The 113,867-nt window shown below is 46.0% G+C and carries 119 protein-coding genes, 1 other RNA gene and 1 pseudogene (2 of these 121 only partly in view); 85 read left to right on the top strand and 36 right to left on the bottom strand.

Features of this window, described 5'->3' with window-relative positions; all coding sequences use genetic code 11:
• A protein-coding gene (locus tag AOC07_RS07490) for a hypothetical protein (RefSeq protein WP_215292809.1) crosses the window boundary here: on the bottom strand, positions 1–290 show its 5' portion. It extends 121 nt beyond the left edge of the window; the window shows 290 of its 411 coding nt (coding positions 1–290); it begins with the start codon at positions 288–290; the stop codon falls past the left edge of the window.
• An 86-nt stretch (positions 291–376) separates the two neighbouring features.
• Between AOC07_RS07490 and polA the strand changes: the two genes are divergently transcribed.
• From polA to AOC07_RS07475, 3 genes are read left to right on the top strand one after another with little or no spacing between them, the layout of a single operon-like run.
• Complete coding sequence (gene polA, locus AOC07_RS07485; RefSeq protein WP_215292807.1) at positions 377–3,211, top strand: DNA polymerase I; 2,835 nt, start codon at positions 377–379, stop codon at positions 3,209–3,211.
• Positions 3,212–3,232: 21 nt separating this feature from the next.
• On the top strand, positions 3,233–4,117 hold the full coding sequence (locus AOC07_RS07480; RefSeq protein ID WP_215292806.1) for a dienelactone hydrolase family protein: 885 nt from the start codon (positions 3,233–3,235) through the stop codon (positions 4,115–4,117).
• 5 nt (positions 4,118–4,122) lie between these two features.
• Positions 4,123–4,896, top strand: coding sequence for a ZIP family metal transporter (locus AOC07_RS07475; RefSeq protein ID WP_215357365.1), 774 nt, complete (start codon positions 4,123–4,125; stop codon positions 4,894–4,896).
• Between the two features lie 4 nt (positions 4,897–4,900).
• Here AOC07_RS07475 and AOC07_RS07470 read toward each other — a convergent pair whose 3' ends face one another.
• Both AOC07_RS07470 and AOC07_RS07465 read right to left on the bottom strand, forming a co-directional pair.
• Complete coding sequence (locus tag AOC07_RS07470; protein ID WP_215357364.1) at positions 4,901–5,734, bottom strand: sulfurtransferase; 834 nt, start codon at positions 5,732–5,734, stop codon at positions 4,901–4,903.
• A gap of 46 nt (positions 5,735–5,780) precedes the next feature.
• On the bottom strand, positions 5,781–6,887 hold the full coding sequence (locus AOC07_RS07465; protein WP_215292800.1) for an aromatic ring-hydroxylating dioxygenase subunit alpha: 1,107 nt from the start codon (positions 6,885–6,887) through the stop codon (positions 5,781–5,783).
• A gap of 161 nt (positions 6,888–7,048) precedes the next feature.
• Here AOC07_RS07465 and xseB point away from each other — a divergent pair, with 161 nt between their 5' ends.
• Genes xseB through folE2 form a run of 4 tightly spaced genes read left to right on the top strand, consistent with a single transcriptional unit; the run spans position 7,049 to position 10,947 of the window.
• Entirely contained in the window at positions 7,049–7,282 is a 234-nt protein-coding gene (gene xseB, locus AOC07_RS07460) for an exodeoxyribonuclease VII small subunit (protein WP_087909413.1), read from the top strand.
• The gene (locus AOC07_RS07455; RefSeq protein WP_215357363.1) at positions 7,282–8,172 is read left to right on the top strand and encodes a polyprenyl synthetase family protein; all 891 of its coding nucleotides are present in this window, start codon (positions 7,282–7,284) and stop codon (positions 8,170–8,172) included. Before xseB ends, AOC07_RS07455 begins: the two co-directional genes overlap by 1 nt.
• Before the next feature lie 20 nt (positions 8,173–8,192).
• A complete protein-coding gene (dxs, locus tag AOC07_RS07450) occupies positions 8,193–10,094 on the top strand; it encodes a 1-deoxy-D-xylulose-5-phosphate synthase (RefSeq protein ID WP_215357362.1) in 1,902 nt (633 codons plus the stop codon).
• A gap of 25 nt (positions 10,095–10,119) precedes the next feature.
• Positions 10,120–10,947, top strand: coding sequence for a GTP cyclohydrolase FolE2 (folE2, locus tag AOC07_RS07445; protein ID WP_215357361.1), 828 nt, complete (start codon positions 10,120–10,122; stop codon positions 10,945–10,947).
• A gap of 6 nt (positions 10,948–10,953) precedes the next feature.
• Here the strand turns inward: folE2 and tsaD are convergent, their stop codons facing one another.
• Positions 10,954–12,033, bottom strand: a complete 1,080-nt coding sequence (gene tsaD / locus AOC07_RS07440) for a tRNA (adenosine(37)-N6)-threonylcarbamoyltransferase complex transferase subunit TsaD (RefSeq protein WP_215357359.1) — start codon at positions 12,031–12,033, stop codon at positions 10,954–10,956.
• A 77-nt stretch (positions 12,034–12,110) separates the two neighbouring features.
• Between tsaD and rpsU the strand changes: the two genes are divergently transcribed.
• From rpsU to AOC07_RS07385, 11 genes are all read left to right on the top strand, one after another.
• A complete protein-coding gene (gene rpsU / locus AOC07_RS07435; RefSeq protein ID WP_011903537.1) occupies positions 12,111–12,323 on the top strand; it encodes a 30S ribosomal protein S21 in 213 nt (70 codons plus the stop codon).
• Positions 12,324–12,432: 109 nt separating this feature from the next.
• Complete coding sequence (locus AOC07_RS07430) at positions 12,433–12,879, top strand: GatB/YqeY domain-containing protein (RefSeq protein WP_215357357.1); 447 nt, start codon at positions 12,433–12,435, stop codon at positions 12,877–12,879.
• Between the two features lie 51 nt (positions 12,880–12,930).
• A complete protein-coding gene (dnaG, locus tag AOC07_RS07425; RefSeq protein ID WP_215357355.1) occupies positions 12,931–14,877 on the top strand; it encodes a DNA primase in 1,947 nt (648 codons plus the stop codon).
• Between the two features lie 223 nt (positions 14,878–15,100).
• A complete protein-coding gene (gene rpoD, locus AOC07_RS07420) occupies positions 15,101–17,572 on the top strand; it encodes an RNA polymerase sigma factor RpoD (RefSeq protein WP_215357353.1) in 2,472 nt (823 codons plus the stop codon).
• A gap of 702 nt (positions 17,573–18,274) precedes the next feature.
• Complete coding sequence (locus AOC07_RS07415) at positions 18,275–19,075, top strand: DUF2806 domain-containing protein (protein ID WP_215357351.1); 801 nt, start codon at positions 18,275–18,277, stop codon at positions 19,073–19,075.
• Between the two features lie 431 nt (positions 19,076–19,506).
• Positions 19,507–20,547, top strand: coding sequence for an STAS-like domain-containing protein (locus tag AOC07_RS07410; RefSeq protein WP_215357349.1), 1,041 nt, complete (start codon positions 19,507–19,509; stop codon positions 20,545–20,547).
• A gap of 210 nt (positions 20,548–20,757) precedes the next feature.
• Complete coding sequence (locus AOC07_RS07405; protein WP_215292781.1) at positions 20,758–21,360, top strand: nitroreductase family protein; 603 nt, start codon at positions 20,758–20,760, stop codon at positions 21,358–21,360.
• A 443-nt stretch (positions 21,361–21,803) separates the two neighbouring features.
• A complete protein-coding gene (locus tag AOC07_RS07400; RefSeq protein WP_215292779.1) occupies positions 21,804–22,592 on the top strand; it encodes an ABC transporter ATP-binding protein in 789 nt (262 codons plus the stop codon).
• Complete coding sequence (locus tag AOC07_RS07395; protein ID WP_215292777.1) at positions 22,589–23,404, top strand: ABC transporter permease; 816 nt, start codon at positions 22,589–22,591, stop codon at positions 23,402–23,404. The genes AOC07_RS07400 and AOC07_RS07395 overlap by 4 nt, the downstream gene beginning before the upstream one ends.
• A gap of 29 nt (positions 23,405–23,433) precedes the next feature.
• Positions 23,434–24,405 (top strand): ABC transporter substrate-binding protein, encoded by a 972-nt coding sequence (locus AOC07_RS07390; RefSeq protein ID WP_215357348.1) that lies wholly within the window; start codon positions 23,434–23,436, stop codon positions 24,403–24,405.
• Positions 24,406–24,468: 63 nt separating this feature from the next.
• On the top strand, positions 24,469–25,785 hold the full coding sequence (locus AOC07_RS07385; protein ID WP_215292773.1) for an amidase: 1,317 nt from the start codon (positions 24,469–24,471) through the stop codon (positions 25,783–25,785).
• Positions 25,786–25,997: 212 nt separating this feature from the next.
• On the opposite strand, the gene AOC07_RS07380 is transcribed toward AOC07_RS07385, so the two are convergent.
• Positions 25,998–26,654, bottom strand: coding sequence for a DsbA family oxidoreductase (locus AOC07_RS07380; protein WP_215357347.1), 657 nt, complete (start codon positions 26,652–26,654; stop codon positions 25,998–26,000).
• 107 nt (positions 26,655–26,761) lie between these two features.
• Positions 26,762–27,397, bottom strand: a complete 636-nt coding sequence (locus AOC07_RS07375) for an NAD(P)H-dependent oxidoreductase (RefSeq protein WP_215357346.1) — start codon at positions 27,395–27,397, stop codon at positions 26,762–26,764.
• 194 nt (positions 27,398–27,591) lie between these two features.
• On the opposite strand from AOC07_RS07375, the gene AOC07_RS07370 reads away from it, so the two are divergent.
• From AOC07_RS07370 to AOC07_RS07360, 3 genes are all read left to right on the top strand, one after another.
• Positions 27,592–28,698, top strand: a complete 1,107-nt coding sequence (locus AOC07_RS07370) for a linear amide C-N hydrolase (protein WP_215357345.1) — start codon at positions 27,592–27,594, stop codon at positions 28,696–28,698.
• An 8-nt stretch (positions 28,699–28,706) separates the two neighbouring features.
• Positions 28,707–29,345, top strand: coding sequence for a hypothetical protein (locus AOC07_RS07365; protein ID WP_251371660.1), 639 nt, complete (start codon positions 28,707–28,709; stop codon positions 29,343–29,345).
• A 106-nt stretch (positions 29,346–29,451) separates the two neighbouring features.
• Positions 29,452–30,003, top strand: a complete 552-nt coding sequence (locus tag AOC07_RS07360) for a phasin family protein (protein WP_215292766.1) — start codon at positions 29,452–29,454, stop codon at positions 30,001–30,003.
• Positions 30,004–30,008: 5 nt separating this feature from the next.
• Here the strand turns inward: AOC07_RS07360 and AOC07_RS07355 are convergent, their stop codons facing one another.
• Together AOC07_RS07355 and AOC07_RS07350 are read right to left on the bottom strand one after the other, a co-directional pair.
• Complete coding sequence (locus AOC07_RS07355; RefSeq protein WP_215357344.1) at positions 30,009–30,908, bottom strand: histone deacetylase; 900 nt, start codon at positions 30,906–30,908, stop codon at positions 30,009–30,011.
• A complete protein-coding gene (locus AOC07_RS07350; RefSeq protein WP_215292763.1) occupies positions 30,905–31,279 on the bottom strand; it encodes a DUF2237 family protein in 375 nt (124 codons plus the stop codon). Before AOC07_RS07350 ends, AOC07_RS07355 begins: the two co-directional genes overlap by 4 nt.
• A gap of 62 nt (positions 31,280–31,341) precedes the next feature.
• Between AOC07_RS07350 and AOC07_RS07345 the strand changes: the two genes are divergently transcribed.
• The 19 genes from AOC07_RS07345 to AOC07_RS07255 all read left to right on the top strand — a co-directional run bounded on the left by AOC07_RS07345 (position 31,342) and on the right by AOC07_RS07255 (position 45,999).
• Positions 31,342–31,752: a thiol-disulfide oxidoreductase DCC family protein gene (locus AOC07_RS07345; protein ID WP_215292761.1), complete on the top strand. Its 411-nt coding sequence runs from the start codon at positions 31,342–31,344 to the stop codon at positions 31,750–31,752.
• Positions 31,749–32,300: a chalcone isomerase family protein gene (locus tag AOC07_RS07340; RefSeq protein WP_215357343.1), complete on the top strand. Its 552-nt coding sequence runs from the start codon at positions 31,749–31,751 to the stop codon at positions 32,298–32,300. Before AOC07_RS07345 ends, AOC07_RS07340 begins: the two co-directional genes overlap by 4 nt.
• Before the next feature lie 33 nt (positions 32,301–32,333).
• Positions 32,334–32,852, top strand: a complete 519-nt coding sequence (locus AOC07_RS07335; RefSeq protein ID WP_251371659.1) for a DUF3833 domain-containing protein — start codon at positions 32,334–32,336, stop codon at positions 32,850–32,852.
• Between the two features lie 93 nt (positions 32,853–32,945).
• A complete protein-coding gene (locus AOC07_RS07330; RefSeq protein WP_215292755.1) occupies positions 32,946–33,479 on the top strand; it encodes a superoxide dismutase family protein in 534 nt (177 codons plus the stop codon).
• 29 nt (positions 33,480–33,508) lie between these two features.
• Entirely contained in the window at positions 33,509–33,943 is a 435-nt protein-coding gene (locus AOC07_RS07325; RefSeq protein WP_215292753.1) for a DUF2452 domain-containing protein, read from the top strand.
• 33 nt (positions 33,944–33,976) lie between these two features.
• Complete coding sequence (locus tag AOC07_RS07320; RefSeq protein ID WP_215357339.1) at positions 33,977–34,957, top strand: quinone oxidoreductase; 981 nt, start codon at positions 33,977–33,979, stop codon at positions 34,955–34,957.
• A gap of 48 nt (positions 34,958–35,005) precedes the next feature.
• On the top strand, positions 35,006–35,863 hold the full coding sequence (locus tag AOC07_RS07315) for a metal-dependent hydrolase (protein WP_215357337.1): 858 nt from the start codon (positions 35,006–35,008) through the stop codon (positions 35,861–35,863).
• Between the two features lie 191 nt (positions 35,864–36,054).
• Positions 36,055–36,702 carry a cytochrome c biogenesis heme-transporting ATPase CcmA gene (ccmA, locus tag AOC07_RS07310; RefSeq protein WP_215357336.1) on the top strand — a complete coding sequence of 216 codons (648 nt, stop codon included), beginning with the start codon at positions 36,055–36,057 and terminating at the stop codon, positions 36,700–36,702.
• Positions 36,699–37,364 (top strand): heme exporter protein CcmB, encoded by a 666-nt coding sequence (gene ccmB / locus AOC07_RS07305; protein WP_215357335.1) that lies wholly within the window; start codon positions 36,699–36,701, stop codon positions 37,362–37,364. The genes ccmA and ccmB overlap by 4 nt, the downstream gene beginning before the upstream one ends.
• Positions 37,361–38,137, top strand: a complete 777-nt coding sequence (ccmC, locus tag AOC07_RS07300; protein WP_215357334.1) for a heme ABC transporter permease CcmC — start codon at positions 37,361–37,363, stop codon at positions 38,135–38,137. Before ccmB ends, ccmC begins: the two co-directional genes overlap by 4 nt.
• The gene (gene ccmD, locus AOC07_RS07295; protein WP_215292741.1) at positions 38,137–38,325 is read left to right on the top strand and encodes a heme exporter protein CcmD; all 189 of its coding nucleotides are present in this window, start codon (positions 38,137–38,139) and stop codon (positions 38,323–38,325) included. The genes ccmC and ccmD overlap by 1 nt, the downstream gene beginning before the upstream one ends.
• Positions 38,322–38,756, top strand: coding sequence for a cytochrome c maturation protein CcmE (gene ccmE / locus AOC07_RS07290; protein ID WP_215357333.1), 435 nt, complete (start codon positions 38,322–38,324; stop codon positions 38,754–38,756). The genes ccmD and ccmE overlap by 4 nt, the downstream gene beginning before the upstream one ends.
• Complete coding sequence (locus AOC07_RS07285; RefSeq protein ID WP_215357332.1) at positions 38,753–40,672, top strand: heme lyase CcmF/NrfE family subunit; 1,920 nt, start codon at positions 38,753–38,755, stop codon at positions 40,670–40,672. The genes ccmE and AOC07_RS07285 overlap by 4 nt, the downstream gene beginning before the upstream one ends.
• Positions 40,669–41,199 carry a DsbE family thiol:disulfide interchange protein gene (locus tag AOC07_RS07280; RefSeq protein WP_215292735.1) on the top strand — a complete coding sequence of 177 codons (531 nt, stop codon included), beginning with the start codon at positions 40,669–40,671 and terminating at the stop codon, positions 41,197–41,199. Before AOC07_RS07285 ends, AOC07_RS07280 begins: the two co-directional genes overlap by 4 nt.
• Entirely contained in the window at positions 41,196–41,669 is a 474-nt protein-coding gene (locus tag AOC07_RS07275; RefSeq protein ID WP_215292733.1) for a cytochrome c-type biogenesis protein, read from the top strand. Before AOC07_RS07280 ends, AOC07_RS07275 begins: the two co-directional genes overlap by 4 nt.
• Complete coding sequence (ccmI, locus tag AOC07_RS07270; RefSeq protein ID WP_215357331.1) at positions 41,666–42,850, top strand: c-type cytochrome biogenesis protein CcmI; 1,185 nt, start codon at positions 41,666–41,668, stop codon at positions 42,848–42,850. The genes AOC07_RS07275 and ccmI overlap by 4 nt, the downstream gene beginning before the upstream one ends.
• Positions 42,851–42,932: 82 nt before the next feature.
• The gene (locus AOC07_RS07265; RefSeq protein WP_215357330.1) at positions 42,933–44,231 is read left to right on the top strand and encodes a TAXI family TRAP transporter solute-binding subunit; all 1,299 of its coding nucleotides are present in this window, start codon (positions 42,933–42,935) and stop codon (positions 44,229–44,231) included.
• 23 nt (positions 44,232–44,254) lie between these two features.
• Positions 44,255–45,211, top strand: a complete 957-nt coding sequence (locus tag AOC07_RS07260; RefSeq protein WP_251371658.1) for a tripartite tricarboxylate transporter substrate binding protein — start codon at positions 44,255–44,257, stop codon at positions 45,209–45,211.
• Positions 45,212–45,243: 32 nt separating this feature from the next.
• Positions 45,244–45,999 (top strand): 2OG-Fe dioxygenase family protein, encoded by a 756-nt coding sequence (locus AOC07_RS07255; RefSeq protein ID WP_215357327.1) that lies wholly within the window; start codon positions 45,244–45,246, stop codon positions 45,997–45,999.
• A gap of 8 nt (positions 46,000–46,007) precedes the next feature.
• On the opposite strand, the gene AOC07_RS07250 is transcribed toward AOC07_RS07255, so the two are convergent.
• Positions 46,008–46,991, bottom strand: coding sequence for a tripartite tricarboxylate transporter substrate binding protein (locus tag AOC07_RS07250; RefSeq protein ID WP_215357325.1), 984 nt, complete (start codon positions 46,989–46,991; stop codon positions 46,008–46,010).
• 85 nt (positions 46,992–47,076) lie between these two features.
• Here AOC07_RS07250 and AOC07_RS07245 point away from each other — a divergent pair, with 85 nt between their 5' ends.
• Positions 47,077–48,312: an MFS transporter gene (locus AOC07_RS07245; protein WP_215357323.1), complete on the top strand. Its 1,236-nt coding sequence runs from the start codon at positions 47,077–47,079 to the stop codon at positions 48,310–48,312.
• Here AOC07_RS07245 and AOC07_RS07240 read toward each other — a convergent pair.
• On the bottom strand, positions 48,306–48,710 hold the full coding sequence (locus AOC07_RS07240; RefSeq protein WP_215357322.1) for a DUF2177 family protein: 405 nt from the start codon (positions 48,708–48,710) through the stop codon (positions 48,306–48,308). The two genes, AOC07_RS07245 and AOC07_RS07240, sit on opposite strands and share 7 nt — an antisense overlap.
• Positions 48,711–48,798: 88 nt before the next feature.
• On the opposite strand from AOC07_RS07240, the gene AOC07_RS07235 reads away from it, so the two are divergent.
• Positions 48,799–49,239: a universal stress protein gene (locus tag AOC07_RS07235; RefSeq protein ID WP_215357321.1), complete on the top strand. Its 441-nt coding sequence runs from the start codon at positions 48,799–48,801 to the stop codon at positions 49,237–49,239.
• Between the two features lie 83 nt (positions 49,240–49,322).
• On the opposite strand, the gene AOC07_RS07230 is transcribed toward AOC07_RS07235, so the two are convergent.
• Positions 49,323–50,741 carry a M23 family metallopeptidase gene (locus AOC07_RS07230; protein ID WP_251371657.1) on the bottom strand — a complete coding sequence of 473 codons (1,419 nt, stop codon included), beginning with the start codon at positions 50,739–50,741 and terminating at the stop codon, positions 49,323–49,325.
• A gap of 65 nt (positions 50,742–50,806) precedes the next feature.
• Positions 50,807–51,733: a 3-hydroxyacyl-CoA dehydrogenase NAD-binding domain-containing protein gene (locus tag AOC07_RS07225; protein WP_215357320.1), complete on the bottom strand. Its 927-nt coding sequence runs from the start codon at positions 51,731–51,733 to the stop codon at positions 50,807–50,809.
• A gap of 106 nt (positions 51,734–51,839) precedes the next feature.
• On the opposite strand from AOC07_RS07225, the gene AOC07_RS07220 reads away from it, so the two are divergent.
• Entirely contained in the window at positions 51,840–52,973 is a 1,134-nt protein-coding gene (locus tag AOC07_RS07220; protein ID WP_215357319.1) for a mandelate racemase/muconate lactonizing enzyme family protein, read from the top strand.
• A gap of 84 nt (positions 52,974–53,057) precedes the next feature.
• Here the strand turns inward: AOC07_RS07220 and AOC07_RS07215 are convergent, their stop codons facing one another.
• The 4 genes from AOC07_RS07215 to AOC07_RS07200 form a co-directional block, all read right to left on the bottom strand.
• Positions 53,058–55,070, bottom strand: coding sequence for a TRAP transporter fused permease subunit (locus AOC07_RS07215; protein ID WP_215357318.1), 2,013 nt, complete (start codon positions 55,068–55,070; stop codon positions 53,058–53,060).
• 76 nt (positions 55,071–55,146) lie between these two features.
• Positions 55,147–56,097, bottom strand: coding sequence for a TAXI family TRAP transporter solute-binding subunit (locus AOC07_RS07210; RefSeq protein ID WP_215292689.1), 951 nt, complete (start codon positions 56,095–56,097; stop codon positions 55,147–55,149).
• 33 nt (positions 56,098–56,130) lie between these two features.
• Positions 56,131–57,057 (bottom strand): dihydrodipicolinate synthase family protein, encoded by a 927-nt coding sequence (locus AOC07_RS07205; RefSeq protein ID WP_215292687.1) that lies wholly within the window; start codon positions 57,055–57,057, stop codon positions 56,131–56,133.
• Between the two features lie 12 nt (positions 57,058–57,069).
• Complete coding sequence (locus AOC07_RS07200) at positions 57,070–57,951, bottom strand: 2-hydroxyacid dehydrogenase (protein ID WP_251369618.1); 882 nt, start codon at positions 57,949–57,951, stop codon at positions 57,070–57,072.
• Positions 57,952–58,083: 132 nt separating this feature from the next.
• Between AOC07_RS07200 and AOC07_RS07195 the strand changes: the two genes are divergently transcribed.
• Positions 58,084–59,025, top strand: coding sequence for a 3-hydroxyacyl-CoA dehydrogenase family protein (locus AOC07_RS07195; RefSeq protein ID WP_215292684.1), 942 nt, complete (start codon positions 58,084–58,086; stop codon positions 59,023–59,025).
• 29 nt (positions 59,026–59,054) lie between these two features.
• A complete protein-coding gene (locus tag AOC07_RS07190; RefSeq protein ID WP_215357317.1) occupies positions 59,055–59,735 on the top strand; it encodes a cytochrome b/b6 domain-containing protein in 681 nt (226 codons plus the stop codon).
• A gap of 14 nt (positions 59,736–59,749) precedes the next feature.
• On the opposite strand, the gene AOC07_RS07185 is transcribed toward AOC07_RS07190, so the two are convergent.
• Both AOC07_RS07185 and AOC07_RS07180 read right to left on the bottom strand, forming a co-directional pair.
• Positions 59,750–60,202, bottom strand: coding sequence for a cytochrome c (locus AOC07_RS07185; protein WP_215357316.1), 453 nt, complete (start codon positions 60,200–60,202; stop codon positions 59,750–59,752).
• A gap of 106 nt (positions 60,203–60,308) precedes the next feature.
• Positions 60,309–60,971: a site-2 protease family protein gene (locus AOC07_RS07180; RefSeq protein ID WP_215292678.1), complete on the bottom strand. Its 663-nt coding sequence runs from the start codon at positions 60,969–60,971 to the stop codon at positions 60,309–60,311.
• 28 nt (positions 60,972–60,999) lie between these two features.
• Between AOC07_RS07180 and AOC07_RS07175 the strand changes: the two genes are divergently transcribed.
• The 4 genes from AOC07_RS07175 to crcB are packed head-to-tail and all read left to right on the top strand — an operon-like array spanning position 61,000 to position 62,525.
• Positions 61,000–61,167, top strand: a complete 168-nt coding sequence (locus AOC07_RS07175; protein ID WP_215292676.1) for a hypothetical protein — start codon at positions 61,000–61,002, stop codon at positions 61,165–61,167.
• A 44-nt stretch (positions 61,168–61,211) separates the two neighbouring features.
• Positions 61,212–61,349 carry a hypothetical protein gene (locus AOC07_RS07170; protein WP_169709848.1) on the top strand — a complete coding sequence of 46 codons (138 nt, stop codon included), beginning with the start codon at positions 61,212–61,214 and terminating at the stop codon, positions 61,347–61,349.
• 9 nt (positions 61,350–61,358) lie between these two features.
• The gene (ygiD, locus tag AOC07_RS07165; protein ID WP_215292674.1) at positions 61,359–62,138 is read left to right on the top strand and encodes a 4,5-DOPA dioxygenase extradiol; all 780 of its coding nucleotides are present in this window, start codon (positions 61,359–61,361) and stop codon (positions 62,136–62,138) included.
• Between the two features lie 9 nt (positions 62,139–62,147).
• Complete coding sequence (gene crcB / locus AOC07_RS07160) at positions 62,148–62,525, top strand: fluoride efflux transporter CrcB (RefSeq protein WP_215357314.1); 378 nt, start codon at positions 62,148–62,150, stop codon at positions 62,523–62,525.
• Between the two features lie 14 nt (positions 62,526–62,539).
• Here the strand turns inward: crcB and AOC07_RS07155 are convergent, their stop codons facing one another.
• From AOC07_RS07155 to AOC07_RS07130, 6 genes are read right to left on the bottom strand one after another with little or no spacing between them, the layout of a single operon-like run.
• Positions 62,540–63,517 (bottom strand): tripartite tricarboxylate transporter substrate binding protein, encoded by a 978-nt coding sequence (locus AOC07_RS07155; RefSeq protein WP_215357312.1) that lies wholly within the window; start codon positions 63,515–63,517, stop codon positions 62,540–62,542.
• 20 nt (positions 63,518–63,537) lie between these two features.
• A complete protein-coding gene (locus AOC07_RS07150; protein ID WP_251371656.1) occupies positions 63,538–64,059 on the bottom strand; it encodes a chromate transporter in 522 nt (173 codons plus the stop codon).
• Entirely contained in the window at positions 64,056–64,595 is a 540-nt protein-coding gene (locus AOC07_RS07145) for a chromate transporter (RefSeq protein ID WP_215357310.1), read from the bottom strand. Before AOC07_RS07145 ends, AOC07_RS07150 begins: the two co-directional genes overlap by 4 nt.
• 15 nt (positions 64,596–64,610) lie before the next feature.
• Complete coding sequence (locus AOC07_RS07140) at positions 64,611–65,585, bottom strand: D-2-hydroxyacid dehydrogenase family protein (RefSeq protein ID WP_215292666.1); 975 nt, start codon at positions 65,583–65,585, stop codon at positions 64,611–64,613.
• 21 nt (positions 65,586–65,606) lie between these two features.
• Positions 65,607–66,980, bottom strand: a complete 1,374-nt coding sequence (locus AOC07_RS07135) for an MmgE/PrpD family protein (RefSeq protein WP_215357308.1) — start codon at positions 66,978–66,980, stop codon at positions 65,607–65,609.
• 52 nt (positions 66,981–67,032) lie between these two features.
• Positions 67,033–68,034: a tripartite tricarboxylate transporter substrate binding protein gene (locus AOC07_RS07130; RefSeq protein WP_215357306.1), complete on the bottom strand. Its 1,002-nt coding sequence runs from the start codon at positions 68,032–68,034 to the stop codon at positions 67,033–67,035.
• A 91-nt stretch (positions 68,035–68,125) separates the two neighbouring features.
• On the opposite strand from AOC07_RS07130, the gene AOC07_RS07125 reads away from it, so the two are divergent.
• Entirely contained in the window at positions 68,126–68,428 is a 303-nt protein-coding gene (locus AOC07_RS07125; protein ID WP_215292661.1) for an antibiotic biosynthesis monooxygenase, read from the top strand.
• Positions 68,429–68,437: 9 nt separating this feature from the next.
• Here AOC07_RS07125 and AOC07_RS07120 read toward each other — a convergent pair whose 3' ends face one another.
• Positions 68,438–69,208, bottom strand: a complete 771-nt coding sequence (locus AOC07_RS07120; protein ID WP_215357305.1) for a sulfurtransferase — start codon at positions 69,206–69,208, stop codon at positions 68,438–68,440.
• Between the two features lie 88 nt (positions 69,209–69,296).
• On the opposite strand from AOC07_RS07120, the gene AOC07_RS07115 reads away from it, so the two are divergent.
• The 6 genes from AOC07_RS07115 (at position 69,297) to AOC07_RS07090 (ending at position 75,108) form a co-directional block, all read left to right on the top strand.
• Positions 69,297–70,298, top strand: coding sequence for a tripartite tricarboxylate transporter substrate binding protein (locus AOC07_RS07115; protein WP_215357304.1), 1,002 nt, complete (start codon positions 69,297–69,299; stop codon positions 70,296–70,298).
• Between the two features lie 9 nt (positions 70,299–70,307).
• Positions 70,308–70,859 (top strand): carboxymuconolactone decarboxylase family protein, encoded by a 552-nt coding sequence (locus AOC07_RS07110; protein ID WP_215357303.1) that lies wholly within the window; start codon positions 70,308–70,310, stop codon positions 70,857–70,859.
• Positions 70,860–70,877: 18 nt separating this feature from the next.
• On the top strand, positions 70,878–72,035 hold the full coding sequence (locus AOC07_RS07105; protein WP_215292653.1) for a class I SAM-dependent methyltransferase: 1,158 nt from the start codon (positions 70,878–70,880) through the stop codon (positions 72,033–72,035).
• Between the two features lie 73 nt (positions 72,036–72,108).
• Positions 72,109–72,756 carry an energy transducer TonB gene (locus AOC07_RS07100; RefSeq protein WP_215357302.1) on the top strand — a complete coding sequence of 216 codons (648 nt, stop codon included), beginning with the start codon at positions 72,109–72,111 and terminating at the stop codon, positions 72,754–72,756.
• A gap of 27 nt (positions 72,757–72,783) precedes the next feature.
• Positions 72,784–72,945 carry a hemin uptake protein HemP gene (hemP, locus tag AOC07_RS09445; protein WP_256437860.1) on the top strand — a complete coding sequence of 54 codons (162 nt, stop codon included), beginning with the start codon at positions 72,784–72,786 and terminating at the stop codon, positions 72,943–72,945.
• 84 nt (positions 72,946–73,029) lie between these two features.
• Positions 73,030–75,108, top strand: a complete 2,079-nt coding sequence (locus AOC07_RS07090; protein WP_215357301.1) for a TonB-dependent receptor domain-containing protein — start codon at positions 73,030–73,032, stop codon at positions 75,106–75,108.
• A gap of 72 nt (positions 75,109–75,180) precedes the next feature.
• Here AOC07_RS07090 and ssrA read toward each other — a convergent pair.
• The 4 genes from ssrA to ompA form a co-directional block, all read right to left on the bottom strand.
• Positions 75,181–75,539: a transfer-messenger RNA gene (gene ssrA, locus AOC07_RS07085) on the bottom strand.
• 72 nt (positions 75,540–75,611) lie between these two features.
• Positions 75,612–76,292, bottom strand: coding sequence for an HAD family hydrolase (locus AOC07_RS07080; protein WP_215357300.1), 681 nt, complete (start codon positions 76,290–76,292; stop codon positions 75,612–75,614).
• A complete protein-coding gene (gene ubiG, locus AOC07_RS07075; protein WP_215357298.1) occupies positions 76,289–76,978 on the bottom strand; it encodes a bifunctional 2-polyprenyl-6-hydroxyphenol methylase/3-demethylubiquinol 3-O-methyltransferase UbiG in 690 nt (229 codons plus the stop codon). Before ubiG ends, AOC07_RS07080 begins: the two co-directional genes overlap by 4 nt.
• 97 nt (positions 76,979–77,075) lie before the next feature.
• Entirely contained in the window at positions 77,076–77,651 is a 576-nt protein-coding gene (ompA, locus tag AOC07_RS07070) for an outer membrane protein OmpA (protein ID WP_215292644.1), read from the bottom strand.
• A gap of 159 nt (positions 77,652–77,810) precedes the next feature.
• Here ompA and gyrA point away from each other — a divergent pair, with 159 nt between their 5' ends.
• The 15 genes and pseudogenes from gyrA to cysM all read left to right on the top strand — a co-directional run bounded on the left by gyrA (position 77,811) and on the right by cysM (position 95,080).
• Positions 77,811–80,507, top strand: a complete 2,697-nt coding sequence (gene gyrA / locus AOC07_RS07065) for a DNA gyrase subunit A (protein WP_215292642.1) — start codon at positions 77,811–77,813, stop codon at positions 80,505–80,507.
• A 26-nt stretch (positions 80,508–80,533) separates the two neighbouring features.
• Positions 80,534–81,631, top strand: a complete 1,098-nt coding sequence (gene serC, locus AOC07_RS07060; protein WP_215357297.1) for a 3-phosphoserine/phosphohydroxythreonine transaminase — start codon at positions 80,534–80,536, stop codon at positions 81,629–81,631.
• Complete coding sequence (gene pheA, locus AOC07_RS07055; protein WP_215292638.1) at positions 81,631–82,710, top strand: prephenate dehydratase; 1,080 nt, start codon at positions 81,631–81,633, stop codon at positions 82,708–82,710. Before serC ends, pheA begins: the two co-directional genes overlap by 1 nt.
• A gap of 43 nt (positions 82,711–82,753) precedes the next feature.
• Positions 82,754–83,875 carry a histidinol-phosphate transaminase gene (gene hisC / locus AOC07_RS07050; RefSeq protein ID WP_215357295.1) on the top strand — a complete coding sequence of 374 codons (1,122 nt, stop codon included), beginning with the start codon at positions 82,754–82,756 and terminating at the stop codon, positions 83,873–83,875.
• Positions 83,876–83,893: 18 nt separating this feature from the next.
• Positions 83,894–84,775 (top strand): prephenate dehydrogenase/arogenate dehydrogenase family protein, encoded by an 882-nt coding sequence (locus tag AOC07_RS07045; RefSeq protein ID WP_215357293.1) that lies wholly within the window; start codon positions 83,894–83,896, stop codon positions 84,773–84,775.
• Positions 84,775–86,100: a 3-phosphoshikimate 1-carboxyvinyltransferase gene (gene aroA / locus AOC07_RS07040; protein WP_215357291.1), complete on the top strand. Its 1,326-nt coding sequence runs from the start codon at positions 84,775–84,777 to the stop codon at positions 86,098–86,100. The genes AOC07_RS07045 and aroA overlap by 1 nt, the downstream gene beginning before the upstream one ends.
• A 4-nt stretch (positions 86,101–86,104) precedes the next feature.
• Positions 86,105–86,767: a (d)CMP kinase gene (cmk, locus tag AOC07_RS07035; RefSeq protein WP_215357289.1), complete on the top strand. Its 663-nt coding sequence runs from the start codon at positions 86,105–86,107 to the stop codon at positions 86,765–86,767.
• Positions 86,768–86,901: 134 nt separating this feature from the next.
• A complete protein-coding gene (gene rpsA, locus AOC07_RS07030; RefSeq protein WP_087909260.1) occupies positions 86,902–88,575 on the top strand; it encodes a 30S ribosomal protein S1 in 1,674 nt (557 codons plus the stop codon).
• A 52-nt stretch (positions 88,576–88,627) separates the two neighbouring features.
• A pseudogene (locus AOC07_RS07025) lies at positions 88,628–88,966 on the top strand (integration host factor subunit beta); the annotation flags it as partial.
• A 66-nt stretch (positions 88,967–89,032) separates the two neighbouring features.
• Positions 89,033–90,244: a lipopolysaccharide assembly protein LapB gene (lapB, locus tag AOC07_RS07020; RefSeq protein ID WP_215357287.1), complete on the top strand. Its 1,212-nt coding sequence runs from the start codon at positions 89,033–89,035 to the stop codon at positions 90,242–90,244.
• 36 nt (positions 90,245–90,280) lie between these two features.
• On the top strand, positions 90,281–91,645 hold the full coding sequence (locus AOC07_RS07015) for a UDP-glucose/GDP-mannose dehydrogenase family protein (RefSeq protein WP_215357285.1): 1,365 nt from the start codon (positions 90,281–90,283) through the stop codon (positions 91,643–91,645).
• Between the two features lie 20 nt (positions 91,646–91,665).
• Positions 91,666–92,595, top strand: a complete 930-nt coding sequence (rfaE1, locus tag AOC07_RS07010) for a D-glycero-beta-D-manno-heptose-7-phosphate kinase (RefSeq protein ID WP_215357283.1) — start codon at positions 91,666–91,668, stop codon at positions 92,593–92,595.
• Positions 92,592–93,611 carry an ADP-glyceromanno-heptose 6-epimerase gene (rfaD, locus tag AOC07_RS07005; RefSeq protein WP_215357281.1) on the top strand — a complete coding sequence of 340 codons (1,020 nt, stop codon included), beginning with the start codon at positions 92,592–92,594 and terminating at the stop codon, positions 93,609–93,611. Before rfaE1 ends, rfaD begins: the two co-directional genes overlap by 4 nt.
• 87 nt (positions 93,612–93,698) lie before the next feature.
• Positions 93,699–94,127 carry a helix-hairpin-helix domain-containing protein gene (locus tag AOC07_RS07000; RefSeq protein WP_215357279.1) on the top strand — a complete coding sequence of 143 codons (429 nt, stop codon included), beginning with the start codon at positions 93,699–93,701 and terminating at the stop codon, positions 94,125–94,127.
• 41 nt (positions 94,128–94,168) lie between these two features.
• Positions 94,169–95,080: a cysteine synthase CysM gene (gene cysM / locus AOC07_RS06995; RefSeq protein ID WP_215292611.1), complete on the top strand. Its 912-nt coding sequence runs from the start codon at positions 94,169–94,171 to the stop codon at positions 95,078–95,080.
• Here the strand turns inward: cysM and AOC07_RS06990 are convergent.
• Positions 95,077–96,321, bottom strand: a complete 1,245-nt coding sequence (locus tag AOC07_RS06990; RefSeq protein ID WP_215357277.1) for a lytic transglycosylase domain-containing protein — start codon at positions 96,319–96,321, stop codon at positions 95,077–95,079. The genes cysM and AOC07_RS06990 overlap by 4 nt on opposite strands.
• Before the next feature lie 83 nt (positions 96,322–96,404).
• Between AOC07_RS06990 and AOC07_RS06985 the strand changes: the two genes are divergently transcribed.
• The 5 genes from AOC07_RS06985 to AOC07_RS06965 all read left to right on the top strand — a co-directional run bounded on the left by AOC07_RS06985 (position 96,405) and on the right by AOC07_RS06965 (position 102,576).
• The gene (locus AOC07_RS06985; protein WP_215292609.1) at positions 96,405–97,325 is read left to right on the top strand and encodes a histone deacetylase family protein; all 921 of its coding nucleotides are present in this window, start codon (positions 96,405–96,407) and stop codon (positions 97,323–97,325) included.
• Positions 97,326–97,345: 20 nt separating this feature from the next.
• Positions 97,346–98,998, top strand: coding sequence for an acyl-CoA synthetase (locus tag AOC07_RS06980; protein WP_215358513.1), 1,653 nt, complete (start codon positions 97,346–97,348; stop codon positions 98,996–98,998).
• 66 nt (positions 98,999–99,064) lie between these two features.
• Entirely contained in the window at positions 99,065–99,814 is a 750-nt protein-coding gene (locus AOC07_RS06975) for an electron transfer flavoprotein subunit beta/FixA family protein (RefSeq protein ID WP_215292607.1), read from the top strand.
• Positions 99,815–100,750: an electron transfer flavoprotein subunit alpha/FixB family protein gene (locus tag AOC07_RS06970; protein WP_215357275.1), complete on the top strand. Its 936-nt coding sequence runs from the start codon at positions 99,815–99,817 to the stop codon at positions 100,748–100,750. It begins immediately after the preceding gene.
• Between the two features lie 38 nt (positions 100,751–100,788).
• Positions 100,789–102,576 carry an acyl-CoA dehydrogenase gene (locus AOC07_RS06965; RefSeq protein WP_215357273.1) on the top strand — a complete coding sequence of 596 codons (1,788 nt, stop codon included), beginning with the start codon at positions 100,789–100,791 and terminating at the stop codon, positions 102,574–102,576.
• Positions 102,577–102,616: 40 nt separating this feature from the next.
• Here AOC07_RS06965 and AOC07_RS06960 read toward each other — a convergent pair whose 3' ends face one another.
• Both AOC07_RS06960 and AOC07_RS06955 read right to left on the bottom strand, forming a co-directional pair.
• On the bottom strand, positions 102,617–103,006 hold the full coding sequence (locus AOC07_RS06960) for a hypothetical protein (protein ID WP_251371655.1): 390 nt from the start codon (positions 103,004–103,006) through the stop codon (positions 102,617–102,619).
• Positions 103,007–103,078: 72 nt separating this feature from the next.
• The gene (locus tag AOC07_RS06955) at positions 103,079–103,552 is read right to left on the bottom strand and encodes an META domain-containing protein (RefSeq protein ID WP_251371654.1); all 474 of its coding nucleotides are present in this window, start codon (positions 103,550–103,552) and stop codon (positions 103,079–103,081) included.
• Between the two features lie 295 nt (positions 103,553–103,847).
• Between AOC07_RS06955 and rpsP the strand changes: the two genes are divergently transcribed.
• The 6 genes from rpsP (at position 103,848) to AOC07_RS06925 (ending at position 107,796) form a co-directional block, all read left to right on the top strand.
• Entirely contained in the window at positions 103,848–104,093 is a 246-nt protein-coding gene (rpsP, locus tag AOC07_RS06950; protein WP_215292599.1) for a 30S ribosomal protein S16, read from the top strand.
• A 91-nt stretch (positions 104,094–104,184) separates the two neighbouring features.
• Positions 104,185–104,748, top strand: coding sequence for a ribosome maturation factor RimM (gene rimM / locus AOC07_RS06945; protein WP_215357271.1), 564 nt, complete (start codon positions 104,185–104,187; stop codon positions 104,746–104,748).
• Between the two features lie 24 nt (positions 104,749–104,772).
• A complete protein-coding gene (trmD, locus tag AOC07_RS06940; protein ID WP_215357269.1) occupies positions 104,773–105,519 on the top strand; it encodes a tRNA (guanosine(37)-N1)-methyltransferase TrmD in 747 nt (248 codons plus the stop codon).
• Between the two features lie 122 nt (positions 105,520–105,641).
• Positions 105,642–106,037 carry a 50S ribosomal protein L19 gene (gene rplS / locus AOC07_RS06935; RefSeq protein ID WP_215292593.1) on the top strand — a complete coding sequence of 132 codons (396 nt, stop codon included), beginning with the start codon at positions 105,642–105,644 and terminating at the stop codon, positions 106,035–106,037.
• Positions 106,038–106,102: 65 nt separating this feature from the next.
• A complete protein-coding gene (locus tag AOC07_RS06930) occupies positions 106,103–106,840 on the top strand; it encodes a CoA pyrophosphatase (RefSeq protein ID WP_215292591.1) in 738 nt (245 codons plus the stop codon).
• A complete protein-coding gene (locus tag AOC07_RS06925) occupies positions 106,837–107,796 on the top strand; it encodes a CobD/CbiB family protein (RefSeq protein ID WP_215357267.1) in 960 nt (319 codons plus the stop codon). The genes AOC07_RS06930 and AOC07_RS06925 overlap by 4 nt, the downstream gene beginning before the upstream one ends.
• On the opposite strand, the gene rsgA is transcribed toward AOC07_RS06925, so the two are convergent.
• Entirely contained in the window at positions 107,741–108,754 is a 1,014-nt protein-coding gene (gene rsgA / locus AOC07_RS06920; RefSeq protein WP_215357265.1) for a ribosome small subunit-dependent GTPase A, read from the bottom strand. The genes AOC07_RS06925 and rsgA overlap by 56 nt on opposite strands.
• An 11-nt stretch (positions 108,755–108,765) precedes the next feature.
• A complete protein-coding gene (locus AOC07_RS06915; protein ID WP_215357263.1) occupies positions 108,766–110,016 on the bottom strand; it encodes a M48 family metallopeptidase in 1,251 nt (416 codons plus the stop codon).
• Positions 110,017–110,031: 15 nt separating this feature from the next.
• Between AOC07_RS06915 and orn the strand changes: the two genes are divergently transcribed.
• Positions 110,032–110,619 (top strand): oligoribonuclease, encoded by a 588-nt coding sequence (orn, locus tag AOC07_RS06910; RefSeq protein ID WP_215357261.1) that lies wholly within the window; start codon positions 110,032–110,034, stop codon positions 110,617–110,619.
• Positions 110,620–110,639: 20 nt separating this feature from the next.
• On the opposite strand, the gene mog is transcribed toward orn, so the two are convergent.
• The gene (gene mog, locus AOC07_RS06905; RefSeq protein ID WP_215357259.1) at positions 110,640–111,263 is read right to left on the bottom strand and encodes a molybdopterin adenylyltransferase; all 624 of its coding nucleotides are present in this window, start codon (positions 111,261–111,263) and stop codon (positions 110,640–110,642) included.
• Positions 111,264–111,289: 26 nt separating this feature from the next.
• Here mog and pmbA point away from each other — a divergent pair, with 26 nt between their 5' ends.
• A complete protein-coding gene (pmbA, locus tag AOC07_RS06900) occupies positions 111,290–112,636 on the top strand; it encodes a metalloprotease PmbA (RefSeq protein WP_215357257.1) in 1,347 nt (448 codons plus the stop codon).
• Between the two features lie 57 nt (positions 112,637–112,693).
• Complete coding sequence (locus AOC07_RS06895) at positions 112,694–113,479, top strand: sulfite exporter TauE/SafE family protein (RefSeq protein WP_215292577.1); 786 nt, start codon at positions 112,694–112,696, stop codon at positions 113,477–113,479.
• 4 nt (positions 113,480–113,483) lie between these two features.
• Here AOC07_RS06895 and AOC07_RS06890 read toward each other — a convergent pair whose 3' ends face one another.
• Positions 113,484–113,867, bottom strand: the 3' portion of a protein-coding gene (locus AOC07_RS06890; RefSeq protein WP_215357254.1) for an alpha/beta hydrolase. Its footprint extends 288 nt past the window's final position; 384 of the gene's 672 nt are visible here — the last part of the coding sequence; its start codon lies off the right edge, out of view; its stop codon occupies positions 113,484–113,486.

The following is a 113,867-nucleotide window of genomic DNA, read 5'->3' as shown; positions in this document are numbered from 1 at the left end:
ACTTGAGTTGGGCCATTCACATCTTTATATTCTTTAACTTCCGTACCTCGGTCATTCTTATATTGATAGCTTGGTTGCCGACTTTGAGGGCCTTCTAGGACGCCAGCTGGACTCACTGTAGGTGCTAGTGGTTGATTATTGATCCGGTTGAGCTCAGAGGGACTCAGCGCTTGGCTGTTATTCTGGGCTTGTGCCGGCGATACTCCTAAAAGTCCAAAAATCACCAAAAAGCTCATGAGAGCAAGGTTTTTACCGAGGGCGCGGCCAAATAAGTTAGTTAGAGCATGCATTATTTTTTCACCTTTTTAAGCCTACTCTCGGGCGGTTCCTTAACCAGACCTGTAGGCAATTCACAACTAGATTGTACGATTGCGGTATGACTAAACATAGACTCTTGTTGGTAGACGGTTCTAGCTACCTTTACCGCGCCTTTCATGCCATGCCAGACCTCAGAAATGGGGCTGGAGAGCCCACTGGGGCCATATATGGCATGGTCAATATGATGCGCCGGGCGAGGTCTGAGCTAAAGGCCGACCACATTGCCTGTGTTTTTGATGCCAAAGGTAAGACCTTCCGCGATGAAATGTACTCCGAGTACAAGGCTCATCGCTCCCCGATGCCTGAGGATTTGGTCAAACAAATTGAGCCTATCCATGCCATTGTCAAAGCGCTTGGTTGGCCAGTATTAATGGTTTCTGGAGTTGAGGCTGACGATGTGATTGGTACTTTAGCCTGTCAGGCCACAGAAGCTGGTTGGGAAACCATTATCTCTACTGGCGATAAAGATTTAGCTCAGTTGGTCAATTCATCGGTAACTTTGATCAACACGATGACTAACGAAAAGTTAGATATCGCAGGTGTAGTAGAAAAGTTCGGAGTGCCACCAGAGCGGATAGTCGATTATCTATCGATCATTGGCGATACAGTCGATAATGTTCCTGGCGTGCCTAAAGCTGGACCTAAGACGGCAAATAAATGGTTAGCAGAATTTGGCGATCTCGATCGTTTGATGGCCAATGCCGATCAAGTAAAAGGCGTAGTTGGTGAAAATTTACGTGCTTCATTAGATTGGCTACCGCAAGCGCGTCAACTCATTACCGTTAAAACCGATTGTGACTTATCCCCGCATTTACCTGGTTTAGATGATCTCCATGCGAAGTCGGAAGATGCTGCCTTACTGAGAGAGCTCTTTGATCGTTATGCTTTTAAGACCTGGCTGCGAGATGTTGAAAAACAGCTCACAAGCCCATCCAATGAGGGATCTGAGCCTGCAGCTGCCTTTGATTTGGCGGGTACTCCAATTGCTAATCAAACATCCGAGGAAACCACCTTATCTAAAAAATCTCCAGCAATTGCAAGATCCCCAACAAAAGATTTATCGCAAGACACTAGGGATTTGCAAGATTCGATAAGTAAAAATTATGAATGCGTAGTTGATAAAGCGAGCTTAGAGAAGTGGCTGCAGAAAATTGAGTTGGCTGGGCTGACTGCTGTCGATACCGAAACAACTAGTCTTGATGCACTTGCTGCAGAGTTGGTTGGTATTTCTTTGTCGGTAAAGCCAGGTGAGGCTTGTTACATTCCGGTCGCGCATCGTAATGGTGAAGAGCAACTTAATCGTGCTGCCGTGCTTGCAGCATTAAAGCCTTGGTTGGAAAGTAAAACGCATCTAAAGGTGGGGCAGAATTTAAAGTATGACGCGCATATCTTTGCCAACTATGGAATTACTCTAGGCGGTATTGCATTTGATACCTTGCTGGAGTCTTACGTACTAGAGTCTCATCTTCCACACAATATGGATAGCTTGGCTGAGCGTCACCTTGGTATGAAGACTATTCGTTATGAGGAGGTCTGCGGCAAAGGTGTCCATCAAATTGGTTTTGATCAGGTCGATTTAAAGATTGCTACAGATTACGCGGCAGAGGACGCAGACATTACTTTGCGCCTGCATTTAGAGCTCTGGCCACAGATTCAGGAAAATCCTGGCTTGCTATATGTCTATGAAAAGATTGAAATGCCGGCAATGCGGGTGCTTGGCATCATGGAGCGTAATGGCATTCGGATCGATTCGGCTTTATTAGCCAAGCAAGGTCAGCAAGTCGGTAAGCGTCTTCTCGAATTAGAAGGAGAAATCCATCAGCTCGCCGGCCAACCTTTTAATATTCAATCGCCTAAGCAGATTGCCGAAATCTTGTTTGGTCAATTGGAATTGCCAATCATCAAGAAGACACCCTCGGGTGCGCCATCTACCGATGAAGAGGTATTGCAAAAACTGGCAGAGGATTACCCCTTGCCAGCGCGTATTTTGGACTACCGTAGTTTGGCCAAGTTGATGTCAACTTATATTGAGAAGCTACCGCGCATGGCTGATCCCAAGACTGGGCGCGTGCATACCAACTTTTCTCAGGCTACTGCAGTCACTGGCCGCTTGGCCTCTAGCGATCCAAATTTGCAAAATATTCCTGTGCGCACTGAAGAGGGCCGTCGTATTCGCGAGGCTTTTGTGCCCGCGGATGGTTGTAAATTACTGTCGGCAGATTATTCTCAAATTGAGTTGCGCATCATGGCGCATATCGCTGAAGATGAAAATCTGTTGACTGCCTTTAGGGATGGCAAGGATGTTCATCAGGCAACTGCTGCAGAGATCTTTGGTATTCCATTGGATGAGGTGAGCTCTGAGCAGCGACGTTATGCTAAGGTCATTAACTTCGGCCTTATTTACGGTATGAGCGCATTCGGTTTAGCTGGCAATTTAGGCATTGAGCGCGCTGCAGCACAAACCTATATTGCTAAATATTTTGATCGTTACCCTGGCGTTGCTCAGTACATGGAGCGCACTCGCTTGGAAGCCAGAGAAAATGGTTATGTGGAAACAGTCTTTGGGCGCCGCCTTTGGTTACCGGAGATAAAGGGATCTAATGGCCCACGTCGCCAAGGCGCAGAGCGGGCGGCCATTAATGCTCCGATGCAGGGTACTGCCGCAGACCTGATTAAGTTAGCCATGATTGCGGTTGAGAATTGGCTAGAAAAAGAACAATTGAAAACTAAATTACTGCTTCAGGTGCACGATGAATTGGTGTTGGATGTCCCTTTAGACGAAATCGAACTATTGCAAGCTCAGTTACCCGGCTTAATGTGCAATGTTGCTGAGTTGAAAGTACCTTTGGTGGTTAGTATTGGTATTGGCGATAATTGGGAAGAGGCGCACTAGAAATAAAGGTGGAAAAAAAGAATGACTGAAAAAATACAAAATAGTAGGAGAGGTTTTATCAAGACTTCGGCAATAGGCGCTACAGCTGTAACGACTATCGGCGTTGGTTTTGTGGCAGCATCTGAGCCAGTCATGGCTGCTGCTATTGAGACAGATTTCAATGGTCTGAAAGCAGGCGAGCAAATGATTCCAGTGGGTAGCTTTCAGCTACCTGCTTATATATCGCGGCCTGAAAAAGCCAAAGGACCGTTGCCCATCATTATTGTGGTGAGTGAAATCTTTGGTGTTCATGAATACATTGCTGATGTCACTAGACGTTTTGCAAAATTGGGATATCTTGCTATTGCTCCAGAGTTCTTCGCTCGCGCTGGCGATCCCAATACCTATGGCACTATCGCCGAGATTTTCACCAATATTATTTCTAAGACCTCGGATACCCAAGTATTAAATGATTTACAGGCTGCATTGGTTTGGGCAGGTAAAAATGGTGGCGATCTTAAAAGAGTTGGTGTTACTGGCTTTTGTTGGGGTGGTCGTATCACGTGGTTGTCTGCAACATTGCCACAAGTGCGTGCGGGTGTTGCGTGGTATGGCCGCTTAATCGGTGAAAAGACTGAAGGCAATCCTCGCCATCCAGTGGATATCGCTGCTGACTTGAAGGCGCCAGTGCTCGGTTTGTATGGCGCTGCAGATACTGGTATTTCTTTAGAAAGTGTTGATCAAATGAAGGCGGCCTTGGCTCAAGCGTCTGCAAAAAATCCCGCTGCTAAAGCTTGTCAATTTGAGATCTATCCCGATACCCCCCACGCATTCCATGCTGACTATCGTGCCAGTTATCGTGAAGGTCCCGCCAAAGATGGCTGGGAGAAGTGCATTGCTTGGTTTAAGAAAATGGGAGTAGCTTAGTCACTATGGCTGTTTTACAGACCATTCTTTTGGTTACCGCGCTTGCAGGTACTGTTAGTGTCTTGGTAGCCGCCAGCTGTTCCTTAGCCATGCTCTCGAAGATGGTTAATAACATGGTGAGCTTGTCGGTTGGTATTTTGCTGGCAACCGCCTTGCTACATTCCTTGCCGGAGGCATTTAGCACGGAAGGAGCAAGCCCACAGTTTTTGTTTGCTACCCTGCTTGCTGGGTTATTGGGCTTCTTCTTGCTTGAGAAAATTGCTCTCTTGCGTCATGACCATCATCACGAGGGCGATGGTCATCAGCATCATCATGGGCACGATGCCGAGAATGCTGGCCGAAGCGGTTGGATGATTTTGGTTGGCGATGGTATTCATAATTTTGTGGATGGCATCTTGATTGCCGCTGCATTTATGGCTGACTACCAGGTTGGCATCTTCACTGCGATTGCAATCATTGCTCATGAGATTCCGCAAGAGATTGGCGACTTTATTGTGCTGCTGAATGCCGGATTTACGAGGGCTCGCGCGTTGTTGTACAACTTTATTTGCGGCCTATCAGCGGTGGTAGGTGGCGTCCTGGCTTATTTCTTCCTGGAGAAGGCGCATGCAGCAATGCCGTATTTACTCGTCATTGCGTCCAGTAGCTTTATTTACATTGCTGTAAGTGATTTAATTCCGCAAATGCACCGCCGCCCTCATTGGGTCGAGTCATTGCGTCAAACGGTTTTAATTGGGTGCGGTGTAGGATTTGTGATCTTGTTATCGATGCTGCATTGATAGATTAGTCGGTAGCAACGGGCCTCTTGGGATCGGCACACCACTCGCTCCAACTGCCCGCATAAAGACGGGAGCCTTTTAATCCAGCCACTTCCATCGCTAAAAGATTGTGACAGGCTGTAACGCCGGAACCACATTGATGAATTACTTCAGATGGTTTTTTGGCTCCCAGCAGCTCTACAAAATCTTTAAATAATTGTTCTGGCACCTTAAATGCGCTTGCAGATAAGTTGTCTTTAAAGAATCGATTACTGGCTCCCGGTATATGGCCACCAACTGGGTCTAGGGTTTCATTCTGCCCCTGAAAGCGATCACTTGCTCTGGCATCGAGCACTAGATTTTTCTTAGACTCAAGATTGGCGAGCACCTCATCCACTAAGGCTAGACCAACATAGGGCATCGGCTCAATTGTTTGAGAGGCTGGGGTTGGTTTACGAGGCATTATGCCCATGGGGCCATTCCAAGCATCTAGGCCGCCATTCAACACTCGTACATTAGCGTGTCCGGTGGCTTTGAGCATCCACCAAAGGCGGCTAGCATAGACCGAGCCTTGCTTGTCATAGGCAACCACTAAAGTATTTTGGCCAATCCCTAAACGTGCTTTAGTTTTTGCCCAGTCTTCAGGTGGGGGAAGTGGGTGTCGACCATTGCTTCCATTTTTGCTACCGGACATGTCCTGATCAAGATCAACATAAATAGCGCCAGGAATATGGCTCTCTTCGTATGCTTTTCTTCCAGCTTCTGGATTGGCTAAATCGAAACGGCAATCACAGAGTAAAACATTCTCACCACTATTGAGGATTTCTTCTAACTGGTTTGCGGTAATTAGAGGAGTCATGTGGCTTCCTAGATTGAGGGCAGAATGATTTAAGAGCGTTTCTGAATTATGCGCCTTGAAAGTTCATCACGCGACGGTACCACTCATGAAAATGTTGCATGCCGTCTTCCATAGGGCTTTGATAAGGGCCAACTTCATTGATGCCGCGTGCAAAAAGGGCTGCACGACCTTGGTCCATACGCTCACCTATCTCATCATCCTCAATGCAAGTTTCCATATAGGCCGCACGTTCAGCTTCTACAAATTCGCGTTCGAATAGGGCGATTTCTTCTGGGTAATAAAACTCTACGATATTGCGAGTTTTGTTTGGGCCCATTGGATGAAGTGTAGAAACGCAGAGAACACCTGGATACCACTCCACCATCACATTAGGGTAGTAGGTCAGCCAGATCGCGCCGTGCCGCGGGGTTTTACCTTCGTATTGGCGTAGCACTGCATCATGCCAGTTCCGATATGCTGGTGAACCTGGGGTTTGTAAATCCTTGTGAATGCCAACAGTTTGTACGCTATGCCAGTCACCAAATTCCCAATGTAAGTCTTCGCAAGAAACAAACTTACCTAGACCAGGATGAAACGGTACAACATGGTAATCCTCGAGATAGACCTCAATGAATGTTTTCCAGTTGTAGTTGCAATCGTGCACTTCAACATGGTCAAGCATGTAGCCATCAAATTGGAGATCGTCAGCAACGCCGAGCTTAGCTAGGTCAGTACGTACATCTCGTGGACCCTCAAATAGAAGTCCTTGCCAGTTTTGCAAAGGAGATTTACCCAGGTTTAAACATGGCTTGTCTTCAAAGTGAGGAGCGCCCAATAAGTTGCCGCCCAAGTCATAGGTCCAGCGATGCAGTGGGCAAACAATGTTGTCAGCTTTACCTTTGCCATTGAGCATGAGTGCTTGGCGATGACGGCAGACATTGGAGAGGAGTTCGACACCGGATTCATTTCGAACCAGGATACGACCTTCTTTTTCCGCGCTTAATGTTTGATAGGAACCTGTTTCAGGCACCATGAGTTCGTGGCCGACATAGCCGGGCCCCTGCTTGAAAAGCAGTTCAATTTCCCGCTGATACAAGTCAGCGTCAAAATATGCCGAAACCGGCAGTTGTAGATTGGACGGCGCAAGCTTCTGCGCGGTAGCCAGATTAGTCATTCTCCCCACCCCCGAAAACGTCAGCCGAAGCTAAGCGGAATAACCAATCCAACCATCGACGGATCGATATTGGAAAGGAAGGGGTGGATTATACCCATCTGAAGGGGTTCTCGCATTAATATGTAGGGCTATCCGAACAGGAAATAGGAAGAAAACAGCTTATGCCAGCCAAAAAGTCAGAGACTCAAAAACCAGGCCTTGAGGTCCAGATCGACCCAGATCTACGCTATGAGCAAGCTGTAAAAGAGCTTGAAAAGCTGATTTCTGACATGGAGTCAGGAAAATTCTCCTTGGAGGAGACTCTTTTGGCTTATCAACGTGGTGCCGCTTTGCTAAAGCATTGTCAGGGGGTACTTGCTCAAGTTGAACAACAAGTGCGAGTGTTCGAGGCTTAATGACTGCCGTTTTTCAATTTCAGGAGTGGCTTCATCATCACTCTAAGCGAGTAGAGGTAGCACTAGATCGCTTGCTCGATTCTGCCAATACCACTCCAAATCGTTTGCACGAAGCAATGCGCTATGCAGCGCAAGGGGGTGGTAAGCGTGTTCGTCCCTTGCTCGTTTATGCAGCAGGTTCTCTTGGAGGTGCTGAGGCACAGGTATTAGATGCAGCAGCCGTTGCGATTGAATGTATCCATGCGTATTCATTGGTTCATGATGATTTGCCATGCATGGATGATGATGACTTACGTCGCGGTCGCCCAACAGTTCATAAAGCGTTTGATGAAGCCACTGCGCTACTCGTTGGCGATGCCCTACAAACCCGCGCCTTCGAAATTCTTGCTAATACGCAGTGTGATGCGGATGTGTGTTTACGGATGATTAATGCTTTAGCTGCTGCTTCTGGTTCGCGTGGCATGGCAGGTGGCCAAGCAATTGATTTAGAGAATGTTGGCAAAAAGCTGGACCTTGCCGGCTTAAAGCAAATGCACGCCATGAAAACCGGCGCTTTACTTTCTTGTGCGCTTGAGTTGGGCGGTATTGCAGCACATCTCAATGCTGCTCAAATGGCGCAGCTACAGCAATATTCAACAGCCCTTGGTTTGGCATTTCAGATTGTTGATGATGTACTAGATGCAACGGCCGATAGTCAAACCCTCGGAAAAACAGCAGGTAAGGATGCTGCAGCGAATAAGCCTACCTATGTGACCTTGATGGGTTTAGACTATGCTCAGAAGCAGGCTAAAGAGTTACAAGAAATAGCAATTGCTAGCCTGGATGATTTTGGTAGTAAGGCAGATGCCTTAAAAGATTTAGCACTCTTGGTAGTTAATAGAGCTAAATAAACACAGATTAAATAGATTTAATGACTTTAGACTCCATCAATTCCCCAGACGATTTAAAAAAACTGACTCGCGAAGAATTGCCTGCGCTTGCCGATGAGTTGCGTCAATTTGTATTGGATTCAGTATCCAAAACTGGCGGACACCTTTCCTCTAATTTGGGAACAGTAGAGTTATCAATTGCGCTGCATTATGTTTTTGACACTCCCGACGATCGTATCGTTTGGGATGTGGGGCACCAAAGCTACCCACACAAAATATTGACTGGTCGTCGTGAGCGCATGAATACTCTTCGTCAGTTCAAAGGATTGTCAGGATTTCCACATCGTGCTGAAAGCGAGTTTGATGCTTTTGGTACAGGCCATTCATCAACCAGCATCTCTGCGGCGATGGGTATGGCTCGCGCCTTTCAAACCAAGGGTGAGCGTCATGTGGCTGTGGCGGTGATCGGTGATAGTGCGATGACGGGCGGTATGGCATTTGAGGCTATGAATAATGCAGGTGTATATGACGATCTTCCGTTAGTAGTCATTCTGAATGACAACGACATGTCGATCTCTCCTGCAGTGGGTGCGCTTAATCGCCACCTTGCACGATTGCTGAGCGGTAATATTTACTCTGCAACCAAAAAAGGGATCGATAGCGTTTTATCAATTGCACCCCCGCTGCGTGAGTTTGCAAAACGTCTTGAAGATCATGCTAAGGGTATGGTGTCACCTTCAACCATCTTTCAAGAATTTGGCTTTAACTACTTTGGTCCAATTGATGGTCATGATTTAGATGCCCTAATACCCATGTTGCAGAACGTACGCCGCCTGGCTTTAGAAGGTCGAGGTCCACAGTTCTTGCATGTAGTAACCAAAAAAGGCCAGGGCTATGAGTTGGCTGAAGCTGATCCCGTGTTGTATCACGGACCCAGCAAATTCAACCCTGAAGAGGGGGTAAAAAAATCGACTGCTACCAAGAAAACCTTCACCCAAGTGTTTGGTGAGTGGCTGTGCGATATGGCGCATGCAGATCCGCTATTGGTGGGCATTACGCCAGCCATGCGCGAAGGTTCGGGGTTGGTTGAATTTGAGAAAAACTTTCCGAAGCGTTACTACGACGTAGGCATTGCTGAGCAACATGCAGTGACTTTTGCGGCCGGTATGGCATGCGAGGGTATGAAGCCTGTAGTGGCCATCTATTCCACCTTCTTACAACGCGCCTACGATCAATTAATTCATGATGTGGCTTTGCAAGATTTGCCAGTCTTGTTCGCGCTAGATCGCGCTGGTTTGGTTGGCGCTGATGGCGCAACCCATGCGGGTGCGTATGACATTCCATTCTTACGCTGCATCCCAAATATGTTGGTGATGACACCAGCAGACGAAGCAGAGTGTCGTGATCTGTTGACTACAGCATTCCATCAGCCTCATCCAAGTGCAGTGCGCTATCCAAGAGGCGCAGGTGTTGGCACTATTCCATCCAAAGAGCTACGCACATTGCCATTTGGTAAAGGTGAGATTCGTCGCCAATCCAATGCGCCTGCTGGACATCGCGTAGCCATTCTGGCGTTTGGCACTTTGCTTTACCCAGCACTAGAAGTGGCCGAGAGTATTGATGCGACGGTAGCGAATATGCGTTTTGTAAAACCGCTGGATATTGACTTGATCAAATCTTTAGTGGCCGATCATGATTATTTTGTAACGCTTGAGGATGGCGCTATTGCCGGCGGCGCAGGCAGCGCTTGCTTGGAAGCGCTTTCCATTCTCGGAATTCATAAACCCCTCTTGCAATTAGGTCTTCCCGATCAATTTATTGAGCATGGGGACTACAGCCTGCTGATGAGTAAGTGTGGCCTGGATGTAGAAGGTATTGCCAATTCAATTAAGCACCGTTTTCCGGCTGTATTAGCGATAAATTCCGTGGTCGCAGGCAAATAAGCCCGTTTTCCTTGAAAATAGAGCCATGAATGACATGAATCCCGCCTTTTTGAAAGCCAGTGCAATGCCTGACGTGCAAGCCACTTTGGATGAGCGCGCCTTGTCCATTGAGCAGGTCGGCATTCGTGGCGTGCGCCATCCATTAACCATTCGCAGTAAGAGTGGTAATTTTCCTTCAGTAGGCACTTTTGAAATGGATGTGGCATTACCTGCGCATGTGAAGGGAACGCATATGTCGCGTTTCATGGCACTCTTGCAAAAACAAAATATGGCTGTTGACAGCACGACAGTCGTTGAAATGATCAGTGATATGCTGCCTTTGCTTGATGCTAAAGAAGGCCACATTCAGTTTACGTACACTCACTTCGTTAAAAAAGCAGCGCCAGTGTCCGGTGTTGAAAGCTTGATGGATTACGAGGTGACTTGGATAGCAACCGCCAAACAGAATGACGCTGGAAAATTAGATATTGAACTCGGATTGCGCGCACAAGTCCCAGTCATGAGTTTGTGTCCTTGCTCCAAAGAGATTTCCGAATTTGGTGCGCACAATCAACGTTCCCATGTCACCATGGACGTGGTGCTAGATGCGCAAACGAAGATGACAGTGGAGGACTTGATCACCGCTGCAGAGAGCGAGGCTTCTAGCGAGCTGTGGGGTTTACTCAAACGTCCTGACGAGAAGTGGGTCACCGAGCATTCTTATAGCAACCCTAAATTCGTAGAAGATTTGGTTCGTGATGTGGCTGGCAACCTCAAGGCTGATGAGCGTATCCGGTCTTTTATGGTTGAAGCTGAGAACTTTGAATCTATTCACAACCACAGTGCATTTGCCAGAATTAGTTTCGTAAAATAAGCCGCGTTAAACGCGCTGAAGATTATTACTTTGCAAATCCCAACGGGGTTTGATATCAAAGGCTCCAGAGCTTGTGGAGCCATTATTTTCAGCAAGCAAACGTAGCGCTCCAGCAAAAGCAATCATTACACCGTTATCAGTACAAAGTTCTAGCGGTGGATAGTGCACTTCAAATTCAAACTTCCTTGCTTTGTCATTCAGAGCACTTCGCAATTGCAAATTAGCACCCACACCACCAGCGAGTACTAAATGCTTACAGCCAGTGAGTTTGAGGGCCTTCTCTGACTTGCTTACCAGCACTGCAACAATCGAGTCCACAAAGCTGCGTGCGAGATCCGCATGAAATTGCGCTACCTCGGAAGGATCTGCAATCTGCTTCTCTTCAAACTTTTTAACTTGATTGAGAACGGCTGTCTTCAGTCCTGAGAATGAAAAATCCAAATCGCCAGAGTGCAACATGGGTTTGGGCAGATCAAATATTCCAACTCTGCCGGTATCAGCCAATTTAGAAAGTGCTGCACCACCAGGGTAATCAAGACCCAATAATTTGGCGGTCTTATCAAACGCTTCGCCAGCAGCATCATCTAAGGTTTCACCTAAAAGTTCATATTGCCCAATGTCGGAAACTTTCATGAGTTGGGTGTGGCCCCCGGAAACTAAAAGAGCAATAAAAGGAAATTGAGGCGTGGTCTGACCTAAGAGTGGCGAGAGCAGATGACCTTCTAGGTGGTGAACCCCGATGGAGGGCAATTTGAGCCCTTGAGCGAGGGATTTTGCAAAGGCGCCGCCTACTAGAAGGGCGCCAGCTAGACCGGGGCCTTGAGTGAAGGCCACCGCATCAATATCGCTTAATTTGAGACCAGATTGAGCTAAAGATTGGTCTAAAAGAGGTAAAACACGCCGGATATGATCGCGTGAGGCCAATTCTGGGACTACGCCCCCGTAATCTCGGTGCATGGCGACCTGAGAGTGCAGACCCTGCCCCAGGATGCCCTGGAATGCTGGTTTGCCCTCTTCCCAGGGGGTGGTGTTGTATAAAGCCACCCCGGTCTCGTCGCAAGAAGTTTCTATCCCTAAAACAATCATTTTTTGGCTTGGTCGTGCTAGAATCGCAATTCAGTTAATTTTTCGATATTTATCGAGCATATACGAGTTAAATAAGTATGACTACAGTCCGCCTCCGTGAAAACGAACCATTTGAAGTGGCATTGCGCCGTTTCAAGCGCACCATTGAAAAAAATGGTCTTTTGACAGACTTGCGTGCCCGCGAGTTTTACGAGAAGCCAACGGCTGAACGTAAGCGTAAAAAGGCTGCTGCTGCAAAACGCCATTACAAGCGTATTCGTAGCCAAATGTTGCCTAAAAAGCTTTACTAATAGAATCTAAAAGCTCTCCTCACCGAGAGGCTTTGAAACCCGCTGACGGTGAAACGCAGCGGGTTTTTGCTTTTTAATCGTTACATACATTCAAGATCAGGAAAATGCTATGAGTCTGAAAGATCAAATCACTGAAGATATGAAAAATGCAATGCGTGCAAAAGAGACTGCACGTCTTGGCACCATTCGTTTGCTACTAGCCGCTATTAAGCAGCGCGAGGTTGATGACCGTATTGTTTTGGATGATGTTGCGGTGATTGCGACTATTGAAAAAATGATTAAGCAACGTAAAGACTCGATTTCTCAGTTTGAAAAAGCCAGTCGCGATGATTTAGTAGCAATAGAAGCTGCTGAAATGACAATCTTACAAACCTACTTGCCTGCGCAACTGTCGGATGCTGAGGTTGAGGCGGCAGTTGCTGCAGCAGTTGCCTCTACGGGGGCTGCTGGTCCACAAGACATGGGTAAGGTGATTGGCGTTCTCAAGACTCAATTGGCTGGTAAGGCTGATATGGGCAAGGTATCTGGCTTGGTAAAAGCCGCACTCGCCAAGTAAGTAACTCAGCGACTAGCTAACTCAATCAAACAGTTTCATACTGCTAGCCTGATGGCGCTTATTCCACAATCCTTCATAGCCGATCTTTTAAATCGGGTTGACATCGTTGATGTGGTTGGGCAGCACGTAAAGCTAAAAAAGGCTGGCGCAAACTACCAAGGTTTGTGCCCCTTTCATTCAGAGAAGTCACCTTCATTTTCAGTTTCACCTACAAAGCAGTTCTATCACTGCTTTGGTTGTGGAGCCCATGGATCTGCCATTAGTTTTTTGATGGAGTATTCAGGACTTGGTTATGTCGATGCGATTGAGGATCTTGCGCGCTCTGCAGGCCTGGATGTGCCTCGTGAAGAGCGTACCGCTAATGATGTTGCAAGACATCAGCAAGCGATGGCTTTAAGTGAAGTGATGAGTTCGGCTGCGGATTGGTATCGCCAGCAGCTTAAAGGGAACACGCGAGCTGTAGAGTATTTAAAAGGGCGTGGCCTGACCGGTGAAATCGCCAAACGTTATGCGCTTGGTTATGCGCCCGATGGTTGGCAAGGTCTTGAGGCGGTATTTGGTCCGTATACCAATGACGAAATAGCAAAGACCTTGGTAGAGGGTGGCTTGCTTATTCAGGGTGAGCAGGCTGAAGGCGCTGTACTAAAACGCTACGATCGCTTTCGGGATCGTGTCATGTTCCCCATTCGCAATCCCAAAGGACAAACCATTGGCTTTGGTGGCCGCATTCTGGATCAAGGTGAGCCTAAGTATTTAAATTCTCCAGAGACTCCACTCTTTTCAAAAGGCAACACGCTCTACGGATTATTTGAAGCAAGACAAGCCATTCGTGCACAAGAATATGTCTTAGTGTGTGAAGGCTATATGGATGTGGTTGCACTTGCGCAATTGGGCTTTCCCAACGCAGTAGCAACCTTAGGGACTGCGTGTACTGCAAACCATGTGCGCATGCTACTTCGGCAAACTGATAAGGTGGTTTTCTCATTTGATGGCGACTCTGCTGGTCAACGTGCCGCCCAACGTGCGCTTGAAGCATGCTTGCCGCTCATGTCTGACGATAAAGAAATTCGTTTTTTATTCTTGCCAACCGAGCATGATCCAGACAGTTATGTTCGTGCCTATGGTGCGCCTGCTTTTGAAAAAGTGATCAAGGAAGCCATGTCGATCTCAAGCTTCTTCTTCAAGATTGTGAGCGAGGAGCATGAACTGACAACCCCGGAGGGTAGGGCGCATACCCACCATGCCGCTAAGCCGCTCTTACTCTCAATGCCGCCAATCGCATTGCGGACTCAGATTTTGCGTGAGCTGGCGATTCGCACCAACACTACACCGGCAGAGCTTGAGGCGTTTTGTGGTTTAACTGTGGCGCCCGCCCCTGTTCAACAGCCTGCCTATCAGGCGACTCAAGCGAGATCGCAAGGTAATCAAAATACCTTTGCCAATGGCAATAGGCAAGGCGCGCCTTGGCAAGCATTCAAAGGCTCTGCAAAACGCGTTGCTACACAAAATATTGAACCGCCTAAGGCGCCAACCGATTTAGCGGAGCAAATGCTGCGTGTACTGATTCAGTTCCCGCATTTGGGTAAGGCGTTGGATAGTAATCAGCGTGCACTTGCTCTTAAAGCCGCTGAACAACGATCGGCAAAAGCCCATTCCTTGATGCAAGACCTTCTCTCTCAATGCGATTTAGTTGAATGGATTCCAGGTGAGGGCGGTAAGTCCGCAACAGTAGGTGCTGGCGCTTTTGCAATGTTTCAAGATCAACTGTCGCGCAGTGAGCTTGCGCCTCTATATGAGGTCCTCAGAAATCGAGTGATGGGCTCTGATCTAGATCTTGATGGCGCAACGGCAGACATGGAAGGAGCCTTTAAAAAGCTGGAGCTAAACCATCTGAAACTAGAGATGACTGAAATTGCCCAAAAGATCGCCGCAAGCACTGCCAATGACCAAGATCGGGCTAGATATCGTGAATTGGGCGAGAAACTGAAATTCTCCTAGGAATTTACGCAAGTACCCCTAGAAATTGCCTGAAATTACCCTATATTTTTAGCTATTCAGGGCTTAGAAAAGTCGCAATCGACTATAATCCTCTGTTCCCAAGAAAAAAATGAATTAATTCAGCTACTTGCGCTTTATTTTGATGAAATTTTGGGTAAGTAGACTACGGGGCTGTATTTCATCAGTCGATATCAATAACAGTAATGTGAGTAAGTGCTAATAAATGCCTAATACCAAGACCAAAAAACCAGTAGCTAAAAAAGTAGTGGCTAAGCCTAAGGCTCCAGCTAAACCAGCACCTAAAGCAAAAGCTGCTACCAAACCAGCCGCCAAGAAAGTGGTCGCTAAGCCAGCAGCCAAGAAAGCTGCTACCAAACCAGCGGCTAAGAAAGTGGTCGCTAAGCCAGCAGCCAAGAAAGCTCCAGCTAAACCAGTGAAAGCTGCTGCCAAGCCAGCAGTGAAGGCAAAAGCCCCAGCCAAACCAGTAGCTAAGAAAGTGGTCGCTAAGCCAGTCGCCAAAAAAGTTCCAGTCAAGCCAGTAAAAGCTGCCCCAAAGGTAGCGCCTGCGAAGGCTGCTAAGGCAGAGTCAGCAAAAAAAGGCAAAGCACCAGTAGCACCAAAAGTTGAAGAGATTAAAGGTAAAAAAGCTAAGCCAGTTGAGCTTGTTGCTCCTGTAGTCGAAGAAGAAAAAAAGCGCGGTCGTAAAGCGAAGCCTGAGGCTCCTACTGATGGCGCTGAACCAGTTCTAACGGATCGTCAAAAAGCACGTGAGCGTAAGGCAAAAGAAAAAGCACTTTTAAAAGAATTTGCGGCACAGCAGTTGGGTACTGAAGAGCAACAAGAGTTACGTCGTGCTCGCTTGAAGACCTTGATTAAGATGGGTATGTCCAAGGGTTACCTAACCCATGGCGAGATGAATGATGTGATGTCTGATGAGTTGTCTGATGCTGATGCATTAGAGACTTTGATCAGCTTGTTAAACGACATTGGTATCACTGTTTACGAGCAGGCTCCAGACGCAGAGACATTAATCCTCTCCGACAACACGGCAGCTGCGGCCTCTGAAGAAGAGGCTGAAGAAGAGGCTGAGGCAGCCCTTTCTACAGTGGATTCAGAATTTGGACGTACAACTGACCCAGTGCGTATGTACATGCGTGAGATGGGTACAGTAGATTTGCTGACTCGTGAAGGCGAGATCGTTATTGCCAAGAAGATTGAGGCTGGTCTCAAAGACATGGTGATGGCCTTAGCTGCTTGCCCAGTCACTATTAGTGAAATCTTGAGCAACGTTGACAAGATTGCTAGCGGTGAGATGGAGATTGATCAGTTTGTTGATGGTTTAGTTGATCCAAATGCAGAAGATATTAAGTTGGGGCCTGAAGAGCCAGAGATTGATCCAGATGCCGAAGAAGGTGAAGATGAGGGCGATGATGAAGGCGGCGGTGGCGGCGGTGCCGCAACAGCTAACGCCAAACAGCTTGAGGAATTAAAACAAATCTCCCTCGAGAAATTCGCGATTGTTCGCACACAAGCCGACAAGATGCGCCGTGCCTTTGATAAAGAGGGATATAACTGTCCAGCCTACATTAAGGCGCAAGATCTGATTCGTGGTGAACTCTTAGGCTTCCGTTTAACTGCGAAAAGTGTTGAGAAGTTGTGTGACACCATGCGCTCGCAAGTAGACCAAGTATGGAAGCTTGAGCGTGGCATCGTGAACTTGTTAGTGGATAAAGTTGGCGTCAATCGTGGAGAAGTATTAAAAGAGTTTCCTAAGATGTCTATGAACCTGACTTGGACTGACAAGTTACTCAAAGAAAACAAGCCGTATAGCGCACTCTTGCAGCGTAACGTGCCTGCGATTCAGGAACTTCAACAGAAGTTAATCGATATTCAGAAGAATGTCGTTATTCCACTTCCAGAGTTGAAAGAGGTAAACAAGCAGATGATTGCGGGTGAGAAGCGTGCCCGTGAAGCAAAGCGTGAGATGACTGTAGCCAACTTACGTTTGGTAATCTCTATTGCCAAGAAATACACTAACCGTGGTTTGCAGTTCTTGGATTTGATTCAAGAAGGCAATATTGGTTTGATGAAGGCGGTAGATAAGTTTGAATACCGTCGTGGTTATAAGTTCTCCACCTATGCAACCTGGTGGATTCGTCAGGCGATTACCCGATCTATTGCCGACCAAGCACGTACGATCCGTATTCCAGTTCATATGATTGAGACGATCAATAAGATGAACCGTATCAGCCGTCAGATCTTGCAAGAAACTGGTCATGAGCCAGATGCTGCAACTTTGGCACTGAAGATGGAGATTCCGGAAGACAAGATTCGTAAGATTATGAAGATTGCTAAAGAGCCTATCTCTATGGAAACGCCAATCGGCGATGATGAAGATTCTCATTTGGGTGATTTCATTGAAGATGGCAATACCTTGGCTCCAGCTGAAGCGGCCCTTCACGAATCCATGCGCGATGTTGTCAAAGACGTTCTGGATTCGTTAACACCACGTGAAGCAAAAGTATTGCGCATGCGCTTTGGTGTTGAAATGAGCACAGACCATACTCTTGAAGAAGTTGGCAAGCAGTTTGATGTTACCCGTGAGCGCATTCGTCAGATCGAAGCTAAGGCCTTGAGAAAAATGCGTCATCCTAGCCGCAGCGACAAACTCAAGACCTTCCTCGAAGAGGATTGATTGAAGGATTAACGGGCCTATAGCTCAGTTGGTTAGAGCAGAGGACTCATAAGAAAGAAGCCCTAGGGGTCTTGTAACAAAGACCTCAATAGATTCAAGAGGTTAGTGGTGAATTAGGTGGTCAAAATTGCTTACACACCGCTTACACACCGGAGCAAAAACCGAGGTGTGTAGTAAATGCGGTTTTAGTGTGGTTTTGAAGTGGTAAGCACCAGCAGTAAGGTGTGTAGTAAAAACAGTTTTAGGGCCCATAGCTCAGTTGGTTAGAGCAGAGGACTCATAGCGAAAGTTGTGCCTTATGTGTGGAAACTGCATAAGGGATGGTGTCAAATTCGGAGAAAGCTAAAGGTAGTTAAAAGCTACACATGCTAACGCCGAGCCAAGCTTCAGTATGAAAGTGCTGTTGAAGGTGTAGAGACTAGACGGCACCCATCTAAGTTGAGCAATCAATATGATGAAGGCATAGTCCAGGGAGTAGTGAAAGCTACACAAACCGGAATCCTTTGGTCCCAGGTTCAAGTCCTGGTGGGCCCACCAGAAAAAGCAAACCCTCATCAGCAATGGTGGGGGTTTTGTCTTTTGTCAGAGGACTTTTAATATAAATGATGGCAATATGTAGGTACGGATAAGTTACGGAATATCTAGATGGGCGATAACAATTCACTAATAAATTTAGGCGACTTATCTGGAGCCGCCAAAGTATTGGTTGAAAAAATATCTGATGCAATTGGTGCTATTTATTTGCCAACCCAAATCAAAAGGGTTGCGGCAGCTGAAGCAGAAGCTGAAAAGATCAAAGCCATAGCGCAAATTGAGATATCTGAAATACAGCAAAGAGCTTTAGCGAGAGTCCTTCATCAGGAGGAGAGGAAGCAAGAGAACGTAGAGGCTATCTCAAAATTAGCCATTGAAAATTTGAGCCCAGATGCTCACCCAGAAAATATCGATCCTGACTGGCTCTCTAATTTTTTTGATAAATGCCATTTTGTATCTGACACAGATATGAGAATTATTTGGGGAAAAATTTTAGCTGGCGAAGCATCTAATCCAGGCATGTTTTCCAAAAGGACTGTAGCCCTAGTTGGCGGATTAGATAAGGCTGATGCTGAGTTATTCACTCAATTGTGTAAATTTTCTTGGATGGTGGGAATGCCATCTCCTTTGGTTTTTAATGAGCAAGATGCCATCTATACAAGCAAAGGTATTAATTTTGATGCCCTGACACATCTACAGAGCATTGGACTGCTCACCTTTAACAATTTAACTGGATTTGCAAGACAAAAATTACCGAAGCAATTTTTAACTATATATTTTGGAAAACGATTTGTGATTGAGTTTCCTGGGTCTGAAGATAATCAATTATCAATTGGAAAGATTTTGCTTACTCAAGCTGGACAGCAACTTTTATCAATTTCAGGGGCGCTACCAGATGAGGATTTTTCTGCTTACGTTATCAAGCAGTGGGTAGATGCAGGGGTGACTGCTTACAGTCCATACCCATGATTTAACCGTTACTTTAAGTAACGCTCAACCTTCCAGTAATCTCCATAAACCGCCACAATTAGCCACAAGTTCTTTTGGCTAAATTGACCTGAATTATTCAGCCAACTTGGTTGTCCTAGCTTGGTGTCAGAAGCTAAAGTATGTGTATGGCAACTAAAAAAGAAAGTACACATCAACTCATACACCGTAACCTAACCCTCTATCAACGCGAGCATAGTGCCGTATGGCAATGTCGCTATAGGGTGGATAACAAGTGGATACGGGCAACCACTAAAGAGACACGGCTTGGATTTGGCGATAATAGGGTTAAAGGGCCTCAGAGCGCATATAAGTACTATTTATTCAGGGTTTCTTGTCAATCCTTGACCAAAAACTTTACAATAATTTCATAAAACTTTACAATAATTTCATAAAACTTTACAAAAATAGACATGAAATTTGCCAATACAAAGCGCTCCCAAGAAATACGTCAGTTCTTGGTGGATGGCGTTAGAGCCAATCAACTCGATTTAGCTCATGCCGCAATGGAAAGGTTCGGCCTTACTAGGCAGGCTATCCATGCACATTTTGCAGCGTTAGTTAAGGATGGATTTTTAGCTTCCAGCGGTAGTACGAAGGCGCGTGTATATCAGTTGGGTGTGAAACGATTTCATGATGGCCTATTTAAATTAAAGGGGCTGGAGGAGTCTGAAGTCTATTCGCGTGATTTTGGTGAAATATTTAATGGCTTGCCTAAAGAAATTGCCAATATTTGCCATTACGGTTTTACTGAAATGCTAAACAACGCCATTGATCATTCAGAGGGTACTGAGGTCTACATCAATGTGGAAAGAACGCCCGATTCTGTTTCAATATCAATTGTTGATAATGGCGAGGGAATTTTTAACCATATTGCTAGATTATTAAAGCTGCACGATGCACGTGAGTCTATTTTGGAATTGAGCAAAGGAAAGCTCACTACTGATCCAAGTAATCATACTGGGCAAGGAATCTTTTTCTCATCCCGTGCTTTTGATGAATTCTTTATTTTCTCTGGTGATTTAGTCTTTACACACGCTGACGGTTCGGGAATGGACTTTTTACTTCATAACGAAAAAAGTCATCAAGGAACTAGGGTTGTTATGAAAATAGCGCTTAATTCAGAAAGAACATTGCGTGTGGTATTTGATAGTTTTAGTGGTACAGAAGACGAAGATTACGCGTTTAATAAAACCGTTGTTCCGGTGAAGCTGGCTCTATACGAAGGTGGCCAGCTTATTTCGCGCTCTCAGGCAAAGCGAATTTTAAATCGCGTTGATCGTTTTAAGACTGTACTGTTGGATTTTAAGGGTGTTGAATCAATTGGTCAGGCATTTGCAGACGAAGTGTTTCGCGTTTTTGTTAAACAAAATCCGCAAATTACCATTCACTCTATTAATGAGAGTCTTGAGGTGAAAAAAATGATTAAAGCTGCTCAAAGTAATTTGGGATAGAGACTAGACGGCACCCATCTAAGTCGAGCAATCGATATGATGAAGGCATAGTCCAGGGAGTTAGGAAACTAACACAAGCCGGAATCCTTTGGTCCCAGGTTTAAGTCCTGGTGGGCTCACCAGAAAAGCAAACCCTCATCAGAAATGGTGGGGATTTTGTCTTCTAAATATTGCCTTATGATCAAGGTTTAAATCTCATCAAGGAAGTTAATGAATACATTTGATGTAATCCGCGAACGCAGGGCTGTTAAGCATTTTGACCCAAGCCATGAATTTACTAAGCAAGAGACTGACCAGCTGTTAGATCTCGCTATGCAAGCGCCATCTTCATTCAATATCCAACACTGGCGTTTGGTGAATGTTACTGACAAGGCCCTCAGAGCTCAGTTGCGTGAAGCTGCAAATAATCAAGCTCAAGTTACCGAGGCATCTTTACTATTTGTAGTGACTGTTGATATCAAGGCATGGGAAAAAGATCCTGCCCGATATTGGGTCAATGCTCCTAAAGAAGCTCAAGATATATTAGTTCCCTGGATTCATCCTTTTTACGCTGGTAAAGAGCAACTACAAAGAGACGAAGCAATGCGCTCTGCTGGAATCATGTTGCAAACCATGATGCTTTCAGCTAAAGCAATGGGCTACGATTCTTGCCCAATGGTTGGTTTTGATTTTGACAAGGTTGCGGAGTTGATTCATTTGCCTAAAGACTATGCCATTGCTGCGATGTTGGTAATTGGCAAGGGAATTAAACCAGCATGGCCAAAGCCAGGATTTATCCCTAAATCAGAAATGATCATTGAAAACCATTTTTAAATTCAGGTCTTTTTTGAATTGAGCTTTTATCCAGGATCAAGTTCTGGTAGGGCTGCCAATGAAAACAACGACTTAGGGAGAAATTCCTAAGTCGTTTTTCTTTCCATGCCACTCGGTGTGTAAGCAATCTCCTGACATCGTTCACTTCAACACCAATAAGCATATAGGTTTGCTAGTTAAGCAATGAGCTATTTGTAGGTTGTGGTTAATCAATATTGCAAGTGCTGATGGCTTCGGATGAGATCAATCCCAAAATAAACATCGATATAAACTAATCGACATTTTTTATTTTGATTCAACAATGAGTTGAAGGCGCGCACCAGATTGATGAATGCTGCACTCTTATCGATGAATGCCGCACTAAATGAATGCAATTGGACTCGTTTGTAGTGCAAGCGCATGTAAGTATCAACCCTAATAAAAATATTTAATGGAGATTGATAGTGACTAACCCTGTAGTTCAGCTTTCATTGGATTCAATACATAAATCATTCGCCAGCAAAGGCGGACCAGTTCCCGTTCTTAACGGACTCACATTTGACGTGATGGAGCAGGATTTTTTGAGCATCATCGGGCCTAGTGGCTGCGGAAAGTCAACCATCTTCAATATCATCGCCGGTCTGCTAGAGACTGATAGCGGCAATATGATCTATCGAGGCAACAAAATTCAAAGCCTAAGAGGTAAGGTGGGCTACATGATGCAAAAAGATCTGCTGTTCCCATGGCGCACAGTTCTTGAGAATGTCATGCTTGGATTGCGGGTGCGTGGCGAGGATGATGCTAATGGAGTGGAAAAGGCAAGAGACTATCTCAATACTTTTGGCTTATCTGGATTTGAAAAAGCTTACCCTCAAACTCTATCAGGTGGTATGCGACAGCGCGTTGCACTCATTCGTACTCTCCTAATGGATCCTGACATCCTCTTGTTGGATGAGCCATTTTCAGCTTTAGATTACCAAACCAGGCTGTACCTTGAGAGCGTTTTGTTAGATGCCGTAGCAAAGTTTAAAAAGACAGTCATTCTGGTCACTCACGATATTGATGAAGCTGTCGCTCTATCTAAACGGGTAGTTGCTCTAAGTACCAGGCCCACCCTAGTAAAAAATGTGCATCAAATTGATATTGAGCGCTCCTCGCCAATAGAGGCTAGATCGCATAAAAATTTCGGAGAATATTTTCATCTGCTTTGTTCAGAGTTGGATATCCAAACTAGAAAGGATGAAGTGGTATGAGTCAAGAAAAGCGCAATATGAGTCAAATGCTGGATACGGGTCTTGGAAAGTCCCTAATCCAAATCTTATCAGTGGTCATTTTCTTTGCTATTTGGCAAACCCTGGCAGAGTTTGGGCTTATCTCAGAGTTTTTAATTGGCACTCCGTTTGGTATTTGGAAGCGTTTTATCGCAAGTGTGATGGATTACTCCATCTTTATTGATACGGGATACACACTCTGGGAGGCTTTATTGGGTTTTGTCATTGGCACCCTTGTTGGAACAAGCATTGGTTTGCTATTGTGGTATTCGAAATGGGTTTCTCAAATTGTTGAACCATTCATTGTTGCTATTAATAGCGTCCCAAAAATTGCCTTGGCTCCCATTATTTTGCTTTGGTTTGGTACGGGCTTAGGTGCTAAGGTTGTATTGGTCGTCTCCATGACAGCCATCATTGCCCTTATTGCGGCCCATCAAGCAACCAAAGAGGCTGACAAGGATTTGCAATCGTTGCTGTATTCGATGGGCGCTGATCGCAAGCAAATATTTCGTCAGGTAGTTGTTCCTTCTTCAATGCCAGCAATCGTTTCCAACTTTCGTATCAACGTGGGTTTTGGATTGGTTGGTGCGGTTGTAGGTGAATTCATTTCATCAAAGGCTGGCTTGGGACACATGATTTACAACGCATCAAGCTTGTACGAACTTAATTCAGTTTGGGTTGGTTTATTCATGCTCATGATCGTCGGTTTCTTTTTGTATCACGGTATTGATGCCTTGGAGCGCCTCTTATTCCCATGGCGCGATGATGCAGGACGTACACAAATTCGGATGTAATTTTTTTAATAATCTCACGGAGGTTTTTCATGAAATCGATTTATAGAAAGCTACAAGTAACGTTTGCGGCGTTAGCCATTGCTGGCGCGTCGTTTAGCGCAACTGCTGAAGTAAAAACAGTCACTATTTCTCAGGCATTTCAGTCGATGTTGTATTTACCCCTTTATGTCGCAATTGATAAAGGTTTCTTTAAAGACCAAGGTTTAAGTGTCATTAAAGAAACTGCAGGATCTCCTACCGCAGCATTATCTTCAGTCCTTTCAGGAAGTTCACAATTTTCAATCCATGGTCCAGAGTGGACTGCTATTGCTGCCTCCAAAGGTGCCAATGTTGGCGTGATTAGTAATGCAGTGAATGGTGCAGCCGTATGGATTGCAACAGCTCCTGATGTTAAATTTACTAGCATTAAAGATATCAAGGGTCAAAAAGTAGTGACTGGTTTAATGCCAACAACAAGCACTTCTTTATTCCTAAAGTTGCTTAAAGAAAATGGCATGAGTGATAAAGATATTGATATGATCCAAGTTCCTCTTGGTACTGAGCCAGCAGCCTTATTGGGCGGCCAAGCTAAAGTAGCAGTCTTATACGAGCCAGGCCTAGATCAAGTAGCAATTAAGGGAATGAAGGTTGTTTTGGGCTTCCCGAAAACTTATGGCGCTTACGCTTTCTCTTCCATTACTGCAATGAAGACTGTTGACCCTGTTTCTGCTCAGAGAATGGTTAATGGCATGGAAGTTGCACTTCGTTTTATGGCTAAAGATCCTAAGGGTGCAATCGAGGTTGCTAAGAAAGAATTCCCAACGCTAGATCCACAAGTAGTTGAAAATGCAGTGACTCGCATGATGAGTGAGAACGTGTTTCCTAAGAGCGTTCAAATTACTCCTGCAGCACTCAAAATTTCCATGGACACACAAATTGCCTTGGGTAATCTAAAAGAGCAGCCTGTATTTGAAAACTTCATTAACGAAACTTATATTCAAAACGCTATAAAACTGAAGTAATCGCGATTATTGATCAACTGGGGCGTATTTTTACGCCCCATTTCTTTGAATTAACTAAAAAATATGAAAAAAATAATTGGAATAACTGAGGCTTGTAACTTAATTGCTGCTAATCAATTAAAACCCATGGATGTGGTGCAAGCATCTTTTGATAAAGCGAATGAAGTGGAGCCGGTTCTCAAGGCTTTTGTCTCAAGAGCTTCAATGGAGTCAATGGCAAGGCAGATAAAGTCTGGCCCACTCTCAGGAATTCCAATTGCCGTAAAAGACATTATTAATACGTTTGATCTTCCAACGACCAATGGGTCACCTATCTATAAAGATAAAACTCCCGTTGAAGATGCTGCCATCGTTAAAAAAATTCGTAGTCTTGGCGGAGTAATTTTTGGTAAATCAGTTACCACTGAATTTGCATGGCGCAATCCGGGTCCAACGACAAACCCTATTAATGCAGAACATACGCCCGGTGGATCCTCTAGTGGATCAGCGGCATCTGTTGGTGCCGGGATTGTTCCTTTGGCGCTAGGTTCGCAAACACAAGGTTCCATCATTAGGCCGGCAGCATATTGCGGGGTAGTGGGATACAAGGCGAGCTATGGAGCAGTTTCCAAGTCTGGAGCTCACGCCTTGTCTTATTCGCTCGACCATATTGGATTTTTCACACGGTCAGTTGATGATATGGCGTTTGCTTTTAATAATTTAAAAAATAGTGATTCGTCTGACCCGGAGTTAATTGTTCTCCCCGATCTGGTATTTAGTGTCAACAGAGAATTGCCTATGTTAGATAAGCCGAAGATTGCCTTACTGGAAACGCCGCTAGATCATATGATGTCCGATGACCAAAAGCAGGCTTTGAAATTGGCCGCGCAAAAGCTTGAGGAGTCAGGTGCTGTCGTTCAAAAACTATCCTTGCCACAAGAGTATTGGGATGCGATTCAGGCAATGAATCTTATTATGGAATCTGAAGCCGCAGAAATTCATGCGGCTCATTCTGAAAAAGTAAATGATTTACTGAGCATTCATATTCAAGAGTTAGTAGCAAGAGGTTTACAACACAGTGCACCTGCCTATATTGCCGCCAAGTTTTTACAGAAAAAACTGCGTGCCTCTATCGGTGCTTATTTTGATGAATTTGATGCATTCTTAATGGCCCCTGCAAGTGGGGAAGCCCCAAAGAGCTTAGTCTCTACTGGCGATCCGATTTTCTGTGCTCTCTGGAGTTTTTTGGGAATTCCTTCGATCACTATCCCTGCAGGTAAGTCAAGGAATGGATTGCCACTGGGCATACAGCTGATTGGAAATTATCGAAGCGATGTCAAGTTACTTAGTGTGGCTAAATTTTCTGAGTTTGCTCTAGGTCATCACTCAAAAGTTTTTTGACTTTGAAAACCAAAGAATGGGGGAGCGTTTCTTGTGATCTTGTTAATTTAGTCACACAAATGCTCGCTCACCGATATTTAGGAGGCATAACCTCTTGAAATCCTAGTGGTTTTCTTTGAGCATCTACTTTCATAAATCCTTTGGCCCCAGATTTAAGTCCTGGTGAGCACCAGAAAAGCAAACCCTCATGCACAATGGTGAGGTTTATCTCTTTAGGCCCCTTGAATGAGCTGCTCAAATGCATTCACAAAGGACTCTGGGGCTTGAGCGCCTTGTAAGAGGTATTGATCATTCAGGATGATCGACGGAACAGAGCTGATGCCTGCGCCTGTATACGCAGCCTCTTCTTTCCTGACCTCATTGGCAAATTCATTAGCACTCAGAACTTCTTGCGCTCTTTGGGCATCTAAGCCAGCTCGTTTAACTGCATCAAGTAAATTATTCTGATCATCTAGGTTTACTGCCATACAAAAGTAGGTGTTCAGTAATTCTATTTTAAGAGCGGCCTGTTTTTGCAGGTCATATTCTTTGGCAACCCAGTACAAAAGGCGATGGGCATTAAAGGTGTTGTAAACCCGTTTCCGGCCTTCTGGATGAAATTCAAATCCAGCTTCTAATGCTTTGGTGCGAATATTGGCTTGATTGGCTTTGACTTGCTCTGCGCTTAAGCCGTACTTTTCAGTGAGGTGCTCAATGGCATCTTGTCCGCCCAAAGGCATATTGGGATTAAGTTCAAAGGGTCGAAAATGCACTTCAAAGTCTACCTTATCGCTTAGCTGGGCTATTGCTTGATTGAGATTGCCAAGTCCCACGGCGCACCAAGGACAAGCTATATCTGATACGTAGTCAATTTTGATAGTTGGCTTCATGTACTTGATTCTACAGAACTCCAGGCATCGCTTATTCGCCGTACATAGATCTACTATAAATAAAAATACCAACCCTGGGGCTAGTATTTTTGGCTCTTACTGGATATTTATTTGATCCAGCTAATGAAACTTTCTTTGGGTCTTCTCACCTTCTTGAGCTTAAGCAGCCAATCTTCATCAGATTTTCTGTAGCCTAGCGGGAGCATCACAACACTGCGCAACCCCTTTTCCCTGAGGTTCAGAATGGCATCGAGTGCTTTTGGATCAAATCCCTCCATTGGGGTGCTATCGACTTCTTCATAAGCAGCCGCAATTAATGCAGTACCAAGTCCAATGTAAACCTGTTTCGCAGCGTGCGTGAAATTGACTTCTGCATCTCTTGCTGGATAAGTTTTCAGAAGCATTTGACGATAAGCCGTTCCTGCCTCGCTGGTGAAGTTGCGGATTTCCTCAGTCATATCAAATGCATCATTAATACGCTCAGCCGTGTAGTTATCCCAGGCTGCAAATACAAGTAAGTGTGAGCAATCTGTAATTTGAGATTGGCCGTTAGCAATAGGTTTTATTTGTTCACGGATTTCCTGATTGGTAATTATCAGTACTTCATAGGGTTGTAGTCCGCTAGAGCTGGCCGTCAAGCGGATTGCCTCAAGAATTTGATCAACTTTCTCTTGGGGGACCATCTTTGATGGGTCCATTTTTTTAGTGGCATAGCGCCACTGCAGTTTATGAATGAGGCTCATTGATATTCCCTTATTTATATTGGAAAAGATAGGCCATTCTAGTTGAACCAGGCTTATTGATACCTTTAGCGATGTTCTTAAAGAAAATAGCTTATCAGTAATAATGCTCCTTTAGAATCAGCGTGTCTAAATGACTGCTTTTCAATAAATTCTAATTTTGGGCATGCATTAATCAATCTATTGCAGGAGTTCCCATGAATCAAATAATCAAGCAATTTCTCGCGCTATTGATATCGATCCTATTGATCATCGCGCCGCTCTCCAGTAATGCCTGCACTAGCTTTTTGCTAAAGGGGAGCGACAATGGATTTGTTTATGGCCGCACCATGGAGTTTGGGCTTGCTCTCAACTCTCAATTGACCGTGATCCCAAGAAATTTACCTATTGCTGGAGTTGGTGCTGATAGTAAGCCTGGGACAGGACTCAATTGGACTAGCAAATATGCAGTGGCTGGTATGAATGGTTTAGGTATGCCGGTTCTAGTCGATGGCATGAATGAAAAAGGCCTGGTAGGTGGCTTATTGAATGCTCCCAATACCGCCGTGTATCAGGCAGTTACTCAGGCCGACTCTGCAAACAGCATTGCCTCCATCCAGATGTTGATATATGCCTTGACTAATTTTGCGACCGTTGACGAAGTGAAGACCGGATTTCAGAAGATTAAAGTCAATCGCTCTATTATTCCCGCATACAACAATCAATCGGCACCCGTTCGCATGACATTGCATGATGCTAAAGGGAAGAGCATTGTGATTGAGTATCTCAAGGGCGAACTAGTAATCACTGATAACCCAACAGGTGTGATGACCAATGACCCAGCATTTCGGGATCAATTGAACAACATTGGTAATTATGCAAATCTGACTAGTGTTGAGAAGGATCCCTTATTGATAAATGGAATACGTTTTGTACCGCCAAGCTCAGGCAGTGGTTTACATGGCTTACCTGGCGATTATTTGAGCCCCAGCCGCTTTATACGGGCTTTATTTTTGACTAAGTCTGTACCGGTAAGCTATACAACAGTACAGCAAACGAACACTGCTTGGCATATTTTAGGCAGCTTTGATATTCCGCCTGGCGCCATTAGCTTGCCTGCAACAAACGCCTATGGTGGTGGTGCCGGTGGCATTGAGATCACAGAGTGGAGTGTTGTGGCTGATAATAAAAATATGGTCTACAGCCTCAAAATGTTCGAGACTACTAATATCTATTCTTTTGATATGAAGAAAATCGATGTCAATGCAAAAGAAATTCAATATTACAAACTAGACAAGCCGCAATCCGTCATCTCAGTAAATTAATTTTCAATATGAGCCATCTACTAAATCCAATGATGCGTTACGCATTAATCCTTTTGCTTGCTATTGCGGGATTGACCGCTTGTCAATCTACTAGTCAGAATGGCAAGCCGCTGACTGAGGCTGAGATTCTTCAAAAACGTCAAGCAACAATCAAGATGGCGCAGACGGGTCTTCAGGCTCTCATCAAACAAAACCCCGCAGTTCAGAAAGAAATTTCAGCAGCACCGGGTTATGCCGTCTTTAGCACCACCAACATTAATGTGCTGCTAATTGTGGTTGCAAGGGGTGAAGGGGTTTTATATGACAAGCGTCGCAAAGAGCCTGTGTTTATGCAAGCCTTAAAAACAGGCGAGGGATTGGGTGCTGGATATCAGGATCAGTATCAGATTGTGATCTTTAAAACGACTTCAGCGATTGATCAGTTTTTATTAAGCTCAATTGATGGTCAACGGGGCGGCATTGATATTGATGCTAATTTTTCTGCAGGATCTGGCGGCACAATTCGTTCGTTTAACCCCGATATTACTTTCTACACGGTTGGATTGGCTGGATATGATTTGCAGGCCAATTACGGGGGAACGCTATACCTTGTTGATCAGCAGTTAAATGATGCCGCTACGATGAATAGTCTGCCGAAGAAGAAGTAAAAATCTATAAAGCGGTATCCCTGACCTTTTCTACTGGTATTCCTCTATAGAAACCCTCTGTAACGAGAGTAGATTGGTAGTAGTCGTCACTACCTGAGGGGTCTATATGAGCAAGAATCCATTTGATGTGAGTGCAATACCAGGTCAGCAAAGAGCGATTGATGCTACCCAGGCTGCGGGTCGTGTCGCTTCTGAAAGTGCGCAAGCGATTGCACAAATTAATCAGCAGGCTGCCCAAGAGTTGGCTGCCCTAGTGCAGAAAAGAGTTTCTGAGCTGATGAAGACTCAGGATCCTCGAGCCGCTTTTGAATACGTACACGCCGAGGTTTTGCAGGATGCCGCTAAAGAAGTGACGCAATACCAAAATCAGTTGCTCAATGTTTTGAAAAGCGGCAACAAGGAGCTCGTCAAAATTGCAGAGGGTTTGATTCAAGAATCCAAGGCGGACTTGATTCATTTTGTAAATGACGCTACCAATAATGCGCCCATGGGGAGTGAAGCCTATGTTTCAGTATTTAAAACCTCATTTAACAATGCTTTACAAAATTTCGAGTTAATACGCGCTGCCATGTCTGACTCCTTTGCTAACTTTGAGAAGAGCGTAGAAAACGTTAGCAATCTATCGGCATCTACAGCGGCGTCTAAAAAGAAGTCTTAGGCCTCTTAGTATTGCTGCTGAAATTGAAGAGCGGTTTTGATGGTCTGAAAATGGATATCAACAGTTGATCCAATTTCTTTTCCATAACCACCCGCCATTGACATCGCTACAGGCAGGTTTCTATCTAAGGCGTGCTGGAAAACAGCTTCATCTCTCAAGCGCATTCCATCTTTACTAACTTTGAGTCTACCCAAACGATCATCCTCGTGGGGGTCTGCTCCTGCAAGGTAAATCAGGCAGTCTGCTTGGAAGCGAGTACTCAGTACATCTAGGCATTGTGCCAATGAACTTAAGTAGGTTTGGTCATCGCATCCATCTTGAAGACCTAAATCAAGATCGCCTTGCTCCTTCTTAAAAGGGAAATTATTTTCCCCATGAATGGATAGCGTAAAGATTGAGGAATCATTTTGCAAAATTGACGCGGTGCCATTGCCCTGGTGGACATCTAGATCAATAATCGCAATTTTTAACTTAGAATTGATTTCTTTCTGCAGTGCGCGCGCTGCTATAGCAGAGTCATTGAAAACACAAAATCCACTCCCCATATCGCGATAAGCGTGGTGAGTGCCACCAGCTAGATTGACGGAGATACCTTCCTCAAGTGCGGTTTTTGCAGCAGCAATCGTTGCACCAGCAGATCGGCGAGAGCGCTCTACCATTTGCTCGCTCCAAGGAAAGCCAATCTCTCTTTGAGCTTGTGGGCTCAGCTTTCCTTCAATGATATTGATGAGATAGTTTGGGTCATGGGCATAGAGAATTTGGGTATCACTTGCCGCAGGGGCTTCTACCAACTCTATATCGGTAATGGTATTTACGAGGTCCCGTAAGCGAGAATATTTCTCCATTGGGAAGCGATGTCCCTCTGGTAGCGGCAATACAAAATGGTCGGTATAAAAAGCCTTCACACTTCGCTCGAATATTGCTGCAGGATATTCAGAGGAACAGTTTCTAAGGCTTTGATATGGGTGCTCTCCAATTTGATTAAAGGAGCGCAGTGTGCATTAACAGCCTCTACCCAGCGATTAATGCAAAGACACCACTGATCTCCAGCAACCAAACCTGGAAATTGATACTCGGGTCTGGGGGTAATAAGGTCATTACCCTTTTCAAGGCTAAATTGTAGAAATTCTTTGGTCACTACCGCGCATACTAAGTGACTACCCACATCTTCTTCATTGGTTTTGCAGCAGCCATCCCTAAAGAATCCGGTGAGTGGGTCAAAGGAACAGGGAATCAGAGGCTCCCCAAATACGTTTAAGGCAACTTCTTTCTGCATAGCATCCTTCGATTGTGTTGTTAACAGCCAGTTTATTCAATAAGGCTTAAACTTGCTGAGCCATGAAATCACTAGAAAAACTCACACTCTTTTACGATGGCACTTGTCCCTTATGCCAAGCAGAGATTCTCTTTTTATCCAGAAGAAATCAGGCGGGCTTATTAGACTTTGTGGATATTAATTCTGAGCGCTTTGATTCTGACAAGATTGGCATCTCCTGCGAGCAGGCCTTGGCTGCGATGTATGGTCAATATGCCAATGGAGTCTTGATACAGGGAGTCACGGTTTTTCCGGAGGCATATCGTCGGGCAAATCTGCCATTTTTAGCCTGGGCATTTTCTAGAAAATCATTGCAACCAATATTGCAAGTGGGCTATCGTTTCTTTGCTAAAAATCGCCATGCAATTTCTAGCTTGTTGGGTCCGGCAGCCCTGCATTTAGTCAAAGCGACAAGCCCAAAGAGTGCTCCATGAGATTACTCAAGATTTTTATAGTGTTCTCTAGCGCTTTTATTTTCATAAGCTCCAGTGGCTTTGCCCGCGATATCACATACATCGATAGCGTTTTAAATCCGGCGAAACTACAGGGCAGTGGCAGACTCAATTGGTGGGGGTTTCATGTCTATGATGCAACGTTCTATCGAGCAGATACCCTATCTTCCGCGGAGTTTGCGTTAGATATTCGCTATCAAAAATCATTTACGGGCACCTCTATCGCCAATCGAAGCGCCGAAGAGATGAAAAAAATAGGTGTTTCTGATCACCAGGCGGCGCTATGGGGTAGAGAGCTTGCCGGTATCTTGCCAAATATTGAGTCTGGTCAGAGTTTGACGGCGATCTATACGCCAAAACTGGGAACAGTTTTTTATCATGACGGTAAGCGCATTGCTCAAATTTCTGGCGCTGAGTTCTCAAAAGCGTTCTTTGGTATTTGGTTGGATCCTAAAACGAGCGTACCCAAGTTGCGAAACGAATTACTGGGCCAAGGTTGCCCACCACCCCTTTTTAATGAGGCTTGCTAAATGAACCCCTATTTTTCTTTGAGATCTCTTGTAATGATTGCCAGCACAATCTTGCTGTTAGCTTGTTCCGGGCCTCATGTTCAGCAATATGCACATGAGAAGCCGAGCTTGGAGCTCAGTGAGTATTTTTCAGGAACCATAGATGCTTATGGAATCTTTACAGACCGCAGTGGCGAGGTAAAGAAGCGATTTACCGTTCTCATCAAAGCAGATTGGAAAGTTGTCAATGGCAAGAAGGTCGGGACCCTGGATGAAAGCTTTGATTATTCTGATGGCACCAAGCAAAAGCGTATTTGGACTTTGACTGAACAATCCCCAGGAAAATACATTGGCAGGGCAGATGATGTAGTGGGTGATGCCCAGGGTGATTTAGCTGGTAATGCCCTGAACTGGACTTACACCCTTGCTTTGCCAGTGGATGGCACGATTTATCACGTGCAATTTAATGATTGGATGTATCTCGTAAATCCCAAGGTAATGCTCAATAAGGCCAAAATGAGCAAGTTTGGCATTGAGCTTGGGGAGGTTACCCTGAGCTTTTATAAGCGCTAAGCAGACACCCTCAATTTGTGTCACACTTTCTGTGCGGCGTCATAGAGGGGGTCATAGTACCCCCAAAAAATTGAAGAACCCATGGAGACAAATATGAAGACAAATTTAAAAAAAGTTGCGATTGGTTTATCTGTATCAGGACTTTTGGCTTTAGTAGCATGCCAATCGATGGAGCAGGGCACGGGCCAAAAGGCAACTGCCAGTCTAGACTCTCGATCAGGATCTAAGGCAAAGGGTGAGGTTAATTTCACCTGGCAAGGTAATAATGTCTTAATCAATGGAAAATTTTCTGGGCTAAAGCCAAATGCGGAACAAGGTTTTCATGTTCATGAAAAAGGTGACTGTTCTGCTCCAGATGCTACTAGCGCTGGCGGCCACTTTAATCCAGAGACTAAAGCCCATGGCATGCCTAATAGCGATATGAGCCACGCTGGCGATTTGCCCAACATCAAGTCGGATGCGAATGGTGATGCTACATATACAGCGACACTGCATGGTTTTGCTGTGAATACTGGCCCCAGCGGAATTGTGGGGCGTTCAGTGGTAGTGCATCGCGATCCTGATGACTACAAGTCACAACCGGCCGGTAATTCTGGGCCACGTATTGCTTGTGGCTTAATCAAGTAAGTCATCACTTAGGATACGCAGGGGCTTTCATGAGAATAGAAGATACCGATCCAGCGAGACATGCCGGGATTGAATATCCAATGGAAGTTGGAGCCCCTGTATTTGCTCCTATCAAGGTGGTTGAGGAAAAAGATAAGGCAGTGAATGTTGCGCGCCAAAATGCAAAGCAAGAGTATGAGCGCATCATGGAGCAAGCTGAGGTCTTAATGAAGCAGGCACGGGCCTTGCAAGCAAGGCTGGATGCTACCGAGATGGTGCATGGTGCGAAGTTTAGCTTCAATCCCATTCATGGAAAAATTTACCACCTGTATTACGACAGCAGGAATGCTGTCAACGTACTGATTCAGAATGGCCCAAAAGAGTGGAGTTGCGGTATCCCAGATGCATGGACTTATTCCATGGCAGTGAAAAAGTTGGGTGACAGTACTTGGGCTGTAATTGAAGAAGATGCCCTGACCGTATGATTTTCTGTTTAACCATAAAAAATAAGGTGACACGTGACAAAAGCTCGAGTTGTTAGTCTTTCTGAACTAGGTAGTGCTGACGTAATTAAGTTAATCGATAAAGAGTTGCCGCTTCCAGCGCAAGGTGAAGTGCAAATTCGTCAGACTGCTATTGGTTTTAACTTCATTGATGTATACCAGCGTTCCGGTGTTTACCCGCTTGAGCTACCTACGGGCCTTGGTCATGAGGCCGTTGGTGTCATTGAAGCCCTGGGCGATGGTGTCACGGGCCTCAAGCTTGGCGATCGTGTGATGTATATGAATGCTGGCATTGGTGCTTACGCTAGTGCCCGCAATGTTCCCGCAGATAAGTTAGTGCCGGTACCAAGCAATGTTTCTGATGAGGTTGCAGCAGCGGTGTTCTTTAAGGCAATGACTGCTCAATATCTCATTCAGAAAACCTATAAGGTAAAGGCTGGCGATATTGTTTTAGTTCATGCTGCTGCTGGTGGCGTTGGTCAAATTTTGGCTGGTTGGGCAAAGGCACTCGGTGCTTTTGTGGTTGGTACAGTGGGCTCTCAAGCCAAAGTCGGAGCGGCTAAAGAAGCAGGATGTGATGTAGTCGTTGATTACTCTCAGCCAAATTGGGTTGAGGAAGTGATTAAAGCGACTGGCGGTAAGAAGGCGAATGTGGTTTATGACTCTGTAGCTAAAACAACTTTTATGGGCTCCTTAGACTGTGTTGCGCCTTTTGGAACTCTAGCTCTATTTGGCGCGGCCTCAGGACCTGCTCCTGAGATTCAACCGGAGATTCTGAATAAGAAGGGCTGCTTATTTTTAACAAGACCTTCTGTATTTCCTCACAATGCTACACATGCATTGCTGCAAGAAAATGCAAAGGCAGTGTTTGATGCAATTGCCAAGGGTTACATTAAAGTGCAAATTGGTGCGAAGTTTCCTTTGGAGCAAGCTGCAGATGCGCATCGGGCAGCTGAGGGTAGAAAGGTATCTGGCGCCATTGTCATGATTCCTTAGGCCCTCAGAGCTTCTTCATCAATATCAAAAGAGCGTAGGAGATAAGGCATGAATCGTGTTTCATTGAGAAGTTCAATTTCTACTTTTGTAGTGTCAGTAATCTTGCTATTGAGTACTGGGAACTCTCATGCCCAGACCTCAGCTACTAACAGCGTTCGAGGTAAGACAGAAATCTTGTGGCTGGGCCAGGCTGGTTTTCGGATTAAGACGCCAGGCGATAAGATTATCTTGGTTGACCCCTGGATTACTGGCGGCCCAAAGACCCCACCCCAATATAAGAATGATCTAGCTGCGATTGGCCCAGTTGACTTGCTGTTGGTTACGCACGCTCACGTTGACCACATTGGCGATGCACCTGCCTTAGCTAAGATGAATAATACAAAGCTGTATGGTCCAGCGGATATGGTGACGCCACTCATTTTTTTAGGTGTACTGCCTGCTGATTTAGGTCATCGCTTTAATAAGAGTGGAAGTGTCACTCCTTTGCCAGGCATTAAGGTGACAGCAGTGAAGGCTGAGCATTCTTCTCTATTAGTACATAAAAATCCTGAGACCCAAAAAATGGAGGCGCATCATGCTGGTGAAGCTATGGGCTACATCATTGAGTTAGAGAATGGTTTCAAGATCTGGGATATGGGTGATACAGGATTATTCGGCGATATGAAATTTATCGGTGAGTATTACAAGCCAGACTTGGTGATGATTCCGATTGGTGGCAATTTCACGATGGGTCCAGATGATGCTGCATATGCACTCCGCACTTGGGTGAAGCCCAAGATGGTTATTCCAATGCACTACAACTCCAATCCAATGGCAAAGGGTACTTTGGCAGAGTTCCAGGCGGCGATGAAGGGTAGTAATATAAAAATTATCCCTATGACTGAAGGGGAGACTGTGCAGTTCTAGGCTTGTATTCGTGAGCACTTGACTGAAAACCACCTGCGGGTGGTTTTTTATTTACCTAGCAACTCGCTTATAATTCTCTAAGCAATTGAATTAAAAGGAATTATTTCTTAAAATCCATTTTTGCTTGTTTGACAGCCCTGATGGGCTCTTGGACAATGCATGCGGTGGTTTGATTCAAGCCACAGCCTTACATGACAGCCAATATTTCCACTTCCTCTGGTAAATCTCCCTTGGTGCTTGAAGCCCGTGGGCTTTGCTGTGTCCGCGGCGAAAGAGAATTATTTGTGGGCCTGAATTTGCGCATTGCTTCTGGAGATTGTTTGCACGTACGTGGTGAGAATGGGGTTGGTAAAACCAGTCTCTTGCGCCTCTTAACTGGCTTATCAAAACCAGAATCTGGCGAGGTACTTTGGAGTGGTCAATCCATTGCAGTTGATCCTATTGCTTATCATCGTCAACTCTTATTTTTGGGCCACAGAGATGCCTTGAAAGAAGATCTCACTGCTTTAGAAAATATGCAGATGTATGCGGCACTAGATGATGTCTCTCTTTCGCAAGAAAAAGCACTGGCTGCTTTGTGGCGTTTTGGTTTACGCGGGCGTGAGAATTTACCCGTTCATTATTTATCTGCCGGACAAAAGCGACGTGTACTGATGGCGCGCATGTTAACGCGTCAGGCTAAGCTATGGATTTTGGATGAACCTTTTAATGCCCTGGACGCCCAAGCAGTTCATGAGTTGCAGAACTTAATTATTGAGCATATTACTGCTGGCGGTCTTACTGTATTGACAAGTCATCAGGAGATCAATATTCCAAATATGCAGGTATTAGAGCTATGAGAGCCTTACTTGCCATCATCCATCGCGATTTACTTTTAGTTATGCGCCGCAAGAGTGAGGTGCTGACGGCAGTCTTTTTCTTTGTGGTGGTCACCAGTTTATTTCCACTAGGTATTGGTGCAGATGCTGCCCTATTGCGCAAAATTGCACCGGGCGTTATTTGGGTTTCTGCCTTGTTGTCGACCCTCTTGGGTTTACATCGTATGTTTGCGGCAGATTATCACGATGGCGCTTTGGAGCAATTGGCTTTATCGCCGCAACCCATGGTTTTATTGGTCACTGGAAAAATGATTGCGCACTGGATCGTGTGTGGCCTGCCTTTGGTGCTGCTTGCTCCAATCATTGGCATTCAGTTTGACTTAGATAGTAATTCTTTATATGTATTGATGGCTAGTCTCTTATTGGGCACCCCAGTGCTATCCTTGTTAGGCTCTATTGGTGCAGCCTTAACTCTTGGGGTTCGGGGAGGGGGCGTATTGATGAGCTTGATAATTTTGCCTTTGTATATTCCGGTATTAATTTTTGGTGCTGGCGCTGTATATGCAAATAGTGTTGGCCTAGATACATCCGGCCACTTTTCCTTGCTTGGTGCTTTATTAATTTTGGCTTTAGCATTTATCCCTTGGGTAAGTAGCGCTGCTGTAAAGATTGCGATTGAATGAATCCGGTAAATAACCCCCCTTTTTCTAATAGCCGCTTGATTAACTGGTTTAAGTTATCAAGCCCAAGCACTTTTTATCCGGTTGCTGGAAAGCTGATTCCTCTTTTTTGGGTGCTGGCCGCTCTATTTGGTTTGGCCGGTCTGTGGGTCAGTTTCTTTGTTGCTCCAGTAGATGCAGTGCAGGGTCAGGGATACCGCATTATTTTTATTCATGTACCCGCCTCATGGATGTCGATGTTGATTTATCTCGTGATGGCTGCGTGGGCTGGGCTCGGTTTAGTTTTTAATACTCGCCTATCAGCAATGATGGCCCAAGCTTTAGCCCCGGTAGGTGCATGGATGGCATTTCTGTCTTTATGGACTGGAGCATTTTGGGGAAAGCCAATGTGGGGTGCTTGGTGGGTTTGGGATGCTCGCCTGACATCCGAATTAATTTTGCTCTTCCTGTATCTGGGCTTCATTGCCTTGAGAGCGTCGATTGATGATTCTCGTCGCGCTGATAAAGCAGCCGCTATATTGGCTCTGGTGGGTGTGGTTAATGTGCCGATTATTTATTTCTCAGTCAAATGGTGGAATACCTTGCATCAAGGCGCCTCAGTTTCTTTAACAAAAGCGCCTGCAATGGCGCAGACTATGCTTTTGGGAATGCTACTCATGGCTTTATGTTTCTGGATGTACTCCATTGCGGTAGCTTTGATGCGCGTGCGAGTCATTATTCTGGAGCGTGAAGCCCACACCGATTGGGTGAGACAATTAAGCGAGGTAAAGAGCTAATGTGGAATAGTCCAGCAGAATTCTTCGCTATGGGCGGCTACGCTTTATATGTGTGGAGTAGCTTTGGTGTTTGTGCTCTAGTTTTATTACTTGAGCCTTTGCTAGTGCGCTCTCGCTTTAAGGTAGCGGTGCGTAGACTGAAGCAAGAACAATTAGCCGAGCAGTTTGATAGAGAAAGTGGTCAGTGAAGTCGAGACATAAACGTGCGTTAATCATTGTTGCTGCTTTGGTAGTCATTGGAGTTGCTGCACTCTTAATCCTCAATGCACTCAATAGCAATATCGCTTTATATGTCACACCTAGTGAGGTGGCTGCTGGTAAGGCGCCACAGGGCCAAGCATTTCGTATTGGCGGTATGGTGAAGGATGGATCCTTAAGGCGTGATGGCTTGACTGTGCATTTTGTCATTACCGACCTCGTCAAAGATATACCAGTTGCTTACACAGGCATTCTGCCAGATTTGTTTAAAGAGGGAAAAGGCGCTGTCATTCAAGGTCGCATGAATACCAACGGAGAATTCATTGCCAGCGAGGTTCTTGCGAAGCATGATGAGAACTATATGCCGCCTGAGGCGAAACACGCTCTAGAGCAGGCTCAAAAAAACGGAAGCAATAAATGATTCCTGAGTTTGGGCATTACGCATTAATTCTTGCGCTGTGTGTTTCTTTGATCCAAGGGGTGCTTCCTTTAGTTGGCGCACACCAGGGCCGCCGCGAGTGGCTAATGTTGGCAAGACCTGCTGCTCAAACCGTTTTCCTTCTTCTTGGGATTGCCTTTGCGATCTTGGCCTGGAGTTTTTATGTCAACGATTTTTCAGTACTCTATGTAGCTGAGCACTCTAATTCCCAATTACCGGTTGTTTATCGATTGGGCGCCGTATGGGGTGGTCATGAAGGTTCATTGCTGCTGTGGGTTTTCTTATTAAGTACTTGGACCATCATGGTTGCCCAACTCTCTAAGGCTTTGGATGAGTTTATGGTTGCGAGGGTGATTGGCGTTTTGGGCTTAGTGATTAGCGGTCTGCTACTTTTTGTTTTGACAACCTCCAATCCATTTATGCGCTTGTTTCCAGCAGCGCAAGACGGTCGATCTTTAAATCCGCTGTTGCAAGATCCTGGACTAGTATTTCATCCGCCGATGTTGTACATGGGTTATGTTGGTTTCTCGGTTGCCTTTGCTTTTGCAATCGCATCATTACTCTCCGGAAGGCTCGATGCTGCATGGGCCCGCTGGTCACGCCCTTGGACGACAGCCGCTTGGATATTTCTGACGCTTGGTATCGCTCTAGGCTCCTGGTGGGCCTACTACGAACTCGGTTGGGGTGGCTGGTGGTTTTGGGATCCTGTTGAAAACGCATCATTTATTCCTTGGTTAGTTGGCACTGCCCTATTGCATTCATTAGCAGTGACAGAAAAGCGCGGTGGCTTTAAAAGTTGGACTGTCTTGTTAGCAATTACTGCTTTCTCACTATCCCTCTTGGGAACATTCTTAGTGCGCTCTGGTGTGCTGACATCGGTACATGCTTTTGCAACTGATCCTAGGCGCGGTATTTTTATCTTAATTTTCTTGACTCTCGTAGTTGGGTCTTCTTTAGGTCTATATGCCTGGCGTGCGCCGAAAAGTTCTCTCGGCGGCAAATTTAGCCTCAGCTCAAGAGAAACTTTTATCCTTCTAGGAAATGTTTTCTTAGTTGTTTCTGCTGGTTCAGTATTGTTGGGAACTTTATATCCCTTATTAATTGATGCTCTTCATTTAGGCAAAATCTCGGTAGGGCCTCCTTATTTCAATAGCGTGTTTGTACCCATCATGATTCCTTTATTGGTACTAATGGGTATTGGTCCTTGGACTAGCTGGAAAAATTCGGATCTGCTGGTGGTAATTAAGCGTTTATGGCTTGCAGGCTTGGCCGCAGTTCTTGCTGGTATTAGCATTCCTCTGATGATGGGTGAGTTCACCTGGCTGGCGGGTCTTGGCTTCTTGTTGGCGTTTTGGGTGATTGCCTCTGGTTGTTTACAGATTATTCGTCAAGCAAAAGCGGGTAAGCCAACCCGTTCATTTATTGGCATGCAAGTGGCCCATCTGGGGATTGCTGTATTTGTGATTGGTGTCACTATGGTTGGCGCTTATCAAGAAGAAAAAGATGTACGTATGTCAGCGGGTGAAACCGTTTCAGTGGGTGGTTATCAAATACGGCTGCAAGATGTTAATCTAGTTCCAGGCCCAAATTACCAGGCAATGCGCGGCACTTTTTTGTTAACAAAAAATGGCATTACTCAGGCAACGCTTTACCCTGAGAAGCGCAACTACTTTTCATCAACTATGCCAATGACTGAAGCTGCTATTGATACGGGCTTAACGCGCGATATCTATGTTTCTCTGGGTGAAGAGTTGCCAGATAAGTCTTGGGCGGTCCGGGTGTATTACAAGCCCTTTGTAGACTGGATCTGGGGTGGCTGCTTATTGATGGCGCTTGGTGGCATATTAGCGATCTCTGACAAACGTTATCGCATTCAGCTGAAGAAACAAGCCTCATGAAAGCAAAGTTTTTAATTCCTCTTTTGCTCTTTATTGTCTTGGTGGTCTTCCTGGCCATTGGTTTAAATCGCGATCCGCATGAAGTGCCATCACCCTTAATCGATAAGCCGGCACCAGCATTTGAGATTGCCCAGTTATCGGAGGCGCATCAGTCTTTTTCTCCGGCAAGTATGAAGGGGCAAGTTTGGATATTGAATGTCTGGGCCTCATGGTGTGTAGCTTGTCGTGAGGAGCATCCAGTGTTGGTGGATCTCGCCAAGTCAAAGATGGCGCCTATCATTGGGCTGGATTACAAAGATCAACGGGAAGATGCTCTTGCCATGTTGGCAAAGCAGGGCAATCCTTATGTACTGTCTGCCTTTGATGCAAATGGGCGCGTCGGAATCGATTACGGTGTCTATGGTGTGCCTGAAACCTATGTGATTGATAAAGCCGGGGTGATTCGCTTTAAGCATATAGGCCCACTCACAATGGAGTTGTTAAACAAAAAGATATATCCATTGATTAGCGATCTTCAGAAACCATGAAACAGATTCTGGCGATCGCGCTCTGCATGCTTAGTTTTGGCTTCTCGTTTGCCAAAGATGCTGCGCCTTTAGCGGATGATCCTGTGACCGAGCAGCGCTTGATTAGCATTTCCGAAGAGATGCGTTGCCTGGTTTGCCAGAATGAATCTTTGGCCGGTTCTCGTTCTGATTTAGCGAATGACCTACGTAGAGAAATTCGCACCCTGATTAAAGAGGGTAAGAGTGATGAACAAATTAGAAGCTTCATGGTTGAGCGCTACGGAGACTTTGTGCTTTATCGTCCACCTATCAAGCCGACTACTTGGCTGCTTTGGATTGGCCCCTTTGTCATTCTGTTGATTGGCATACTTGGGTTGCTGACCTATTTGCGTCGGAGAAATAGTGCTGTTACTACGATTGCCTTGTCTGATGATGACAATAAAAAGATAGATGCTTTGCTTGATAACAAGAATGAGCGGGAGGCTTCATGACCAGTTTTCTGATTCCCGCCTTTCTGTTGCTAGTCCTGGTGCTGGTTCTACTATTGCGCCCATTTATTTTTCCGGCAACAGTAGAGGCAACTTCTCGCCGTCAAATGAATGCTGCTATTTATCGTGAAGAGCTCGAAAAGTTGGAGGCAGAGCGTTTAGCGGGTTCCATGAATAGCTCTGATTATGAAATTGCCCATGCTGAAATGCGTCAACGCCTCTTTCAGGATACGAATGAAGATGATGATCGCTCTGTGATGGGTTCTAGCAAGATTACTGTAATTGGTCTTTGTTTATTCATCACAGTACTCTCAGCTGGATTCTATTGGTCTTTAGGTGATGCCACTCGTCTTGTTGAGAATAATGCACAGCAGCCTATGACTCGAGAGGGTGTTGAGAAAATGGTTTCTGAATTTGCTGTAAAGATGGATAAAGATCCGTCTAATTTAAAGGGGTGGGCGATGCTGGCTCGTTCCTATCGTATCTTGGGTCGTAATGAAGATGCTGCAAGGGCATATGAGCACTCCGGTAATTTTATTGATTCAGACCCTCAGCTCTTGGCTGACTATGCTGATACCTTGGCTAGTAATGCCAATGGAAGTTTTGCCGGCAAGCCATTAAAACTCATTAACCAAGCGCTAAAGTTAGACCCTAATAATTTGATGGCCTTATGGCTTTCTGGGACCGCTTCCTATACAACTGGCGATTACAAAGCAGCTATCCAGACTTGGGAAAAACTTGCAAAACAATTGCCCCCGGGAACTGAAGAGGCACGTTCAATACAAGAATCGATTTCTGAGGCGCGATCTAAGGGAGGCCTTCCATCTACTGCTGTCGTAAATACGAAAGGTATTGCTGGCAAGATTGAGATATCTTATGCCCTAAAGTCTAAGGTGCAATCTGGTGATCTTGTGATGGTGATTGCGCGTAAGCCTGGCGAGCGTATGCCCGTGGCAGTATTAAAGATGGCAGTCTCCGTATTTCCGATAAGCTTTTCTTTGACAGATGCTTTGGCAATGAATCCAGGCATGCCACTTTCCGGATTGTCTGAGGCTTCCATTGAAGTCAGGATCTCTAAGACTGGAATGGCAAAAGCTGAGATGGGCGATTTAATTTCATCTGCGCAAATAGTGAAGCTTGGCACAAGCAATGTTCGCTTGGTAGTCGACCAGGTACGTCAGTAAGCCTTTGTTTAACCCGGGTGGGGTTGAATCATTTGCCTAATCTTGCGCTCGGGGCATAATGCAAAAAACATTAGAGACTTCTATGAAATCCCTGAAAAAACACCTATTTAATCCTATAGCTGTGTTAGCTAGCTTTCTCCTGATTCTGACTACTGTTTTCGGTGTTTTATGGGTTCTGATTCCGCCTCCACCAAAAGCAATAGAAATGGCAGCCGGCTTTCCGACGGGGCTTTACTACCATTTTGGGGAGCGATTAAAGGCTGAACTTGCCGAGGATGGCATCAAACTGGATGTCATGGAAACTGGTGGAACGATTGATAATCTGAGGCTGTTGAGTGATCCAAAATCAGGAGTCGATTTTGCGATAGTGCAGGGTGGGGTAGCCGATGTTGGCCAATATCCTGACTTAATCTCCCTTGCAGGTATGTTTTATGAGCCCGTTTGGGTTTGGTACCGTGAGGGAGCCTTCAAAAGTGAGGGTGGCTTGCGTGTCTTGGGTCAATTAAAAGGTAAGCGTGTATCCATTGGCAATGAAGGTAGTGGCACTCTAGCACTTAGTAATGTTTTATTACAAGTTAGTGGGCTATCAGTTAGCGATCTTCGGGTGGAAAAATTAAAGCCAGATCAGGCTATCGATAAGCTTAACAGCGGCGAGTTGGATGCCGTATTTATTGTGGTGGCTGCAGAAGCGTCTATTCTTAAAAAATTCTACGAAATTCCGGGTATTCGTTTAATGAATTTTGAGCAGGCAGATGCCTATACGCGCAATCTGCCCTACCTGTCTAAGGTAGCCGTCCCTAGAGGTCTGCTGAGTATTGAGCATGATTTGCCACGTCAGGATATACAGGTCATTGCACCAACAGCTACCCTAGTTGCTCAAGAGAGTGTTAGCCCTGCTTTGGTATCTCTATTGTTGGGCGCTTCTTACGATATTTTGAAATCCTATTCCCGTTTACAAAAAGCGGGTGAGTTTCCCTCTGGTGCTGGCTTAGATTTTCCGTTGCATGTGGATGCAGAAATTTATTTAAAAGATGGACCTTCATTCTTGCACCGTCATCTACCATTTTGGACTGCGGTTTGGGTTGGGCGCTTCATCAAAATTGTGATTCCTCTCTTGGTAATTTTTATACCTTTATTTACTTATATTCCGGCCGCAAAGAACTTCTTTTTAAAGCTGAAGCTTGCTCAGGTTTACGAAGAATTAAAGGCCCTCGAAAAAAATGCGCTAAATCCTGAGCTGAGGGAAAAGAATTTGAAAGACCTGGAGACCATAGAGCGCCGAGTTGGAAGTATGAAGGTATCAATGATGGATGCGAAGGAGTGGTATGACCTGAAGGGGCATATTGGGGAAGTGCGGGAACGCTTAAAGTTATATAGTTAATTGGAGGCATCATGTGTAAAAAAATGAACAGCTTACTCATCGTTATTGTTGGCTTATCTATTGCTTTACCCGTATGGGCTCAGCCTTATCCTCATAAGCCCATATCCTTGGTGGCGCCTCAGGCTGCGGGTGGAACAAACGATATCGTTGCCCGTTTAATTGCCCCAGCTTTTGGGGAGGCTATTGGAAGCTCTGTTGTGGTTGAAAATAGACCCGGTGCGGGCGGCAATATTGGCACTCAGAGTGTGGCGCGTTCTGCTAAGGATGGCTACACCTTGCTCTTAACGATTAATAGTGCGCAAGCGATTAATCCATCTCTCTATAAGAATCCCGGGTTTGATCCAGTAAATGATTTTGTGCCGCTGTACTATATTGGCGCCACACCCTATGTGTTGGTTTCTCCACCAGGATCCCCTTATAAGACCTTGGCTGAGGTAGTTGCTGCTGCAAAGAAGAGGCCTGGCGAACTATCCTACGCTTCTGCTGGTAATGGCACTGTTAGCCATCTGCTTGGCGCCATGCTCAATGCTAGTGCTGGAATCGAGATGCAGCACATTCCATACAAGGGAGTTGCCCCTGCGATTAATGATGTTTTGGGTGGACAAGTGCCCTTAGCTTTTGCAAGCCTGCCATCAGCAATCAATTACATCAAGGTAGGTAAGCTCCAGGCAATTGCGATTAGTTCTGCTAAGCGCTCTAGTGCCGCCCCTGAGATCCCAACGATTGCGGAAACCTATCCTGATTGTGTAGGTGAGGTTTGGGTTGCCATTTTTGCGCCTATCGGTGTGAGCGCGGATGTAATTAAGAAAAATCAAGTGGCCATGGATAAGGTGATGGCAAGAGCGGATGTCCGTGAGAAATTAAATGCACAGGGTTTAGATCTGAATCCAGTGCCCCCTGCAAAGCTAGGGGTCTTGCTGAAGGACGAATTGGCTAAGTGGGCAAAAATTGTGAAAGCATCCGGCGCGCAGCTAGATTAAGGCTGTGCTGATGATTGCCCTAAAATAGCTCGATGACTAATGCCTCGCTCGCCCCACTGCTGACTCCAGCTAAAGAGCTTGCGCAAGCTTTGCGCTCTCAGGGTTATGCTGTGGCATCTCCTGAAACCGTAGCTGAGATTGCTAAGGTAAAGCCGGAAAATTTACAGAATTTAACTCAGTTTTGGGAGGGTTTGCCTCGCGACCCTTATTTAAAAGATGGTGGACGTTACCGCTTTCGTCGTCATGCTAGTTATGCGATTAAAGGCGACCACCTTAATTTAGTGCCCCATCGCGCACACTGGCAATCGGTTGATTACAACGCTCTGCATGGTGGAATTGAACGTTGGTTTGAACCCATGCAAGCCGCCTTGTTGAATGATCCAGCTTGGCAATCTCTTTTGCTTGGGCTTGCTCAAGTATTGAATGGTTTAAAACCAGTGACCACTTGGTTTGTTGAAGCGCATCAATTTCGGATTGATACTACTGATGGTATTGGGCGACCAACGCCTGAGGGTGCACACCGTGATGGCGTAGATTTTGTGGCTGTATTTTTGTTGAATCGAGTTGGCATAAAAGGTGGTGAAACCAGAATATTTGATGCGCAGGGCTCTGCCGGTTTGCGCTTCACGCTAGACCAACCTTGGTCCCTATTGCTCATGAATGATGAACGCATGATCCATGAATCAACCCCGATTCAGCCTGTTGGGGACTACGGTTATCGCGATACCTTGGTATTAACCTATAGATCTACCGGCTTTCAGGATTCTCCAAATCGTGGCCAGCAGTAAGTCAACACTTATTCTGGTTGAATGCCAGCATCCTTAATAGCCTTAGCCCATTTTGCAGTCTCATATTTAATTTTCTGGCCAAGTGCTTCCGGTGTTACTGCTTGAGTCTCGAAACCCATGGCAGAAAATCGCTCAGTAACATCTTTCGATTTTGACGCCTCATTAATCGCTTTATTGAGTTTGAGAATGGCCTCTTTTGGCATATCAGCAGGACCGAATGCGGCAAAGAAGGAGAGTAATTCATAACCCTTAATGCCAAGTGCTTCATTTACCGTGGGTAACTCTGGGATAGCGGGTGAGCGCTTGAGTGACGTTACCGCTAAACCGCGTATTTTCCCTGCTTGTACTTGTGGCAGCGAGACCCCAAAGTCGGCTGTGAACATATCGACTTGACCACCAATGACATCTGTCATGGCATTTGGGCCGCTCTTATAAGATACACCGGTCATTTTGATGCCAGCTGTAGTGGCGAGCATTTCCGAGGAAACGCGTTGAGAGGTACTTGCATAAGCAAAAGTCATTTTTTCAGGATTGGCTCTAGCAAGAGACACAAATCCATTGAGCGATTTAGCCGGCACATCATTGTTAATGGTAATGATGAGTGGTGCTGAGCCAAAGAATCCAATGGGAGTGAAAGCGGTGTCTTGGTTATAGGGTAAGTTTTTGACTAAGCTTTTTAGTGCGGCATTTGTGCTGTTAGTTCCAAATAAAATCGTGTAGCCATCTGCAGGAGCCTTGGCAACAAAATCTGCGCCAATGAGGCCATTAGCCCCAGGTCGATTTTCAATCACAACAGGCTGACCTAAGAGTTCAGACATCTTGGCTGCAAAGGCACGACCAATTTGATCGGTTGTGCTACCAGGGGCAAATGGAACAATAGCTTTAATGGGTTTTGACGGATACACATCAGCTAAGACTAAGGTGCAGCTAAGCCCAATCAAGACTCCTACACCAAGCGTAATTAAATTACCCAAAATACGATTATTTTTCATACTGTCTCCATCCATTTTTTCTAAGTGTAGTGGGTCTTGGCTTTTTAGGGCGAGTAGAATGGATTCACGTTTTTACTGACACTTTATGCGCTTTCGATCAGCTGGTTACACCCCCCTTATGCTCATGGCACAAACCTGTGCTTTATTGGGCTTTGCCTGCTACGCAGTGGTGCTCACCACATTGCAGGAGGAGTGGCATTTAAGTAATTTACAGTCTGGATTAATTGCCAGCGCCTTTTTCTTTGGCTATATGCTGGCCGTTCCTTTGGCTACCGCACTCACGGATCGAGTTGATGCACGCAAGGTCTATTTAATCGGTGGACTTTCTGCTACCTGTGGTCTCTTAGGTTTGGGTCTATTTGCCTACAATTTTTGGACTGCTTTATTTTTCATGGCAATCAACGGCGCGGGTCTGGCTGGTACATATATGCCTGGCCTCAAAATTTTGTCTGACCGCATCCAGTCTGGTGAGCTTACTCGTCACATTGCTTTTTATACTGCTTTCTTTGGTATCGGGACTGGATTTTCTTATTTATGCTCCGGCTGGATCTTAAGTGCACTTGGTTGGCATTATGTATTTGGCATCATTGCGCTGGGACCTTTCACAGCCTTTTTAATTGTTCTACTTCTAATTCCACCTCTCCAGCATGAGAAGTGGAAGGGGCCAATTAATATTCGCTTGCATGACATATTTCCAGTCGACAAATGGAAATCCGTATTGCAAGATAAAAAAGCATCTGGCTTTATTTTTGGTTATACCGCTCACACGATTGAGCTATTCGCCTCTAGAAGTTGGATTGTGGCTTTCTTTGCATTTTGTGCCATAGCCTCCGGAGAAGCTTTTTTTTTAGCGGCAACTACTTTGTCTGGCGTGATTAATTTCTTTGGGGTGCCTGCCTCTATTCTTGGAAATGAGATTGCGCTTCGAGTAGGGCGTCAGAGGTGGATATGTATTGTGATGTTGACGAGTGCTGTCCTAGGGATTGCGTTGGCCTCTTCCACCGGGCAATCATGGTGGCTAATTATTAGTTTAGCCATTGGCCATTCTATTTTTATCATGGCGGATTCTGCAACCTTGACTGCAGGTCTGGTCATTAGCGCTAAAGAAAATATCAAGGGCGCTGCAATGGGGCTTCATTCTTTAATGGGCTTTGGAGGCGGTATGTTAGGCCCGGCTATCTTCGGCCTGGTGTTGGATATTTCAGGATCACGTTCATCTCAAGCTGCTTGGATTTGGGCGTATGCCGCCGTTGTCATCTGGGGTGTTCTATTTGTTCTATATGAGCGTCGTCATGGTTGGGTTGTTAAAGCCTCTCAATGAGTGAGACTTTCACCAATCCAGTAAGCAATGCCGGCAGATACGGCGGTGACAAAACTTCCCCAGGCAATATCAATAAATGCTAGTCGCGTTGGAAAGTCTCTAATCACAGCAAGATTGGTGAGGTCGTAAGTCATGTAACAAAATAGTCCGAATAGAGCGCCATATTGCAGTGCATATATCAAAGACTGTTTTGAAAGGGCTGGAAGAAGGACAAAAATAGTGGTCCCTAATGCGTAGAGTAAGTAGAAAGCGAGACCAGCAATCAACTTAGGCTCGCTGGCCATTAAATCACCCATTTCATCTCGATAAAGGCTTTTGGCAATCCCTAAAAGCCACACTAAATCGATTGCAACCAAGGTGATTAAGAATGAGCTGTAGATGGCGAAATACTTGAGCAATTAAGTTACCCTTTTGAGTTGTTATAGCCTAATAATAAGCATTATGATGGAAAGTGTAGATCAGTAGTTCAATTTAAAGGGAGTCAATATGTTTAAGCATTTATTGGTGCCAGTAGACGGCTCGGATGTAAGCAAAAAATCCTTAAAGAAGGTGGCTGAACTCGCAAAGGCTGATGGCGCTGCGGTGACCTTGGTGTATGTGTCCGACCCGTTGCCTCCAACAATTTATTCCGATAGCACTATGGGTTATGGCATTACCCAAAAAGATCACCAGAAGGTATGTGACGCTTACGCAAAAGATGTGTTTAAAAAAGCAGCCACCGCACTTGGCGTAAGCATTAAAGCAAAAACATTGCATGTCTCCAATAGCAATTTATCTGAAGGTATTTTGGACGGCGCTAAAAAAGCAAAAGCGGATGTCATCGTGATGTCCTCACATAAGCGCACAGGCATCAAAGGCATATTGCTTGGTAGTGAAACCCATGAAGTGATCATCCACTCTAAGTTACCGGTATTGGTTCTTGGTTAAATAATGAACCAAGCAGGGACAAAGAAATAGGGTCCATGTGGACCCTATTTATTCATGTGCCAGCTGCCTTCTTTAAGGCTCCATCAATTAGGTTTGATGGGGCTACCTAGTAAAAGAATTTCTCTTGTTAGCTGACCACTCTCGTTATCACGCATAGACCATAAATCTAGTTGAGTCTTTAATCCGTAAGGATCGATATACACACCATTTTTTCTAAGCTCAAAATGAAGGTGTGGGCCAGTGGATCTTCCGGTGGACCCAACATAACCAATCTCCAAACCACGGCGCACATCATTACCTACTTCTAATTCAACGTTGTAGTTACTTAGGTGAGCATAGTAGGTGTGATAGTTTCCAGGGTGCTCCAAGACAATTAAGTTACCAAAGGCGCCACTAAAGCCAATGTGAGCAACCTTGCCATTGGCTACGCTAAAGACAGGCGTGCCGATTGGCGCAGCATAATCAATGCCCATATGAGTTCGATAGCGCTGCTTGGGTGGTGCTGCTTGGGCTACAGGGGTTTTCTTGCTTGGGCGTTTGTTTGAGGCGCGGACACTACCAACACCCCGTGAAATTCGGCGATAACTTAGTGGATTGGTCCAAAAAGATCGCTCTAGGGATTCACCGCCGCCGGTAAAGAATCCCCCTGGTATGTCAGTGCGATCTACCCAGTAAGCGCTTGCAAACACTTCTTTATTTGCTGGGTCAATAATTTCAGCGGCCCAAATTTGAGCCCATCGCTCACGATCGCCAAAGTCAATAATTAAGCGGACTACGCTATTGGTATTTTCGAGTGAGTTATTTTCTTCGGGATAGATCTGTTTGATTAGGGAATTTAATTCCCAAACCAATTCGACTGGCAGTTTGTCCCCGACCTTGCGAGGATCGTATAAAACATCTCGCAATGGGATCCGAATTTCAGTGAGATTTTTAGATTCATTTCTGAGATAGTCTTGTTGAATTAAGAAGCCACCAAATGCAGATGGTGTAAATGTCCACACCTCTGTCTTGTTGTCCTGAATGGGCCCATTCATAATGCTGAGGGAGTCAAACCGATTGCGACTGCCAAATGCAGCTGCATAAGGAATGCAATCTCCGCGCATCCGATCAAAGAAGGTTTTCGTTTGACTTCTAAAGAACTCTGAAAATTGACGGTTATCAATACCAACGCTAGCTGGCAGATTATCTTCATTGAAGTTGCGTCGTAGGCAGCCTTGCACTACCCGATAGTCGAGATTACTAGCGCTATCTAAATCTACTTCGCTAGGGTCTTTGCGCTGAAAGAGGGCTGGATTTAGGCTGTTGGTCTTTGATGATCCTCTTGCTGCGCTATCTTTAAAGCCAACTGGCTTAGCGTTCTGAATAATCACTTTTTTGCGGACTGGGTTTGTTTGTGCACTAGCGGTAGATATCAACCCAGTTAGCAGGCTAAAACAGATATATCCAGTCAGAATGAGGGCTCCTCTCGACAAGAGTGAGCTGTAAGTCGCTTTTTTATTCACCCCGTAATTATCTAATAATATGAGCAGACACTCTGATATTGGTGTTGTAGTGCAGCAAATTCAACCTAGTCTTGATCGGGGGCGATCTTCAGTACAGCAAATGCAGCTTTGAGGCGCTCCTCGTAATTCTTTTTGACGATTGCTGCTTCCTCGGCACTCCAACTTCGAAAACCTTCACCTTTATTGATGCCAGTTTTGCCACTTTTAACTAAGTCAGTAACACAGGGCGGCGGCTTGGTGATGTTTGATAGAGAGGGGTATATTAGCCCCGCAGCTAGGGTCATTCCTTCCCATCCAGAAATTTCTTTTTGCGTCATTGGACCAACAGCGGCATAGCGAAAGCCAAAGCTATAACGCACTGCAGTATCGATGTCGCCAGGTGTTGCAATTCCCTCTTCCACCAAGGAAAGGGCCTCACGCATCAAGGCATGCTGAATACGATTGGCCAAGAATCCCGGGATATCTTTCTTGACTAACACGGGTTTTTTGCCGTGGGCGCGATAGAAATCGCAAACTTGATTGGCTATATCCGAATCAGAATGTTTCCCCAAAACAATTTCTACCAAAGGGACAATATGGGCAGGCATGAAGTAGTGCGTGTTGAGCATGCGATGAGCGGTCTTGAGGTCTCCAGCGATATCGCTAATCGGAAAGCCTGAGCTATTGCTTCCAATCGGAATATGAGGTGGTACGCGCTGATCGAGGTCGGTAAAGATCTCTTTTTTAAGATCCAGCCGCTCAGAAATAGTTTCAATGACTAAATCAGTCCCTTCCCAGTTGCCCCACTCGGAAATACTGCCAGCCTGCAAGCTTGCCCCAAGCTTCTCCCATTGAGGATCAATTGAGGTGGCGCAAGCGTTGATTGCTTCAAAGCACTTTTCGGCTTTCTCTTGAGTGCGCCCAAGAATGACAGTGTTTGTTCCGTAGGCTAAAAATCCTGCGGCTATGCCTATGCCCATCGTGCCAGTCCCCAATACAACAACTTGTCCCATAGTTCACCCACTATTTGATTGTTTAATACCTGAATTATTCCCTATTCAGACCCATGACTAGCATTTAATTTATCGATACAATCATTTTTTGAAATAAGGAATCCCGATGCCAATAATTGAATCCGTTCAGGTTGCTTCAGTTGCTGTACCTTTAGATAAAGTAACTTCGTTTTCCACCCGGACAGTTTCCGAGCGTCATTACTGCTTGGTAAAAGTTCGCAGCAAGAATGGTCATGAAGGCATTGGCTTTTGCTATGTTGGCAGCGCTGGTGGAGATATTGCCAAAATTGCAGTAGAGCAACTCTTAGCGCCAAAACTCATTGGGCAGAATAGCCATCGCAGTGAAGGCTTGTGGATGGATATGTATAACGAATCCATTTTGCAGGGGCGCGCTGGCGCAGTCATGCGAGGTATCTCTATTTTGGATACCGCGATTTGGGATCTGAATGCACGTTCTGTTGATCTTCCTTTGCATCAATACCTTGGCTCTGTTGTGGATGATCGCGTTCCGGCATATGCAAGTGGCGGCTATTACCTTGAAGGTAAAACGCCTGCCAAACTTGGTAAGGAAATGGAGTCTTACGTCAAACAGGGATTTAAGGCGGTCAAGATGAAGGTAGGTCGTTTATCACCAGCCGAAGAAGAGGCTCGCGTTGCGGCGGCCCGCAAGGCCATTGGCGATGATATTTTGTTGACTCTAGATGCCAACAATGCCTGGCGTGACTTACCAACTGCACTAGAGTATGTGCGTCGTTTTGAAGCCTATAACCCTTACTGGATCGAAGAGCCATTTTCACCGGATGCGATTGATTTGCATGCTGCCCTGGCCCGCTTAACGAAGATTAACGTTGCGACTGGCGAGATGGAGGCAGGACGCTGGCGCTTTAGAGAGTTAATTGATGCAGGTGGAGCAGCAATTCTGCAATCTGATGCTGCCGTATGTGGCGGTATTACAGAGTGGCGCAGGATTTCTGCTTATGCGGATTTGAAGGGGGTTATTGTTTGCCCTCATTGGATGCATGATCTGCATGCGCCATTGGTTGCCGCTACGCCAAATGCCCGTTTTGTGGAGTTTTTCTTAGATGATCAGGTCCTAAATTTCCGTAGATTGATTAACAAACAATTGACCTTTAAGAACGGCGATTTGATTTTGCATCAAACACCAGGGTTAGGATTTGAGTTCGATGAAGCAGCAGTCAAAAAATATGCTGGTAAGGCTGCTTGGACCAAGATTGTCTAAGCAAATCAGTGCAAGTTTATAAAACAATAAAGCCCGCACATGCGGGCTTTATTGTAGGTATCTCGCTAAGGAGATTAATTCATTTTATGAGGCTTTTCGATTTAACTTGAAATAAGTCATAGATTGAGTAATTAGTACGAGACCAAATCCAATAAAGCCGACAAGGTCTGCCTCGGTTGAGGGGTAGGCTAAAGCAACGCCAGAGAGAACCATAATGATGCGTTCAAAGATTTTGGTTTTCTCAATGAACCAGCCTTGAAGACCGCCAGCCAAGCAGATGATGCCTACCACTGCTGTAAAGGAGATCCAAGCAATCTGCAGCCAATCTGCTTGTTCTAAAGCGCTACTGGACCCCATTAAAAGCAAGCTCACTCCAGACTTATCCAGGACAAACATAAACGGCACCAAAATTGCAGGTGCTACGTATTTCCAGGTTTGCAAAGTTGTTTTGTATGGATTGCCCTTACAAATTGCGGCTGCCGCAAATGGAGAGAGCGCTGTTGGAGGAGAAACCTCTGAGAGAACGGCATAGTAGAAGATAAACATATGCGCTGCAAAATCTGGCACACCTAAATTGATTAAAGCTGGTGCAGCAATCACTGCGCAAATGATGTATGAGGCCGTCACTGGAACTGCAAGACCCACAATCCAAACAATTAAGGCGGTAAAGATGGCAGTGAGCAGGAGTGAGCCACCTGCATACTGAATCACAATTGAGCTGAACTTCAATCCAAGACCAGTGAGTGTGACGGTGCCAACAATTAAGCCCGCGCCTGCGCAGGTTGCAGCAATAGCCAAAACACCAGTAGATCCTGAAGAAAGGGCTTTAGTAAGATTGGAGTTATAGAGTCCTGAAAGAATAGGCTCCTTACCCTTAAACCAGGCCCAAGGGATGATCGCAGTATCTTCACGCAGCATGCTAGAGAAGGCTGACACTACCGTTGCCCAAAAAACAGACATTACAGGCGAGAAGCCAAACATCATGAATACCACAATGGAAATCAGTGAGAAGAAATGGAACCAGTACTTTTTGGTAAGCTCCCAAGCGCTTTCTGCTGATTCAAAATGAATGTTCTTCATGCCGTATTTGCGAACATCAATCTCCACCATCACGAACAAGCCAAGATAGAACAGTATGGTGGGGATGGTTGCCATCAGCAAGACGTCTAAATAGGAGATCTTTAAAAAGTCTGCAATTAAGAATGCAGCAGCTCCCAACACTGGCGGTGAAATAATCGCGCCCAGACCGCCTGCTGCCAATAGCCCACCAGCAGCATTCTTTTCATAGCCAACCTTATCGAGCATTGGTGCAGCAACTGAGCCTACGGTGACGGTAGTTGCTACGCCAGAACCAGATGGGCCACCCATGAGGAATGAAGATAAGACAATTGTTCTGCCTACCCCTGAAGATTTGCCACCCATGGCGGCAAAAGAGAAGTCAATAAAGAATTTGCCTGCACCAGTAAATTGCAAGAAGGCGCCAAAGATGGTGAAGAGAATAATTAGCGTTGCAGAGACATCGACGGCAGTGCCATAGATCCCTTCCAAAGTCATATACATATAACCAACCAAGCGATCTAGTCCATAGCCTTTATGGGTCCACGGTGCAGGTAGGTAGTTGCCAAAGAGGGCGTAGAGCAGGAAGAGGGCGGTAACAGTCACTAAGACCATGCCATTTGTTCTTCTTACGCTCTCAAGAATGAGTAGGATAAGGCCAATGCCGATCATGACGTCGGTTGAATTTGGGGCGGTATTTCTGTCCATGAAATCATCGCCACCACTTAAGATGTAGTACGCAATTGCTACTGATCCGATGGCAAACAAAACGTCCCAAAACATCAATTTATTTTTAAACCGTGCTGATATAGGAAAACTAAGAAACACTAAAAACAAGACTAGAGCAACGTGTATGACGCGCAATTGTTGTGTTGGCACAATGGAGTAGGCTGCATACAAATGAAATAAAGACATGCCAACCGCCACCAAGGTAATGAACTTGGCGAGAAGTCCTTTGTAGTCATTAGAGTCACCTTCTTCCTGCTTGATGAAGGCGTCTAGTTTTTCTTGGGTTTCATTGTCAATCACGTTTTGATTCATGTCTCAGCCTGTATATATTTATATTTATGTACTGCATTAAAGCAGAAGGGGTGAGATTAACTCACCCCAATGTCACTTAGTTTACTTTGATGCCTTTTTCCTTGAAGTACTTTAGAGCACCAGGATGATAAGCAACCGGTGTTGCATTGGCTTTTTGAGCTTCCAACTTGACGTTTCTGTATTCTGAATGTGAGCGAACCAACTCTAGTTGGTTATCAAAAATTGCTTTCACAATCTTATAAGCTTCTGCATCTGACATAGAGGCATTGACAACTAATAGGTTTGCAACAGCAGCAACATTATTATCTTTGGTCATGCCGCTATAAGTCTGTTTGGTGATCAGGGATGGAAAATACAAATTGCCATATTTTTTATTCATGGCAGGCACCTCTGCAGCAGTATCAATCATGACGATTTTCATGCCTGGGCTATTAGCTAAATCAGTAACAGCTGCTGTAGGCAAGCCACCAACCCAGAAGAATGCATCAATCTTACGGTCTTTTACAGCATTGACAGACTCTGCAACACTCAAACGCTCACGTTTAACATCTTTGCTGGGATCAAGGCCTGCTGCCTCTAGTAGACGAAATGCCATCACTTCAGTTGCACTCCCTGGGGCACCTGTGCTAACACGTTTGCCTTTGAGGTCGCTCATGGTCTTAATACCTGTGGATTCAACCGTGGCAACGTGCATGAGGTTGGGATAAAGTATCAGCAGAGTGCGAACTTCAACTGGCTTTTCTTTAAACTTATCGACGCCAGTTTGAGCATCTTTTGCTGCATCAGCCATGGCAAAACCAACGTAAGGTTTGCCAGTACCCACTAGCTTTAAATTGTCTACAGATCCGCCGGTAACTTCAGCGGTAGCGGACATCCCTGGAACTTTGCTAGAGAGAACAGCAGCAAGTCCGCCACCCATAGGGTAATAAACGCCACCAGTTCCACCAGTTGCAATAGAAATATTTTGTGCTTGGGCGCTTGCCCATAAAAAGCTGAGGGAAAGCAGAATCACTTTAAGTAGTTTCATGGTTATCTCCTAATGATTTTGTAATCAGTTTAATTAAAGGCCTGGCATGCTGAAATTGATTGCTTTGAGCTCACTTAATAATTGCACCTGTTGATCTGCGCTCAATTGCATTAGTGGTGGGCGCACCCTTAACCACTCAGGATCTTTGCTGTAATGGGCTACTGCTGTTTTCATGCCAGCAATCATTTGGTACTTTGCAAAAATACCGCGTACTTGATCTAAACCTGCTTGGCGCTCATCCGCGTCGGACTCTCTCCAATGTGCGGCTAATTCAGCGATTGCTTTTGGATTGATGTTTGCGGTGGCAGAAATGCAGCCTACGCCACCAGCACGCAGTGCACGCATTAAGAATACTTCGCTACCAGCATAAACGCGGAAGCCAGAGGGCGCCAACATCTTAATGACGGATTCTGTATAAGCCCAATCTCCGGAGCTATCTTTCATGCCCACAATCGTTTTTGGATACTCTTTAGCCAAGCGTTCTAGCAAGGAAAGACTTAGGTTGATTTTGGTTACTGGCGGAATGTTGTAGATATAGACCTGAAGAGCAGAGCTGCCAACCTTCTGAATTACCTCAGAAAAATAAGCAAACAAACCATCGTCAGTGACATCTTTGTAATAGAAAGGTGGCAGCATTAATACGCCAGCGCACTTATGGTTCACTGCGTGAGTAGTCATATTGACGGTGGCATGAATAGAAGTTGCACCAGTACCAGGCATCATGTGACCTGGATTTAATCCGCCCTCAATTAAGGCGGTCAAGGCATGCATTTTTTGTGGAGCAGACATGGAATTTGCTTCGGAGTTTGTGCCAAAGATCGCCTGACCTACGCCATTTGCTTCTAGCCATTTGCACTGCTTTAGTAATTTTTGTTCATCCGGCTCTCCGTCTGCTTTGAAGGGTGTTAGCACTGGTGATAACACTGCTGGCAAGGTGGAAGGATGTAAAGAAATGGTCATGCTGACTCCGTTTTAATGATGTACTTCAGAGAGAAGGGGTTGTTTTGCAAAGAAGGCTTCTAAATTATCTACGGCTAGATTGGTCATGGCTATCCGTGTTTCTGTGGTGGCGCTACCAATATGCGGCGTTAGCAAAACATTATCAAGATTTAGGAAGGCTGTGTTGGGGTTTGGTTCATTCTCGAAAACATCCAGGGCCGCGCCAGCAATCTTTTTATGTTGCAGTGCATCTAAAAGAGCATCTTCATGAACCACACTGCCACGGGCGATGTTGATTAAAAAGCCGGTGGGGCCCAATGCCTCTAAAACCGCTGCATTGACCATCCTGTCGGTATCTGGGGTGGCGGGGCAGGCCAGAAATAGAACATCGCAATTCTGGGCTAAATCTTTGACATCTCGATGGTAGATGTACGGTACTTGTTTTTGGCTTGGGCCACTATAGGCAATCTCGACCCTAAAAGGCTCTAGACGTTTTGCTAAATCTTGCCCAATACGACCCATGCCAGCAATGCCCACACGCTTTCCGGCTAGAGTAGTTGATAGCTTAAAGGGCGCCTTTGACCAAGCACCGCTCTTAACAAACTCCTGAGATTCTGGGATTTTGCGAAGTAGTCCAAGCATCATGCCAATAGCCAGTTCGCAGACTGCATCATTGAGAACGCCGGGAGTATTGGTGGCTTTGATGCCTTGCTCTTTAAGGTAGGCCAGAGGTAGGTTGTCATAGCCAACCCCGCAGGTGGCAACCATGCGGATACTGGGGATCTGCTTGACTAAGGCTTCAGGCAGCTTAGTGTTGGATCGAATCAAAATAGCCTCAAAGTTACCAGCTGGTGCTGGGGCTTGAGGATCTGGATGGAATGTGGGGCTAAAGCGTCGATTAATTTCCGACTGCATTAGTTCAGGGAAATGGCCTACCTGTAGCACCGAATTGACGGGGATCATGTCTCACTATATTTTTTATTGGAATAATGGCTTCATTGTATGTGGATTTTCAATGAAAAGTCTGCCCCTTTAGGAGAATATGTAATGTTGTTTACCCCTGCTGAAACCAAAGTAGTGATTGTCGGTGGCGGTACGATGGGTGCGGACGTTGCTGCGGTCTGCGCTCGAGGCGGCTGTGCGGTCCAGGTAGTCGAGCCCACTACAGAGCGCCGAGCCCTATTGCCGGATTATTTTGTTAACACTATGACTGAGCTTGCTTATGAAAGTCGCATTCACTTATTGAGCGTTGCAGGCTCCCTTGAAGAAGTGGACTGGTCTGATATTGATTTGGTAATTGAGTGCGTGCCGGAGCGTTTAGATATCAAGCGAGAGTTATTCGCAAAGCTAGAAAAATATGCAAAGCCTGAGGCAGTATTAGCAAGCAATAGCACCAGCTATCCCATTAGTGAAATTGCGGAAGGATTAAAAACTGCAGCACGCATGATCGGTCTGCATTTTTTTATGCCCGCTCATTTGGTGCCATGTGTAGAGGTAGTTTATGGAGCAAAGACTTCTCCAATGGTGGGCGATAGTTTGTCAAGATTGATGACTGCATGCGGGATGGTGCCGGTCACGGTGAAAAAAGATTTACCAGGATTTTTGGCAAATCGCTTGCAGCATGCTTTGTCTAGAGAAGCTTTTTCAATGGTCGACGAAGGTATTTGTAGTCTTGAAGATATTGATAAAGCAGTGCGTTTTGGTTTTGGCTTTCGCTATATTGCAGCGGGGCCAGCAATGCAACGGGACCATGCAGGGCTTGAGGTGCATGCTGCTGGAGGCACCAAAATCTATCCAAGCCTTAATAACTCACCCAATATTGCTAAGTGCTTGAGTGACCGTGTAGCCAGCGGTAAGTTCGGCATGAAAACAGGCGAAGGATTTTTTCCATGGACTGCAGAAACAATCAAGGCTGAGCGTGAGCGTTATCAAGAGGCGCTTCGTGCAGGATTGAAAATTATCCAAAAAGACTTGCCTCAGATCAAATAAATCTAATTTTTATGCCGTATCCTAGGGACATGAAGAAAATCATTCGTGTTTGGGATTTGCCAGTCCGTGTATTTCACTGGTTATTGGTGTTGTGCATCAGCGGAAGCTTAATTAGTGTGAATCTTGGCGGTAATGCAATTGAGTGGCATGCGTATTTTGGATATACCGTATTAACGTTATTAATCTTCCGAATTATCTGGGGATTTATAGGCTCTACGCATGCACGCTTCGCATCCTTTTTGCCTAGTCGCGAAAAGATATTCAGTTACCTTCAAGGTAAAGCGCCACGCGTTTTAGGACACAACCCCTTAGGTGCGCTATCCGTATTTGCATTAATGATTGTTTTAAGTGTGCAGGTCTTTACGGGATTATTTGTCGATGATGAGGTTGCCTTCCAAGGGCCATTAGCAAAATATGTATCGAACTCACTTGTTTCTATCCTCTCTGAGATTCACGAGAGCAATTCAGTTCTGATCTATACCTTCATTGCCATTCATATTGCTGCCATCATTTATTACCAGAAATTCAAAGGTGAAGATCTCATCAAGCCAATGATCAGTGGCGATAAAGAAATCGACCCAAGCGAGGAGGCAAGTTATTTGCCTTCTGACCTGGGCCGCGCATCCAAAGATGGAGCTTTGCAACGGGGTTTAGCTTTAGTGCTCTTAAGCTTAATTGCGGTAGTAGTGGGTTACTTGATCACCAAGTAAGACCATTTCCAGCATTATTTTTTCTTGAAATCATCGTGACAACCTTTACATGTCGCACCTGCGGCACCAAAGGTTTTCTTAATGCTTTCCAGATCGCCTGATTGAGCGGCTTTATTTAAATCCACTACAGCCAATTGCATCTTCTCTGAGGCTGCTTTGAACTTGGCGTTATCTGACCAAACTTCAGCTTGTGCTTTGCCGCCTTCAGTGCCAGGACCAAATGCTTGCCATGGCAATGTTGAAAGGGTTGCAACGATAGCGGCATTCTTAGCCACTTCATCTTTGTTGTAGGGCGCCTCACCTTTTACCACTGCGCCAATTTTTCCGAAGGAGTTGGCCATCACGGTAAACGCGCTCTGACGATATTTAATGGCATCTTCAGGTTTTTGGAATTGCGCAAAAGCAAAACCTGCACTTATTGCGAGGACTGTTGCTGTAGTTGCTAAAACAATCTTTTGTAATTTCATATCAAACCTCTAATGATTGGTGAGTAAGGATTTCTTCATAATCAGACATTGCAGACATTGAATAATTAGCATACTCCAGAATGATGACTTTGGTTTGACCGCCAAATTAGAAGAGCATCTGCAATGGAATAGTTAGAAAGTAGATTACCGACTTAAAGAGGGCTATTAGGGGATCCATCCACAGACTGCCGATGATTCCGGTGAAAACTAGCGCGAGCACAATAAAAAAGCCCCAGGGCTCTAATTTGCCAAGCGCAATGGATTGGCGTGCTGGAAGTAGGCTAGAAAGTATGCGGCCGCCATCGAGAGGTGGAAGTGGGAAGAGGTTGAAAACCAATAATCCTAGATTCCAGAGAATGCCTGCTTGGGACATGGAGATTAAAAATCGTTCATTAATTCCGAAGCCCAGCAGCAAAATCAGCAATATCGCCCAAATGAGTGCTTGAATAAAATTGGATCCAGGGCCAGCTAGGGCGACCCAAATAGAGTCAATTCTGGGATTTCTTAATCGTCCGAAGTTGACCGGCACCGGCTTGGCATACCCCACTAAAAAAGGGGATCCAGTCAGGATCAACACCAAGGGAATCAGGATGGTCCCAACCGGGTCTATATGTTTGGCGGGGTTAAGACTCACTCTGCCTAGCATGTAAGCTGTGTTGTCCCCAAATTTCCGGGCGGCGTAACCATGGGCCGCTTCATGGATGGTGATGGCAAAAATGAGGGGAATCGCATTAATGGCGACGGCTTGGATAGAATAGTCAGTAATCATGGCAATATGATATCCATAGGAGCTAAAAGTGACTGACGATAAGAAACCTGACCCAAAAAACCCGGCAAAGCCTGTCCTTGCTAAGCCGCCAGCACGTCCACCAGTACCTAAAGGCCCATCCGGCCCAGCGGGAAGGCCTCAGGCAGGCTTTGGGGGCGGAAAAGGCATGATGCGCAAGGCTGGTCGCGGGCGATAGTGGATAATTACCCCACTAATTAATGTAATTACAGAGGATTTAGCATGAACGAATGGCATAACGAATCTAAAGAAGAAATCAATAAAAAGATCATTACTTTGGTTGTAATGTTGGCCGCAGCTACTAGCTTGGCTATTTTGTTTGCATTAGTTGCTGCTCATACTGGTTACGTATTCGGTTAACCAGTATTAATGTCTAGCCATCGCCAACCTGCAGTATTTGCTGGCCATGGCAGTCCGATGTACGCCATACAGCCCAACCGCTTTACAGCGGCATGGACTGCTCTCGGTAAATCCTTAAAGCGTCCAGACGCAATTTTGGTCATCTCAGCCCACTGGGTTACCCGAGGTGTATGGGTTACCGCTATGCCAAAACCAAAAACCATTCATGATTTTGGTGGCTTTCCGGAAGCGCTTTTTGCAATTCAGTATCCAGCGCCCGGTAGTCCTGCTTTAGCAGATCGTATTCAAGAGTTGCTGAATGTTCCCATCGTGATGGAAGAAAACGAGTGGGGAATAGATCATGGAGCCTGGTCGGTCCTGAAATATATGTATCCCCATGCGGATGTGCCAGTGGTGCAATTGAGTCTAGATGGCTCCAAGTCAGCCCGTGAGCACTATGAGTTAGCCAAGCAATTGCGCCCTTTGCGCGATGAAAATATTCTGATTCTTTCTAGTGGCAACGTAGTTCACAACTTACGCACAATCCATTGGCAAGAAGATGCTGAGCCTTATTCCTGGGCAGAAGACTTTAATGATTTCTTTATTGCGCAGATGGCTGCTAATCAGCATGAACCTCTCATTGACTGGGAAAAGTTTGGTGAGGCTGCCCAGATGTCCATTCCTACGGCAGAACATTACTGGCCCGCTCTCTACACTTTAGCTTTACAAGAAGAGGGAGAGCATGCCAAAGTTTACACAAACGGCATTGAGATGAGTTCAATTAGCATGCTGGGTTTTTCAATTCAATAAATACTGATTATGTGGCCATCCATTTTTGCAATTTTCTGCGGTGCAGGTTTCGGTGCCCTCTTAAGAGCAGGGTTTAATTTCTTAACTGTAGGAAGCGCTTCAATCATTCCTTTGGGAACCTTGCTTTCCAATCTCGTTGGTGGGTACCTGATTGGTATTGCCATCGCCTTTTTTGGAAATAATCCAAACCTCTCTCCTGAGTGGAAGCTTTTTGTGATTACCGGTTTCCTTGGGGGCTTAACCACTTTTTCTAGTTTTTCTGCTGAAGTGGTTAGCCTGATGCAGCGTGGCGAAGTTACTTGGGCCTTGGGCACAGCCTTACTTCACCTGATTGGCTCACTAACTCTAACCTTCTTGGGCATCCTGACTTATCAAGCTCTGAAGTAAGTAATCAGGCTAATTTACTCAGGCTTCATATTGGCCGTTCTAACAACAGCACTCCATTTTGCAGATTCAGATTTAATGAGTGCAGCAAATTCTGCGGGACTACCTCCGCCAATTTCATTTCCTTGAGAGAGCATGAGCTCGCGCAAAGCTGGATCTTTAAGTGCTTCATTCGCTGCGGCATTCAATCGATCAATAATCGCTTTAGGCGTTCCCTTGGGCGCAATCAATCCCTGCCAATTGAGAACCTCAACTTTAGGATAGCCTAGCTCTGCAAAACTGGGAACGTTTGGTAGTAGGGGTGAACGTTTTTTACTGGTAATCGCAAGAGGTCGAATTTTATCGGCCTTAATACTGGGTACTGCTGAGTACATTTGATCAAACATGAGGTCGACATTGCCAGCCATGAGATCGGTCAGCGCGGCAGAGCCGCTCTTGTAGGGCACATGAATCATGTTGATGCCAGCATTGAGTTCAAAGAGTTCGGCAGATAGTTGGTGGCTACCACCAATTCCTCCTGATGAGAACGTCAGTACACCAGGTTTCGCTTTTGCAGCTGCCACAATATCGTTAATCGTTTTATAGGGTGAGTTTGGGTTGACCACTAATACTAGAGGTCCTTTTTCAATCAAGATGATCGGGCTTAAATCAATTTCTGGGTCATAGCGCAAATTGCCGAACAATGTTTTATTGACTGCCATCGGTGCAAAGTTGCCCATCCCAATGGTGTAGCCATCCGGAGCAGCACGTGCAATAAATTCTGTGCCGATATTGCCGCCAGCACCAGGTTTGTTATCAACCACAATTGGTTGTTTGAGTAGCACACTCAGTTTTTGAGCAATCTGACGACTACGTGAGTCTGCGCTGCCGCCAGCACCATAAGGCACAATGAAATTAATTGGTTTATTTGGATAGGTGCTTTGTGAAAAGGCGATTGAGAAGAAAGTGGTGCTAAGACTAAATACACAAATAGAAAGTTTTTGAATGAATCGCATATCTTTTCTCCAATGCAGATTTAAATAAATCCTAAGACGCCTAGTGCCCCACCAATTGCGATGAGATAAAGAGGATGCCAGCGGGTGAACACTACTACAGCAATAGATGCTGCTGTTAATGCAAAAGCAGCTGCACTGTGATTAATGCGCTGAGAGATATCCCATGCGGAGCCTAATACCAATCCAACCGCTAATGCGCTGGCAGCAAATTGCACGGTTTTCTTAGTGATGGGATTGCGTAAGTTATTAATGTAGCCTTGCAAAAAGTAAATCATGATTGAGGAGGGCCAGCAGATCGCAATTGAAGCTACGATTGCTCCAATCACACCGCTGACGTGCCACCCAATTAAGGTGACTGTCATTAAGTTCGGTCCGGGCGCCGCTTGCGCAATCGCAAAGAAATCTGCAAAAGTTTGTGTATTTAGCCAATGTTCTTGATTGACTGAGAGCTCATAAAGCGCTGGCAAGAGAGCATTGATACCACCAAAAGCCAATGCTGAAAATGCGGAGAGCTTGAGAAATAAGCTAATCAGCGCACTCATGCTTGACTTGCCTTTTTCCAGGCTAGAAAAATGGCGAGGGGCGAGGCGATCAATACCACCCATCCCAAATTCAGTTGAAAGTAACCGGCTGCAACTACGGTAATAGCCACCACCAATAGCATCGGCGGAAAACTAAATTCATTGCGCATCATCTTCAATCCCGTGCCAGCAATTAAGCCAACGCCGACAGCTGAGATTCCGCGCAACATCCCTTGCACGGCTGGTAAATAGCTGTAGTGTTCATACAGCATGCCTAGCAATATTACGATTGCACTCGGGCATAACATGAGACCCAGCACCGATGAGAATGCTCCGGCCACTCCGGCGAAGCGGCTACCTACACAAACCGCAAGATTAACGATATTTGGTCCTGGAACAATTTGAGAGACACCGAGCATGGCATTAAATTCTTCTGCGCTAAGCCACTTTTCCTGCTCGACAATCGTACGACGTGCCCAAGGAAGAACACCTCCAAAGCCAGATATACCAATCTTGCTAAACCCAATGAAGAGTTGCTTTGGGGTAAGTGTTTTCAAGATTACCGAGACTTACTAAGGTTGAAACGGGTGTGGTACTGGCTTTTGCTCTAGCCATGCTTCTAAAGTCTCTGTAATACCTTTAGAGAAGGCGGAAAAAATTGGTTCGGCAATGAAACCAAGGTGCGGGGTGACCAATAAGTTCGGCATATTGCGCAAGACATCTTTCTCAGGCAGTGGTTCGACATCAAATACATCGACGGCTGCTTGTCCTGGCCTTCCTGCGCCTAAGGCCTTTTGTAAGTCCGTCATATTGATGAGAGCTGAGCGTGAGGTGTTAACCAAAATAGCATCAGGACGCATAAGGGCTAATTGATCTGCGCTGATTAATCCTTTGGTTCCTGGGCCTGCAACCAGGTGCATAGTGACGACTTTAGAGGTTTTAAGCAACTCTTCGAGGCTAACGGATTTTGCATTCTCGGTAGCAGCGCGTTCCGGCGTCATTCGTGGACTCCAGGTAACTACTTCCATGCCAAACGCTGCACCCACACGAGCCACGCGACTACCAATGGCGCCCAGACCCATCACACCCAATCGCTCACCAGAGAGCATTGGAAGAACTGAGAGTTGATCCCGCCAACCGCCAGAGGCGATCAGTGTATTTTGTTCAATGAGGCGTTTTGAGGCGCCTAAAATCAGGGCCCAAGTGAGTTCTGCAGTGGTTTCTTTAGAGGGGCCACCCGGGGTGCAAGCCATCGGAATATTGCGCTGTACCAGGGCTGCTGCTTCAAGCGTGCCATTGCGCTCACCAGTAAACATCAAAAATTTGAGCTTGGGTAAGCGCGCAATCATTGCTTCATTAAAAGGCGAGCGATCGCGCACGATAGCAATAGCATCGGCATCTTTAACGGCTTCATACAAAGCCTCATCGCGCAAAGGATCGTGATGAATCGTTAACTTTGCATGCTTTTCTAACTTATCCCAGTTAGAAAAACGACGCAGCGCACGTTCGTAATCTCCAAGAATGACGATGTTTGGTAATGAAGCCATAGATAAATACTTTCTACTAAATTAGTCTGGAGTGCAAAGGCTCAGAATTTGTTTGAGGTCAGATGCTTGACCTAAGTTCCAGAGCGCAGCAATAAGCTGACGAGTTTTTTCTGCACCAATTACCGGTTCGGTAAGGCTGGTGAACTTTTGCTCTAAATGAGCATCTGTCATTGGGTTTTCTACTGAGCCAATCGCATTCTTTACGAAGATGTGTACTTCTTTACCATTCTTCAGGAATGCTTTGACATCAACGGAGGCCTCGCTGATCGATGTATCTGTGGTTGCGTTGACCTTAGCACGCAAGGCTACAACATCAGGGCGATTCACAATTTCGTCAGCGTACTCGCCTTCACCGGCTTGACCAAAGATCAAACCAACAGCACAACCATGATAGACACTGAACTTACCTTCGAGACCATCCTTAGGTGTTTTCTTGCCTGTCAACTCTAATACGAGGGGGTGGGCACGTAATTCAATACGCTCTACATCTTCAGCCTTGACGCCTTGTGCACGTAATTGAGCGCAGGCATCAATTGCGGGATGAATCACAATGCCGCAAGCAAAAGGTTTGTATGTATTTAAAGAAATCTCAAATGATTTACCTAGGGCGCGATCGATTTCTGACCAGTCACATTTGGTGGAGACGGTTTGCATATAACCGCGACCTGCCTCAAGTGCTTTTGGGCTTGCGGTAAAGCCATGCTTGGCTAAGAGTGCAGAGAGTTGGCCTGCACGTGCAGCACCACCCGGATGAAATGGCTTAGTCATAGTGCCGAATTGTTCGCGCATACCAACAGGTTGAGATGCTGCGATACCAAGCGCCATAGTTGTTTTTTGAATATCCAACCCTATGAGACGTGAGCATGCTGCTGCAGAACCCAACATACCAGTAGAGCCTGTAATGTGCCAACCACGGTGATAGTGATCTGGATACATGGCATTACCAACGCGGCACGCAACATCAATACCCAATATGAGTGAGTCAATTATTTGGCGCCCATTAGCATGGGTGTGTTCGCCTAAGGCTAGGATTGCAGATGCTACTGGGCCTGCAGGATGAATTACGGTCTTGAGGTGAGTGTCATCAAAGTCGAAAGTGTGTGAGCTGATGCCGTTAATCAGCGCGGCACCACCCATGTCAACCTTGTCCTTACGCCCCAGAATGCTGGCTTGCGGTGCGGGTTGAAATTCTCGAATGGCTGCTAATGAAGATTCCACGCTCTCATGGTTGGCAGCACCAATTGCACAGCCTAGCCAGTTTAAGAAAGTGCGGTGTGCTTCATGATCCACTTCAGGCGTCCATCCATGACTGGGATGAGATGTTACAAAATCCGCCAGAATTTGAGTAACGGGTGGCGCATTCAGATCAGCTGCAGCAGCAATAGCGTGAGACATAGGATTTCCTGTAAATAGTAAAAGCGGTTAGATTAATTGCGTCTGGATTGAATTAGTCAATTTCAATATGGCGATCTTTGGCAACTTTGGCCCAGCGCGCGATATCGTCTTTGATGTAGCTGGTAAATTGAGTTGGAGTCATTGGCATTAGTGTCATTGCATCGCTTGTCATTTTTTCTGAGAAGTCAGGCAAGGCAAGCACTTGATTGAGCTCTGCATTTAATTTACTCACGATTGCTGGTGGTAGGTTGGCAGGGCCAACTAAGCCGTACCATTGCTGACCATCAAAACCGCTATAGCCTAACTCTTTAAATGTCGGAATAGTCGGTGCTGCAGAACTTCGTTTAGCGCCCGTAATCGCTAGTCCGCGGACCCGATTAGTATTGATATATGGTAAGGCTGCAAATAGAGTGGGGAGCATGGCTTGAGTCTGACCAGCTAATAAATCGGTATATGCAGGACCTACACCACGGTATGGCACATGCACCATAAAAATTCCAGCAGCTAATTTCAATTGCTCCATGCCAAGATGGGTCAGGGTTCCAGGACCTGCGGAACCATAACTCAATTTTGCAGGATTCTTCTTTGCATACTCCACAAACTCTTTAAAGTTCTTAATGGGTAATTCTGGATTAATAATCAAGACATTTGGTGTTGCGCCGATCATGCCAATCGGTGTGAAGTCTTTGATGGCGTCGTAAGGAAGTTTGCGAACCGCAGGATTAGTGCCATGAGTGCCTACATAAGCAATCATTAGGGTATAACCATCGGCTGGCGCTTTAGCGATAGCTTGGGATGCAATGGTTCCACCGCCACCGCCCATATTTTCTACTACGACTGTTTGGCTAAGTGAGCGCGACAGCTTCTCTGCAACTGCTCTAGCAATATTATCTAATCCACCACCAGCTGCGACAGGTGCAATCAACTTGATCGGCTTGACGGGGTATACCGAAGTGGTATTTTGCGCATGGGCGCTGATACTAATCGCTAAACCAAAAGTGGCGATAAGAGTGGATAAAAAAATCGGCATTGGCCGATTAATAGCTGTAGACATGTCTCAAGTCCGGTTTATTGTGATGTATCAATACAATCTAATGTAGTAAGTTTACTATTGATGACCAATCTATTTTGACTCAGGAGACCTTATGATTTTGGAGCATTGCGATCTAGAAATTGACCCATCTAAGCAGAAAGACTTCGAGGAGGCTATTGTGCGGGGAGTTGAGACCGTCATTTCCAAGGCGAAAGGGTTTCAGGGTTACAAGGTTAACCATAGCTTGGAGACGCCGGCTCGCTATCTATTGTTGATTTACTGGGACACCCTAGAGAACCATACGGTCGATTTTCGGGGTTCTGCAGCCTTTGCAGACTGGCGTGCCATTGTTGGACCCTTCTTCGTAAAGCCGCCCCATGTTGAGCATATGACTTTGGTTGCGAAGTCTGCTTAGTTGAAGCTATCAACCAGCCTTGAGCTTTTTTCTGATCGAGTGCTCGATTGGAATGGAGTCAAGGCTTGGTTCAAGGGCTTCGCGTTCATCAAACACAAAGCAACTGCCTTTGTAGTGTGCGGAACCAACTTCCTCAAAATATTTGAGAATGCCACCTTCTAATTGGTAGCTATGTTGCATACCAATCTCGCGCATGTAGAGGCCTGATTTTTCGCAGCGAATGCCGCCAGTGCAAAAGCTCACCAAAGTTTTATCTGCAAGCGCGTCTTTATGTGCGGTAATTGCCTGTGGAAATTCTGTGAACTTTTCAATATTAAAGTGCAGGGCATTCTCAAAGGTGCCATAGTCAACTTCAAAAGCATTGCGGGTATCGACCATGACCACTGGTCGACCTAAATCATCGGTACCGCGATCCAGCCACTCTTGTAACTTCTTGGGTGTAATGAAGTTTGCACGACCTTCTTCGGGACGAATAGCAGGGTGGTTCATGCGAATGATTTCATTTTTTAGTTTGATCAACATCTTCTTGAAAGGCTGTTCTTCTGACCAGCTTTCTTTTGCTTGGAGAGGTTTTAAGCGAGAGTCTTCACGCAACCAATCCAGAAAGCCACGCAATGCTGTCTCTTTGCCAGCCAGGAACATATTGATGCCCTCGCCAGTGAGCAAAATGGTGCCTTTTAGTTCTCGGGTATTGCATTCGTTCAGCATTTTGGCGCGTAAGTCTGGCAGCCCATCAAGGCTGACAAATAAATATGCGGCAATGTTCAAAATCGACTTCATTTTCTCTCTCTTCAAGCTCCCCTGCCATTATCGAGCAATTAGATCCTGGGGGTGGTAATCTTGAGGTCTTATTCTAAGGAGACAACCCATGCTGTATCTAGCCAAAATGGCCAAAAGAGCCCTATTTCTAGTGCTATTTACTTTGGGGACGGGTAGCTTGGCAATTGCCCAAACGGCTGGTGTGGGTACGTGGCCTAAGCAAAAACCGATTCGCTTGATTGCGGTATTTCCGCCTGGCGGTTCAGTGGATCAGGTTGCCCGTGTTTTGGCGCCAGCCTTGCAATCCGAATTAAAGCAAAACGTGATCGTCGAAAATATCGGCGGTGCTTCTGGTGTGATTGGTACCTCAGCATTAACAAGGGCTGATGCAGATGGTTATACCTTTGCAGTGGTATTTGATACGCACGGTGTTAATCCTAGTCTCAAAGACAAACTCCCCTACGATACGATTAAAGATATCGCGCCTGTGATTTTGGTAGGTACTTCACCAATGATTTTGGTGGCAAGCAAGAGCTCTGGTATTACCAGCTTTAAACAATTAGCAGAACAATCAAAGGCTGGCAAACCATTTAGTTACGGCTCGATTGGTATTGGAAGCCTGGGGCACTTATCCATGGCTCGCCTTGCTAAGCAAGCGGGCTTTGATTGGAATCACATTCCTTATCGCGGTGGCGGCCCCCTGATGCAAGATGCCTTGGGTGGTCAAGTGCAATTGGCTGTTGGTTCAGAGTTCTTAGTTAAGCCCCACATCGATAGTGGCGGAGTAATTCCTTTGGTCATCACGACAGCTAAAAGAACAGCAGCGTTGCCTAATGTACCGACAGTTTCTGAAAGCGGCTTCCCAGGCTTTAGCGCACCAGCTTGGTGGGCGGTGATCGCCCCAGGGAAAACTTCGCCTGCGCTTGTGGATGCTATGAATAAGGCTTTGAATAGAGTGCTAAAAACCTCTGCAGTTGCCGAGAAATTTAAATCCCAAGGAATTGAAATCGTTGGCGGTAGCCCTGAGACGGCCCGTGAATTTATTGGCAAACAAATTGGTATCTGGGGCAAGTTCGTAATCGAGAACAATATTAAAGAAACTGGTCAGTAGAGAGTAAATATGTCCGAACGTTTAATTCCGTATCAACCAATGGATCTGGCAGAGCCAGCCGAGTTAGTTGCCGCCATCCGCAAAAGACGTGGTGGCCAGTTCATTAATCTAGACCGGATGCTTTTGCATAGCGTGCCGATCGCAGAGGGCTGGAATCACTTTATTGGTGAGATTCGTAACAATCTGTCTTTAGACCCAAAGCTCCGTGAGCTGGCAATGTGCGGTGTAGCAGTACTGAATGGCGCAGAGTACGAGTTCTTTCATCATGCCCCTCCTTTTCAGAAAGCTGGTGGCACTGAGGAGCAGGTTCGGGGCCTTAGGTTGATTGGTCAGGCCGACTTTCCTAGAAATCTTTTTACTCAAGTAGAGAATGATGCTGTTGATTTAACCTTTCAGATGACTCGCAATATCAAGGTGGACTCTGAGTTGATGAAGCGCCTGCAAAAAGAATTGGGAAGCACCGATACTGTAGAGTTGGTAACAGTCATTGCTGCTTACAACATGGTCTCTCGTTTCTTGATTGCCTTGGACGTAAACCCTGAAGATCATCCGCCAGCCTAATTGAATCAAGCTGAATACATGATCCAGTGGGATGAGGGTGGTCAAATCCATTCGGCAAGATGGCATTCAGAAAATGGCATTGCGCCCCATAAAAAAATTCAGATTGCGGACGATACACTAACGGCTGACATTGCCTACCGCTTGGCCTGTGAAGGTACTGCCATGCTTTATAAGGGTGACTTTCAGAATGCTAGACAGCTTCTGCAGGCCTTGGTGAGGAGAGTTGATAAGCCTTCCAAGAAGTCCACTAGAGTGGATAGAGTTGCTAAAGAGAAAACGAAGACTCCTTTAGACACCTTCAATCTTCATCGCTTAGCGCAATCTCAGCGAGCACGCATTTTAGGGATGGTGCTGATCCCGATTAATGCAGACCATAGTATTTCATTAAGGCGCGCTCCGGATGTTGCAAGCGCCTGTCTTGAGGCTTATGGAGAGCAGACAGAGCCTTATGCCATTTCTTTGCGGGAGCTGCTTGGTGTTATTAGCGCCCATGAGTGGCGCAAGAAGGGCGTCCCGATTCTTGCAAGAGATGATGAAGAGATTCGCATTCATCCACACTATGGAGTGTTCTCTCCAATTCGCGGGGAATATATTGAATTGGTTCTGAAGGCGCCACTACCTGCTGCTATTCAGAAAAGCTCGATTGCTTTTGATATCGGCGTGGGTACCGGGGTGCTTTCGGTTGTATTGGCTATGCGAGAAATCACTAAGATTATTGCAACCGACCAAGATGATCGCGCCATTGCTTGTGCTAAAGAAAACATTGCTCGCTTGAACTTAAGTGACCGAATTACAATCCTCAAAACCAATCTATTCCCAACAGAAAAAGCAGCGCTGATTGTTTGTAATCCACCCTGGTTGCCAGCAAGGCCGAGTTCTTCACTTGAGCATGCTGTGTATGATCCAGAGAGCCAGATGCTAAAAGGCTTTTTAAGTAATTTAAAAGATCATTTATTACCTGGCGGTGAAGGCTGGCTCATTCTTTCGGATCTCGCTGAGCATTTGGGTTTACGTACTCGAGAAGAATTGCTTGCTTGGTTTGATGCTGCCGGCTTAAAAGTGATGGCTCGTTTCGATACTAAACCTCAGCATCAAAAGGCGTTTGATAAAACCGATGCACTTCATGCTGCCCGCTCAGCTGAGGTCACCTCACTTTGGCGTTTAGCTTCAAAATAGTCTAATGCAAATACCCTTATAACCATCGCCCCCATAGGGATCATGGTTGTTAATCAAAAGCATCATCCTTAAAATGAATGCGAATAGTAGTCATTTACTACAAAAGTTTTCAGTAAATTCTTCTACATATAACCCAATCATCTTTGAAGGAAGAAGCTTGCTCTGTAGTTTGAGGCCCAGAAACTTACTACTCATTTCAGCTGTAAGCATTTCTCATTTCTTGGTTTTGCTTTGTTTGCTTTTCGGCACTGCCATTGGCGCTGGAGAGCCTACACTTGGAGTCCTATCTATCAATTTAACGAATGCCGGCAATGATCTATCAAGCCAGAGTAAATACCCTATTCAGGCCAACTCTCATGCGCCATCATCTACCGCCATTTCCAGTGTGACTCAATCTGCGAATGTGCCTGGAGTTGTTGGCGAGGAAGGCGCTCATTCCGCAGAAATTACCTCCCGGAATATTGTGCATGGCCCAAAGCCTCATTACCCGCTGGTTAGTAGGCGCCTTAAGGAGCAGGGCCTAGTTGTCATCAAGCTCTGCATCAATCAACAGGGTACGGTTGATGATGTGGGCCTTGTTAAGAGCTCAGGCTTCCAGCATTTAGATCGTTCAGCCCTCAGGACCTTGGCGGAGTGGAGATTTACGCCAATACCGTCTGTCGTTGCTAGTTCAACTTTGCGGTGTTATCACACCCCGATTCAATTCACTCTTGAGAGTTAGTGATTGAGTGAGACAAATACCCTAGGTGTGGAGTTACTAAAAAATCACTCCACGCATTCTCAACATTTTCCAAAGACTATTTCAAGCGAGGCCCTGTTGGGGCAAATGAAGCAGCTTGTGATTCTGCACGATGGTTATTTCTATCAATTACGCATCACTAAATTAGGAAAATTAATTCTCACTAAGTAAGCCTGAAATCAGTTACTAGCCAGCAAGAGCATTTTCATATGCATATAGCCAGCGATTTTATGTTGTTATCACTGGAGATAGTATATGAAGCATCAAGATATTTTTCGCTCGCGAAATAAAGTTGCATGGTTTTCATCCCTAGCATTGTTGTATGGAAGCTCATTTTCTGGCTTGCTAAAAGCGCAGCAGATTGAGCTACCCAGAATTGATATTGTTGGACGAGAGGAGAATGCGCTTAGTAGTATTCCCGGTACTGTTGATGTTATCAATCAGAAGCGGATGGAGGAGTTGCAACCACAGTCATTGCAAGATGTATTAAAAACTATTCCTGGCGTCAATATTCGCGGAGATGAAGGTGGCTTTGGTGCCATTCCCAATATTGGTATTCGCGGTCTAAATCCAAGTCGTAGCTCAAAAGTCCTATTGCTTGAAGATGGCGCTCCCATTCAGCCAAGTTTATTTATATCAAACGCCTCTTACTATAGTCCACCTGTGGAAAGAATCGGCGGTCTTGAGGTTTTGAAAGGTGCATCCGGACTTCAATATGGACCCTCTAATATTGGCGGTGTTATTAACTACCTCAGCAAAACACCTTCACAAGGCTTTAAGTTGACTGGAAAAGTAGGTAATTATGGCTATCGATTGGCTGAGATTGAGGCAGGGGGTAGATCGGATTCCAATGGTGCAATCGGTGGAATAAACCTGATTCAATCGGAATCCAGTGGATATCAGGGCAATGGTTTTAAGATGTACGACATCTTAATGAAGGGTGGTGTCGAGATTAATCAGAATCAGTGGTTGAGTCTCAAGTACACACATTACGACAACGATATCAACACTTCCTATGTTGGACTGCGCCCCAATCAGTTCAGCAATAGATCGACTGCTAATCCCGCGCCCAATGATCGCTTCGTCACCCAAAGAAATGCAGTGGATCTCAATCACTCAATTGAGATAAGCCCCGAAACCAAGATTAATACATTAATGTATTGGAGTAAGTTAACGCGAGATTATTGGAGACAGAGCATTGTCAATCGCACACAAGATGCTACGGTTTTTAATGCTTGTAATATGGGATCCAATTGTTTAGTTGGGCGTAATCGAGAGTTTCAAATGTTAGGCATTGATTCGCGAGTGACTCATGCCTATAGTGCTCTAGGGCTTCAGAATGAATCCGAGTTTGGCATTCGCTTGCATACAGAATCACAAATTAATCAACTGGTGAGCTCTAAAACATTGGCGTACTCTGGTCAACTCTCTTTGCATGAAGACAATAAAGCTAACTCAGTTGCAATGTATGGTCAAAATCGTTTTCTAATAAGCAAAGACTTTGCACTGATCCCCGGGGTGCGCGTTGAAAGTTATAACCAAACTCGATCTAACGTCATGACTGGTAAAGCAGGTGGTGCTAAAAATGTAGAAACTATTCCGCAGATCGGAGCTACGTGGCAATTAATACCCCAGGCTCAGGCCTATGGAAGTATTTACAAGGGCTTTGCTCCCGCTCAACTGGCGACTGCGATTAATGACAAAGGAGTAGATCAGCAATTAGAGCCGGAGCGTTCAACGAATATGGAATTGGGCCTACGAGGACGTTCTGGCGCTTTTTCCTATGACTCGGCAGTCTTTAGTATGAACTTTAGCAATCAAATTGTGAACCAAAGTTTGGCTGCTGGAATTTCCAAGGCGAACGGTGGCAAAAGCTTGCATCAAGGCGCTGAGTTGGCTTTGGCATATCAGTTAGGGCGTGGTTGGGGTCTCAATGGAAACGCTACCTATATACCAGTAGCAAAGTTTGTGGGAACAAACTCATTAGGACGAGATGGCAACCGCATTCCCTACACGCCTAAATTGACTTCTAACCTAGGTGTCGGCTACGAGAAGAATGGATTTAATACCTTAGTTAGTCTTCATTATGTTTCCGCTCAGTATGCCGACTCAGCAAATACTGTTGAGCAAAATGCAATTGGAACTTTAGGTGAAGTGCCCTCCTTTGCAACGGTGAATTGGAGTGCAAATTATGCTATCAATAAAGACTGGAAAGTATTTGGGGTAATTAATAATGTATTTGATAAGAGATATATTTCCAGTCGTAGCCCAGATGGTATTTTTGCTGGGGCACCACTCAACTTTCAAGCTGGCATGAGTTATCAATTTAATTGATACACACACTCATTTGATGAGAAGAAAAACGCCACCCTGGTGGGTGGCGTTGGACTGTTACACACTTCAAAATGGTGGAGTCGGCGGGAATCGAACCCGCGTCCGCAAATCCTCTACAACAAGTTCTACATACTTAGTCATATCATTTAATTTAATCAGTTAGGCACGGATTGACACGTTCCTTGCTGACGATTCACTAAGTTTTCGAATCATTCCCCGTGACATGAAATGATCTTATCTCTTGTAAATGACCCTGATGTAGCTTGCGCTACCTGACCCAAGAGAGAATCAGTTCAGGGGCAACCGCAATTAAGCGGCTAGTGCGAAACGTTCGTCGTTTGCAGTTATTACATTCCCATTGATTTACGAGATAACGGGTCCTCGGTATGCCCTTGATGCTTTGTAATCCACGTCGAAACCATGTCGACCCCAGAGTTCATGCACAGGAGGCACTATTTTAAAGCCGCTAGCCTTAAATTGCCCAATATCTTTTAGAAGTGTTGTTATCCCCTATTGGGGAAGATGATTTGTAATAAATCGAGAGGGTTATTGATGATGTGATCAGCTCCCCAGGCCTCAGGGGGCTCTTTGCAACCACAATAGCCGTATGCAGCAGCTACGGTCAGCATGCCTGCAGCTTTACCTGCAATCACATCACGAATGTCGTCGCCTACATAAATTGATTTTGTAGGGTCGATATTGGCGATTCTGGCAGCATGCAAAATAGGTTCTGGATGCGGTTTTGCGTGTGGCGTTGTGTCACCAGAAACCGTTGAGACTGCTCTTTGACGCAAGCCCATTAAATCTGTGAGTGGATGGGTAAATCGTTCACTCTTGTTCGTAACAATCCCCCAAGGAAGATTTGCTTTCTCAATTTGCTCAAGCAAGTGATCCATGCCATCAAATAACTTACTGTGGACTAGAAGTGCTTTTTCATAGTTTGCAAAAAACTCATCACGTAGTGAAATGAAATCAGGATGGTCTGGAGCAATACCGAAGGCCCCTTCGAGAAGGCCGCGCGCGCCGGCAGACGCATAGGGGCGTAAAAATTCGTAAGGCTTGGGAGCGAGATTGCGAGCTTCCAGCAGTTGATTCGTGGCTGCAACTAGATCAGGTGCCGTATCCGCCAAGGTCCCATCAAGATCAAAAAATACCCCGTCATAGGGGCTTAGTGCCTCATTCATTTCCGAACGGCAATCATGTAGTTCACATCTACATCATCATTCAGGCTATATACCTGAGTTAGCGGGTTGTAACTAAGGCCCTTGATGCCAATCATTTCTAAGTCTGCAGCGCGAGTGAAGGCAAGGAGTTCTGAAGGCTTAATAAATTTGGCGTATTCGTGAGTGCCCTTGGGAAGAAGTTTGAGAATGTATTCAGCGCCAATAATGGCAAATAAGTAGGACTTTGGACTGCGATTCAAAGTGCTAAAAAAGAGTGTGCCGCCTGGCTTACAAAGTTTGGCGCAGGCCCGCACTACAGACGCAGGGTCTGGAACATGCTCAAGCATTTCCATGCAGGTCACTACGTCGTATTGTCCTGGCTGATCATCTGCTAGCGCCTCAGCTGAGATGGAGCGATAAGTGAGGTTAGCACCCACTTCCAATGCATGTAGCTCAGCGACTTTGAGTGCCTTTTCGGATAAATCAATACCAATGGTATCTGCGCCTGATTGAGAGATTGATTCGGCAAGGATGCCGCCACCGCAACCAATATCGACAACTTTTTTACCCTCTAAGCTCACGAAGGACTTGATCCAACCAAGCCGAAGGGGGTTAATGGCATGCAAAGGCTTGAATTCGCTATGAGGATCCCACCAGCGATGGGCCAGGGCGCTAAATTTAGCGATTTCAGATTGGTCTACGTTCATATTGATTGGCCTGTGAGTGGGGCAAATTAAGGATGCTACGAATATAGCGGAAATAAAAAAGCCCGCAAGAAGCGGGCTTTTTTACAAGTAAAAAGAATTACTTAGCAGCTGTACCAACAACTTCGATGTCAGTACGGCGGTTCTTAGCGCGGCCTTCAGCAGTTGCATTGGATGCAACTGGATTGCTCTTGCCTTTTGATTCTGTGTAGATGCGGCTACCGTCAACACCTTTGCTTGTCAGATAAGTCTTAACTGACTGAGCACGGCGCTGACCGAGGGCCATGTTGTATGCATCTGTACCAACACTGTCAGTATTACCAACAGCAATGATGACTTCCAACTTGATCTTGCTCAAATCTTTAGCGATCTTGTCCAAAGTAGCTTTACCTTCTGGTTTCAAGTCAGATTTATTGAAGTCATACAGTGTGTCAGCTTGCAAAGTGATTTTGCTTTGGCTAACGCCAGAAGCAGCACCAGCAGCAGCTGTCAAGGCACCGTCACAACCCTTAGCAGCAGTTGCAGGTGTCCAGCTGTTGTCACGCCAGCACAATGTGCCGTCGCCGTTTTTCCAGTTTAAGTGGCCATCGCCGTTTTGCCAGTTATCAGAAGCCATTGCTGCAGTTGCAGAAACAGTAATAACAGAAGCGAGCAACAGTTTTAGGGTTTTGTTCATTTTTAGTCCTCAAAAATCTCTTTTTAATTAAAGTCAAACTTAAATGTAATTCGCCCTACTTTGAAGCAAAAAACCGCAAAGCGACACATCTCAATTTCGTACAAACTGACAGAATCTTAGCATAGGGGTCACCTGTCATCAAAATGATATTATTTATAGATGGAACAAGCCGCTAAAGAAACACTACCAATATCCCTTGAAGACGAAATGCGGCGGTCCTATTTGGACTACGCTATGAGCGTCATCGTCGGCAGAGCCCTGCCAGACGTACGTGACGGCCTCAAACCGGTTCACCGCCGGGTCTTATTTGCGATGTATGAATTAAACAACGATTGGAACCGCGCTTACAAAAAATCTGCCCGTATAGTTGGCGATGTAATCGGTAAATACCATCCACATGGCGATTCTGCGGTGTATGACACCATTGTTCGAATGGCCCAGGATTTCTCTCTGCGCTATATGCTGGTTGACGGACAGGGTAACTTTGGCTCTGTGGACGGCGATAACGCTGCTGCGATGCGGTATACCGAGATTCGCCTCCGCAAGATTGCCCATGAGCTTTTGGCCGATTTGGACAAGGAAACGGTCGATTTTGGGCCAAATTACGACGGTAGCGAGAAAGAACCCCTGATTCTGCCTGCCAAAGTGCCGAATTTGCTAATTAATGGCAGCTCGGGCATCGCTGTGGGCATGGCCACCAATATCCCTCCCCATAACCTGGATGAGGTGGTTACAGCCTGTTTACACGTCTTGCACAACCCAGAATGCACGATTGACGAGCTGATTGAGATCATCCCAGCCCCCGATTTCCCGACTGCCGGCATCATTTACGGTGTTCAAGGGGTTCGCGAAGGCTATAGAACTGGTCGTGGTCGTGTAGTGATGCGAGCCAAGACCCACTTTGAAGATATCGATAAGGGTGCACGTCAGGCCATCATCGTTGATGAGTTGCCATACCAGGTAAATAAAAAGAACTTGCTCGAGCGTATTGCTGAGTTAGTAAATGAGAAAAAAGTTGAGGGTATTTCTGATTTGCGTGATGAATCAGATAAATCCGGTATGCGTGTTGTGATTGAGTTAAAGCGCGGTGAAGTGCCTGAAGTCGTTCTCAATAATTTATATAAGAGCACTCAATTACAAGATAACTTTGGCATGAATATGGTGGCATTGGTAGATAACCAACCACGCTTGCTCAACTTGAAGCAAATGCTGGAGTACTTCTTACAGCATCGCCGTGAAGTGGTGACGCGTCGTACCATTTTTGAACTGCGTAAAGCGCGTGAGCGTGGTCACGTCTTAGAAGGTCTCGCTGTTGCATTGGCAAACATTGATGAGTTCATTGCCATTATTAAAGCAGCCGCAAATCCAGTAGTTGCCAAGCAAGAGTTGATGGGTAAAGCATGGGATTCTTCGATGGTGCGTGAGATGTTGGCACGCGCCGAGACGGATACGCCAGGTGGTCGCAATGCCTATCGCCCTGAAGGGTTGTTGCCTGAGTACGGCATGCAGACTACGGGTTTGTATCGCCTCTCTGATAGCCAAGCGCAAGAAATTTTGCAGATGCGTCTGCAACGTTTGACAGGTCTTGAGCAAGACAAGATTGTTAATGAGTACAAAGAAGTGATGGCAGAGATTTCTGACTTGTTAGATTTGTTGTCAAAGCCAGAGCGTGTTACTCAAGTCATCGAAAGCGAACTTAAAGAAGTTCAAGCAGAGTTTGGTAAAGCCGGTGGTGATAGCGGTCGTCGTTCATTCATCGAAATGAATGCAACTGAACTCTTCACGGAAGATTTGATCACGCCGCAAGACATGGTGGTAACGCTTTCACACACTGGTTACATGAAGAGTCAGCCATTGAGTGAATACCGCGCACAAAAACGTGGTGGGCGTGGCAAGCAGGCTGCTGCTACCAAGGATGAGGATTGGATCGACACCTTATTCGTAGCCAATACGCATGACGCTATTCTTTGTTTCTCTGACCGTGGCCGCATGTATTGGCTGAAGGTATGGGAGGTTCCCCAGGGTAGCCGTACTTCACGCGGGAAACCCATCGTCAATATGTTCCCATTGATCGAAGGCGAAAAGATCACTGTGATTCTCCCAATTAAGGGTTATCAGGATGACCAATACGTCTTTATGGCAACTAGCTTGGGCACCGTGAAGAAGACCCGTTTGTCTGACTTCTCCAATCCTCGTAAAGCCGGCATTATTGCTGTCGACTTGAATGAGAATGACTTCTTGGTTGGCGCCGCGATTACTGATGGTCAGCATGATGTGATGTTGTTCTCTGACGCTGGTAAAGCAGTGCGTTTTGATGAGAACGATGTACGCCCAATGGGTCGTACTGCACGCGGTGTACGCGGCATGAACTTGGGTGAAGGTCACCAAGTGATTGCAATGTTGGTTGCTCCAGCTGAAGCTGCTGAGGGCGCTGAAGCTGCAGTAGTGGACGCCAATGGTGTTGCGATTCCAAACAGCGTATTAACTGCTACAGAAAACGGTTACGGTAAACGTACGCCTATTACAGAATACACACGTCATGGACGTGGCACTAAGGGCATGATTGCGATTCAGACGTCTGAGCGCAACGGTAAAGTAGTTGCTGCAGCCTTGGTGTCCCCAGAAGATCAAATCATGTTGATTACCACTGGCGGTGTCTTGGTGCGTACACGTGTTTCTGAAATTCGTGAGATGGGTCGTGCCACACAAGGCGTTACCTTGATTAACGTGGATGAAGGCACTCGTTTGTCTGGCTTGCAACGTATTGCTGAAAGCGATTCAGATGATGAAGGTGATGAGGCGGAAGAAGGTGAAATTTCTGCTGATCCATCAACTGATGCGGCAGGTGACGCTTAAGGCGTCATCATTAATTAGCTAAGACTATGAGCTTTGACCGCCGCATTTTTAATTTCGCTGCGGGGCCCGCCACTTTGCCTGAAGAGGTGTTGAAGCAGGCGGCCGATGAAATGCTGAATTGGCGTGGACTTGGTACCAGCGTGATGGAGATTAGCCATCGGAGTAAAGAGTTCATGGAGGTGTATGAAGAGGCGGTGCAGGATCTGCGCGGCCTGATGAATATTCCGAGTAACTATGAAGTTTTACTCTTGCAAGGCGGGGGTCTCGGACAAAATGCAGCTATCCCAATGAATCTGATGCCTTTGGCCAAGAATGGCCCTAAGGCGGATTACATCGTTACTGGCGTGTGGTCAGAAAAATCCTATAAAGAAGCTCAGAAGTACGGTGTAGCTAATTTAGCGGCATCCTCTGCAGCAGAAAAATTCAATACCATTCCCCCAAGAAGTGACTGGAAGTTGTCGAATGACGCTGCTTATGTTCTCTACTGCGCTAATGAAACTATTGGTGGCGTGGAGTTTGCGGATGTACCAGATGTTGGTAACGTTCCTCTAGTTGCAGATATCTCTAGCAATATCCTATCTAAAGAGATGGACGTCACAAAGTGTGGTGTCTGGTTCGGTGGCGCGCAGAAAAACATTGGCCCATCAGGTGTCACGATTGCGATTGTCCGGAAAGACTTGCTGGGTCATTGCATGGGGATCACCCCGTTAATTTGGGATTGGTCTATTCAGGCTGGCACACAATCCATGATTAATACACCACCGACTTTCTCGATTTATATGGCGGGTTTAGGATTTAAGTGGCTTCTCAAGCAGGGTGGTGTTAAGGTTATTGAAAAGCGTAACCAAGAAAAAGCCGACTTGCTCTATCAGTTTTTGGATCAAAGCAGCCTGTATGAGAACCGCGTTGCAAAACATTGCCGCTCTCGTATGAATGTGACTTTCTTCCTAAAAGATGAGTCTTTGAATGCGGAGTTTTTGGCGCAATCTCATGCTGCGGGTTTAGTTGCTTTACGCGGTCATAAAGCTGCAGGTGGTATGCGTGCAAGCATTTACAACGCAATGCCGCTAGAAGGCGTTAAAGCTTTAATTGAATTTATGCGTGATTTTGAAAGGCGGGCTTAATGAGTACTGAAGAGCAGCGCTTAGCTCCCCTGCGAGAAAAAATCGATGCATTAGATGCAGAGATTTTGGATTTACTGACGCAGCGTGCTAAAGCAGCGCAAGAAGTTGGTCACATCAAAGGTGGCTTCTCGTCTCCAGTGTTTCGTCCTGAGCGTGAGCGCCAGGTCGTCGCTCGTCTTCAGGAAATCAACTCTGGACCTTTATTGCCTGATGGTATCGCAGCGATTTGGCGCGAGGTCATGTCTGCCTGCAGAGCCTTAGAAGCTCGTCAAACGATTGCGTATCTCGGACCTGCCGGCACTTTCTCTGAACAGGCTGCCCAAACTTACTTCGGCCACTCAATTGCTGGTCTGCCTTGTGCAAGTTTGGATGAAGTCTTTAAATCGGTAGAGAAGGGTGCCGCACAGTTTGGCGTTGTGCCCGTTGAAAATTCTAGCGAAGGCGCTATCTCACGTACATTGGATTTGCTTTTAGATTCTTCCATGCAGATTAGTGGCGAAGTTGTGCTAGCAATTCGTCATCATCTCCTAACGAAAAGTGGTAGCTTGGATGGTGTAAAAACAGTTTGTGCTCACGCGCAAGCACTGGCGCAGTGCCAACAATGGTTGAGCCTGCATGCTCCCAACTTAAAGCGCCAAGCAGTCAGTAGTAATGCTGAGGCTGCTCGCTTGGCTGCCAATGATCCTACTTTGGCTGCGATTGCCGGTGATCCTGCACAAGAGACTTATGGCTTGCAAGCAGTTGCTGCCCAGATTCAGGATGATCCGCATAATCGCACTCGCTTTGTCGTAGTTGGCGCTTATGAGTGCCAGCCAACCGGTAAAGATCAAACTTCTTTAGTCTTATCGGTTGATAATCAGCCCGGCGCTGTGCATCGCTTGCTTGCCCCTTTGGCAAAGCATGGGGTGTCGATGAACCGTTTTGAGTCTCGTCCTGCGCGCAAAGGCACTTGGGAATATCACTTCTATATTGATATTGCTGGCCACGCGCAAGATACCAAAGTAGTAAAGGCTTTAGAGGAATTAAAAGAAATTGCAGCTTTTTATAAGAACCTGGGTTCTTATCCTCACTCAGCTTAAATATTTAGAAATTTAATTAGTAACTACATTAGTTAGCCTGCGAATGACTTCCAAGATTGGTCTAAAACATATTCATGCGATTGCACCCTATGTTGGTGGGCGACCTATTAGTGAAGTTGCGCGTGAGTATGGTTTGGATGAAAGCAAGATTGTGAAGCTGGCTTCCAATGAGAATCCATTGGGAATGCCCAAGTCTGCGCAAGAGGCCATGCTGAAGGCTGCTAGCGATTTGGGCCGCTATCCAGACTCCAATGGTTTTGAATTAAAGAATGTATTGTCTGAGCGCTTGGGGGTCCCAAGTGATTGGATTACGTTGGGCAATGGCAGTAATGACATCTTAGAATTGGCGGCACGCGCAGTTGCACAAGCAGGCGATGAAGTATTTTTCTCTAAACATGCATTTGCTGTTTATCCCCTGGCAACCCAAGCGGTGGGGGCTAAAGCAGTTGAGGTTGCTGCTACAGAGAGTTATGGCCATGACTTGCCAGCAATGCTTTCTGCGATTCAAGCGGCTGGAGATAAAGCAAAGTTGGCATTCATTGCCAACCCAAACAATCCAACTGGCAGCTATCTCAGCGCAAAAGAGATTGAAGATTTCTTGCAGGCTGTGCCATCACATGTCGTTGTTGTGCTTGACGAGGCCTATAACGAATATCTCAGCCCAGAGCAGCGCTATGACGCGATTGCCTGGGTGAAGCGTTTTCCCAATATGATTTTATCCCGCAGCTTTTCAAAAGCGTATGGATTAGCTGGCTTGCGAATTGGTTATGGCGTTGCGCAACCCCACCTAACCGATTTGCTGAATCGTATTCGTCAACCGTTTAACGTGAACAGTCTTGCCCAAGCCGCTGCCATTGCAGCGTTTCAAGACAAAGTATTTTTGCAAGAAGGGTATGAGCTCAATCGGGCTGGTTACGAACAGCTGACCAACGCTTTCGAACAATTGAATCTCACTTATTTATCATCCGCAGGAAATTTTGTCTTGGTGAGAGTGGGTCAAGATGATCAAGCGGGTGCGCGTATTAATCTGGAGTTACTTAAACGCGGCATCATTGTGCGCCCTGTTGGTAATTACGGCTTGCCGCAATGGTTGCGCATCTCGATTGGTTTGCCAAAAGAGAATGCGGCTTTTATTGACGCACTCACAGCAATCCTGGCGAAATAAAAAACAAGACTTTTATCTATGGTCATCATTAATCCTTCAAGTAATTTCGGCACTGTCACCATTGTGGGTGTTGGCTTGATTGGCGCATCTTTGGGTTTAGCGCTGAAACAAGCTGGTGTAGTTACTAAGGTGCTTGGCGTTGGTCGTAGCAAAGAAAATTTAGATCAAGCACAAAAGATGGGTGCGATTGATGGGGTAGTCGATTTAGTGGAAGCAGCCAAGCAATCAGACCTGATTGTGTTATGCATACCAGTTGCACAAATGCGAATAGCATTTGAAGCTCTAGAGCCGCATCTTGAGTCTCGCACCATGATTACTGATGCTGGGAGTACTAAGGGTGATGTGATCTTGGCTGCGAAAGAAGTATTGGGTAAAAAAGCATGTCAGTTTGTGCCAGCCCACCCAATTGCTGGTGGCGCACAACATGGCGCTAGCGCTGCAAGGGCTGACTTATTTGAAGGCAAGCAAACGATTGTGTGTCCATTGCAAGAGAACTCTCCTGAGGATACTGCCTTGATTGTCGGCTTCTGGGAGTCAGTTGGTTCGGTAGTAAAAAAGATTGGTAGCGTGCAGCACGATGCAATTTATGCGGCTGTCTCCCACCTGCCACACCTTCTTTCTTACGCCTTAATGGCGAACGTTGTGAACTCGGAAGATGCTGATCAAAAATTAGATCATGTGGGTGCTGGATTTAGGGACTTCACCCGTATCGCTGCCTCTAGTCCAGAAATGTGGCGTGATATTTGCTTGGGTAACCCTACTGCGATATTGAAAGAGTTGGATCAGTATTTATTAATCGTCAATCACATGCGCAAATTGGTTGCCGAAGGTGATGGTGCAGGCTTGGAGAAGCTATTTAACAAGGCCAGTAAAGCGCGTCAAGATTTGGATGGGGCCTGATGGGCCATTTACCTAGTATTCAGATTGGACCATTCAAGCGAGCTCAGGGCTCGATTGTGTTGCCTGGGTCCAAGAGTATCTCCAATCGTGTATTGCTTCTGGCAGCACTATCTTCTGGCACTACTACGCTCAAAAATTTACTTGATGCTGATGACACTCAAGTGATGCGGAATGCTTTGCGTCAGTTAGGTCTCTCTGTAACTGATCAAGCTGACAAAGTTTGCGTGGTTGATGGTTATGGCGCTCGCTTCCCCGTGCGCCAAGCAGATCTCTTCATGGGTAATGCCGGTACTGCGATTCGTCCACTGACAGCGGCACTCGCAATGCAGGGTGGAGACTATCGTTTATCCGGTGTAGCTCGAATGCACGAAAGACCGATTCGTGATTTAGTTGATGGCTTGCGTCAAGTAGGCGCCAAGATTGAATATGAATTACAGGAAGGTTATCCACCGATTCAGATTTTGGCAGCAGATATTCAGATTAAAGATGTTGTGAAGGTGCGTGGTGATGTATCCAGCCAGTTCTTGACTGCTTTGTTAATGGCTTTGCCGCTTGTTGCGGAACAAGCCGTTCGTATTGAGGTGATTGGCGAACTGATTTCTCGCCCATATATCAATATCACTCTGAAATTGATGGCACGTTTTGGCGTGCATGTCGCTTGCCCTGATGGCCAGTCGTTTGTCATACCAGCCAAAACATCGGACGCTGTTTACAAGAGTCCTGGTCAGCTATTGGTTGAAGGCGATGCCTCTTCTGCCTCTTACTTTTTAGCACTGGGTGCTATTGGTGGTGGTCCCGTAAGAGTGCTGGGTGTTGGCAGTGACAGTATTCAGGGTGACGTGGCATTTGCTGATGCGCTTGCCTTGATGGGTGCCAATATCACTGCTGGAGAAGATTGGATTGAAGTTTCTGGTGTGAAGAATGCGAATGGAAAGTTGAATGGCATCACACTGGATTGCACTGAGATTCCAGATGCGGCAATGACGCTTGCTATTGCAGCGTTGTTTGCTGAGGGCCCAACACGATTGAATAATATTGCGAGTTGGCGAGTGAAGGAAACCGATCGCATCGCGGCGATGGCAACAGAATTAAGAAAAGTGGGTGCGACTGTTGAAGAGGGTGCCGACTATATTGTTATCACTGCTCCATCCCCGGGTGACTGGAAGTCGCCAGCCGAAGGTATTGATACTTACGATGACCATCGTATGGCCATGTGCTTTTCTCTCGCAGCATTTGGTCCTCAATCTCTGACAATCAATGATCCTAATTGCGTCGCTAAAACTTTCCCAAGCTACTTTGCAGAATTTGCGAAGGTAGTTAATTAATTTCATGAGCGCTTACCCAGTTATCGCAATCGATGGACCTACCGCCTCAGGTAAAGGTACGGTTGCTTCCCTGGTAGCCGAAAAGTTGGGTTTTCATTATTTGGATAGCGGTGCGCTATATCGCTTAGTGGCCTTGGCTAGTGAAAAATACGGAATTGATGTCAAAAATGGCCCAGAATTAGGCCTTTTAGTTCCTAAGTTACTGATTTCATTCAAAAATAGCCAAGTTTTTCTAGATAGCGAGGACGTTACGGACGCCATTCGCACAGAAAACATTGGTTTAAGAGCTTCTGCTCTGGCGGTTCATCCGGAGGTGAGATCTGCTTTGGTGGGCTTGCAGCGTAGTTTTCGACATTCCCCAGGTCTAGTTGCTGATGGTCGGGATATGGCCAGCGTTATCTTCCCAGGCGCGGTTTTGAAGGTTTTCTTGACCGCCACTGCTGCTGCCAGGGCGGAACGTCGCTATAAGCAATTGATAGCTAAGGGAATTTCTGCTAAACTTTCTGACTTACTGCAAGATTTGCAGGAGCGCGACGCCAGGGATAGTAGTCGAGGTGCCGCACCCCTCTTGCTTGCAGATGGTGCAAAAGTGCTTGAAACATCAGATTTATCGATAGATCAAGCAGTTAAGACAGTTTTAGATTGGTATCAATCTGCGATTGTTTAGTTTTTAGCGGTAGATGTAAGTAGTAGTTTTGGCGTCTTAAGAAACTCCACAACGCGATTATTTCATTAGCGTGTTTCTTTAAGGCTTTTTTAACCTAACCCGTCGGGCCTTCTGGCGGCACAAAGTGAATACACATGTCTGAATCATTTGCAGAATTATTTGAAGAATCATTAACCCGATCGAATATGAAGACCGGCCAAGTTATTTCGGCTGAAGTTCTCCGCATCGACCATAACTTCGTCGTTGTTAACGCTGGCTTAAAGTCTGAAGCGTTTATTCCTGTTGAAGAATTCCATAACGACGCTGGCGAGATTGAAGTAGCTCCTGGCGATTTCGTTTCTGTTGCTATCGATGCCCTTGAAAATGGCTATGGCGACACCATCCTCTCCCGTGACAAAGCGAAGCGCTTGGCATCATGGATGAATTTGGAAAAAGCGCTCGAGCAAGCTGAGATCGTTACCGGTACCGTTACTGGTAAGGTCAAAGGTGGCTTGACTGTGATGGTGAACGGTATCCGCGCATTCTTGCCTGGATCACTCGTTGACACACGCCCTATTAAAGACACTAGTCCTTACGAAGGTAAGACTATGGAGTTCAAGGTTATCAAGCTTGACCGTAAGCGTAACAACGTAGTGTTGTCACGTCGTGCGGTTGTTGAAGCTAGCCAAGGTGAAGAGCGTGCTAAGTTGATGTCTAACCTTAAAGAAGGCGCTGTCGTAACTGGCCTCGTTAAGAACATCACTGATTACGGCGCGTTCGTTGACCTCGGTGGTATCGATGGCCTCTTACACATCACTGATTTGGCATGGCGTCGTGTGCGTCACCCAAGCGAGATGTTGACTGTTGGTCAAGAAGTTACCGCGAAGATTTTGAAGTTCGATCAAGAGAAGAACCGTGTTTCACTTGGTGTGAAGCAGCTTGGTGATGATCCATGGGTTGGTATCGCTCGTCGTTACCCACCGAATACCCGTTTGTTTGGCAAGGTAACGAACTTGACTGATTACGGCGCATTCGTTGAAATCGAATCTGGTATTGAAGGTTTGGTACACGTTTCTGAAATGGATTGGACCAACAAAAACGTTGCTCCAAGCAAAGCCACTGCATTGGGAACCGAAGTTGAAGTCATGGTTCTGGATATTGATGAAGACAAGCGTCGTATTAGCTTGGGCATCAAGCAGTGCAAAGCAAATCCATGGGAAGAGTTCTCACGTGCCCAACAAAAAGGCGACAAGCTTACTGGCGCAATCAAGTCGATTACCGACTTTGGTGTGTTCATTGGCTTGCCTGGCGGCATCGATGGCCTAGTACATCTTTCTGATATCTCTTGGAATGAGCCAGGCGAAGAAGCTGTTAAGAAATACAAAAAAGGTGATGAAGTTGAAGCCACAGTATTGGCAATTGATGTTGAGAAAGAGCGCATCTCTCTCGGTATCAAGCAATTGTCTGGCGACCCATTCAATAACTACACATCCGTAAGCGACAAGGGTAGCCTTGTTACTGGTACTGTGAAGGCTGTTGATGCTAAGGGTGCAACGATTCACTTGGCTGATGAAGTTGAAGCTTACTTGCGTGCTTCTGAGATCTCAACCGATCGCGTTGAAGATGCGCGCAATGTATTGAAAGAGGGCGATAGCGTAACTGCAATGATCATTAATATCGATCGTAAGTCACGCGTTATCAATCTTTCAATTAAAGCAAAAGACAGTTCTGATCAACAAGATGCAATGAGCAAGCTCCAAGGTGATGCGCAGTCTGGCACAACCAATTTGGGTGCTTTGTTAAAAGCAAAAATGGACAATCAGGGTTAAAGCAATATCGCCGCTTTCCAGTGGGGGAGCGGCGATCTTTTTTTGATAGATCATGACAGATCAAGAGCAACAAGCTATTACTCGCTCCGAACTAGTAGAGAGCCTTGCGGAACAATTTCCGCAGCTTTTGCCTAGGGATGTTGAGCTAGCAGTAAAAACCTTGCTGGATACCATGACTCATGCTTTGGCTGAGGGTAAACGCATTGAATTGCGTGGCGTTGGCAGTTTTGTACTTCATCATCGTCCTGCACGCACCGGTCGTAATCCCAAGTCTGGTGATAAGGTCTTGATTCCAGAAAAACGTGTTCCCCATTTCAAGCCTGGTAAAGAGTTGCGTGAGCGAGTGGATTACAAGCCGCTGAAACAGGCGGGCCCCAAAGAGGGTTCTGGTGCCTAACATTCAGGCTCATCCTCAGTGGTCCATTCGGGCCATTTTTTTATTTAATTTCTGCACGCCATGATTCAGATAGCGACATCCTGGTTATTGCTGCTACCAGTCATGTTTGGTATTGGATGGCTAGCATCTCGCTGGGACTTACGTCTTGAAAATCGCATGGATGAGCGCGAGCGTATGCGTCAGCAGCGCTCAACTTTTAAAGGCCTTAGTCTTTTATTAAACGAACAGCCTGATCAAGCGATTGAAACCCTTGTCAAGATTGCGCAATTAGATCCTGAAACGGTTGAGTTACATTTTTCATTGGGTAATTTATTCCGTCGTCGTGGTGAAACTGAGCGAGCTATTAAGGTTCATCAGCACTTAGCAAATCGCGATGACTTGAAGCCACGTGATCGGGATCATGCTGCTTATGAATTGGGCCGCGATTTTCTACGTGCTGGCTTACTCGATCGCGCTGAAGCTTCATTGAATCGCGTGGGGGAAGGTAAGTTTGCCGTTCCAGCAAAAGAAAGTTTGCTTGAGATGTATCAAGTAGAGCGTGACTGGAAAAAAGCCATCATCGCAGCCCATGAGCTTGAGAAGTTGCAGGGCAAATCACATCAAACTGAGATTGCTCAGTTTCATTGTGAATTAGGTCAAGAAGCCTTGCGTCGTAAAGATCTAGAGGAGTCTGAACAGTCTATTCAGCGCGCCTTGCAGGCCGTACCAAATCATGCGCGTGCTTTGATTTTGCAGGGTGATTACTTAATGGCTATGGATCGCCCAGCACAGGCAATTGAAGCTTGGAGATTGGTGGCTGCTTCACACCCGGCATATATGCATTTATTGGCGGATCGTTGGATGATTGCTCATGCAGCAATCAATCAGGTTGATGAGGGCTTGGATCGCCTGTGTGACTTGCTCAAGACTCAGGCTTCTGGCGAGTTGCTCGATATTGTGCATAAGCAGCTCATGAAAATTCGGGGGCCACAGGCTGCAAATATGATGCTCGCCGATGTAATGCAGCATTCCCCTAGTTTGAGTGCTCTATCTAAGTTGGCTGAAACCCGTCTTGCTTTAGAGGAGGGTAGCGCCAATCCTGAAAGGGTTTTGGAGTTGCAGTCAATTTTGAACCTCTTACGTCAGCGCACCACCAGTTTGGCTCGATATACCTGTGGCAATTGCGGGTTTAGGGCGCGTAGATTCTATTGGCAGTGTCCTGGCTGTAATAATTGGGAGGCATACTCCCCAAGACGTAGTGAGGGTGCCGCACCAAGTGGCCCCTCAATGTGATGTCTTGAATACATTAGAGATTGATTAGGAGCTCATTTGAAAGTCACCATCATTGGCAGCGGTTACGTAGGTTTAGTTACAGGCGCTTGCTTGGCTGAGCAGGGTAATAATGTTTTCTGTTTAGATCTTGACCCTAGAAAGATTGAGATTCTGAATTCTGGTGGCGTACCTATTTATGAGCCCGGCCTGAAAGAAATGATTGACCGCAATCGTGCTGCAGGCAGATTGCAATTCTCTACAGACATTGCCGCATCTGTTGCGCATGGTGATGTTCAATTTATTGCAGTGGGTACCCCTCCTGATGAGGATGGCTCTGCAGATTTACAATATGTCGTTGCAGCAGCTCGAAATATTGGCCTTTATGCAAGCACACCTAAGGTCATTGTTGATAAATCAACCGTGCCAGTAGGTACGGCAGATAAAGTATCGGCAGCAATTAAAGAGGAATTAGAAAAAAGAGGGCAGCCAGCCGACTTGTGCTCAGTAGTCTCTAATCCCGAGTTTTTAAAAGAAGGTGCAGCAGTAGAAGACTTTATGCGACCTGACCGCATTGTGATTGGCACAGAAAATACTCCGGCTGGGCTTAGAGCTAAAGAGCAAATGCGCAAGCTGTACGCACCATTTAATCGTCACCATGAGCGCACCTATTACATGGACGTGAAGAGTGCAGAGCTGACCAAGTATGCAGCCAATGCCATGTTGGCTACCCGCATTTCTTTCATGAACGAGTTAGCAAACTTGGCCGATCTCGTAGGCGCTGATATTGAGGCAGTACGTCAGGGCATTGGTTCAGACTCTCGGATTGGTTATGGATTTTTGTACTCTGGAACGGGCTATGGTGGATCTTGCTTTCCAAAAGATGTTTCGGCACTCTCTAAAACTGCTAGGGAGCATGGCAGAGACTTGAAGATTTTGGATGCTGTAGAGGCTGTAAACGAGCTCCAGAAATACATCTTGGTCGAGAAGATTGAAAAACGCTTTGGCAAAGATCTGAAAGGTATGAAGTTTGCACTTTGGGGTCTGGCATTTAAGCCGAATACTGACGATATGCGTGAGGCCCCAAGCCGCGTCATCATCCAAGAACTGGTCAAGCGTGGCGCCTCGGTAGTTGCTCATGATCCAGTGGCGATGCCAGAAGCACAGCATTGCCTCGAGTTGGACTTCAAAGGTAATCCAGAAGGTCTTAAGAGGGTCTCTATGGTAGATAACCCCATGGCAGCCTTAGATGCTTGTGATGCTTTGGTAATTGTGACCGAATGGAAGGCTTTCCGAAGTCCAGATTTTGATCAGGTAATGCAAAAGCTGACGCGCCCTATCGTATTTGATGGCCGTAATCTCTATGAGCCAAGTGCTATGCGGGAATTGGGTATTGAGTACTACGGTATTGGGCGACATAATTAAGTCATTACAAAAATAGTTCTATGGAAAAAGCAAACCGAGATCAGTTTTCTAAAACCCACTTACTAGTGGTTGGCGACGTCATGCTCGATCGTTACTGGTTTGGTGACACGAATCGCATCTCTCCTGAAGCGCCTGTGCCAGTAGTACAGGTGGGTAAGATTGACGAGCGTTTAGGTGGCGCAGCGAATGTTGCCCGTAACGTTGCGGCCTTGGGTGCCAATACAACTATTTTGGGTATTGTTGGTGATGACGAACCTGGCAAGCGTGTGGTGGAGTTGCTGAAGTCAGGTGGCGTTGATAGTCAACTAGAAATTGATGTAAATGTGCCAACGATTGTGAAGTTACGCGTGATTGCCCGTCAGCAACAACTCATTCGTCTTGATTTTGAAGAAACCCCCAGTGAAAAAGCGCTAGCGCATAAGTTGGAGCGTTTTGAAAAGCTAGTTGGCGCTGCTGACGTAGTAATTCTGTCTGATTACGGCAAAGGTGCCTTGGGCCAAGTAGCCCATATGATTGAGCAGGCAAGGGCGCAAAACAAAGTCATCTTGGTTGACCCTAAGGGTGAAGATTATGAAAAATATCGTGGCGCCACTGTCTTAACCCCTAACCGTAGTGAGTTGCGTCAGGTAGTTGGCAAGTGGACTAGTGAAGAAGATCTGACTAATAAAGCGCAGGCCCTCAGAAAATCTTTAGACCTTCAAGCTCTACTGCTAACTCGCTCTGAAGAGGGTATGAGTTTATATACTGAGGCTGGTGTCAGTCATGTAAAAGCGCAAGCACGCGAAGTATTTGATGTCTCTGGTGCTGGCGATACTGTGATTGCAACCTTAGCAGTGGCATTGGCAGCCAAGTGGCCACTGGAAAAAGCAATGGCTTTAGCAAATCGCGCAGGTGGTATTGTGGTTGGTAAGCTTGGAACTGCTACTGTTACTTCAGAGGAATTACAGTGACTATTATCGTAACTGGCGCCGCTGGTTTTATTGGCGCAAATATTGTTCAGGCTCTTAACCTACGTGGTGAGAAAAATATCATCGCTGTGGATGATCTTCGTCCCGCAGATAAGTATCGCAACCTTGCTGATCTAGACATCACTGATTACTTTGATAAAGATGAATTTCTAGAAGCATTTAGAAGCGGTCGTTTTGGTAAAGTAAAAGCAGTATTCCATGAGGGTGCATGCTCTGACACGATGGAAACTGATGGCATTTTCATGATGGCGAACAACTATCGCTACACCATGGACTTGCTAGATATCTGTACTTCACAAAAGGTGCAACTTCTTTATGCATCTTCAGCTGCTACCTATGGTGGCTCTAATGTTTTTGTCGAGAGTCGTGAGCATGAGAAGCCGCTCAATATCTACGGCTATTCTAAGTTCCTGTTTGATCAAGTCATGCGCAAGCGTTTTGCAGAAAAAACAAACACTGCACAGGTAATTGGCTTTCGCTACTTCAATGTATATGGCCCGCGTGAATCCCATAAAGGCCGCATGGCATCAGTAGCCTTTCATCAACATCACCAGTACAAGGCCAACGGCCATGTAAAGCTTTTTGGTGAGTATGGTGGTTACGGTCCTGGTGAACAAAGCCGCGACTTTGTATCAGTTGAAGATGTTGTAAAAGTGAATCTGTTTTTCTTAGATCACCCAGAGATTAGCGGCATCTTTAATTTAGGTAGCGGTCGTGCGCAACCATTTAATGATGTTGCACATGCGGTTGCCAATGCCATGCGTAAGCTTGATAAAGCGCAACCAGCAAGCCTACAAGAGTTGGTAAAAGAAAAAGCGATTGAGTACATTCCATTTCCGGATGCACTCAGAGGTAAATATCAGTGCTTCACTCAAGCGGATCTCACCAAACTTCGTGCAGCAGGTTATACAGAACCCTTCCTAGATGTTGAGCAGGGTATAGGCCGTTATATTGAGTGGTTAGAAGTAAATTCTGGTTTCTTAGCCAATCCGTTGTAGGCAAGTCAACCAAGTAACTCACTCTTCGTTGTAAATGATCCACGCGCACTTTGTGTCCGTGGATTTTTATTTACTACTGGAGAATGTATGAGTCGATATTTAAATTTTGGCGTTGCAACTGGTTTAGTTAGGTCTACTGCTCTTGCAGCAGTATTAGCAGTTTCTTCTCTTGGGGCGGTTGTTGCATCCCCGATTAATGTTAATACTGCTACCCAATCTGAGTTGGAGAGTATTAAGGGTATTGGACCCTCTAAGGCAAAAACAATTATTGCTGAGCGCTTGGATGGCGGCCATTTTCAGGATGCCAATGATTTGCAGAAGCGGGTCCGTGGCATTGGTATGAAATCCGTTGAAAAGATGGTTGATAACGGCTTAACAATTGAGGCCCCAGGCTCTTTTCGGGAGCCTAATGGTAGGACGCAAAGGGAAGGCGGGGCCTCTGGTAGACGTCATTCGCGTACTCAAAATAGTAATCGTCATCACCCGGAGCGTGCGGCAACGGGTCGCAGAAATTAAACCCTTTCGAGTGTAAGCGGGCTTATGGCTAAAATGGCTTCATGAGCAAACCTTCTTACCTGACTATTTCACAAACCGTAGGCAATACGCCTTTGGTCCAATTGCAACGAATTCCAGGTCTTGAGAATTCGACTCGCAATAATGTGATTCTGGGTAAGTTGGAGGGTAATAATCCAGCCGGGTCGGTGAAAGACCGACCTGCGCTGTCGATGATCATGCGCGCACAAGAGCGTGGCGAAATTAAACCTGGCGATACCCTAATTGAAGCGACAAGCGGTAATACCGGTATTGCCTTGGCTATGACAGCTGCAATGTTGGGCTACAAGATGGTATTGGTCATGCCGGAGAATCAAAGTATTGAGCGTCGTCAAAGTATGGCCGCCTATGGAGCTGAGTTGATCCTGACGGCTGCTTCTGGTGGCATGGAGTTTGCGCGTGACTATGCGCTCCAGCTGCAACGAGAGGGGCGCGGCAGATTGCTTGATCAGTTTGCTAATCCAGATAATCCACGAGCCCATATTGAGACCACTGGACCAGAGATATGGCGCGATACTGATGGTCAAATTACCCATTTCATTTCTGCGATGGGTACAACCGGAACGATTACCGGTGTTTCAACATACCTGAAGTCAATGAATCCTGAGATTCAGATTATTGGTGCGCAGCCTGAAGATGGTTCGCAAATTCCAGGAATCCGTAAGTGGGCTCCAGAATACCTGCCTAAGATTTATCAGGGGGACAAGGTTGATCGTATTGAATACGTCACGCAAGCAGATGCTGAAGAGATGGCGCGCCGTTTGGCTGCAGAAGAAGGCATTTTCTGCGGTATCTCAGCGGGCGGTGCTTTAGTGGTAGCTCTGCGCATTGCTCGTCAGGTTGAAAATGCCACGATCGTATTTATTGTCTGTGACCGCGGTGATCGCTACTTATCTACTGGCGTTTTTCCAGCCTAATTTGTTTTAGGTTTTTTCTTGGCGGTTGATTTTTTGTGCTTAGGCTTCTCGCTAGAACTCTTGCTGATCATCACTTTTCTGATATTTTCTACCGGCACTACGCTTTGATTCTGATATCCCAGGGCTTCTGCAAACTCAGCAACGCTTTGTGCATAAAAATAACTACGGTTGTATTGAACAATCGTCAGAAAGTTATTTAAGCCAACAAAATATTGAACTTGTTCCACGCCATCTTTATCGGGGTAAGGTAAGTCCACAATAAATGCTTTACTGCTTGGTTCTACACCACCGCTTTGTAAGTCGCCCTGTTGCTTAGTCAGGATGCCTTTTTCAATCAACTCTTGAACTGTGTGTTTAAGTTGTGGCTCTCCATCAGCCAATTCTTTAACGGCTGATATGCCGTCGGGTTGCACAGGAAAAGAAATGGGCATACCACTTTGCCAGCCATGTTTTTTCATGAAGTTGCCAACACTGGCAATGGCATCCTTGGGGCTCTGCTTTAAATCAATTCTCCCATCGCCATCGCCATCGACAGCAAAGCTCCGAATGCTGCTAGGCATAAATTGCGGTAAGCCAATAGCACCAGCATAGGAACTATTTTGATTAAGGCAGGCGCTAAAGCGTGCGTTATTGACGCCTTGGGTGTTGTTCTTTGCAGGTAACTTCCCGCCAGCTTCTGTCCAACATAAGAGAATAAGCTCTTTGAGTTGGTCCTTGAACAGCTGTTCACGGGCAGATTTATTGGGTGTTTCAGGATAGCTAAAGGCTAGGGTGGACAGCACATCCTTCACCCGAAAATTCCCCGTCTGGCGCCCATAAATAGTCTCAATGCCAATAATGGCAACAATAATCTCCGCAGGAACTCCAGAATCCTGCTCAACTTGACTTAAAAAAGCCTGGTTTTCTTCCCAAAAGGCCTTTCCAGCCTTCAAACGGACGGGTTCAATAAAGCGCTTGCGGTAAGCCAGCCAATTCTTCTTAAAAGTACCCGATGGGGGTAATACCAATTTGCGTATTGAGGGAATCGTTCTAGCATCAAGGAAACCTGATTCTAGGGTCTGTATGGGGATTTCTTGGGCTTGGGAAACCTGGCTTAGTAGTTCATTGAGATTTTGACTAAATTGCGCCTCAGTAGCTACATCATCGGCTTGGTTTACGATGGGTTGTTCTGGCTTTGTTGGCGCGCCAGAGCAGGCCGTCAGAAGCAAGGCTAATGCCAAGTAGGGGGCGCAAAGATTCATGCGAGCTGTAATCGATTTTTGAGAAATAAACACGTTTTATTAGATTATAAAAATGAACGTTTTGCTATGAAGGATTTAGAGTAATGACAACAGGATACATAACTCATCCAGACTTTCTGAAACATGAGATGGGAAGTCATCACCCAGAGTGCCCTGAGCGCATTCAGGCGATCAATGATCAATTGATCCGCAGCGGCGTAGATCGCTTCCTTCATCATTTGGATGCTCCTCTGGCAACTGAAGATCAATTGGAATTAGTGCACAGCCCTGACCATGTGGCATTTGTAAGAGACCGCGCCCCGGAGAGCGGTTACTTCATGCTGGATGGCGACACCATCATGAATCCTCATACCTATAGGGCATCATTGCGCGCAGCTGGCGCAGCAATTGCCGGTGTTGATGCGGTTATGAAAGGCGAAGTCGAAAACGTCTTCTGTGCCGTTAGGCCGCCTGGACACCATGCCGAGCCTACCCGTTCGATGGGGTTTTGTTTATTTGATAACGTTGCGATTGCAGCCCGTTATGCTCAAGAAGCCTATGGCATTGAACGTGTCGCCATTATTGATTTTGATGTGCATCACGGTAACGGTACTGAGGCCGCATTTTTTAATGACCCTCATGTCATGATGTGCAGTTTTTTTCAGCATCCTTTCTATCCTTATAGCGGCTTAGATGCCTCGGACAATATGGTGAATGTGCCATTGCCAGCCTCTACTCGTGGTGATGTGGTGCGCTCCATCGTGGAAGAGCGTTGGCTGCCAGCTTTGCGCAACTTTGAGCCAGAGCTCATCATTATTTCTGCTGGATTTGATGCGCACCGTGAAGATGACTTAGGTCAAATGGGCTTGGTTGAAGATGATTACGTTTGGATTACCAAACGCCTCAAAGAGATTGCAAAAGATTATGCGCAAAATCGTATTGTGAGCTGCCTAGAGGGAGGTTACAACCTTTCCGCTTTAGGTAGGAGCGTTGTGGCTCATGTAAAGGCATTGGCCGATATTTAAAGCGTTTTTGAAGGTACATGATGGCAAATATTTACGAACAAGGGCTAGAGCGCAATTCCGCGAATTTCACTCCCATTACCCCACTTCTCTTTTTGGAGCGTTCGGCGGAGATTTATCCTAATAAGACTGCCATCATTCATGGAAAGCTGCGCCAAACTTGGCAACAAACCTACGAGCGTTGCCGTCGCCTCGCTAGTGCATTACAAAAGCATGGCATTGGCTTAGGAGATACAGTGGCGGTGATGCTGCCTAACACTCCCCCTATGGTGGAGGCGCATTTTGGTATTCCGATGGCGGGTGCCGTATTAAATGCTTTGAACACCCGCTTAGATCCAGAGTCCATTGCCTTCATGCTCAATCATGGTGAGGCTAAAGTAGTCATCATTGATCCAGAGTTTTCCGGTGTGATCAAAACGGCATTAGAAATGGCCAAGAAAGAAAGTGGTCGCGATATCTTAATTATCGATGTTGAAGAAAAAGAATTTGATGTGGCGGGTGAGAGGCTAGGAAAGCTTACCTACGAACAGCTCCTATCTCAAGGAGATCCAAGCTTCGCATGGCAGGTGCCGGTCGATGAATGGCAGGCAATCTGTTTGAACTACACTTCCGGAACCACGGGTAATCCTAAGGGTGTTGTCTATCATCACCGTGGTGCAGCGATTAATGCGGTCTCCAATATCCTGGATTGGGATATCAATAAGCATCCAGTGTATTTGTGGACACTGCCAATGTTTCATTGCAATGGTTGGTGTTTCCCCTGGACGGTTGCAGCTCGTGCCGGGATTAATGTGTGCTTGCGCCGTGTAGATGCGCAACATATTTTTGCAGCAATTAAAGAGCATGGCGTGACTCACTACTGTGCTGCGCCAATTGTGCATAACCTTTTGGTAAATGCCTCGGATGAAATGAAGGTCGGCGTACCAGCGGGCGTCAAGGGCCTCATTGCAGGCGCTGCGCCGCCAGCTTCTATTATTGAAGGCATGGAAAAGCTGGGCTTTGACTTAACTCACGTTTATGGCTTGACTGAAGTGTATGGTCCGGCAGCAATTTGTGTAAAACAAGACGCATGGAATGATGTAGATATTAGTGAGCGTGCTCGCTTGAATGCGCGTCAAGGTGTACGTTATCACATGCAACAAGCGATTGATGTTCTGGATCCAGAAACGATGCAGCCGGTTCCTGCTGATGGCGAAACCATGGGCGAGATTATGTTTAAAGGCAATATCGCCATGAAGGGTTATTTAAAGAATGAGAAGGCCACCAAAGACGTGTTCGAGGGTGGTTGGTTTCATTCAGGTGACTTGGCGGTGATGAACCCAGATGGTTATATCAAGATCAAGGATCGGAGTAAGGACATCATCATCTCTGGCGGAGAAAATATCTCCTCTATTGAGGTGGAGGATGTGCTTTATCGTCACCCTGCAGTCATTGCCGCGGCAGTGGTTGCTAAGCCTGACCCAAAGTGGGGTGAGACCCCATGTGCTTTTTTGGAAATTAAGCCGGGCGTGGAGGTAACGCCAGCCGATATTATTACTCACTGCAAACAGCATTTAGCTGGATTTAAGGTGCCTAAGGCGATTGTTTTTGGGGAGCTACCAAAGACTTCAACCGGCAAAATTCAGAAGTTTGAGCTACGTAGGCAAGCTGGATCTGCCGCCGCCATTGACGTCTAGTTTTGATGCCATAGGGCGGATAAAATAAGCGGTTACCCAATTTTTTGTCAATATTGAGAATTCCAAATGAAGATCTTAGTTGCAGTAAAACGCGTCGTTGATTACAACGTCAAAATTCGCGTGAAGTCAGATGGTTCAGGTGTCGATCTTGCCAATGTCAAAATGAGCATGAATCCTTTTGATGAAATCGCGGTTGAAGAGGCGGTTCGTTTAAAAGAGGCTGGTGTTGCCACTGAAGTGGTAGTTGTTAGTGTAGGCGTAACCCAGTGCCAAGAAACACTACGTACTGCCTTAGCGATTGGTGCTGATCGCGCAATTTTGGTTGAGTCTGACGCCGACTTGCAGCCACTCGCAGTTGCCAAGATTCTTAAAGCGCTCTCTGAAAAAGAGCAGGCACAAATCATTATTCTCGGCAAGCAAGCAATTGATGATGACAGCAATCAAACTGGCCAGATGTTGGCTAGTCTTTTAGATATTCCACAGGCCACTTTTGCATCTAAAGTAGTTGTGGCTGATGGTAAGGCTACCGTGACTCGCGAAGTGGATGGCGGCCTAGAAACGATTGCACTTACATTGCCAGCAGTGATTACGACTGACTTGCGCCTCAATGAGCCACGTTATGTAACCCTGCCAAATATCATGAAGGCCAAGAAGAAGGTGATTGATATTTTGAAGCCTGAAGATCTCGGTGTAGATATTGCCCCGCGTCTTAAAACCCTGAAGGTCGAAGAGCCGCCTAAGCGAAGTGCTGGCGTGATGGTTGCTGATGTAGCCGCTTTGGTAGATAAACTCAAAAATGAAGCGAAGGTAATTTAAATGGCTGCTCTCGTTATTGCTGAACACGATAATCAATCTTTAAAAGCGGCAACACTCAACGCGGTAGCAGCTGCCTTGCAGTGCTCTTCCGAAGTAGATGTGCTGGTTGCTGGAAGTGGCGCTGATGCAGCTGCAACAGCTGCTGCCCAAGTGACGGGCGTGCGTAAGGTCATTCAGGTAGATGCTAGCAATCTAGCTGATCAATTGGCTGAGCCTTTAGCTGCCCAGATTCTGTCAATTGCAAGTAACTACAGTCATCTTCTTGCTCCTGCAACTGCAAATGGCAAGAATGTGATGCCGCGTGTAGCTGCTAAGTTAGATGTTGCGCAGTTATCTGACATCACGAAAGTAGTTAGTGCCGATACATTTGAGCGTCCTATCTATGCAGGTAATGCGATTGCTACCGTGCAATCTGGTGATCCAGTCAAAGTCATCACAGTTCGTACGACTGGTTTTGATCCGGTGGCTGCTACTGGTGGTTCTGCGACGATTGAAAAACTCGCTGCCGCTGAAAGTAAATCTTCATCGTCATTTGTTGGCCGCGAACTCACAAAGTCTGACCGTCCAGAGTTAACTGCTGCCAAGATCATCGTCTCTGGTGGACGTGGTTTGGGTTCTGGTGAGAAATATCAAGAACTCATTGCCCCATTGGCTGATAAGCTCGGTGCCGCTTTAGGTGCTTCGCGTGCTGCGGTTGATGCGGGTTATGTTCCAAACGACTACCAAGTTGGTCAAACTGGCAAGATTGTGGCTCCACAGCTTTATATCGCAGTGGGCATCTCCGGTGCGATTCAGCACTTAGCTGGCATGAAGGACTCTAAGGTCATCGTCGCAATCAATAAGGATCCAGAGGCACCAATCTTTAGTGTTGCTGATTATGGTTTGGTAGCGGATCTCAATACTGCAGTTCCTGAGTTAACCAAAGCGTTGGGTTAAGAGTATTGGATGATTCGATTGAATAAAGAGGAGTAGTAATGCCATACATAGCCCCAGTAAAAGACATGCTGTTTGTGATGAATGAGTTGGCTGGGTTATCGAATGTTGTTGCGTATCCCTCGTATGCGCAGGCGGGCGCTGATGTTGATTTAGCCCCAGCAATTTTGGAAGAGTCTGCAAAATTTAATCAAGACGTTGTTGCACCACTCAATTGGCCTGGTGATCAAAACCCAAGCACCTGGAAAGATGGTGTCGTTACGACAACCCCTGGTTTTAAAGAAGCATTCGAGCAATTTGCAGCTGCTGGTTGGCAGGGCGTAGTTCATCCTGCTGAGTTTGGCGGCCAAGGCCTACCAAAATTAATTGCTACTGCCTGTTTTGAAATGGTTCACTCAGCTAGCCTATCTTTTGCTTTGTGTCCGATGCTGACTGATGGGGCGATTGAAGCCTTGTTAACAGCAGCTAGCCCAGAGATTCAAGCGCAATACGTTCCCAATATGATTTCAGGCGAGTGGACTGGCTCTATGTGCTTGACTGAGCCACAAGCAGGTTCAGATTTATCAATGGTGCGTACCCGCGCAGTACCTGAAGGTAACGGCACCTACAAAATCTTTGGTACTAAGATTTTTATTACCTATGGCGAGCACGACATGGCCAAGAATATTGTCCATTTGGTACTGGCAAGAACTCCTGATGCGCCAGAGGGCGTTAAAGGAATCTCATTATTTGTTGTTCCTAAGTTTTTAGTGAACGCAGATGGTTCTTTAGGTGAGCGTAATGACGTTCACTGTGTATCGATTGAGCATAAGCTTGGCATTAAAGCGAGTCCAACGGCCGTTCTACAGTTTGGCGATCATGGTGGCGCGGTTGGATATCTAGTAGGTGAAGAAAACCGCGGTCTTGAATACATGTTCGTGATGATGAATGCAGCTCGCTTTGCGGTAGGTATGCAAGGGATTGCGGTCGCAGAGCGCGCATATCAAAAGGCCGTGCAATACGCTAAAGACCGGGTGCAGAGTCGTGATCTAGATGGCTCTATAGGCCCAGTAGCCATTATTCATCAGCCGGATGTGAAGCGCATGTTAATGACAATGCGCGCATACACCGAGGCCTCTCGTGCCTTGGCGTATTACGCTGCAGCTGCTTATGATGCACAACATGCAGCGCCTGATCAAGCTGAACGCAAAGCTAGTCAAGCTGTTTATGAATTCTTAGTGCCGATTGTGAAGGGCTTCTCTACGGAGATGTCGATTGAGGTTGCTAGCTTAGGCGTGCAAGTACATGGTGGCATGGGCTTTATTGAAGAGACGGGCGCTGCCCAGCATTATCGTGATGCGCGTATCCTGACGATCTATGAAGGCACCACTGCCATTCAGGCCAATGATTTGATTGGTAGAAAAACGGTACGTGATGGTGGCGCAACTGCAAAAGTGTTTATGCAAAAAATTGCTGAGACAGAAACAGCATTGGCAGCCAGTGGTTCGGCAGATGCCAAAGCAGTACTTAAGCAATTAACTGTTGGCCGTACTGCATTTGAAGAAGCAGTAGCTTACATTGTGGCAAATGCCAAAAGCGATGCTAAGGCGGTCTACGCTGGCAGCTTCGCTTATCTGCGTTTGTCCGGCTTAGTGTTAGGTGGTTGGCAAATGGCGCGGAGCCTCTTGGTTGCAGAGCGACTGCGGGATAGTGACTCAGCTTTTTATGGCGCCAAGATTGCTACAGCACGTTTCTTTGCTGAGCATTTATTGCCACAGGCTGGAGCTTTAGCAATTTCAATTATTGAAAGTGGCCACTCTACTAATAGTTTAGAGGTGGAGCAGTTCTAACCTCATCCACGGAGCCTGGCACACCAAAAGCTATCTGCAATTATTGGGATAGCTTTTTTGCTTCATGAATTTGGGAAATGAAAAATTGCTCAAAAGAGATTGCCAAGAAAGTCATCATCACGCCGGCGCCCAATACAAGTGAGAAAATCACTGTCAGAATAACCGGCCAGCCAGAGCGAGTGCGACGGTGTTCTTCAATACCGGGATTAAATTGCGCATCCCACTTTTCATCTAGGCGCAGGCCAAACGCAATCGTGGTTAACCAACTCGCTTCAATTGCAATAAAGCCAAAGGTAATGAGTACCCAGCCTGGAGCGGAGTGAAAGTGTGCGTTCTTAAGAATAGTCCAGCCAGCAATGCCACCAATCAATGCAAATAATTGCACCCAAGCCCAAAAGGACTTGAGACCTTGCAAGTAGAAGCAGTTCAATCCACTGCCTGGAAAAAATAACCCGAGAGCGCAAAAAATCAGTTTGGAGTTTTTCATGAATCTTTTAGCTTGTTATTTATTGTTATTGGGACGCTGTGTAAAGCTCAGCACTTCTCTGTCAGCGCCAATCATGAGCAATTGATCGCCGTTGCGAACAATACTGCGATAGTCGTTGAGCTCGTACAGAAAGTCATTTTCTAATTCATTACGCTGAGGCGTGCATGCCATCTTGGTGCTAGTAATTTTAGTGAAGGTAAAGCCACGAGAATCCTCATCTAGTAGAGCGGTGAAGCGATTGCAGCCGGTTGAACCACTGACACGCTGACTGTTGGCATCAAATGTGAGTTGTATGGGGTTGCTAGCCTCGCCTTGTGGAATGGTGCGGGTTCGCACTTCGCCATTGCTGTTAGGAGGTAAATTCCACCGCGTGAGCTCCCATTTGGTGTTGCGTAGCTCGCTACTGGGAGGGCTAGTTTTCGCGCCACAGGGTGGTAGGACATTGGCGCATCCATTCAAAAGGGCGATACCCACAGATGAAAACACCACAAATAGGCTATCTGAGAACCCTCTGATGGAGTATTTTAAGAGGGGGTGGACCGCTAATTTTCTGGGGATATTCATCTAAGTTATTGTTTTATATATATTTTTTAATTACCACTGGGTTCTATTCTACTGTCTTAGGCACTCAAATAGGTGGAAGAAGTAGGGGTTTTCGTCTAGAATATGAGGTTTTCCGCTCTACCTTGCATTTAATTGGTGAGCTGGAGCCCAAGATTTTTTGTAGAAATTTCATTGGGTTGTAATCAACCTGTTTTCATTTTAGATTTTTTAAGGAATAAGTATGGTCGTCATTCGACTGGCACGCGGCGGCTCTAAGAAGCGCCCTTTTTACAGCATCGTTGCTACTGATAAGCGCAACCGTCGTGACTCGAACTTTATCGAGCGCATTGGTTATTTCAATCCTAAAGCAGCTGAAACTGAGCAAGCCATGCGCATTGCTCAAGATCGTTTGACTTACTGGACTGGTGTTGGCGCACAAATATCGCCAACCGTTGTTCGTTTGATCAAAAACAATCCTGCTGTTTAAATAACCTTGCTAAATACTTCATCTTTGCGATGGAGTTTTTAGTGGCTGGATTTTCAGTAGTTCTATTTCGGGAAAATAAGGTGTCTTTCAAATGAGTGCACCTTCCCTAAATGATTTGATTGAACTTGGCGCCGTTTCTGAGGCGCAAGGATTGCAGGGTCAAGTGAAGGTTAGACCTCACTCAACAGATCCTGTGGCGCTGCTCTCTTCTAAGGCTGTTTGGATATCTCTGATCCCGCGTAGGGATGCAGGTGTTTCTGCGTCTGTAGAGCAGGCCTCTTTGACCCAATACAAAGTGAAGAGCGCTAAGATGCACAGCGGCAATGTCGTAATGGCATTAGAAGGTGTAAGCGATCGCGATCAAGCGCTTGCATTAAAGGGCGCCAGAATATTGGTAGCGCGCGATGCCTTCCCTAAAGCAGAGAGTGATTCCTATTATTGGATTGACCTCATTGGGTGCCGCGCAGTCAACTTACAAAACGAAGAGCTTGGTGAAATCATCGATGTTACTGAGCATGGGGCTCATGGTGTAATTGTCATTGGTGAAGCCCCTAGTAATGGAATTAAACAACTCGTACCATTTGTAAAAGAAGTGGTACAAAACGTAGACTTGGCCAATAAAACTATCACGCTCGATTGGCAGAGTGATTGGTGATAGATCAATACGATAAATTTAAATATGCGCTTTGATGTTGTGACCTTATTTCCAGAAATGTTCTCTGCTTTAACGCAGTGGGGTGTGACAGGTCGCGCATGTGAGCAATCATTAGTCAGCGTTCATTTGTGGAACCCGAGAGATTTTTGTTCTGATTCTCGCAAGACGGTAGACGACCGCGCTTATGGTGGTGGTCCGGGCATGGTCATGATGGCCAAACCTCTTGAAGATGCTGTTGCGGCAGTTAAATCGGCTCATCAGGCGGCAAATATTACATCAGGTCCAATTTGCCTATTGGCACCCCAGGGTGAGCGGTTTTCTCAAAAGATAGCCTCAGACATCCTCAATTACGGCAATTTAAGCTTCATTTGTGGGCGGTATGAGGCAGTAGACCAACGTTTTATCGATCGAAACGTCGATTTACAGCTTTCTATCGGCGATTTTGTGCTTTCTGGGGGTGAAATCCCCGCTATGGCCATGATGGATGCGGTGATTAGGCTGATTCCTGGAGTCCTAGGGGATGACGAATCTGTGATCCAGGATAGCTTTATGAATGGTCTTTTGGATCATCCGCACTACACCCGCCCTGAAATATATGAAAATTTATCAGTACCGGACGTGCTTTTAGGTGGACATCACGCTAAAATAGCGGACTGGCGTCGGCAGAAGTCTCTAGAGCTGACGTTCAGGCTCCGGCCAGATTTAATTGAATCGGCCAGAACCAATGGGTTGCTAACCCAAGAAGATGAACAATTTCTTCGCTCTCTATAAATGGGGTTGTGATTAAAAGTTTGGTTTTTTGGTTTAGTGAAATTGTTTTAACTGCATCCTCTGTTAGGTCCGTTGATTTAGATCTCGGGATTAAACGCTAACAAGATGTTTAAGGATTAAAAATGAATTTGATCGAAAAAATTGAGCAAGAAGAAATTGCTCGCTTAAGTGCCAACAAAGTATTGCCAAGCTTTGCGCCTGGTGACACAGTGATTGTTAGCGTTAATGTTGTTGAAGGTACCCGTAAGCGTGCCCAGGCCTTTGAGGGCGTTGTCATTGCTAAGCGTAATCGCGGACTCAATTCCAGCTTTATCGTGCGCAAGATTTCTTCTGGTGAAGGTGTTGAGCGTACTTTCCAAACTTACTCACCATTGATCGCTAGCATTGAAGTTAAGCGTCGCGGTGATGTACGTCGCGCGAAGTTGTACTACTTGCGTGATCGTTCTGGTAAGTCAGCGCGTATTAAAGAAAAGCTTCAAGCTCGTACTAAGGCAGTAGCTGCTCCAGCTGCTGAATAATTGCTGCTTTGATAAAAACAGAAAGGCGACCTTGGTCGCCTTTTTTGTTGCCTTAGAATATGAATATGCCTAAGACCTCTAAACCTGAAGAAGACGCAATTAATGTTGCTGCGCCTCCGGGATTTGATGCACAAGCAATTCCGATTCATGAGATATGCATTAATGATAAAAAAGTATCTCCAAAGTTTTTAGAGCCTGCAGCTCTGAAGGCTCGCCTGCAAAATCCACCAGCATGGCAGCCGGAGATCACTGATGAAAACCGCCACGTGATTGCGGCAGACATTATTGCAAGACGCCAGGCAGTCGGCAAAGTGACCAAAGCAGCGGTGTTAATTCCACTCTTGCTCAAAGAAGAAGGCCTATCGGTTCTACTCACCCAGCGGACGAATCATTTACGTGATCATGCAGGGCAAATTAGCTTTCCTGGGGGTCGCATGGATCCGGAAGATCAAACGCCAAATGACACTGCCTTGCGTGAGAGCGAAGAGGAAATTGGCTTAGATCCTAAGCGGGTCGAGATTATTGGCCATTTACCTCAATATTTAACTGTTTCTGGCTATAGCGTTACTCCGGTAGTAGGATTAGTGCAGGCTCAGGCAGAATATGTCTTGGATGAATTTGAAGTGGCAGATGTTTTTGAGGTGCCCTTAAGTTTTTTATTAGACCCAGGGAACCATCAGGTCAGGTTGTGGCAAAGTGAGCAGGGCGGGCGTCGTTTTTATTCAATGCCTTATGAGAACCGCTTTATTTGGGGTGCTACTGCGGGAATGTTGCGTAACCTTTATCATTTATTAAAAGTATGACTTTCTTTTCTATTCTCTTCGCCCTGATTGCTGAGCAATATCGCCCAGTAACCTCAAGCCATTGGATTGTGCGCATGAGCACCCGTTGGTTAGATTGGGTTGCTGGAGAGTTCGGCGGCAAGACTGAGGAGGGCGCAAGCCCAATTGGCGCTCGGTTGGCCTGTTTGGTCGCCTTTATTCTGCCGACCTTTTTAGTGTTCTTGGTGTATGTCGCCTGTATGGTGACGTATCCAATTTTAGGTTTCTTGTGGAACGTTGTCATTGCCTACTTGTTTTTTGGCTTCCGTCAATTCAGTCATTCGTTCACGCTCGTTCATGAAGCAATCGAAGCGCATGACTTGCCGGCAGCACGTGCTGCATTAGGTGAGTGGTATGGTCCAGAATTAGATACTTCTGAGTTGACAGAAACTCAAGTGATTTCTTTGGCGCTTGAACGTGCCATCATTGGTTCGCATCGTCATGTGTTTGGGGTGTTATTTTGGTTCATGATGCCCATGGGTCCTGCAGGAGTTGTGTTGTATCGTTTGGCAGATATTGCGGCACAGCGTTGGTCTGAGCGCGGCGACTTTAGCCTGAGTGAGGCGGCACGCCATTTCTTCTACGTACTCGATTGGATTCCGGCTCGCATTACTGCTATGGGCTTTGCGATTGTTGGTAATTTCGAAGGTGCAGTTTATGCCTGGCGTTACCTCACGCTAAAATGGGCCGACTCTTTATCGGCAGTGATTTTAGCTGCAGGCGGCGGTGCATTAGGCGTTCGTTTAGGGGAGCCTTTAAGTGAGCCTGATAGCGATGAAGCTTTGCGCATGGCAGAAGCCGGTGAGCCGCTGATCTATGAAGTAGCCCTTGAGCCAACCGAGCGTACGATGCGTTCTGCAGTAGGTTTGGTGTGGCGCTTGGTCATCGCTTGGATGGCTTTATTGCTAATGCTGACCATCGCTCTTTGGTTTGGCTGATTCCCTGAATTTGCGTATCTGCCGTCTTTGAGTCAGAACGCAGCTGTCTAAATAGCGCTAGTCTTTCTGACGCTATTTCATTTCTGTTTACTGCATCACGAACTGCGCAATCTGGTTCTGATTGATGTGCACAATTGTGAAAGCGACACTTACCAAGTAAGCTCCTAAATTCTCTAAAGGCGTGTTGCAATTCGCTTACCGACATATGGGCTAAACCAAACTCCTGAAAACCTGGTGAATCAATGAGCGCACCCAGTTTGCCAGATTCATCTCTACCCCAGGTTTCAGGTAATTCAAAATAACGGCAAGCAGTAGTGGTGTGCTTACCGGTATCTAAACGTACTGAATATTCTTGGGTGAGGGCGGCAGCGTTCGGAACCCAGGCATTGAGGAGGCTAGATTTCCCCATGCCAGATTGACCCACAAAGACGGAGACCTTGCCACATAGTGCCGATTGGAGTGCATTAATGGATGTGGCATCAAACTTAGCAGATACCTCGCTCACTGGGTAGCCCATGCGCGCGTAGGGAGCGATGATTTTGCGAGCATGTTCCAAGTTGTCTTTGAGGTCGCATTTATTTAACAGAATGTGCAAGCCAATTTGATTGGCTTCTGCAGCCACCACTGCTCTGCCTAAGAGGTCGGGCGAGAACGCTGGTTGTGTTGCCAGCACTACCAAAATTTGGTCTACATTAGAGGCAATAATTTTGCTTTTAAATGCATCAGAGCGATACAAAATATTGACACGTGGCTCAATCTGAATAATGCGCGCTTGATCCGCGGACGTCATCTCTAGGAGCATCCGATCGCCAACTGCGCCAATGTGTTGCTTGGCGGGTGTGCTCACTTGAATTAATGGCCCTTGGGGTGATTCATTCCCTTGGGCATCTATCACTAAACGCTGCGCTAAATAATGCCTTCCATAAGAAGCTGTCAGCAGCGCGTGGAATTGTTCCATTACCGGACTGATTAACTCAGACGTTGTAAGTTAGCAATCCGCAGTGGAGCGGGTGGGTGCGAGCTATAAAAGGCGGTGTAGATTGGATCAGGTGTTAGGGTTGATGCATTGTCTTGATATAACTTCACTAATGCAGAAATCAGGTCTTTGGCCGAAGACTTTTCAGCCGCAAAGCCATCAGCTTCGTATTCATGTTTACGGGAAGCTAGGCTGGCAAGCGGCGTAAAGAAGAAGCTAAATACCGGCGATACCAGCATAAAGAGTGCTAGTGCCAGGCCACCGTTATAGCCATTGAGGTTGGGCATGACACCCAGATCGGTATAGAACCAGATCTTCGCACTAATCCAACCTAGTAGGGCAAACATACCAAAGCTTAGGGCGAAAGAAACTAAGAGACGTTTACGAATATGGTTGCGTTTGAAGTGACCTAACTCATGGGCAAGCACAGCCTCTACTTCGCCTGGGTTCAGTTTTTCAATGAGGGTATCAAAGAACACAATGCGTTTGGCTTTACCCATACCGGCAAAGAATGCATTGCCATGAGCGCTACGCTTGCTGCCATCCATGACAAACAATCCTTGGCTTGCAAAGTCGCAGCGCTGCAAAAGTGCCTCGATTTGGGTTTTTAAAGGACCATCCTCTAGGGCTTGAAACTTATTAAAGATGGGCGCAATGAATGTAGGGAAGATCCACTGCATTAATAAACTGAATGCAGTTAATACGCCCCAAGCCCAAAGCCACCAAAGGTCTCCAGCTTGAGCCATGAGAGTCAGAATTACCCAAAGTAGTGGGATGCCAATGGCACCGCCTACGCCTAGCCCCTTGATCATGTCGCTAAGGAAAAGTTTTTTACCCATGCGATTAAAGCCAAAGCGCTCTTCTAGATGGAACTGTTTGTACCAAGAGAATGGCAAGTCAATCACCCCGGAGATAATCACAATTGAAGTTAGCAAGGCGATTTGCTGGGCAATACCTTCGCCCAATAATTGCAGCAATGCCATATTGACGATCTGCAGTCCGCCTAACAAAGTAAAGGCAATTAAAATGATGGCGCTGACACCGTTTTCTAAAATACCGAGGCGTAATTTAGCGATGGTGTAGTCAGCCGCTTTTTGATGCTCGGCCAAGCTCACTTTTTCGGTAAATTCAGCTGGGACCTCATCGCGGTGCTGAGATACATAGCGAATTTGGCGTTGGGAAAGCCAGTGGCGTAGGCCAAAGCTGGCGATAAAGGCGATCAGAAAAATAATTGTGAATGTCATGAGATCATTATAGATATGAGCGAACAAACGAACACGGCTGAGAATAAGGCGCCGCCCGCCAATGAACACCTTATTTGGGTGGATATGGAGATGTCGGGTCTAAACCCGGAAACCGAGCGAATTTTGGAGATTGCCATTATCGTGACGGACGCCCACCTCAACACCATTGCTACAGCCCCGGTCTGGGTAGTTCATCAAGACGATGCCGTTTTAGATGGGATGGATGCTTGGAATAAAGGCACTCATGGACGCTCCGGTCTGATTGATAAGGTCAAAGCATCGACCTTGGATGAGGCAACCGTCGAAGTGGAGTGTATTGCCTTTTTAAAGAAATATATCAAGGCAGGTATTGCGCCAATGTGTGGCAATACGATTGGTCAAGATCGCCGCTTTATGGCGAAGTACATGCCGAAGTTAGAGGCCTACTTTCATTATCGCAATGTGGATGTCTCGACTCTTAAAGAGTTATGCAAGCGTTGGCATCCAGAGTTGGTAAAAGGTTTTACTAAACAGCAGGCACATACCGCTTTGGCTGATATCGTAGAGTCGATTGAAGAGCTTAAGTACTACCGCGATAAATTTATCGTCCCATTACCTCAGTAAGTTAAAAACTTAAAAAGAGTTTATTTCTTGAGGGCACTCTTGGGTCTAAAGACTTTGATGACCTCTTCGTGGGTCTCTATATAAGGCCCACCAATTAAATCAATGCAGTAAGGGACTGCCGCAAAGATGCCGGGTACGATAGATTTACCATTCTCATCTTTTAGCCCTTCGAGGGTTTCGGCAATTGCTTTTGGTTGGCCAGGCAGATTGATGACGAGCGCAGCATGGCCTTCAATCTGCCTGAGAACGGCAACTTGTCTGGACAAAATTGCCGTTGGAACAAACTTGAGACTAATTTGACGCATTTGCTCGCCAAAGCCAGGCATTTCACGCGTTCCAGCCTCAAGGGTTGCCTCAGGGGTGACGTCTCTGCGTGAGGGGCCTGTGCCGCCAGTGGTGAGCACTAGATCGCATCCCATTTCATCGACTAATTCGACGATGGTTTCAGTAATGGCTTCAGACTCATCGGCAATTAAGCGTTCATGGAAAACACAGGGATTGGTCAGGGCATTTATTAACCAAGTCTGCAGGGCTGGGATCCCCTCGTCTTGGTATACACCCTTACTGGCCCGATCAGATATTGATATCAGGCCAATTTTGACTTCATTTGGAGTGCTACGGCTTTGGTCTTCTGTATGCTTCATGTTTCTATTCTAGCTATTATTAGGGCATGTTTACATATACATCCAGCCAGTTTCAAGAAATCGTTGATTTCATGCTTCAAGAAGCCAAAAGAAGAGGGGCTTCTGACGCGGTCGCCGAGGTTTCTGAGGGTCAAGGTCTATCCGTAACAGTTCGTAAGGGCGAGGTTGAAACCATCGAACAAAGCCTAGATAAGCAGGTAGGTGTTACCGTGTTTTTGGGGCATCACCGCGGCAACGCCAGCACGAGTGATTTTTCTAAAGCCTCTTTGAAGGCAACGGTAGATGCTGCGTATCACATCGCACAACATACAGCTGAGGATAGTTGTGCGGGACCGGCAGAGCGTGCGCTCTTAGAAAAAAATCCTCGTGATTTAGATTTATTTCATCCATGGAATATTGATGCGGCACATGCAGTAGAGATTGCCCGCACTGCAGAGGGAGCAGCATTTTCAGTAAGTAAGCAAATTCAAAATAGTGATGGTGCTTCTGTATCTGCGCATCACGCGCATTTCATGATGGGTACTTCACATGGTTTTATGGGCGGCTACCCATTTTCTCGCCACTACATTTCATGTGCGCCCATCGCAAGCGAGGGCGGTAAGCAATCCAATATGCAGCGGGATGATTGGTATTCCAGTTCTCGGATTCCGGAGGAATTGGCTGACCCTGCACTTATTGGCCAATACGCAGCGCAACGTGCGCTCTCACGCTTAAAAGCCAGATCTTTGACAACGCGTCGTTGCCCCGTCATTTTTGAAGCCCCTTTGGCAGCAGGCCTTTTAGGCGGCTTAGTACAGGCTGTCTCTGGTGGCGCACTTTATCGACGCTCGAGCTTTTTACTGGATAGCCTTGGTAAGCAGGTGTTGCCTAAGCATGTCAGCCTTTTCGAAAACCCGCACTTAAAAGCAATGACCGGTAGTGCACCCTTTGATGAAGAGGGCGTGAAGACTGCCGCAAGAACTGTTGTGGATAAGGGAATTTTAGAGGGATACTTCCTATCCACTTACTCAGCGCGCAAATTAGGTATGAAGACTACTGGTAACGCTGGTGGCTCACATCACCTCACGCTTCAGAGTAAGAAAACACCCAAAGGTGGCTTACCAGCATTGCTAAAAGAGATGGGTACTGGTCTCCTGGTAACGGAGTTGATGGGTCAGGGCGTGAACTATGTCACCGGCGATTATTCACGGGGTGCTTTTGGTTACTGGGTTGAGAATGGTGAAATCCAATATCCAGTGGAAGAGGTAACGATTGCAGGCAACCTGCGCGATATGCTGTTAGATATCGCCATGATTGGTAGTGATACCTTGATACGAGGCACTAAAGAAACCGGCTCTATTTTGATTGGCTCCATGACAGTTGGCGGGAAATAAATGCGATCCAGAGCGGCAATACAAAGACGTTTATCTCTGACTTGTTAGTATTGCGGAATGCTCGATACCCTCATTCATCCTGTCATTGAATCTTTTCATGCGCACTCACTTACTTTTTTTATTTGTGCAATTGCGAGCGTAGTTGTTGTAGGTATTTCTAAGAGTGGCTTTGGTGCTGGCCTAGGGGTGCTGTCATTGCCGTTGATGGCCAGTCAATCCAGCATTAATGAGGCCTTGGCAATTTTGCTACCACTATTAATTGCGATTGACTTGGTGGGTTTACGCCGATTCATTAAGAATGCCGATTGGCATATTCTGAAACTCATTCTTCCTCCAGCCTTTGCGGGCATGTTCTTGGGAATGATTCTTTTTACAGTCATTACACCCAAAGCCTTGACGCTTTTTGTAGGCATTTTCATCATGCTGTTTTTGATTCAGATGTTGGTGACATCCCATTTTGATTTAAAGGAAGCTAAGCCTTATCCTTGGTTAGGTCGCTTGATGGGTCTTACCTCAGGATTTACCTCTTTCGTGGCTCACAACGGTGGTCCGCCCATTACGATTTTCATGTTAAGAGCAAAGCTCTTGCCAATGGTGTACACCTCCACTTTGGGCGTGTTCTTTACCTTTATTAACTTTGCTAAGTTGGGGCCTTATGCCTACTTAGATTTGCTCAATTTCAAGCAGCTAGCAACCTCAGTCATTCTTTTGCCATGTGTACCAGTGGGCGTTTATCTCGGTTTTTACTTGGCAGAAAAAATTTCCATGAAATGGTATTACCGCATTGTGCAGTTTTTCTTACTTGTGGCCAGTATCAAGCTGATTGTGGATGGCTTGATCTAACATGTTATTTAGAGGCAAGAACTTGCTGTAAGAAGCGTGAAATATCAGCGAGCTCTTCGCGGTTGACTGAGTGTTCCATTGGGTATTCATTCCAATGAACTGCATAACCCATCTTTTCAAGCAGAGCATGAGAGGCTTCGGCGCGCTCTAGTGCTACGACGGGGTCATATTCACCGTGAGCTATAAAGATGGGCGTGCTTTGGTTTGCCGTGTGTTTTTCAAGTGGAAGCGTCACTGCTAGTGGTAAATATCCCGAGAGGGCAATAATACCTGCAAGTTTGTGTGGAAAGCGTAGGCCAATCTGTAAGACCATCGCACACCCTTGTGAGAACCCGGCCAGTACGATATTTTCATAAGCAATACCTCGACTTACTTCACGCTCGATTAA

The sequence above is a fragment of the Polynucleobacter sp. UB-Raua-W9 genome (assembly GCF_018687435.1).
Taxonomy (GTDB): Bacteria; Pseudomonadota; Gammaproteobacteria; order Burkholderiales; family Burkholderiaceae; genus Polynucleobacter.
This window is presented reverse-complemented; position numbering and strand designations above follow the sequence as displayed.

Bases quoted from the DNA above. Each gene is read 5' to 3' on its own strand.
- polA (WP_215292807.1), top strand. From the start codon at position 377: ATGACTAAACATAGACTCTTGTTGGTAGACGGTTCTAGCTACCTTTAC.
- AOC07_RS07480 (WP_215292806.1), top strand. From the start codon at position 3,233: ATGACTGAAAAAATACAAAATAGTAGGAGAGGTTTTATCAAGACTTCG.
- AOC07_RS07475 (WP_215357365.1), top strand. From the start codon at position 4,123: ATGGCTGTTTTACAGACCATTCTTTTGGTTACCGCGCTTGCAGGTACT.
- AOC07_RS07470 (WP_215357364.1), bottom strand. From the start codon at position 5,734: ATGACTCCTCTAATTACCGCAAACCAGTTAGAAGAAATCCTCAATAGT.
- AOC07_RS07465 (WP_215292800.1), bottom strand. From the start codon at position 6,887: ATGACTAATCTGGCTACCGCGCAGAAGCTTGCGCCGTCCAATCTACAA.
- xseB (WP_087909413.1), top strand. From the start codon at position 7,049: ATGCCAGCCAAAAAGTCAGAGACTCAAAAACCAGGCCTTGAGGTCCAG.
- AOC07_RS07455 (WP_215357363.1), top strand. From the start codon at position 7,282: ATGACTGCCGTTTTTCAATTTCAGGAGTGGCTTCATCATCACTCTAAG.
- dxs (WP_215357362.1), top strand. From the start codon at position 8,193: ATGACTTTAGACTCCATCAATTCCCCAGACGATTTAAAAAAACTGACT.
- folE2 (WP_215357361.1), top strand. From the start codon at position 10,120: ATGAATGACATGAATCCCGCCTTTTTGAAAGCCAGTGCAATGCCTGAC.
- tsaD (WP_215357359.1), bottom strand. From the start codon at position 12,033: ATGATTGTTTTAGGGATAGAAACTTCTTGCGACGAGACCGGGGTGGCT.
- rpsU (WP_011903537.1), top strand. From the start codon at position 12,111: ATGACTACAGTCCGCCTCCGTGAAAACGAACCATTTGAAGTGGCATTG.
- AOC07_RS07430 (WP_215357357.1), top strand. From the start codon at position 12,433: ATGAGTCTGAAAGATCAAATCACTGAAGATATGAAAAATGCAATGCGT.
- dnaG (WP_215357355.1), top strand. From the start codon at position 12,931: ATGGCGCTTATTCCACAATCCTTCATAGCCGATCTTTTAAATCGGGTT.
- rpoD (WP_215357353.1), top strand. From the start codon at position 15,101: ATGCCTAATACCAAGACCAAAAAACCAGTAGCTAAAAAAGTAGTGGCT.
- AOC07_RS07410 (WP_215357349.1), top strand. From the start codon at position 19,507: ATGAAATTTGCCAATACAAAGCGCTCCCAAGAAATACGTCAGTTCTTG.
- AOC07_RS07405 (WP_215292781.1), top strand. From the start codon at position 20,758: ATGAATACATTTGATGTAATCCGCGAACGCAGGGCTGTTAAGCATTTT.
- AOC07_RS07395 (WP_215292777.1), top strand. From the start codon at position 22,589: ATGAGTCAAGAAAAGCGCAATATGAGTCAAATGCTGGATACGGGTCTT.
- AOC07_RS07390 (WP_215357348.1), top strand. From the start codon at position 23,434: ATGAAATCGATTTATAGAAAGCTACAAGTAACGTTTGCGGCGTTAGCC.
- AOC07_RS07385 (WP_215292773.1), top strand. From the start codon at position 24,469: ATGAAAAAAATAATTGGAATAACTGAGGCTTGTAACTTAATTGCTGCT.
- AOC07_RS07380 (WP_215357347.1), bottom strand. From the start codon at position 26,654: ATGAAGCCAACTATCAAAATTGACTACGTATCAGATATAGCTTGTCCT.
- AOC07_RS07375 (WP_215357346.1), bottom strand. From the start codon at position 27,397: ATGAGCCTCATTCATAAACTGCAGTGGCGCTATGCCACTAAAAAAATG.
- AOC07_RS07370 (WP_215357345.1), top strand. From the start codon at position 27,592: ATGAATCAAATAATCAAGCAATTTCTCGCGCTATTGATATCGATCCTA.
- AOC07_RS07365 (WP_251371660.1), top strand. From the start codon at position 28,707: ATGAGCCATCTACTAAATCCAATGATGCGTTACGCATTAATCCTTTTG.
- AOC07_RS07360 (WP_215292766.1), top strand. From the start codon at position 29,452: ATGAGCAAGAATCCATTTGATGTGAGTGCAATACCAGGTCAGCAAAGA.
- AOC07_RS07350 (WP_215292763.1), bottom strand. From the start codon at position 31,279: ATGCAGAAAGAAGTTGCCTTAAACGTATTTGGGGAGCCTCTGATTCCC.
- AOC07_RS07345 (WP_215292761.1), top strand. From the start codon at position 31,342: ATGAAATCACTAGAAAAACTCACACTCTTTTACGATGGCACTTGTCCC.
- AOC07_RS07340 (WP_215357343.1), top strand. From the start codon at position 31,749: ATGAGATTACTCAAGATTTTTATAGTGTTCTCTAGCGCTTTTATTTTC.
- AOC07_RS07335 (WP_251371659.1), top strand. From the start codon at position 32,334: ATGATTGCCAGCACAATCTTGCTGTTAGCTTGTTCCGGGCCTCATGTT.
- AOC07_RS07330 (WP_215292755.1), top strand. From the start codon at position 32,946: ATGAAGACAAATTTAAAAAAAGTTGCGATTGGTTTATCTGTATCAGGA.
- AOC07_RS07325 (WP_215292753.1), top strand. From the start codon at position 33,509: ATGAGAATAGAAGATACCGATCCAGCGAGACATGCCGGGATTGAATAT.
- AOC07_RS07315 (WP_215357337.1), top strand. From the start codon at position 35,006: ATGAATCGTGTTTCATTGAGAAGTTCAATTTCTACTTTTGTAGTGTCA.
- ccmA (WP_215357336.1), top strand. From the start codon at position 36,055: ATGACAGCCAATATTTCCACTTCCTCTGGTAAATCTCCCTTGGTGCTT.
- ccmB (WP_215357335.1), top strand. From the start codon at position 36,699: ATGAGAGCCTTACTTGCCATCATCCATCGCGATTTACTTTTAGTTATG.
- ccmC (WP_215357334.1), top strand. From the start codon at position 37,361: ATGAATCCGGTAAATAACCCCCCTTTTTCTAATAGCCGCTTGATTAAC.
- ccmD (WP_215292741.1), top strand. From the start codon at position 38,137: ATGTGGAATAGTCCAGCAGAATTCTTCGCTATGGGCGGCTACGCTTTA.
- AOC07_RS07285 (WP_215357332.1), top strand. From the start codon at position 38,753: ATGATTCCTGAGTTTGGGCATTACGCATTAATTCTTGCGCTGTGTGTT.
- AOC07_RS07280 (WP_215292735.1), top strand. From the start codon at position 40,669: ATGAAAGCAAAGTTTTTAATTCCTCTTTTGCTCTTTATTGTCTTGGTG.
- AOC07_RS07275 (WP_215292733.1), top strand. From the start codon at position 41,196: ATGAAACAGATTCTGGCGATCGCGCTCTGCATGCTTAGTTTTGGCTTC.
- ccmI (WP_215357331.1), top strand. From the start codon at position 41,666: ATGACCAGTTTTCTGATTCCCGCCTTTCTGTTGCTAGTCCTGGTGCTG.
- AOC07_RS07265 (WP_215357330.1), top strand. From the start codon at position 42,933: ATGAAATCCCTGAAAAAACACCTATTTAATCCTATAGCTGTGTTAGCT.
- AOC07_RS07260 (WP_251371658.1), top strand. From the start codon at position 44,255: ATGAACAGCTTACTCATCGTTATTGTTGGCTTATCTATTGCTTTACCC.
- AOC07_RS07255 (WP_215357327.1), top strand. From the start codon at position 45,244: ATGACTAATGCCTCGCTCGCCCCACTGCTGACTCCAGCTAAAGAGCTT.
- AOC07_RS07250 (WP_215357325.1), bottom strand. From the start codon at position 46,991: ATGAAAAATAATCGTATTTTGGGTAATTTAATTACGCTTGGTGTAGGA.
- AOC07_RS07245 (WP_215357323.1), top strand. From the start codon at position 47,077: ATGCGCTTTCGATCAGCTGGTTACACCCCCCTTATGCTCATGGCACAA.
- AOC07_RS07235 (WP_215357321.1), top strand. From the start codon at position 48,799: ATGTTTAAGCATTTATTGGTGCCAGTAGACGGCTCGGATGTAAGCAAA.
- AOC07_RS07225 (WP_215357320.1), bottom strand. From the start codon at position 51,733: ATGGGACAAGTTGTTGTATTGGGGACTGGCACGATGGGCATAGGCATA.
- AOC07_RS07220 (WP_215357319.1), top strand. From the start codon at position 51,840: ATGCCAATAATTGAATCCGTTCAGGTTGCTTCAGTTGCTGTACCTTTA.
- AOC07_RS07215 (WP_215357318.1), bottom strand. From the start codon at position 55,070: ATGAATCAAAACGTGATTGACAATGAAACCCAAGAAAAACTAGACGCC.
- AOC07_RS07210 (WP_215292689.1), bottom strand. From the start codon at position 56,097: ATGAAACTACTTAAAGTGATTCTGCTTTCCCTCAGCTTTTTATGGGCA.
- AOC07_RS07205 (WP_215292687.1), bottom strand. From the start codon at position 57,057: ATGACCATTTCTTTACATCCTTCCACCTTGCCAGCAGTGTTATCACCA.
- AOC07_RS07200 (WP_251369618.1), bottom strand. From the start codon at position 57,951: ATGCAGTCGGAAATTAATCGACGCTTTAGCCCCACATTCCATCCAGAT.
- AOC07_RS07195 (WP_215292684.1), top strand. From the start codon at position 58,084: ATGTTGTTTACCCCTGCTGAAACCAAAGTAGTGATTGTCGGTGGCGGT.
- AOC07_RS07190 (WP_215357317.1), top strand. From the start codon at position 59,055: ATGAAGAAAATCATTCGTGTTTGGGATTTGCCAGTCCGTGTATTTCAC.
- AOC07_RS07185 (WP_215357316.1), bottom strand. From the start codon at position 60,202: ATGAAATTACAAAAGATTGTTTTAGCAACTACAGCAACAGTCCTCGCA.
- AOC07_RS07180 (WP_215292678.1), bottom strand. From the start codon at position 60,971: ATGATTACTGACTATTCTATCCAAGCCGTCGCCATTAATGCGATTCCC.
- AOC07_RS07170 (WP_169709848.1), top strand. From the start codon at position 61,212: ATGAACGAATGGCATAACGAATCTAAAGAAGAAATCAATAAAAAGATC.
- ygiD (WP_215292674.1), top strand. From the start codon at position 61,359: ATGTCTAGCCATCGCCAACCTGCAGTATTTGCTGGCCATGGCAGTCCG.
- crcB (WP_215357314.1), top strand. From the start codon at position 62,148: ATGTGGCCATCCATTTTTGCAATTTTCTGCGGTGCAGGTTTCGGTGCC.
- AOC07_RS07155 (WP_215357312.1), bottom strand. From the start codon at position 63,517: ATGCGATTCATTCAAAAACTTTCTATTTGTGTATTTAGTCTTAGCACC.
- AOC07_RS07150 (WP_251371656.1), bottom strand. From the start codon at position 64,059: ATGAGTGCGCTGATTAGCTTATTTCTCAAGCTCTCCGCATTTTCAGCA.
- AOC07_RS07140 (WP_215292666.1), bottom strand. From the start codon at position 65,585: ATGGCTTCATTACCAAACATCGTCATTCTTGGAGATTACGAACGTGCG.
- AOC07_RS07135 (WP_215357308.1), bottom strand. From the start codon at position 66,980: ATGTCTCACGCTATTGCTGCTGCAGCTGATCTGAATGCGCCACCCGTT.
- AOC07_RS07130 (WP_215357306.1), bottom strand. From the start codon at position 68,034: ATGTCTACAGCTATTAATCGGCCAATGCCGATTTTTTTATCCACTCTT.
- AOC07_RS07125 (WP_215292661.1), top strand. From the start codon at position 68,126: ATGATTTTGGAGCATTGCGATCTAGAAATTGACCCATCTAAGCAGAAA.
- AOC07_RS07120 (WP_215357305.1), bottom strand. From the start codon at position 69,208: ATGAAGTCGATTTTGAACATTGCCGCATATTTATTTGTCAGCCTTGAT.
- AOC07_RS07115 (WP_215357304.1), top strand. From the start codon at position 69,297: ATGCTGTATCTAGCCAAAATGGCCAAAAGAGCCCTATTTCTAGTGCTA.
- AOC07_RS07110 (WP_215357303.1), top strand. From the start codon at position 70,308: ATGTCCGAACGTTTAATTCCGTATCAACCAATGGATCTGGCAGAGCCA.
- AOC07_RS07105 (WP_215292653.1), top strand. From the start codon at position 70,878: ATGATCCAGTGGGATGAGGGTGGTCAAATCCATTCGGCAAGATGGCAT.
- AOC07_RS07100 (WP_215357302.1), top strand. From the start codon at position 72,109: ATGAATGCGAATAGTAGTCATTTACTACAAAAGTTTTCAGTAAATTCT.
- AOC07_RS07090 (WP_215357301.1), top strand. From the start codon at position 73,030: ATGAAGCATCAAGATATTTTTCGCTCGCGAAATAAAGTTGCATGGTTT.
- AOC07_RS07080 (WP_215357300.1), bottom strand. From the start codon at position 76,292: ATGAATGAGGCACTAAGCCCCTATGACGGGGTATTTTTTGATCTTGAT.
- ubiG (WP_215357298.1), bottom strand. From the start codon at position 76,978: ATGAACGTAGACCAATCTGAAATCGCTAAATTTAGCGCCCTGGCCCAT.
- ompA (WP_215292644.1), bottom strand. From the start codon at position 77,651: ATGAACAAAACCCTAAAACTGTTGCTCGCTTCTGTTATTACTGTTTCT.
- gyrA (WP_215292642.1), top strand. From the start codon at position 77,811: ATGGAACAAGCCGCTAAAGAAACACTACCAATATCCCTTGAAGACGAA.
- serC (WP_215357297.1), top strand. From the start codon at position 80,534: ATGAGCTTTGACCGCCGCATTTTTAATTTCGCTGCGGGGCCCGCCACT.
- pheA (WP_215292638.1), top strand. From the start codon at position 81,631: ATGAGTACTGAAGAGCAGCGCTTAGCTCCCCTGCGAGAAAAAATCGAT.
- hisC (WP_215357295.1), top strand. From the start codon at position 82,754: ATGACTTCCAAGATTGGTCTAAAACATATTCATGCGATTGCACCCTAT.
- AOC07_RS07045 (WP_215357293.1), top strand. From the start codon at position 83,894: ATGGTCATCATTAATCCTTCAAGTAATTTCGGCACTGTCACCATTGTG.
- aroA (WP_215357291.1), top strand. From the start codon at position 84,775: ATGGGCCATTTACCTAGTATTCAGATTGGACCATTCAAGCGAGCTCAG.
- cmk (WP_215357289.1), top strand. From the start codon at position 86,105: ATGAGCGCTTACCCAGTTATCGCAATCGATGGACCTACCGCCTCAGGT.
- rpsA (WP_087909260.1), top strand. From the start codon at position 86,902: ATGTCTGAATCATTTGCAGAATTATTTGAAGAATCATTAACCCGATCG.
- lapB (WP_215357287.1), top strand. From the start codon at position 89,033: ATGATTCAGATAGCGACATCCTGGTTATTGCTGCTACCAGTCATGTTT.
- rfaE1 (WP_215357283.1), top strand. From the start codon at position 91,666: ATGGAAAAAGCAAACCGAGATCAGTTTTCTAAAACCCACTTACTAGTG.
- AOC07_RS07000 (WP_215357279.1), top strand. From the start codon at position 93,699: ATGAGTCGATATTTAAATTTTGGCGTTGCAACTGGTTTAGTTAGGTCT.
- cysM (WP_215292611.1), top strand. From the start codon at position 94,169: ATGAGCAAACCTTCTTACCTGACTATTTCACAAACCGTAGGCAATACG.
- AOC07_RS06990 (WP_215357277.1), bottom strand. From the start codon at position 96,321: ATGAATCTTTGCGCCCCCTACTTGGCATTAGCCTTGCTTCTGACGGCC.
- AOC07_RS06985 (WP_215292609.1), top strand. From the start codon at position 96,405: ATGACAACAGGATACATAACTCATCCAGACTTTCTGAAACATGAGATG.
- AOC07_RS06980 (WP_215358513.1), top strand. From the start codon at position 97,346: ATGGCAAATATTTACGAACAAGGGCTAGAGCGCAATTCCGCGAATTTC.
- AOC07_RS06975 (WP_215292607.1), top strand. From the start codon at position 99,065: ATGAAGATCTTAGTTGCAGTAAAACGCGTCGTTGATTACAACGTCAAA.
- AOC07_RS06970 (WP_215357275.1), top strand. From the start codon at position 99,815: ATGGCTGCTCTCGTTATTGCTGAACACGATAATCAATCTTTAAAAGCG.
- AOC07_RS06965 (WP_215357273.1), top strand. From the start codon at position 100,789: ATGCCATACATAGCCCCAGTAAAAGACATGCTGTTTGTGATGAATGAG.
- rpsP (WP_215292599.1), top strand. From the start codon at position 103,848: ATGGTCGTCATTCGACTGGCACGCGGCGGCTCTAAGAAGCGCCCTTTT.
- rimM (WP_215357271.1), top strand. From the start codon at position 104,185: ATGAGTGCACCTTCCCTAAATGATTTGATTGAACTTGGCGCCGTTTCT.
- trmD (WP_215357269.1), top strand. From the start codon at position 104,773: ATGCGCTTTGATGTTGTGACCTTATTTCCAGAAATGTTCTCTGCTTTA.
- rplS (WP_215292593.1), top strand. From the start codon at position 105,642: ATGAATTTGATCGAAAAAATTGAGCAAGAAGAAATTGCTCGCTTAAGT.
- AOC07_RS06930 (WP_215292591.1), top strand. From the start codon at position 106,103: ATGCCTAAGACCTCTAAACCTGAAGAAGACGCAATTAATGTTGCTGCG.
- AOC07_RS06925 (WP_215357267.1), top strand. From the start codon at position 106,837: ATGACTTTCTTTTCTATTCTCTTCGCCCTGATTGCTGAGCAATATCGC.
- rsgA (WP_215357265.1), bottom strand. From the start codon at position 108,754: ATGGAACAATTCCACGCGCTGCTGACAGCTTCTTATGGAAGGCATTAT.
- AOC07_RS06915 (WP_215357263.1), bottom strand. From the start codon at position 110,016: ATGACATTCACAATTATTTTTCTGATCGCCTTTATCGCCAGCTTTGGC.
- orn (WP_215357261.1), top strand. From the start codon at position 110,032: ATGAGCGAACAAACGAACACGGCTGAGAATAAGGCGCCGCCCGCCAAT.
- mog (WP_215357259.1), bottom strand. From the start codon at position 111,263: ATGAAGCATACAGAAGACCAAAGCCGTAGCACTCCAAATGAAGTCAAA.
- pmbA (WP_215357257.1), top strand. From the start codon at position 111,290: ATGTTTACATATACATCCAGCCAGTTTCAAGAAATCGTTGATTTCATG.
- AOC07_RS06895 (WP_215292577.1), top strand. From the start codon at position 112,694: ATGCTCGATACCCTCATTCATCCTGTCATTGAATCTTTTCATGCGCAC.